Source organism: Myroides indicus, assembly GCF_004364575.1.
Classification (GTDB): domain Bacteria; phylum Bacteroidota; class Bacteroidia; order Flavobacteriales; family Flavobacteriaceae; genus Flavobacterium; species Flavobacterium indicum_A.
The window spans coordinates 1-94183 of sequence record NZ_SOAG01000010.1; the positions used below are offsets into that span (position 1 = coordinate 1).

General features: G+C 32.7%; 90 protein-coding genes and 2 pseudogenes. 26 read left to right on the top strand and 66 right to left on the bottom strand.

The features are described from left to right. A partial coding sequence (locus tag C8P70_RS05470) for a transposase (protein WP_208293383.1) occupies positions 1 to 144 on the top strand: 144 nt, incomplete at its 5' end. A gap of 110 nt (positions 145 to 254) precedes the next feature. Here the strand turns inward: C8P70_RS05470 and C8P70_RS05475 are convergent. Genes C8P70_RS05475 through C8P70_RS05490 form a run of 4 tightly spaced genes read right to left on the bottom strand, consistent with a single transcriptional unit; the run spans position 255 to position 3815 of the window. Continuing rightward, positions 255 to 719: a GNAT family N-acetyltransferase gene (locus C8P70_RS05475; protein ID WP_133712332.1), complete on the bottom strand. Its 465-nt coding sequence runs from the start codon at positions 717 to 719 to the stop codon at positions 255 to 257. Beyond that, a complete protein-coding gene (locus C8P70_RS05480) occupies positions 716 to 1669 on the bottom strand; it encodes an NAD(P)-dependent oxidoreductase (protein WP_133712333.1) in 954 nt (317 codons plus the stop codon). The genes C8P70_RS05475 and C8P70_RS05480 overlap by 4 nt, the downstream gene beginning before the upstream one ends. Before the next feature lie 16 nt (positions 1670 to 1685). Next, positions 1686 to 2753: a 3-phosphoserine/phosphohydroxythreonine transaminase gene (gene serC / locus C8P70_RS05485; protein WP_133712334.1), complete on the bottom strand. Its 1068-nt coding sequence runs from the start codon at positions 2751 to 2753 to the stop codon at positions 1686 to 1688. A gap of 3 nt (positions 2754 to 2756) precedes the next feature. Beyond that, positions 2757 to 3815, bottom strand: coding sequence for an acyl-CoA reductase (locus C8P70_RS05490; protein WP_133712335.1), 1059 nt, complete (start codon positions 3813 to 3815; stop codon positions 2757 to 2759). A 76-nt stretch (positions 3816 to 3891) separates the two neighbouring features. Here C8P70_RS05490 and C8P70_RS05495 point away from each other — a divergent pair, with 76 nt between their 5' ends. After that, on the top strand, positions 3892 to 4242 hold the full coding sequence (locus tag C8P70_RS05495) for a 4Fe-4S dicluster domain-containing protein (protein ID WP_133712336.1): 351 nt from the start codon (positions 3892 to 3894) through the stop codon (positions 4240 to 4242). A 58-nt stretch (positions 4243 to 4300) separates the two neighbouring features. Here C8P70_RS05495 and C8P70_RS05500 read toward each other — a convergent pair whose 3' ends face one another. Beyond that, positions 4301 to 5830, bottom strand: a complete 1530-nt coding sequence (locus C8P70_RS05500) for an LTA synthase family protein (protein ID WP_243832667.1) — start codon at positions 5828 to 5830, stop codon at positions 4301 to 4303. Positions 5831 to 6464: 634 nt separating this feature from the next. Beyond that, on the bottom strand, positions 6465 to 7700 hold the full coding sequence (locus tag C8P70_RS05505) for an ABC transporter permease (RefSeq protein WP_133712338.1): 1236 nt from the start codon (positions 7698 to 7700) through the stop codon (positions 6465 to 6467). Between the two features lie 4 nt (positions 7701 to 7704). Here C8P70_RS05505 and C8P70_RS05510 point away from each other — a divergent pair, with 4 nt between their 5' ends. Next, entirely contained in the window at positions 7705 to 8955 is a 1251-nt protein-coding gene (locus C8P70_RS05510; protein ID WP_243832668.1) for an exo-beta-N-acetylmuramidase NamZ family protein, read from the top strand. Positions 8956 to 9066: 111 nt separating this feature from the next. After that, positions 9067 to 9273: a hypothetical protein gene (locus C8P70_RS05515; RefSeq protein ID WP_133712339.1), complete on the top strand. Its 207-nt coding sequence runs from the start codon at positions 9067 to 9069 to the stop codon at positions 9271 to 9273. Positions 9274 to 9279: 6 nt separating this feature from the next. Here C8P70_RS05515 and C8P70_RS05520 read toward each other — a convergent pair whose 3' ends face one another. Further along, a complete protein-coding gene (locus C8P70_RS05520) occupies positions 9280 to 9777 on the bottom strand; it encodes a YkgJ family cysteine cluster protein (RefSeq protein WP_133712416.1) in 498 nt (165 codons plus the stop codon). A 64-nt stretch (positions 9778 to 9841) separates the two neighbouring features. Here C8P70_RS05520 and C8P70_RS05525 point away from each other — a divergent pair, with 64 nt between their 5' ends. Beyond that, positions 9842 to 10549, top strand: a complete 708-nt coding sequence (locus C8P70_RS05525; RefSeq protein WP_133712340.1) for a class I SAM-dependent methyltransferase — start codon at positions 9842 to 9844, stop codon at positions 10547 to 10549. Positions 10550 to 10609: 60 nt separating this feature from the next. On the opposite strand, the gene C8P70_RS05530 is transcribed toward C8P70_RS05525, so the two are convergent. The 8 genes from C8P70_RS05530 to C8P70_RS05570 form a co-directional block, all read right to left on the bottom strand. Further along, a complete protein-coding gene (locus C8P70_RS05530; RefSeq protein WP_133712341.1) occupies positions 10610 to 11014 on the bottom strand; it encodes a DUF2059 domain-containing protein in 405 nt (134 codons plus the stop codon). 42 nt (positions 11015 to 11056) lie between these two features. After that, on the bottom strand, positions 11057 to 11686 hold the full coding sequence (locus C8P70_RS05535; RefSeq protein WP_133712342.1) for a 7-carboxy-7-deazaguanine synthase QueE: 630 nt from the start codon (positions 11684 to 11686) through the stop codon (positions 11057 to 11059). A gap of 115 nt (positions 11687 to 11801) precedes the next feature. Next, positions 11802 to 13481 carry a tetratricopeptide repeat protein gene (locus tag C8P70_RS05540; RefSeq protein WP_133712343.1) on the bottom strand — a complete coding sequence of 560 codons (1680 nt, stop codon included), beginning with the start codon at positions 13479 to 13481 and terminating at the stop codon, positions 11802 to 11804. Between the two features lie 31 nt (positions 13482 to 13512). After that, positions 13513 to 14463, bottom strand: a complete 951-nt coding sequence (locus tag C8P70_RS05545; protein ID WP_133712344.1) for a PstS family phosphate ABC transporter substrate-binding protein — start codon at positions 14461 to 14463, stop codon at positions 13513 to 13515. A gap of 394 nt (positions 14464 to 14857) precedes the next feature. Further along, entirely contained in the window at positions 14858 to 15715 is an 858-nt protein-coding gene (locus C8P70_RS05555) for an energy transducer TonB (RefSeq protein ID WP_133712346.1), read from the bottom strand. Between the two features lie 26 nt (positions 15716 to 15741). Beyond that, complete coding sequence (locus C8P70_RS05560; RefSeq protein WP_133712347.1) at positions 15742 to 16287, bottom strand: ExbD/TolR family protein; 546 nt, start codon at positions 16285 to 16287, stop codon at positions 15742 to 15744. A gap of 21 nt (positions 16288 to 16308) precedes the next feature. Further along, positions 16309 to 16926: an ExbD/TolR family protein gene (locus tag C8P70_RS05565; RefSeq protein WP_133712348.1), complete on the bottom strand. Its 618-nt coding sequence runs from the start codon at positions 16924 to 16926 to the stop codon at positions 16309 to 16311. A 69-nt stretch (positions 16927 to 16995) separates the two neighbouring features. Beyond that, positions 16996 to 17832, bottom strand: coding sequence for a MotA/TolQ/ExbB proton channel family protein (locus C8P70_RS05570; RefSeq protein ID WP_133712349.1), 837 nt, complete (start codon positions 17830 to 17832; stop codon positions 16996 to 16998). Between the two features lie 340 nt (positions 17833 to 18172). Here C8P70_RS05570 and C8P70_RS05575 point away from each other — a divergent pair, with 340 nt between their 5' ends. Beyond that, positions 18173 to 19696, top strand: a complete 1524-nt coding sequence (locus C8P70_RS05575) for a helicase HerA-like domain-containing protein (RefSeq protein ID WP_133712350.1) — start codon at positions 18173 to 18175, stop codon at positions 19694 to 19696. A gap of 43 nt (positions 19697 to 19739) precedes the next feature. Here C8P70_RS05575 and C8P70_RS05580 read toward each other — a convergent pair whose 3' ends face one another. The 11 genes from C8P70_RS05580 to C8P70_RS05630 form a co-directional block, all read right to left on the bottom strand. Next, entirely contained in the window at positions 19740 to 20120 is a 381-nt protein-coding gene (locus tag C8P70_RS05580; RefSeq protein ID WP_133712351.1) for a hypothetical protein, read from the bottom strand. Positions 20121 to 20283: 163 nt separating this feature from the next. Beyond that, the gene (locus C8P70_RS05585) at positions 20284 to 21651 is read right to left on the bottom strand and encodes an FAD-dependent oxidoreductase (protein WP_133712352.1); all 1368 of its coding nucleotides are present in this window, start codon (positions 21649 to 21651) and stop codon (positions 20284 to 20286) included. 139 nt (positions 21652 to 21790) lie between these two features. After that, a complete protein-coding gene (locus C8P70_RS05590) occupies positions 21791 to 22873 on the bottom strand; it encodes an agmatinase family protein (RefSeq protein WP_133712353.1) in 1083 nt (360 codons plus the stop codon). Positions 22874 to 22930: 57 nt separating this feature from the next. Further along, positions 22931 to 24205, bottom strand: coding sequence for a kynureninase (gene kynU / locus C8P70_RS05595; protein ID WP_133712354.1), 1275 nt, complete (start codon positions 24203 to 24205; stop codon positions 22931 to 22933). Between the two features lie 129 nt (positions 24206 to 24334). After that, positions 24335 to 25384, bottom strand: coding sequence for a tRNA preQ1(34) S-adenosylmethionine ribosyltransferase-isomerase QueA (queA, locus tag C8P70_RS05600; protein ID WP_133712355.1), 1050 nt, complete (start codon positions 25382 to 25384; stop codon positions 24335 to 24337). A 92-nt stretch (positions 25385 to 25476) separates the two neighbouring features. Then, positions 25477 to 26706: a 3-phosphoshikimate 1-carboxyvinyltransferase gene (locus C8P70_RS05605; protein ID WP_133712356.1), complete on the bottom strand. Its 1230-nt coding sequence runs from the start codon at positions 26704 to 26706 to the stop codon at positions 25477 to 25479. Positions 26707 to 26741: 35 nt separating this feature from the next. Continuing rightward, a complete protein-coding gene (locus C8P70_RS05610; RefSeq protein WP_133712357.1) occupies positions 26742 to 27068 on the bottom strand; it encodes a nucleotide pyrophosphohydrolase in 327 nt (108 codons plus the stop codon). 3 nt (positions 27069 to 27071) lie between these two features. Then, positions 27072 to 27275, bottom strand: a complete 204-nt coding sequence (locus C8P70_RS05615; RefSeq protein WP_133712358.1) for a hypothetical protein — start codon at positions 27273 to 27275, stop codon at positions 27072 to 27074. After that, positions 27275 to 27727, bottom strand: coding sequence for a D-aminoacyl-tRNA deacylase (gene dtd / locus C8P70_RS05620; RefSeq protein ID WP_133712359.1), 453 nt, complete (start codon positions 27725 to 27727; stop codon positions 27275 to 27277). The genes C8P70_RS05615 and dtd overlap by 1 nt, the downstream gene beginning before the upstream one ends. A 31-nt stretch (positions 27728 to 27758) precedes the next feature. Then, the gene (gene rsgA, locus C8P70_RS05625; protein ID WP_133712360.1) at positions 27759 to 28724 is read right to left on the bottom strand and encodes a ribosome small subunit-dependent GTPase A; all 966 of its coding nucleotides are present in this window, start codon (positions 28722 to 28724) and stop codon (positions 27759 to 27761) included. An 11-nt stretch (positions 28725 to 28735) separates the two neighbouring features. Further along, positions 28736 to 29818: a chorismate mutase gene (locus C8P70_RS05630; RefSeq protein WP_133712361.1), complete on the bottom strand. Its 1083-nt coding sequence runs from the start codon at positions 29816 to 29818 to the stop codon at positions 28736 to 28738. Between the two features lie 168 nt (positions 29819 to 29986). Here C8P70_RS05630 and C8P70_RS05635 point away from each other — a divergent pair, with 168 nt between their 5' ends. From C8P70_RS05635 to C8P70_RS05650, 4 genes are all read left to right on the top strand, one after another. Next, positions 29987 to 30829 carry a sulfite exporter TauE/SafE family protein gene (locus C8P70_RS05635; RefSeq protein ID WP_133712362.1) on the top strand — a complete coding sequence of 281 codons (843 nt, stop codon included), beginning with the start codon at positions 29987 to 29989 and terminating at the stop codon, positions 30827 to 30829. A 9-nt stretch (positions 30830 to 30838) separates the two neighbouring features. Continuing rightward, positions 30839 to 31228 (top strand): DUF1634 domain-containing protein, encoded by a 390-nt coding sequence (locus C8P70_RS05640; protein ID WP_133712363.1) that lies wholly within the window; start codon positions 30839 to 30841, stop codon positions 31226 to 31228. Positions 31229 to 31264: 36 nt separating this feature from the next. Continuing rightward, the gene (gldA, locus tag C8P70_RS05645) at positions 31265 to 32164 is read left to right on the top strand and encodes a gliding motility-associated ABC transporter ATP-binding subunit GldA (protein WP_133712364.1); all 900 of its coding nucleotides are present in this window, start codon (positions 31265 to 31267) and stop codon (positions 32162 to 32164) included. Between the two features lie 407 nt (positions 32165 to 32571). Then, entirely contained in the window at positions 32572 to 32781 is a 210-nt protein-coding gene (locus tag C8P70_RS05650; protein WP_133712365.1) for a hypothetical protein, read from the top strand. Positions 32782 to 33000: 219 nt separating this feature from the next. Here C8P70_RS05650 and C8P70_RS05655 read toward each other — a convergent pair whose 3' ends face one another. The 5 genes and pseudogenes from C8P70_RS05655 to C8P70_RS05670 all read right to left on the bottom strand — a co-directional run bounded on the left by C8P70_RS05655 (position 33001) and on the right by C8P70_RS05670 (position 35785). Further along, positions 33001 to 33543: a GNAT family N-acetyltransferase gene (locus tag C8P70_RS05655; protein WP_133712366.1), complete on the bottom strand. Its 543-nt coding sequence runs from the start codon at positions 33541 to 33543 to the stop codon at positions 33001 to 33003. A gap of 36 nt (positions 33544 to 33579) precedes the next feature. Further along, the gene (locus C8P70_RS13975; protein WP_243832669.1) at positions 33580 to 33762 is read right to left on the bottom strand and encodes a hypothetical protein; all 183 of its coding nucleotides are present in this window, start codon (positions 33760 to 33762) and stop codon (positions 33580 to 33582) included. A gap of 3 nt (positions 33763 to 33765) precedes the next feature. Further along, a pseudogene (locus C8P70_RS13980) lies at positions 33766 to 33882 on the bottom strand (GNAT family N-acetyltransferase); the annotation flags it as partial. A gap of 387 nt (positions 33883 to 34269) precedes the next feature. Further along, on the bottom strand, positions 34270 to 35073 hold the full coding sequence (locus C8P70_RS05665) for a lysophospholipid acyltransferase family protein (RefSeq protein WP_133712367.1): 804 nt from the start codon (positions 35071 to 35073) through the stop codon (positions 34270 to 34272). Positions 35074 to 35143: 70 nt separating this feature from the next. Continuing rightward, positions 35144 to 35785 (bottom strand): NUDIX hydrolase, encoded by a 642-nt coding sequence (locus C8P70_RS05670; RefSeq protein ID WP_133712368.1) that lies wholly within the window; start codon positions 35783 to 35785, stop codon positions 35144 to 35146. Positions 35786 to 35832: 47 nt separating this feature from the next. Here C8P70_RS05670 and C8P70_RS05675 point away from each other — a divergent pair, with 47 nt between their 5' ends. After that, entirely contained in the window at positions 35833 to 36276 is a 444-nt protein-coding gene (locus tag C8P70_RS05675) for a DUF4268 domain-containing protein (RefSeq protein ID WP_133712369.1), read from the top strand. A gap of 38 nt (positions 36277 to 36314) precedes the next feature. Beyond that, on the top strand, positions 36315 to 38132 hold the full coding sequence (locus C8P70_RS05680; protein WP_133712370.1) for a hypothetical protein: 1818 nt from the start codon (positions 36315 to 36317) through the stop codon (positions 38130 to 38132). Positions 38133 to 38190: 58 nt separating this feature from the next. Here C8P70_RS05680 and C8P70_RS05685 read toward each other — a convergent pair whose 3' ends face one another. Both C8P70_RS05685 and C8P70_RS05690 read right to left on the bottom strand, forming a co-directional pair. Then, positions 38191 to 39348 (bottom strand): GlmU family protein, encoded by a 1158-nt coding sequence (locus tag C8P70_RS05685; protein ID WP_133712371.1) that lies wholly within the window; start codon positions 39346 to 39348, stop codon positions 38191 to 38193. Positions 39349 to 39472: 124 nt separating this feature from the next. Beyond that, positions 39473 to 39724: a type B 50S ribosomal protein L31 gene (locus tag C8P70_RS05690; RefSeq protein WP_133712372.1), complete on the bottom strand. Its 252-nt coding sequence runs from the start codon at positions 39722 to 39724 to the stop codon at positions 39473 to 39475. A 236-nt stretch (positions 39725 to 39960) separates the two neighbouring features. Between C8P70_RS05690 and C8P70_RS05695 the strand changes: the two genes are divergently transcribed. The 7 genes from C8P70_RS05695 to C8P70_RS05725 all read left to right on the top strand — a co-directional run bounded on the left by C8P70_RS05695 (position 39961) and on the right by C8P70_RS05725 (position 47533). Continuing rightward, complete coding sequence (locus C8P70_RS05695; RefSeq protein WP_133712373.1) at positions 39961 to 40530, top strand: DUF4199 domain-containing protein; 570 nt, start codon at positions 39961 to 39963, stop codon at positions 40528 to 40530. Next, entirely contained in the window at positions 40531 to 41499 is a 969-nt protein-coding gene (locus C8P70_RS05700) for a glycosyltransferase family 2 protein (RefSeq protein ID WP_133712374.1), read from the top strand. It begins immediately after the preceding gene. A gap of 8 nt (positions 41500 to 41507) precedes the next feature. After that, positions 41508 to 43235 carry a phospho-sugar mutase gene (locus C8P70_RS05705; RefSeq protein ID WP_133712375.1) on the top strand — a complete coding sequence of 576 codons (1728 nt, stop codon included), beginning with the start codon at positions 41508 to 41510 and terminating at the stop codon, positions 43233 to 43235. Positions 43236 to 43287: 52 nt separating this feature from the next. Further along, positions 43288 to 45117: an ABC transporter ATP-binding protein gene (locus C8P70_RS05710; RefSeq protein ID WP_133712376.1), complete on the top strand. Its 1830-nt coding sequence runs from the start codon at positions 43288 to 43290 to the stop codon at positions 45115 to 45117. Next, positions 45118 to 45819, top strand: coding sequence for a hypothetical protein (locus C8P70_RS05715; RefSeq protein ID WP_133712377.1), 702 nt, complete (start codon positions 45118 to 45120; stop codon positions 45817 to 45819). It begins immediately after the preceding gene. 6 nt (positions 45820 to 45825) lie between these two features. Then, positions 45826 to 47022 carry a nicotinate phosphoribosyltransferase gene (gene pncB, locus C8P70_RS05720; protein ID WP_133712378.1) on the top strand — a complete coding sequence of 399 codons (1197 nt, stop codon included), beginning with the start codon at positions 45826 to 45828 and terminating at the stop codon, positions 47020 to 47022. Between the two features lie 91 nt (positions 47023 to 47113). After that, a complete protein-coding gene (locus C8P70_RS05725) occupies positions 47114 to 47533 on the top strand; it encodes a nucleoside-diphosphate kinase (RefSeq protein ID WP_133712379.1) in 420 nt (139 codons plus the stop codon). Positions 47534 to 47611: 78 nt separating this feature from the next. Here C8P70_RS05725 and C8P70_RS05730 read toward each other — a convergent pair whose 3' ends face one another. Continuing rightward, positions 47612 to 48811, bottom strand: coding sequence for a pyridoxal phosphate-dependent aminotransferase (locus tag C8P70_RS05730; protein WP_133712380.1), 1200 nt, complete (start codon positions 48809 to 48811; stop codon positions 47612 to 47614). A 210-nt stretch (positions 48812 to 49021) separates the two neighbouring features. Between C8P70_RS05730 and ccsA the strand changes: the two genes are divergently transcribed. Beyond that, positions 49022 to 52201: a cytochrome c biogenesis protein CcsA gene (ccsA, locus tag C8P70_RS05735; protein WP_133712381.1), complete on the top strand. Its 3180-nt coding sequence runs from the start codon at positions 49022 to 49024 to the stop codon at positions 52199 to 52201. A gap of 130 nt (positions 52202 to 52331) precedes the next feature. Here the strand turns inward: ccsA and C8P70_RS14310 are convergent. The 5 genes and pseudogenes from C8P70_RS14310 to bcp form a co-directional block, all read right to left on the bottom strand. Then, positions 52332 to 52662, bottom strand: a pseudogene (locus C8P70_RS14310) (transposase); the annotation flags it as partial. Between the two features lie 14 nt (positions 52663 to 52676). After that, positions 52677 to 53207 carry a GDYXXLXY domain-containing protein gene (locus tag C8P70_RS05745; protein ID WP_133712382.1) on the bottom strand — a complete coding sequence of 177 codons (531 nt, stop codon included), beginning with the start codon at positions 53205 to 53207 and terminating at the stop codon, positions 52677 to 52679. Next, positions 53194 to 54267: a DUF4401 domain-containing protein gene (locus C8P70_RS05750; protein WP_133712383.1), complete on the bottom strand. Its 1074-nt coding sequence runs from the start codon at positions 54265 to 54267 to the stop codon at positions 53194 to 53196. The genes C8P70_RS05745 and C8P70_RS05750 overlap by 14 nt, the downstream gene beginning before the upstream one ends. Continuing rightward, complete coding sequence (locus C8P70_RS05755; RefSeq protein ID WP_133712384.1) at positions 54257 to 55231, bottom strand: DUF2157 domain-containing protein; 975 nt, start codon at positions 55229 to 55231, stop codon at positions 54257 to 54259. The genes C8P70_RS05750 and C8P70_RS05755 overlap by 11 nt, the downstream gene beginning before the upstream one ends. A gap of 96 nt (positions 55232 to 55327) precedes the next feature. Next, positions 55328 to 55786 (bottom strand): thioredoxin-dependent thiol peroxidase, encoded by a 459-nt coding sequence (bcp, locus tag C8P70_RS05760; protein ID WP_133712385.1) that lies wholly within the window; start codon positions 55784 to 55786, stop codon positions 55328 to 55330. Between the two features lie 440 nt (positions 55787 to 56226). Here bcp and C8P70_RS05765 point away from each other — a divergent pair, with 440 nt between their 5' ends. Beyond that, the gene (locus C8P70_RS05765; protein ID WP_133712386.1) at positions 56227 to 56334 is read left to right on the top strand and encodes a 30S ribosomal protein THX; all 108 of its coding nucleotides are present in this window, start codon (positions 56227 to 56229) and stop codon (positions 56332 to 56334) included. Positions 56335 to 56389: 55 nt separating this feature from the next. On the opposite strand, the gene C8P70_RS05770 is transcribed toward C8P70_RS05765, so the two are convergent. Continuing rightward, on the bottom strand, positions 56390 to 57799 hold the full coding sequence (locus C8P70_RS05770; RefSeq protein ID WP_133712387.1) for a serine hydrolase: 1410 nt from the start codon (positions 57797 to 57799) through the stop codon (positions 56390 to 56392). Between the two features lie 252 nt (positions 57800 to 58051). On the opposite strand from C8P70_RS05770, the gene C8P70_RS05775 reads away from it, so the two are divergent. Then, complete coding sequence (locus C8P70_RS05775) at positions 58052 to 58723, top strand: endonuclease III domain-containing protein (protein ID WP_133712388.1); 672 nt, start codon at positions 58052 to 58054, stop codon at positions 58721 to 58723. Positions 58724 to 58949: 226 nt separating this feature from the next. Here C8P70_RS05775 and C8P70_RS05780 read toward each other — a convergent pair whose 3' ends face one another. Continuing rightward, on the bottom strand, positions 58950 to 59540 hold the full coding sequence (locus C8P70_RS05780; protein ID WP_133712389.1) for an RNA polymerase sigma factor: 591 nt from the start codon (positions 59538 to 59540) through the stop codon (positions 58950 to 58952). 216 nt (positions 59541 to 59756) lie between these two features. Between C8P70_RS05780 and uvrA the strand changes: the two genes are divergently transcribed. Both uvrA and C8P70_RS05790 read left to right on the top strand, forming a co-directional pair. After that, positions 59757 to 62564: an excinuclease ABC subunit UvrA gene (uvrA, locus tag C8P70_RS05785; protein ID WP_133712390.1), complete on the top strand. Its 2808-nt coding sequence runs from the start codon at positions 59757 to 59759 to the stop codon at positions 62562 to 62564. A gap of 169 nt (positions 62565 to 62733) precedes the next feature. Then, entirely contained in the window at positions 62734 to 63651 is a 918-nt protein-coding gene (locus C8P70_RS05790; protein ID WP_133712391.1) for an AEC family transporter, read from the top strand. A 252-nt stretch (positions 63652 to 63903) separates the two neighbouring features. Here the strand turns inward: C8P70_RS05790 and C8P70_RS05795 are convergent, their stop codons facing one another. From C8P70_RS05795 to C8P70_RS05860, 15 genes are all read right to left on the bottom strand, one after another. After that, entirely contained in the window at positions 63904 to 65133 is a 1230-nt protein-coding gene (locus tag C8P70_RS05795) for a type II toxin-antitoxin system HipA family toxin (protein ID WP_133712392.1), read from the bottom strand. Beyond that, a complete protein-coding gene (locus C8P70_RS05800) occupies positions 65130 to 65435 on the bottom strand; it encodes a helix-turn-helix domain-containing protein (protein WP_133712393.1) in 306 nt (101 codons plus the stop codon). The genes C8P70_RS05795 and C8P70_RS05800 overlap by 4 nt, the downstream gene beginning before the upstream one ends. 77 nt (positions 65436 to 65512) lie before the next feature. Further along, a complete protein-coding gene (locus C8P70_RS14130; RefSeq protein ID WP_262708896.1) occupies positions 65513 to 65647 on the bottom strand; it encodes a hypothetical protein in 135 nt (44 codons plus the stop codon). Positions 65648 to 65686: 39 nt separating this feature from the next. Continuing rightward, a complete protein-coding gene (locus tag C8P70_RS13985) occupies positions 65687 to 65842 on the bottom strand; it encodes a HipA N-terminal domain-containing protein (protein ID WP_243832670.1) in 156 nt (51 codons plus the stop codon). Positions 65843 to 65958: 116 nt separating this feature from the next. Continuing rightward, on the bottom strand, positions 65959 to 66177 hold the full coding sequence (locus C8P70_RS05810) for a helix-turn-helix domain-containing protein (RefSeq protein WP_133712394.1): 219 nt from the start codon (positions 66175 to 66177) through the stop codon (positions 65959 to 65961). A 218-nt stretch (positions 66178 to 66395) separates the two neighbouring features. Beyond that, positions 66396 to 67793, bottom strand: coding sequence for a 5-methylcytosine restriction system specificity protein McrC (locus C8P70_RS05815; RefSeq protein ID WP_133712395.1), 1398 nt, complete (start codon positions 67791 to 67793; stop codon positions 66396 to 66398). Then, positions 67793 to 70051, bottom strand: a complete 2259-nt coding sequence (locus tag C8P70_RS05820) for an AAA family ATPase (protein WP_243832671.1) — start codon at positions 70049 to 70051, stop codon at positions 67793 to 67795. The genes C8P70_RS05815 and C8P70_RS05820 overlap by 1 nt, the downstream gene beginning before the upstream one ends. Positions 70052 to 70064: 13 nt before the next feature. Beyond that, positions 70065 to 70832: a hypothetical protein gene (locus C8P70_RS05825; protein ID WP_243832672.1), complete on the bottom strand. Its 768-nt coding sequence runs from the start codon at positions 70830 to 70832 to the stop codon at positions 70065 to 70067. 2 nt (positions 70833 to 70834) lie between these two features. After that, positions 70835 to 73972: a type I restriction endonuclease subunit R gene (locus C8P70_RS05830; RefSeq protein ID WP_133712397.1), complete on the bottom strand. Its 3138-nt coding sequence runs from the start codon at positions 73970 to 73972 to the stop codon at positions 70835 to 70837. A 3-nt stretch (positions 73973 to 73975) separates the two neighbouring features. Continuing rightward, positions 73976 to 77032, bottom strand: coding sequence for a TrlF family AAA-like ATPase (locus C8P70_RS05835; protein ID WP_133712398.1), 3057 nt, complete (start codon positions 77030 to 77032; stop codon positions 73976 to 73978). 107 nt (positions 77033 to 77139) lie between these two features. Beyond that, positions 77140 to 79779 carry a DUF4062 domain-containing protein gene (locus tag C8P70_RS05840; protein WP_133712399.1) on the bottom strand — a complete coding sequence of 880 codons (2640 nt, stop codon included), beginning with the start codon at positions 79777 to 79779 and terminating at the stop codon, positions 77140 to 77142. Positions 79780 to 79803: 24 nt separating this feature from the next. Continuing rightward, positions 79804 to 80943, bottom strand: a complete 1140-nt coding sequence (locus C8P70_RS05845) for a restriction endonuclease subunit S (RefSeq protein WP_133712400.1) — start codon at positions 80941 to 80943, stop codon at positions 79804 to 79806. Next, the gene (locus C8P70_RS05850) at positions 80933 to 82492 is read right to left on the bottom strand and encodes a type I restriction-modification system subunit M (RefSeq protein WP_133712401.1); all 1560 of its coding nucleotides are present in this window, start codon (positions 82490 to 82492) and stop codon (positions 80933 to 80935) included. The genes C8P70_RS05845 and C8P70_RS05850 overlap by 11 nt, the downstream gene beginning before the upstream one ends. A 235-nt stretch (positions 82493 to 82727) precedes the next feature. Then, on the bottom strand, positions 82728 to 84107 hold the full coding sequence (locus tag C8P70_RS05855) for a Fic family protein (RefSeq protein WP_133712402.1): 1380 nt from the start codon (positions 84105 to 84107) through the stop codon (positions 82728 to 82730). A gap of 12 nt (positions 84108 to 84119) precedes the next feature. Beyond that, on the bottom strand, positions 84120 to 84320 hold the full coding sequence (locus C8P70_RS05860; protein ID WP_133712403.1) for a DUF7695 domain-containing protein: 201 nt from the start codon (positions 84318 to 84320) through the stop codon (positions 84120 to 84122). Between the two features lie 462 nt (positions 84321 to 84782). On the opposite strand from C8P70_RS05860, the gene C8P70_RS05865 reads away from it, so the two are divergent. Both C8P70_RS05865 and C8P70_RS05870 read left to right on the top strand, forming a co-directional pair. Beyond that, positions 84783 to 85091, top strand: coding sequence for a hypothetical protein (locus C8P70_RS05865; RefSeq protein ID WP_133712404.1), 309 nt, complete (start codon positions 84783 to 84785; stop codon positions 85089 to 85091). A gap of 9 nt (positions 85092 to 85100) precedes the next feature. Further along, complete coding sequence (locus tag C8P70_RS05870; RefSeq protein WP_133712405.1) at positions 85101 to 85403, top strand: hypothetical protein; 303 nt, start codon at positions 85101 to 85103, stop codon at positions 85401 to 85403. A 171-nt stretch (positions 85404 to 85574) separates the two neighbouring features. Here C8P70_RS05870 and C8P70_RS05875 read toward each other — a convergent pair whose 3' ends face one another. The 10 genes from C8P70_RS05875 to C8P70_RS05920 form a co-directional block, all read right to left on the bottom strand. Then, a complete protein-coding gene (locus C8P70_RS05875; protein ID WP_133712406.1) occupies positions 85575 to 85850 on the bottom strand; it encodes a hypothetical protein in 276 nt (91 codons plus the stop codon). A gap of 9 nt (positions 85851 to 85859) precedes the next feature. Next, positions 85860 to 87014 (bottom strand): relaxase/mobilization nuclease domain-containing protein, encoded by a 1155-nt coding sequence (locus tag C8P70_RS05880; RefSeq protein WP_133712407.1) that lies wholly within the window; start codon positions 87012 to 87014, stop codon positions 85860 to 85862. After that, positions 87011 to 87436, bottom strand: a complete 426-nt coding sequence (locus C8P70_RS05885) for a hypothetical protein (protein ID WP_133712408.1) — start codon at positions 87434 to 87436, stop codon at positions 87011 to 87013. Before C8P70_RS05885 ends, C8P70_RS05880 begins: the two co-directional genes overlap by 4 nt. Before the next feature lie 3 nt (positions 87437 to 87439). Then, positions 87440 to 88294, bottom strand: coding sequence for a toprim domain-containing protein (locus C8P70_RS05890; protein WP_133712409.1), 855 nt, complete (start codon positions 88292 to 88294; stop codon positions 87440 to 87442). 215 nt (positions 88295 to 88509) lie between these two features. Beyond that, a complete protein-coding gene (locus tag C8P70_RS05895; RefSeq protein ID WP_133712410.1) occupies positions 88510 to 89688 on the bottom strand; it encodes a VapE domain-containing protein in 1179 nt (392 codons plus the stop codon). A gap of 98 nt (positions 89689 to 89786) precedes the next feature. Then, a complete protein-coding gene (locus tag C8P70_RS05900; RefSeq protein ID WP_133712411.1) occupies positions 89787 to 90074 on the bottom strand; it encodes a helix-turn-helix transcriptional regulator in 288 nt (95 codons plus the stop codon). A gap of 84 nt (positions 90075 to 90158) precedes the next feature. After that, positions 90159 to 90914: a hypothetical protein gene (locus tag C8P70_RS05905; protein ID WP_133712412.1), complete on the bottom strand. Its 756-nt coding sequence runs from the start codon at positions 90912 to 90914 to the stop codon at positions 90159 to 90161. After that, positions 90911 to 92056, bottom strand: coding sequence for a site-specific integrase (locus tag C8P70_RS05910; protein WP_133712413.1), 1146 nt, complete (start codon positions 92054 to 92056; stop codon positions 90911 to 90913). Before C8P70_RS05910 ends, C8P70_RS05905 begins: the two co-directional genes overlap by 4 nt. Before the next feature lie 150 nt (positions 92057 to 92206). Beyond that, positions 92207 to 93607 carry a tRNA uridine-5-carboxymethylaminomethyl(34) synthesis GTPase MnmE gene (mnmE, locus tag C8P70_RS05915; RefSeq protein ID WP_133712414.1) on the bottom strand — a complete coding sequence of 467 codons (1401 nt, stop codon included), beginning with the start codon at positions 93605 to 93607 and terminating at the stop codon, positions 92207 to 92209. Positions 93608 to 93949: 342 nt separating this feature from the next. Beyond that, positions 93950 to 94183, bottom strand: a 234-nt coding sequence (locus C8P70_RS05920; RefSeq protein ID WP_166666175.1) for a transposase, incomplete at its 5' end; no start/stop codon positions are given.

The following is a 94183-nucleotide window of genomic DNA, read 5'->3' on the forward strand; positions in this document are numbered from 1 at the left end:
AGGAAAGCAGATGTAGAACCCACATTTGCACAACTCAAACACAACCGGAACTTCAAAAGATTTACCTTAAAAGGACTTGAAAAAGTGGAAATAGAGTTCGGATTGCATGCTTTAGCTCATAATCTCAAAAAGATGAGCGCTTAAACAAGAAGGATAACACTTCTTTTCCTCCGTTGTTAAGTCTATTTGGATTTTTGACCGCAATTTTTGAATCATAAAAAAAACCGTCCCGATTTTGTAAACGAGAAGGCTTCTTATTCTGTATTTTTATGTTTTCTCACCATATCTACATGCAGAATTCCATCTTCCAGATAATCATCAGAAACAGAATAAAAACCAAATGATTGATAAAATTTTTTAAGGTAACACTGAGCTCCGATTTGTATATCTTGCGCTCCAAATTCTTCTTCTATTTTATCAATAGTATGTCTGATTAGCTCTTTTCCTAACCCTTTTTTTCTATAATTTTCGTGGATTGCTACTCTTCCTATCGAAATCTGAGGATAACTCAATCCCGGTGGTACAATTCGAGCATAAGCGATAATTTGTTTTTCCGAAGTAGCGTAGATATGAAGGCAATGTTTGTCTTTTCCGTCCAGTTCCTGATAAGGACAATTTTGCTCCACAATAAAAACATCCATCCTTAATTGAATAATATCGTAGAACTCTTCTAATGTCAACTCGCCAAATGCCTTAGTATGCCAATGAATCATATTTATCCTTTTAGTAATAATTCTAAATTATTTAAAATTTCTCTCCATATTAAACTCCTGCTTTCATCAGTTGCTGCATTAATATTTGGCGAAAGCGAAAAAGCTGGTTGCATCAATACCTGAATTGCCGGATGGGGCTCTTCTTCAAAACGATCAATACCTGCAAAAAAAAGCTGTTCATCATTAATTGCATCAACTAAATCTACTTCATTAATTGCTTCCGGATAAGCACAATTAATCACTCCTATTAATTGTTTTGCTTTGTAAAAATGGTTATTATTTAATAGGTATCTCTCGTAATATTTAGAATGAATAGTCAAAAAATGAGCTTGTTCAACAACTTCATATAAATCAGAATGCTTTAAATCTACCTTAAAACGGATTTCGTTAGGCAAGATAAACTCAGTTTTTATTTGTGGTTCAGAATTGTCGCAATACAAAACTTTCATTCCCAATCCCAGTGCTTTTTGAGCTACTTTTTTACCTGCGTTATTCATTCCTATTACTCCGAGTGTTTTACCGGACAACTCTATTCCGTTTGAATAATAATTTTGAAGCATTTTAAAACTCAAATCTCCTTCTAGAGGCATATTTCTATTAGATTCCTGAAGAAATCGACATCCTGAAAATAGATGTGCAAAAACCATTTCGGCTGTGGCATTAGAAAGAGATTCTTCTGCCCAAATTACTTTTATTCCGTTAGATTGTATGTAATCTATCAGTTCTAAATTAGTAGATGTTCCTGAAAAAACAATAACTTTTAGTTTTTTTAGTTCATCTATCATTCGTTTATTTAATAAAGCATCACTCTTGACAATTAAAATATCAATTGCATTTTTTGTAATATAATTTACAAGTTGTTCATGCGCAACCTTCACTTCTACTATTTCAGCTCCTTTTTTCTCTAAGCTATTTTTTACTTCTTGAGGAATGCCGTCATTGGCTAATATTTTCATTTCCTATATTTTAATACTATACTATAAGTTTCATTTGGTTTAACACATCTGCTAATACTTTTACACTTTCTAATGACAATGCATTGTACAAAGATGCTCTATACCCTCCAACTGTCCGATGTCCTTTTATATTTACAATATTAGCTTCCAAACACAATTCGTCAAATATTTTGTTCATTTCCGGTTTTTCAAAATAAAAAGTAGCATTCATCTTGGATCGGTTTTTTTCTTCGGCTGTTCCATGTACAAAATCTAAGCAGTCTATCGTTTCATATAAAAGTGCAGCTTTTTTATTATTCAATTTTTCTATAGCTTCTACTCCTCCTTGTTTTTTAAGCCACTTCAAATTTAAAAAACATGTATAAACACCAAACACATTAGCTGTATGATACAGGCTATTTTTATTGAGGTGTTCCTGGTAATCCATCATGGCGGGAATAACTCTATTTGTATTTCCTAAAATTTCTTCTCGGAGTACAACAAGACTTAATCCAGCTGCTCCTATATTTTTTTGAACTCCGGCGTATATCAAATCTATTTTATCGCAGTTAAATACACGCGAATAAATATCGGAACTCATATCGCAAACCAGTACATTATCCGTTTGAGGGATTTTTTGAAATTGAGTACCGTGTATAGTATTATTAGAGGTAAAATGTACGTAATCCAATCTTTCAGGTATCTCAAAATTATCGGGAATATAGCTAAAATTTTTATCTTCCGATGAAGCTAAAATTTTCGCTTGCCCAAATATTTTCGCTTGCTCAATTGCTTTTAAAGACCAATTTCCCGTATTGATATACCCCGCCTTTGTTGTAAGTAAATTAAAAGGAACTCTCAAAAACTCCATACTTGCTCCTCCTTGTAAAAAAAGAGCAGAATAACCCTTATTTTGCAATCCTAAAAGCTCAAGCGACATTTTTCGGGTTTCTTCCAGAATATTGATAAACTCTTCACTCCTATGTGATATAGATAAGATGGATACTCCTGAATTATTAAAGTTTAATATAGCTTGTGCCGACGATTGATAAACCTCATCTGGAAGCAAACAGGGACCTGCATTAAAATTATGTATTTTTTCCATAAATTATAAGCTCAATAAAAAGGTTAAAGTATCTACGTTATCCGCATAATCCCACAATTGAGGAAACTGGGACTTTCCAAAAGCTATACTCCCTGTTATTATTCCACAGGATACGATGCATTGTATTTTTTCATAATCTGCTTTTAACTGTTGCTCTAATTGTTGTAAGTCATCGTAATATTCATAAAAAACTGAAGATATTGGCGAAGAATATGCTTTGTCTTCCTTGATTGTCATAAAACCGTTATCCAGAATTTTATATTCACTCATTAAAAAAACAGCTTTATTGTAGTCATAATTATTAGAATATTTCTCATATTCAATCACTTCCTTGTATTCAAACATCGCTTGAAAGAAGTTGTCAAAATTATAATCTTTAGGAACAAAAAGTTTAGATACGTTACGACACCCTAAGCCGTAATATGTAAAAATATCTTTACCCAGTGCAACTAGATCTTTCTTGCTTTCACTACCATTTAAAACAGCAACTGAGTTTCTGTTTTTGCGGATTACATTTGGATAATTGCTAAAATAATACTCAAAATAGCGAGCTGTATTATTACTTCCCGTAGCAATTACAGCTTCAAATCCTTCCAGTCTTTCTTTTACAAATTCAATCCGATCAGCAAACTCGGGTTGAATCGCTATTAAATATTTCGCCAAAAAAGGCAAAAGCTTTGAATCATTAGAAGACAGTTTTACTTTTACAGTATTTCCTGAAATTAAAACAGATAAAAAATCATGAAACCCAACCAAAGGTATATTGCCTGCCAAAATCAATCCGATTTTTTTCATCGGTTCAAAAGAAAAATCATATTTAGAGGTCCACAAATCTAAATTTTCTTTTGTTAAAGCCTTAGTCCAAGAATCAATAGCCACAATTATCTGATCAGCTGTAAACCAACCATTATAATTCACTGAGTCATAAATTAGCTCCTCAAAATCTTTATAAAATAACTCGTTTAAACTAATTTTTTCATTTTTTTGAAAATTCGGAGATGAAAATTGGAATAAAAAATCACCCAATGCTACAAAAGCCATTTTTTTTGTACCTAAATCCATATTGATTTGTTTGTAAATTGTTTTGGACGTAAATTTGTAACAAAGTTAATACATATTAAATCAAAAAAATAAGCTTATGGCAATCATTATAACAGACGAATGCATAAATTGTGGTGCTTGTGAACCTGAGTGTCCAAACACAGCAATTTATGAAGGTGCCGATGACTGGAGATACAAAGATGGAACCAGCCTTACAGGCAAAGTTATTTTACCTGATGGAACAGAAGTTGATGCAGATACAGCACAAGACCCTATTTCAGATGAATACTATTATATTGTTCCATCCAAATGTACAGAGTGCAAGGGCTTTCATGAAGAACCTCAATGTGCTGCTGTATGTCCTGTAGATTGTTGTATTCCGGATGATAATCATGTTGAAAGCGAAGATATTTTATTACAACGACAAGCATTTTTACACAATCAATAAATATAAAAGGGAGGTTTTTTTAAGCCTCCTTTTTTAAACTACAGATAAACCCTATCTATCATTTATTCGCTATATGCTTTACTCCTTTTTTCAATAAGTGTTTTTGTATATCGCTGTAAATATTAGCAGTTTGCATAGTGGTATACACTTTCATTTTCTCCTGCATATATGTAGCATGTTCGGATTGGTTATTATTAACCTTTAATTGGCGTTTATTGTTATCCTTCCAGGTGTAGTAATATGGTTTATTGTTTTCTACTGACAAAACTCCCACCGAATCTGCAATAAAATTATAATCGTTGATAGCAAAGCGATAAGGCTGGTTCTTTTTAAACATATCATCTCCGGTGTAAGTATATTGGGCATCGGATAAACTCAGATTAAAAATTGTCGGAAAAATGTCTTTGTGGGATACAATAATCTGATCATTATAGTATTCGGGTTTATATTTTTCTGGTATATACATCAAAACTGGTACACTTCTCTTCAAAAACCCTTCTTCTGGTTCATATTCAAAAACCTGACGAATATTGTGATCACCTGAAGCAACAATAATGGTATTTTCTCCCAAAGGAGAATTTCGAATATTTTTAATAAACCGTGCTAATTGTGATGCTGCGTACTGATGTGAAGCAAAATTGGCATAAGCTGTTTTTTCATCTACTCTTATCTTATCCTTTAATTCATTATTCATTCGGATAGGATAAGGCTTATAATGATTCGGAACTTCAAATGGTGTATGATTGCTGATTGTCAGTCCAAAAATAAATTGCGGCTTGTTGTTATCTTGTTTTAACAAATACAATATATAATCAAACAAATAACCATCGTGTACTCCCCAGGCAAATTCCTCTGCATCTGGAAATTTTTCTTTTATCAAATTACCTCCTCCGATTTCATCATATCCTTGATTTTTTATAAAATTATCAATGTTTCGCCAAGAAATACTCGCTCCAGTCATAAAACTGGCTTTATACCCTTTATCTTTAAACGGCAAGGCGATCGATGAAGAAAAAGGCGTATCAAAATAAATCGACTGAGAAATAATTGTTTTTGGTGTTCCTACCAAAAAATTTTCCAATGTTTGTATAGTTCCGTTATAAGCGGAAAGTCCATTTTTAAAATAGTACAAGTGCGGTAATTCTTCAGCCAAATCTCCTAATAAATTTAACTCTTTTGTATTTAGTTCAAAATAGTGATTACTCATACTCTCCATTTGCAAGAATACTACATTGGGGGGATTATTTTCTAAAAACTCATTATAAGGTGTTTTTGTCTTTAAATTTTCATCAAAAATATTACCTAAATCCTTTTGATAAACAGCCTGTAAATCTGATTTTGAAGTAAATCCATTCGCTGCCAATTCCTGTTCAATATCAGGCTTAATTTCATTTTCTTTCCGTTCGGAATTAGCAAATTTCAAACTATACAGTGCATTATAACACAGCGAATTAACAAATTCATTCGTCGTAACATTTGTGTGTTCTCTTCTCAAAGTAAATTCTCCCAAACTTCCTCTCATCCCTACAAAAAACAAAGGAAAAACAAGTAACAAAACTAACGCCAATAGTTTATTTTCTCGTTTCACAGGTAAAAACAATCTTTTTTTAACTTTTTTATTAAATACCAAAAATAACATTATTGCTCCAGTATAAATCAAGATAATTTTAAAAATAGGATAATCCGTCCATACGGAATTAAGTACTGCCGTTGTATCGTCATAAAAAATCCCAAAGAATAGTAAGTTAATATGTGATTGAAAAAACTGATAAAAAAAATAGTCTACCATTATCAGAGATACAAATAAAAATAAGATTATTAATAAATAGTATTTAGAAAAAATACTGTAAAAGTGAATAAAGGAGTATGTTCTGCTTTTAGGGATAAATAAGGCTATAATCCAAAGAAAGACAAGGGGGAGAAATCCATAACAAATTGCAGAAACATCAAAACGTGCACCAACCCAAAACGCCTTTAGTACTCCTAATTTATAATGACTTGACTCAGAAAAATTACCATAAGATAGCAAAAAGAATAATCTGCCTGTAAAAAAGACTAAAAAAAAGTAAGCAAAATACTTTAATCCGCTCAGAACAACTTTTTTAAATACTCCTAAGTTCATAAAGAAAATCTATATTGTTTAGCTAAGGCAAAAATAACAATAAGATTATCTTTTATTAACTTTTACATAACTTTTATATTAAAACACTTTCTGAAACACATTAATCATAGCGGATTGCTTTGACAGGAGATATTTTGGTAATCATATAAGAAGGGATAAGCAAGACGAGCATAGCAATAATAATAACTCCTAAATTGAGCAAAAACACATCTGAAAAACGGATTAAAACAGGTGCTTCCCGCACATAATACGAATTAGGATCCAGTTTAATCAATCCTGTATATTTTTGAAGATAAAGCAAGCTTAAACCAATAAAATTCCCCCACAGCAATCCTTTAAAAATAAGATAAAAGGCATTGTATAGAAAAATCTTGCGAATACTCCAGTTATTTGCCCCTAATGCTTTTAGAATACCGATCATTTGTGTTCGTTCTAAAATTAATACTAATAAAGCAACAATCATATTAATAGACGCTACTGCTACCATAATAATAATAATTACCATGATGTTAAAATCAAACATATCTATCCAGCTGAATATATTAGTATATTTATCAATAATAGTTTTGCTGTCTACCGAAGATGGCAATGTCAGATAGATTTCCTTTCCTTTTTCTTCAATCTTGTCAAAATCAAGAAGAACAACTTCAAATGCTCCTACCTGATTTTCAGCCCAGCGGTTAAGCCTTTGAACGTGTTTTATATCACCTATCACAATATTGGCATCAAACTGCTGAAGCCCTGAACTGTAAATTCCCACAATTTCAAACTGACGAATATTGGGGATTCTATTTCCCCAGTCTTTCATAAAGTAAGTAGTAACTTTATCTCCAACTTTAAAGTTTAGGCGATTAGCGATATATTCCGACAATAAAATTTCATTGCTTATGTCTTTTCCGTATTTAGGCAAACGACCCGCTACCAGATAATCACCTATTTCTGTGAGATTATACAAAGTATCCACTCCCTTGTATACAATTCCGTCAAAAGCAGTTTCAGTGCGAACTATTCCAGCCTTCGAGGCATACGACTGTACTGTCTTTATTCCATCTATTCCTTTAAATTTAGGATAATAGTTCGAATCTACTTCTAAAGGCTTTAACGTAATATCCGTAACATTACTATCGTAATTAGTTATTATTACATGTCCGCTGAAAGCTGAAATTTTATCCCTAATTTTGTATTTAAGTCCTAAACCGGTGGCTACTGAAACAAGCATCATAATAATTCCCAATGCAATCGCTGTAATTGCAATTTTTATGATGGGAGCAGACACGCTGCTTTTGTGGTTTTTAGCAGTGACCAGACGTTTGGCTATAAAATATTCTAATTTCAAAATTATGGCTGTATCAGTTTTAAAAGTCAAAAATACACTATTATTTTTTACTGTAATATTGTTTACTTGTTTAAGTTCAATTTGTAAAGCTCAAATCAAGACAGGCGCCGAACAAACCGATATCTATCTTCCTCTGTTAAAAGGAAAAAAAGTAGGTATTTTAACCAATCAAACGGGAATAATTGAAATACTAGAATCAGGTGCTCCGATAAGCAGCTATCAAAGCGGTTGCATGGATCACACAACGATAGCAATGGAAAAAGCAACATATAGCATAGTCGATTTTTTGATAGAGAATAAAGTTAACATACAGAAAATCTATTCTCCGGAACACGGTTTTAGAGGAACTGCCGATGCTGGCGAATTAATCAAAGACGGAAAAGATACCCAAACCGGACTGCCTATTATTTCGCTTTACGGCAACACCAAAAAACCGACAAAAGAGCAATTACAAAATATTGACATTATGGTTTTTGATTTACAGGACGTTGGTGCCCGATTTTTTACTTACATTTCATCTTTGCACTATTTAATGGAAGCCTGTGCCGAAAACAATATTCCGCTACTTGTTTTTGATCGCCCAAACCCAAAAGGAGCAACAGTGGACGGACCTGTTTTAGACATGAAAAACAAAAGTTTTGTAGGGATGCATCCTATTCCCGTTTTACACGGAATGACCATTGGAGAATACGCACAGATGATTAACGGCGAAAAATGGCTGAAAAATGGAGCTCAAGCAAATCTTACCGTTATAAAATGTTCTGATTACAGTAAAGACATGCCTTATTCTTTACCGGTAAAACCTTCACCAAACTTACCTAACGACTTATCTGTTAATCTTTACACGAGCCTGTGTTTTTTTGAAGGAACAAACGTTAGTCTTGGGCGGGGAACAGAACAGCAATTTCAGATTTATGGTTCTCCTTATTTAAAAAACATGTCCTTTACTTTTACCCCAAACCCAAATGTGGGGGCAAAAAATCCTATGCATAACGGAAAACTGTGTTATGGAGAAGATTTATCAAGTCACGAATTCATTGAAGGATTATCTTTAGAATGGCTGCTGAAAGCCTACACGCATTCTGAAAATAAAATTGATTTTTTTAATAATTACTTTATTAAGCTTGCAGGAACAGACAACTTAAAACAACAAATCATCAATGGCAGCAGTGAAGATGAAATAAGAGCATCCTGGCAAAAAGATCTGGAAAAATTTAAGGAAATAAGAAAACTATATCTAATTTACGAAGAATAAACGGTACATTTAAATTTAATCAAAAACCATCATTTTTAGCAATTTTTTCTATCAGTTACAGGATAGATATTAGTATATTTGACTTAATTTTTTCAAACTAAAAAACTACATATGAATATAGGTGATAGAATTATCCGCTTTGTAGATATGATTTTGGACTGGTTTGACCGTATTAAAGGATATTTAGAAGATGCCTCTGCTTTTTTTGAAAAGCTAAAAGATTTAATTCTTGAATTGGTTGAATATTTCAATGCTCAAATTGATAATTATACAGATAGAAAATTAGCAACTATTAGTGAAGAACATTTTTTTATTTAATATTTATTACTTAGCGGGAATTCTCTTTTTCATTTCCTCCACTACTCTGTAAGCCGCCGGACATATTGCGGTATTCTTTAATGTAAGATTAGTGATTTGCTGAAACTTTTTTCGATCAGTATGCGGGTATTCTCTGCAAGCTTTAGGGCGCACATCATAAATCATACAACAATTTTCAGAATCCAAAAAAGAACAAGGCAAATTTTGCAGTACATAATCTTTATCTTCATCTATATACAAATATTGACTTATAAACTGCTGTGGTTTCATTTTTAAATGTTTTGCAATTCGTTCAATATCTGCATTAGTAAACAACGGACCGGTTGTTTTGCAACAATTAGCGCATTGCAGGCAATCAATTTCATCAAAAACCTCATTGTGAATTTGCTGCATTTGATAATCCAAATCTTTAGGTACTCTTTTTTTTAACTTGTCAAAATACTTCTTATTTTCATTATGCTTATCTTTGGCAAGCGTTGGCAGCTGTTGTAATTCTCTTTCCATTAAATTGGTTTTTGAAATAGCAAATTTATCAATATCTGCCATTTATTTATAGAAAAAAATACTAATGAAAGATCTTTTAGGAAAAGCCATTTTAGATTTTCAAACTAATAATAGTCCTCAAAATATTGTAACAGAAACAGATATTTCTGAAGCAGAAGAAATGGATATTGCTTATCTTTTCCGAACGTATGACAAAATGCCTTTATTAGAACAAAAAGCACTTGATCTCTGTAAAGGAAATATTTTGGATGTAGGATGCGGAGCAGGCAGTCACAGTCTGCATTTATTAAAAAAAGGGTTCGATGTACAATCCATCGATATCTCTCAGAATGCAATTGAAGCTTGCAGAATAAGAGGAATCAACCAGGCAGAAGTTTGTGATGTACTGGATTTAAAAAATCAAAAGTTTGATACTATTTTACTTTTAATGAATGGTACCGGAATCTTCGGAAGGCTTAAACACATTACTAAATATCTTCAACACCTAAAGAGTCTTCTCCATCCGGGAGGACAAATTTTAATGGACAGTTCTGACCTGATTTATATGTTTGACGAAGATGAAGACGGTGGAAAATGGATTCCTATGGACAATAAAGATTATTATGGCGAACTTGTTTTTACTATACAGTACAAAGGCGAAACAGAAATTCCTTTTAATTGGCTATATTTAGATTACAATACTTTACAAAATGCGGCAATAGCTAATGGCTTTAAAACAGAATTGCTTGCAGAAGGAAATAATTGCGATTATCTCGCCAAACTATATTTGTAAAACAAAAAAGCAGAATCTCTTTTAGATCCTGCTTTTTTGTTTTTAATATAATATACGTAGTTATTCTTCCATGTATTTCATCATAACACCTTGCAATCCCATAGCCCATTCCTGACCTACTTGTTGTCCTTTCTCAAATAGAATTGCACTTTTCTCATTTAGTTTTTTTCCAACCGGCGATTCGTAAAATTTGATCATTTCTTTTACATCTTCATGGGTGAATTCACTCATATACATATCTGCCATTTTATCCATCAATACATTCAAGCTTGATTTTAGCTCTTTATTGAATTCAGCTCTTTTAGCCTCCGGAATATTGGTTTCCAATTCCTTTGTCAACATTTCAAAAGTATTCAACTGTCCGCTCAATTCCATATACTTTTTCATGTCAGTTTTAAAAGCATCTTGAGCAAAAGCAAACTGAGCTGCTATGAACAATATAAAAGTTAATGCCACTTTTTTCATAATAAAATTTTTAAATTAATGATGATGTAAATATAAAGCTAATTAAGGAATATCCAAAAATTTATGGGTTTGCAAAGAAATTTTCCATTTTGGATTTTGCTTTACATATTCAATGATCAAGGGCATCATTTCTGTACGTTTGCCCCACTCCGTCTGTAGCAGTAATAATGCATTTTTATTCACCTTTGCAGCTTGCTCTTCTGCAAAAATAAAATCGTGTTTATTATAAATAATTACTTTTAATTCATTTGCTGCATCGTATACGCTTTGTACAGGCAATTTTGCCTTTTTAGGTGAAAGACAGATCCAATCAAAATCTCCTGATAATTCATACGCTCCAGAAGTTTCAATATTGGTCTGCATTCCCTTTCTTTTCAATTCAGCTGTGAGATAATCTAAATTATACATCAAAGGTTCACCTCCGGTAATAACCGCTAGTTTAGCTATTTTTGAGGCTCTTTCAATAATATCTTCAACTTTTGTCAAGGGATGCAAAGTGGCATTCCAGCTTTCTTTTACATCACACCAGTGACATCCCACGTCACAACCTCCCAGCCGAATAAAATAAGCTGCATGCCCTGAATAATACCCTTCTCCCTGAATAGTATAGAACTCCTCCATCAAAGGCAAATTTATTCCAGCATCTAAAGCTTTTTTAGTTTCTGCTTCCATATCAAAATACTGATTAAAAGCGCAAATATAAAGCTAATCCAATTGAAACACTCTTAATAAAAAATAAAAAAACTCACTTAGACTAAGTGAGTTTTTATAATAAAAACAGAATCTTTTACTGCTTTATTGCATCAATTGTATTTTTGGCAAAGCTATTATTAGGATCTAATTCTAATACTTTATTAAATACGGTAATAGCTTCCGAATTTTGATCATGGTTTGCATAATACGTTGCTATTGAGGTATAAGCTTCAATAACTTTATCTCTATTGCCTTGATCTTTCAGTTCGTTTTTCTCGGTTAACGCATTAATATATCCTTTATACGCTTCAAACATAGGCTCTTGAGATTCTATTGTATTAAGAAATCTATTAGCACGTGCTTTAAAGAAATAAGCATCTTGAGTCAACGGAGAGGCTTCGATCGCTTTAGTCAAATAATCACTTGATTTTTGTAATAATTCTTTGCTTTCCGGACCGTCTTCTTTTCCTAAGAAATAGTAAGAATATCCAACGTAGTAGTTATCATATACATAACCTGAGGAATTTTTAACATCCGCAGAAATACTCAAAATATCTATTACCTCCTGAAACTTCTCCTGTCTGAAAAGCGCTAATCCATGGCGGTTAAATTCTCCGGCAATGGCCTCTTCTACTTTTACCGCATCACGCAAATGAGCTAGTCCTTTTTGATAAGTTGCCTCATCTCCATTTTCTTTTGCTACGCCAATTTCTGCTAGTCCCAGATACATATAATCTCTTCCGATTGCATTTAAGCTATTAGATTCCTTTAAATAAACTTTTAAGAACTTATCCAACGCTTCTACACTCGTTTGATAGTGTTTATTCTCATAAGCTGCAAAACCTAAATATCGATAGATACGAGGATTTACACCTTTTATATCTTTAATTTCATGAGCTATTTTCTCTAATTCAGGAAAATTATCTGTCAAAACTAAAAAATCAGCATATCTCATTTTTGCATCAACCGATCCTCCGGTTGCATTAATATACTTTTTGTAGTTTTCGCCAGCTTTAGCAATAAATTCTTTTTCTTTAGGCGCATTTACCTTTGACCACATATAGTAAATTTCTGCTATCTCTCGGTGCGCTGGTGCGTAATCTGGATTGGTAGCCACTATTTCTTCACAAGCCTTAATAGCATCTGCATAAGCACGTGCTTTTTTCGTGATCATTGCCATTTGAAATTTGGCATCAATCAAGGAATTATCCAAATCATAAGCATTTCTAAAAGCAGAATAAGCATCATTCAGATTTTTTTGTTCCAAATAAGAACGTCCTAAAAGTAAATAAGCCGTCGGATTTTTATAATCTTTTTCAATTATTTCCTGTGCAATTTTTTGTGCTGCCTTGGCATTCGGATTCTTAGTATTCAGATAAGCGGCTGCAATTAAAAGCTGCTCATCATAATCTTTCTTTTTTATGTCTTTTTCAGCTTTTGCAAAATTTGCCTGAGCTTCAGATACTCTATTGTTATCCAATTCTATTTGTGCCAGACCAATATAATTCAAAGATCCTTTATTTTTGACAGAAACTCCTTTATCAAAATAATAACGAGCAGAGTCAGACTGATCTTCTCTCAGTAAAACATCTCCTAAATGATAATAATTAATACCATCATTTGGCTGACTGCTAACTAAAGTTCTTAAAATTTCTTTAGCTTTATCATACTGCTCATCCTGAATTGCCTTTTTGGCTTCGGATAAGTCCTGTGCAAACAACCCACTACTTGCTAAAACAGCTACTAATAACGATAGTGAATACTTTTTGTCCATATCTATGAATTTATGATTTTATGTAATTCTATTATAATTCTTTTTTTACTAAAATTTCTCTGGGAGGCACTTTAAAAGGAACCAATCCTGATTTTAAAATAATTCGCTGACCTTTATAACCAGCAATATACGAAGAAAAACCAACTCCCAATCCTGTTTTACCTTGAAAATCCCAAATATAAAGATCTCGTGTTAACGGATAGGTTTTCTCTGCAATATTATTTTGGGTTGCCTTATAATATTTACCATCTTCTGGGTTTTTGACTCCTAAAACTTTTATAGTTTTTAGTTTTTCAGATATTTTTTCATCAGGCTGAACCAGCCAATTTAAACCTACAATTCCTATAGCCTTTGAATTTTTACTCACGTAATCAATCACTTCTTCTGTACTCGGCAAAAAGTAAGCATAATTTTTAGGAAATGATTCAACGCCAGACATCTTTCTGAATTGTTTACTCACACTTGAATTAACATTGTCAAAAACAAAAATTGCCTGATCTTCTTCATTTGGTTTTTCTTGCTTCAAATTTTTCAAAAGACTATCATAATCAACAATAGAATCTGAATAAGATTTACTAGCGACAAAAACAATAGCATCTGTTGCAAAATGGGTTACTTTAGGAAATAAACGTCCTTTGATTAACTCTTTTTCATTCTCGTCTAACGCTCTTGGGAGTACAGCCAGTCGCGCAGAATCTTTAAAAATTGCCATCAAAATTTCCTGTTCTGATTTCTTAATTAAATCAATTTTGGCTCTTCTGTATTCGCTTTCAAAAACATCTCTTACATCTTCAACTACAGGAAATATTGATTCTTCAACCAGAATTTCTATTTTTCCCGAAACCGGTGTTTCTTCAATTTCATCAAAATTAATTTCTTCTTCAACAATCGTTTTCTTGTCTTTTTTACATTGCACAAAAGCAAAAAGCATAAATCCACTCAAAAGCAAGATACGGAATATTGAAGAGAGTCGTATTTTCATTAATTTATCTTTACAATTTACTTAGTCTATCCATTGGTTCTTGTATTGAAAAACCACTTTAATATAATCGCCTAAAGATATGTATTTCTTGATAATAAAAACAAATAATAATGTTTTTTAACAAAAAAAGAGTTGTCAATTCATTAGACAACTCTTTCTTTAAATTTTAATACTTAATTTTTTTTAGTTCAGTAACCTAAAAAATCTAAATCCTGCATATATTATCAGTAAAATACCAAACAACATTCTATTCGTATATTCTATCGTTAACGGCATATCTTTCCAAACAATAAAAACAATACCGAGAACTAAATATAACAAAAAGAACAAAAGTCCAAAAAAGAACAGAAATCGCTGTAAAGGCGATTTCTGCTTAAATTTATTCTTAAACATGCTATTGTACTTGAATAGTAATTGGCAATGTAAATTGAGATCGAACTGTTTTTCCGTTCTGAACAGCAGGCTTCCATTTCGGCATATTTGACAACACACGAACTGCTTCTTTTCCTGCACCATATCCCGGATCACGAAGAACTTTAATTCCTGTTAAAGATCCGTCTTTTTCAACGATAAACTGAACGATAACCTGAATACGCTTCACAGAAGAATCAATATCCGGCGTTCTGAATCGGCTGATAAATTGCTTTTGGAAAGCTCCCATACCTCCTGGATATTCTGCCTGAACCTGTACAGCAATAAATACTTGATTCGGATCACCATCTCCATCTCCCCCGGTTCCCTTATCTGCTTCTCCGGTTTTTTCTCCGGTTTTAATTTCACCGTGTTCTTTATCGCCTTTCATGTCTTTTTTTCCAACTTCAACATCTTCTTTGAAGTCTTCTTGTTTAGCGATTTCTTCCACTACCTCTTCTTTCTTGGCAATTTCAGGTTCAGTAAATTTTTTAGTATCATTTACTGATTTTACCTCATCTGCCGGTGGTGGCGGTGGCGGTGGCGGAACATCTTCCGGTGGCGGTGGTGGTGGCGGAATATCTTGTGGAAGATCTATATTCTGCATTTCAACCACTTTATCCAACGGATCGTCCATTTTATTTTTCCCAAACGTACCTTTTGCCATATCTATCAGCAACGGAGAAGCAATAGCCAATCCAAATAATGCTATACCGCTAAATAAAGCTATTGTGGTTACCTTGGGGTTTTCAGATCTTAGCTGATATGCTCCGTAAGACTTGTTACGTCCTTCGAATACGATATCAAGCCAATCTTTTCTAAAGATATTTAATTTTGACATAATTTCTTTTTTTCTTAGGACATTAACTATTCTTCACCTAATATTTCTAAATCTAAATCTGTAATATCTACAAGCGCATAAGACTTAATATTCGAAATAGCCATTTCATCCAAAATGTCTACTAAATTTCGATAATTAGCGTTTTTACTTGCTTTGATAATCACAATCAAACCTTTCTCCTGATCTCCTCCAGAATAAGCAACTGCCTGTCTGTTTTTCTCTAACAATATCGGGCGAATTCCTGATTTTCCGTAAGTTTGATCATTAGGTCCTTCCAATGGTTCATTAGGCATTCCCATGTACCATTTCATTTTATTATCCGCACCTAACAAAATTGTCATCGTACGGTTTTCATCTACCTTCGTCTTGTCTTCATCTGGTTTTTCTGTATCTTCTTTGTCAGGCATTGCCAGATTCATAGACTGAGGTTTGCTCATGGAAGTGGTCAACATAAAGAAGGTAATCAATAAGAAAGCCAAATCTACCATCGCTGTTAAGTCAACTCCAGCATTCTGTTTCTTACTTCTTACTTTTTTATCTTTACCGTCACCACCTGTATTTAATTCAGCCATTTGCGATTTCTTTTTTAATGATTAAAAATCTTCGTTTCTTAGTCCGGTAACCAAAAAGAATCTAAATACTCTTTGTTCCTGCAAAATATCAATTACCTCTTTAATTTTAGGATAACTTTCTTCTGCATCGCCCTTAATTGCAACGTCAATAATTTTGTTATTTTTTTCTTTTGCAACAATTCGAGCTACCTGAACCCAGTCTTTCAATTGATTATTTACAGAATCAATCGGTATTCCTGCTTGTTCTGCACCGACCTTATTTCTAACATCGACAGGAAGATTCAAAAACTTTTTCAATTCATTCATCGGAGTTCCGATTGCCTCTAAATATGAAAAAGCTTGTTTTTCTTCATCACTAAAATTGATATTGTATCGCTCTCCCATTTTTTCAAGAGTTGCAATACGTTCTTCTTTTCCCAGAACCCCAAAGAAAACTTTGTCTTGTCCTACCGTTACAGTTGCCAAATTAATTTCGGGCAATTTTGTTTGTACAGTAGAACTTGGAGTATCAACTGGTAATGGCTCTGGAAGTTTTGCTGTTGAAGTCAATACGAAGAATGTCAAAAGTAGAAACGACACGTCGCACATTGCGGTCATATCCACTCTCATACTCCTCTTTTTCATTTTACCTTTAGCCATTGATAAATTTTTTATGTGTAAACCTATTTTATATAGGTTTTATTATTACATTATGCTCTTATCTATTAATTATTTTGACAATCCTCTGAACTTTCTGTAAGACTGAGTAATTGCAAAGCCTGCTTCGTCAATAGAATAAGTTAATCTATCAATTTTTGTAGTAAATGAGTTGTACATTACGATTGCTAATGTAGAAGTTCCAATACCTGTTGCCGTACATACTAACGCCTCGGAAATACCTGTTGCTAAAGCGGCTGAATCCGGAGTTCCAGAAGTTGCCAAAGCTGAGAACGCTTTAATCATCCCTGTTACTGTTCCTAAAAGACCAACCAATGTACCAATAGACACTAACGTAGCCAATACAATCATATTTTTCTCCAACATCGGCATTTCTAATGTAGTAGCTTCTTCGATTTCTTTTTGGATAGCTTCTGTAGCTTCTTCACTATTGAAACCTTCTTTTTTCATTTCTTCATATTTTACCAAACCAGCTCTTACAACATTTGCTACAGATCCTTTTTGAGCATCACAAGCATCCATAGCTTCGCTGATTCTTCCTGCATTAATGCTTCCTTGGATTTCTTGAACAAATTGCCCTACATTTCCTTTTCCTGATGCTTTAGAAATTACAGCAAATCTTTCTATTGAGAAAACAATTACCATTGTTAGCAATCCAATCAAAACAGCAACTACAGGACCTCCTTTGTAAATCATCCCCATAAAGTTACCTGGTAGCGGCTCTGCATCTCTATCTCCATTCATAAAGTTACCAGAATCCCCCATGACATATCTCCAGATTATAAATCCAAATACAAGACATAGAACTACTGCTAATGATGCAAATAATTTACTTGCTCCTGAGCTTGACGCTTTTTTCTCAACTGATTCGTTTGATACGTTTGTCATCTTTTTAAAATTTAATTCTTCTTTTTTTCAATTATTACTTAATTACTTTTTCTCTTTTTATCTGTTATGAGAGTCGCAAATTTATGTTTTTAGATTAAATAAAAAAATTAAAAATGATTTTTTTGAAGTTTGTAAAAGTTGATTTAACACTAAAAAAATTTAAGTCTCCTGTATTTTAATAAAAAGTTAAGCAAAGGTAAAGATAACAACTCTAATTGAATTAAGCTGTTTTTATTTTGACTAAATAACTAACTTTAACATTTGAATTTATTAAAAAAATCACTCTGGTTTATCTTATCTTTGTATAAAAAGCTTTAGTTTAAGAAATAATAAAACAACTATGACTTTAGAAACATTCACAGAAGACTTTAACAAAGGATATACTTATAAAGGAGATTATATCACTATTGGCGGTGCAAAATTGAACGATGAAATCCTTGCTAACCATTTTGTAAACATCCCCTTAAAAACCATTAATCGGCACGGATTAATCGCAGGAGCAACCGGAACGGGAAAAACAAAAACCATACAAGTGCTTTCCGAACAATTGTCCTCTAAAGGTATTCCTGTCTTAATGATGGATATTAAAGGAGATTTTAGCGGAATTGCCCAACCGGGAAGTGAAAATGACTTTATCAAAACCCGCCATTCACAAATGAACTTGCCGTATCACTCCAATGGTTTTCCTGTTGAGTTAATGACTATATCAGTACAAAACGGAGTAAGACTACGCGCTACAACCTCAGAATTCGGTCCTATTTTATTTAGTCGTATTCTGGATCTAAACGAAACACAGACGGGAATCATTTCTCTTATTTTTAAATATTGCGACGATAAAAAACTTCCCTTATTAGATTTAAAAGACTTCAAAAAAACACTGCAATATCTCACCAATGAAGGAAGGTCTGAAATTGAAGCGGAATACGGACGGATTTCCACTGCTTCTACAGGTGCCATTATTCGGAAAATTATTGAATTGGAGCAGCAAGGAGGCGATTTATTTTTTGGCGAACCCTCTTTTGATATTGCTGACTTAATGCGTATTGACGAAAAAGGATTTGGATATGTAAATATTTTAAGATTGACCGATATTCAAGACAAGCCCAAATTATTCTCTACCTTTATGCTAAACTTGCTGGCACAGGTATATTCTCAAATGCCGGAACAAGGAGACAGCGGACAACCCGAACTGGTCATATTTATAGACGAAGCCCATCTTATCTTTAACGAAGCCAGCAAAACGCTTTTAAACCAAATAGAAACTATAGTCAAACTCATTCGCTCAAAGGGAATCGGAATTTATTTTATCACACAAAACCCCACTGATATCCCAAATGGTGTATTGGCGCAATTAGGATTAAAAATTCAACATGCTTTGCGAGCCTTTACAGAAAAAGACCGAAAAGCAATCAAATCATCATCCGAAAATTTCCCGAGCACTCCTTACTATAAAACCAACGAAATTATTACACAGTTAGGAACTGGAGAAGCTTTGGTTACGGCACTCAATGAAAAAGGAATTCCCACTCCTTTAGTGGTGTGTACCATGAGAGCTCCTATGGGTCGGATGGATATCTTATCCGACTCAGAAATTAATCATATCATAGAACATTCTAAACTCTCAAAAAAATACAATCATAGCTTTGACAGGGAGAGTGCTTATGAAATCTTAACTGCAAAACTAGAAAGGTTAGAAGAAACTCAAGAAAATAAACCCCAGAAAGAGACCGCTAAATCCAGCTCTAAAAATCAAGGCAGCGACTTGTCAAAAGGATTTTTAAAAGTAGTCACCAGTGCTACCTTTATCAGAGGAGCGTTTGGAATACTCAGTAAAATAATCAACAATAATTCTAAGAAAAAATAAACAAAAAAGCGTTTGAAATTAAACTCCAAACGCTTTTTTGTTTTTATCTGCTGCAATCAGCTGTCCAAGTAGCTCCGTCTTTTAAAAACAGAATCTTCAACTCATTTGCATTAATTCTTATATAATGCGATTCGTCAGATCCTACCATAATAGCGGTATTCTCATCCTTTTCTATTTCGATGCCTGTAATATCTGAGATACCATCCGAAAATATAAAATTATATTTATCTCCTACTTTTACCACCTGTACATATCCTTCATCGTTGGATTTATTTTCTCCATCACTTGTGTAAGTTATTTTTCCATGATATTTGCCAATAAAAAAATCATTGTCAGATGGGTCATCATCACTACTGCAGGCAACTAGTGATAAAGCTGAAACGGTTAAAAATAAAACTCCAAAAAATTTAAAAAACTTTTTCATAACAATTCTTTTTTAAGTTTATATCTATTAAAAAATCAATTATTATACCATTCTCTATTTTTATTCAAAAAACGTTTTATACACCCATAAAACGTTATTAAAGTTTCAGAACCAATCCAATTTAAATCTACAAAGTGATGATTTTTAGGACAACTAAACGTTATTAATCCTTATCACGCGTTTCCTTACAGGCGCACTGTATTGCTCTTTTCATTATTTCTTCTATCTCCGGCGAATTCCAAATATGTTCAATACGATCTATTTGCATCACCTCATCCATTATCTCTTTCTGAATATCTCCTATTTTCAAAGCTTCCAGATAAGTTCCACCACTAAAAGTAACTCTATCATAAAGAGGGAGCCATAGTTCAGGATATTTCTTACTAAAATTAGTTTCTATCCTTTTGCGAAGTAAAAACATAGGATCTGCAGTAAGTTCACTCATTTCCTGAAAATTGCGATAGGATAATTCTGCTATGGCATCTCCGTTTGGTTTTCTTATATCCTGATATTTTTGTAGTATTTTTTTCCAATCCTTATTTTCTGCTCCATCAAAAATATGGGTTAAAACATCTATATCTTCTAAACCAGCATTTAATCCTTGTCCGTAAAAAGGAACCACTGCATGTGCAGCGTCCCCAATTAATGCTGCTTTATCTCCATAAATCCACGGAAAACACTTCATCGTTACAAGAGAATTAACGGGATTTCTAAAATAAAGCTTTTCCAGATCGGGCATCATTGTTTTTGCATCCGGAAAATAGATATCAAAAAAAACATTTAAATCCGATATATTTTGAATTGCATTAAAAGAGACTTCTCCTTCAAACGGCATAAAAAGTGTACATGTAAAAGAGCCATCTGTGTTTGCCAGTGCAATCAGCATAAAATCTTTTCGAGGCCAAATGTGAAACGAGTTTTTGTCCAATTGGTGCTTTCCTTCAACATCAGCCGGAATAATCAATTCCTTATAACCAATTGTCAGATAAGATTGCTGATATTCAAACTGACTGTGTTTTTGCATTTGCAAACGCACTCTGGAATACGCTCCGTCCGCGCCAAAAATTAAATTGTGTTTTATTTCATCCCATTGATCTGATTCTTTTTCTGCACTGAACAAAACTCCTCTTTCTAAATCAACCCCCCAAACAGGAGTTTGAAAGGCGAATTTGACACCTCTTTCTTCTGCTAAATCAACTAATTTTTTGTTTAAATTTCCTCTGGAAACTGCCCAAATACTTTCACCATTAATGCCATAAGGCTGATAATTTACCTTTCCATCCTGTGTATGAATTGCTCTTTGAAACATTGGAATAGCCATCTCCCGGATAGAGTCTTCTAAACCAATCTTTCTCAACATCTTCCATCCTCTTTCGGACAGCGCCAGATTAATTGATCTCCCCGAAAAATCTACTTTGCGGATATCTTCGCTTTTATCATAAACTGTTACATCAAACCCTCTGTCTTTCAAGCTCATTGCCAATACAGCTCCTACTAATCCGCTTCCTACAACTGCTATGCTATTTTCCATTGCCACTAATTTCTTTTATTACAAAAGAACTGCTGTTTAAAAAATTAAAAGTCAGATTAAACAAGACTAAGCGCGTTATAAAACAACTTCTCATTCTTGTTCAATTTGACAAAGCCTATTTAAAAACGCTTTTTTCTAATTATTTATTGAATTTTATCTTATTGCCCACCGGCAATCCTTGTGATTTTGCAAATGCACCACACAAATGAAACAATAAGCGTGCGCCTACATTTCCATCCCAATCATCATCTCCTGGCGCTACTTCCACCAAGTCTATCCCTATAATTTCTTTTCCGGATTCTGCTAAACGACTAATCAGATACGTTGCCTGTTCAAATGAAAGTCCCCCCGGAACAGGAGTTCCTGTATTAGGGCAATACCATTGCAACAACACATCAATATCAAAACTAATTGTTACTTTCTGAGGCAGTAAAGCAATAATCTCATCACATTTTCCCTTCCAAGTCACTCCTTCAAATTCTGCTTCTTTTAAATCAGCATCTGTATAAACACTTATTTTATCAGATTGTTTTACTTCACCTATTTCTTCTTCACAAAAATCACGGATTCCAACCTGAACCAATTTTTCGACCTGATTAATTTTTAATGCATTATACATAATAGAAGCATGGGAGTAAGTAAATCCTTCATAGGATTTTCTCAAATCCATGTGTGCATCAAGATGTAAAATTCCAAATGATTCATGCTGCTTCGCCAAAGCCTGATAATATCCTAACGGCGTACTGTGATCTCCTCCCAGCAATACAACTTTCTTGCCTTTGTTTATCCAATACATAACTTGCTCTTCAACTTCTTGATTCAGCTGCTGGCAAGCTCCATTGATAGTATCTAAATCTGACTGAAGTGCCGGGAAAGTTTCTATATCCTCTCCTTGTTCAAGTACGTCTATAATGGGCTGTGCCAAACCTTTGTATTTTTCACTGTTTTTAGCCCAATGTTCCGGAGCTTCCGAAAAATAAATTCCCTGTTTCCAAAGATCGGGATATTGCTGATGTAATAAATCTACCTGATACGAAGCTTCTAAAACAGCCTCAGGTCCTTCTGAAGCCCCTGCTCCGTAACTTACTGTTACTTCCCAGGGAACCGGTATAATTACAATTTCACTTTCTTCTGATGTAAATGGAAGCCCATAAATTGTTGCGTCTGCAAGCCCAGGCTGAGAGGGATCAAAATGATCTATCTTTTGTTGCTTAGTCGACATGATTAAATTTATTATTCAGCAAATTTATATTTAATTGTTAATAAAAAACAATGCATCTTATTTTTGGAGATATTTCTTTAATATTTGTCCAAAATGATACATATCTTCAAATGACGTATAAAAAGGAACAGGAGCTAGTCTGATTACATTTGGTTCTCTCCAATCTACAATCACCCCTTCTTTCATTAAGTAATCAAAAAGCGCACGTCCTTCGCCGTGTAAAAGAACAGATAGCTGACTTGCTCTTTCTTTAGGATTTTCGGGAGTAATAATTTCAAAATCCCCACCTACTTCAGATGCTATTTCTTTTAATATAAACTCCAGATAAGAAGTAATCAAATCTCTTTTGGCAATTAGTTTTTCCATCCCCACTTCTTCAAACATTTCTACTGAAGCAAGATAAGGAGCCAAACTTAAAATCGGCAAGTTGCTGATTTGCCATCCATGAGCTCCTGCAATTGGTTCGTATTCAGGCTCCATTAAAAAACGCCGTTCTTTGTTATGTCCCCACCAGCCACCAAGACGCACCAAATCTTTATTGTTGTGATGTTTTTCATGAATAAAACATCCTGAAGCATTACCCGGTCCTGAATTCATATACTTATAACTACACCAAGCTGCAAAATCCGCTCCCCATTCGTGTAGTTTTAACTCAATATTTCCGGCAGCATGGGCTAAGTCCCATCCTACATACGCTTGATAATCATGAGCTTTTTTTGTAATATTTTTCATATCAAGCACCTGCCCTGTATAGTAATTCAGTCCTCCAATCAATACCAGCGCCAATTCGTCCCCAACTTCCTCAATCTTTGACAAAATATCTTCTGTTCTGAAATTGTGCTCTCCCGGTCTGCGCTTTACCTCAACAATCGTCTCTTTGGGATCTAATCCATGAAATTTAACCTGAGTTTGAATCAAATATTGGTCGCTTGGAAAAGCTTTTTCTTCGCAAAGAATTTTAAACTTTTTTACTGTTGGACGATAAAATGTAGCCATTAACAAATGAAGATTAACAGTCAACGTATTCATCACTGTTACTTCTATTGGTTTAGCGCCGACTATTTTACTCAATGGCTCACTAAACCTTTCGTGATAATCCCACCACGGCTTGTCTGCATAAAAGTGTCCTTCCACAGCCAGTTCTGCCCAATCTTTCATTACCTCATTTACATACTCTACAGCTCTTTTGGGTTGCAATCCCAAAGAGTTTCCAGTAAAATAAATAACTTGTTTTCCGTTAACTTTAGGAAAATTAAACTCACTTCTGTATTTTGACAATACATCTTGTGCGTCTAGCGACTGCGCATATTTCAAACTGTTTTCAAATTTCATTTATTTCTCTTTTTGGTTTTTGTAAAAGTAAAGTTTTTTGATAGAATAGCAATATACTATTTCTTACAAACCAAAAGCCTTTTGTATTGACTACAAAAGGCTTCTTTTTAATTATCATTCATAAAATTGTTACAGAATCAGCATCGCATCTCCATAAGAATAAAACTTATATCCTTTTTCAACTGCTTCTTTGTAAGCTTTCATCATTAAATCATGTCCGCAAAAAGCAGAAATCATCATCAAAAGCGTTGATTTTGGCATATGAAAGTTAGTCACCATGCAATTGGCAATGCTAAAATCGTATGGAGGAAAAATAAATTTATTAGTCCAACCTACAAAAGGATTCAGCGTTTGGTTAGATGACACTGAGCTTTCTAATGCGCGCATACACGTTGTACCAATCGCACAGACTTTTTTCTTTTCGGCTTTTGCCTCATTTACTATATCACAAGCTTCTTGCGTTATAAAAATTTCTTCAGAATCCATTTTGTGCTTAGACAAATCTTCTACTTCAACTGGGTTAAAAGTTCCCAAACCAATATGAAGCGTAACCTCTGCAAATTTAATTCCGTTTATCTCTAAGCGCTTCATCAAATGCTTGGAAAAATGCAAACCGGCAGTAGGTGCTGCCACAGCCCCTTCTTCTTTGGCATAAATAGTCTGGTAGCGCTCTGCATCTTCAGGCACTACTTCTCTGTTAATATATTTCGGAATAGGAGTTTCTCCCAATTCCTGCAATTTTTGTCTGAACTCTTCATAAGAACCGTCGTATAAAAAACGTAGCGTTCTTCCTCTTGAGGTTGTGTTATCAATTACTTCGGCAACCAATGAATCATCGTCTCCAAAATACAATTTATTTCCGATTCTTATTTTTCTCGCAGGATCTACCAATACATCCCACAACCGTTGTTCTTCGCTTAATTCTCTAAGCAAAAACACTTCGATTCTCGCTCCTGTTTTTTCTTTATTTCCGTACAAACGAGCCGGAAATACTTTAGTATTATTCAATACCATTACATCTCCCTCTCCAAAATAGTCTACAATGTCTTTAAACAGCTTATGCTCAATTTCGCCTGTTTTGCGGTCTATAACCATCAATTTAGATTCATCTCTGTTCTCTGCCGGAAATTCTGCTAATAAGTTTTCTGGTAAATCGAAATTAAAGTTTGATAACTTCATTAAAAATATTTTAATTAAATGATTTTTCTCTCTTTTTTAAGAATTGCAAATATACAACCTCAAAACAGGCGTTGTCAAGTATTTGATGCTTTTTATTTTATAGTTCTTAAATCAAATCCCATTTTTTGGAGGTTTTCCCAAAAACTAACAAAAGATTTTGACACTACTTCTGCGTTATTTATTCTCAAATTTACTTTTAGTGCTAACGGTGCAAAAGCCATTGCCATCCGATGATCGTCATAAGTATCTATACTTATGTTTTTTCTTATTCCCAAATGTTTACTCAGCGTTAATGTATCTTCTGTTACTTCTACGTTCCCTCCTAGTTTAGTCAATTCAATATACAGTGCTTTTAAACGATCGGTTTCTTTTATTTTAAGTGTATGCAGACCTAAAAGTTTACACGATAGATTCAACCCTAAACAAGTGACTGAAATAGTTTGTGCCAAGTCGGGAGTATCGTTCAAATTTAAAGTTAATTCTCTATGTTCTGGTTCCTCGACTTTCTCTAAAATAACAAGATTATTTTTAAAGGCAGTATTTACGCCAAACGCCTTATAAATTGTAGCAACAACTGCATCTCCTTGAAGGCTGTTTTGTCGATAATGCTTAAGCGTAACAGTAGTTCCTATAGGTGACAAGGCTATAATTGAGTAAAAATAGGATGCGGAAGACCAATCAGATTCTACAGTAACCTCAGAGTTTATAGTGTTTTTTACAGCAAAAACATTAATTTGATTGTCTGTAAACGAAGCTTCTATTCCTATTTGATTTAATAAACGAAGTGTCATTTCTATATAAGGTCTTGAAGTTACCTTACCAATCAGTTCTACTTCTAGCCCGTCAGGCAATTTACTTCCTGCCAGTAGTAACGCCGTAATGAACTGACTGCTTATATCTGCCTGCAGGATAACTTTTCCTCCTTGTAATTTTTTGCCGTTTATCTGCAGCGGTGGAAATCCTTGTTGATTTAAGTAAGTTACCTCTGCTCCTAACTGTTGTAGAGCATCAACCAAAGTATGAATGGGACGCTGCTGCATTCGCTCACTTCCTGTTAAAACTACTTTTTCGTGTGTACACAATGCGAAATAAGCCGTTAAAAAACGCATTGCGGTACCAGCGTGATGTACATTTTTCACCAAGGATCTACTTTGTAAACACTGTTTCATTACCAAACTGTCATCAGAATCCGAAATATTTTTAATTGTTAAATCCGGATACAAAGCCTGAAGCAGCAATAAACGATTCGTTTCGGATTTAGATCCCGAAATACAGATAGTCTGATTTTTTTTTAATTGCTTTACTTCAAGTGATATATTCATGAAAATTAGATTTAGAACTGCTTCTTTTGCTAAAACTATTTCAATTTTTCATTGTTGTGATGGCGATTGTGGTCTCGTTTGGTTTTTAATTCCATCTTTTTGTCAAACGACTCTTGTAAATTTACTCCGGTTTGATTTGCCAGACACAATACTACAAATACGACATCAGCCAACTCTTCTCCTAAATCTTTATTTTTATCGCTTTCTTTTTCAGATTGTTCTCCATAGCGACGGGCGATGATTCGCGCAACCTCTCCTACTTCTTCTGTTAGTTGAGCCATGTTTGTCAACTCGTTAAAATAACGTACGCCGTGTTCTTTAATCCAATTGTCAACTGCTATTTGTGCATCTTGAATATTCATAACTTATTTTGTTTTATTTTTAAATATTTTGGGTTTTATCCATTTATCATACACAATCATCAATACAATAAAAATGATGTATTTGCCAACAAAGCTTACTAAGCAGATTTCATTTCCCGATAAAGCGCAGCTTATTTCGTCTGACATAAACCACGTCAGGGCGATATAGATAAAAGAAAAAAAACTATATTTTACTAATGTATTCATTATTCTTTATTTTGAGTATCTATCCAAATAGTAACCGGACCATCATTTAATAATTCCACTTTCATATCTGCTCCAAATTTTCCCGTTTTAATTTTTTCGCCTAATTCTATCTCCAACTGAGTAATGAATTTTTCATACATCGGAATAGCAAAATCAGGTTTAGCAGCTTTGATATAAGAAGGTCTGTTCCCTTTTTTAGTTGCTGCATGCAGTGTAAACTGGCTTACCAGAAGGATCTCTCCTTCGACTTCTTTTACAGATTTATTCATCACGCCATTTTCATCATTAAAAATGCGCAGATTAACTATTTTAGCAGCCAGCCAGTTAATATCTTCCTGACTATCTGCATCTTCAATCCCCAAAAAAATCAATAACCCTCCATGTATAACTCCGGTATATTCTCCTTCTACTTGAACAGATGCCCGGGTAACTCGTTGTATTAATGCTCTCAATGTTAATTATTTTTCAATTTCATCTCAAAAACTATTCTTCTTGATTTTTGCCATCCTTATAAATATCTGTCCGATAAGATTCTTCCTCTCCATCCAGTATCTGAATATAGCTTTTATATCTGGACCACGACAATTCGTCCCTGTTCAGCGCTTCTTTTACAGCACAGTTGGGTTCTTCGCGATGCAGGCAATTATTAAATTTACACTGCTCTTTTAAAGCAAAAAACTCCGGAAAATAATCTCCCACTTCATAGGATTCCATATCTACCAAACCAAATCCTCTGATTCCGGGAGTGTCAATAATTCGTGCATCAAATGATAAATCATACATTTCTGCAAACGTTGTAGTATGCTGTCCTTGCTGATGCAATCCTGAAATTTCTGTTGTTTTTAAATTTAGTCCCGGTTCAACAGCATTGATTAAAGTGGATTTTCCTACCCCCGAATGTCCGGAAAAAATACTCACCTTTCCATTCATAGCTTCTTTTAAAGCTTCTATTCCTTTTCCGGTTACAGCAGAAACTCTCAGGCAACTATATCCTATTTTAGAATAAACATACTGTAAATACAGTTGCTCATCCGAAACCTCTTCTGAATATGTATCTGTTTTATTAAAAACCAATATCGTTTCAATTCCATACGCCTCTGTTGTTATCAAAAAACGATCAATAAAGCTCGTTGTAGTGATAGGATTATCTATAGTGACGATCAAAAATACCAAATCAATATTGGACGCTAAAATATGCACCTGTTTAGAGAGGTTAACCGATTTTCGGATAATATAATTTTTACGGGGTTCAATGTCGTAAATTACACCGGTTATTTTATCATTAACCTTTTCCAGCTCAAATAACACACTATCTCCCACAGCAACGGGATTGGTGCTTTTTATCCCCTTTATTCTGAATTTCCCTTTTATCCGACAATCATAAAAAACATTGTCCTCCCCTTTTACGACATACCAGCTTCCGGTAGATTTATAAATTATTCCTTTCATCTCCTTTTCTCTTACTTTTTGTTAATAATTTTATTCTGCCGATAGATACTCTCTTGATGTATTGTAGTATAAAGAGCTGCAATAAACTCTTCAGATAACCCGAGACAGGTTCCTTCTTTTCTCATTTTTTCCAATATGTATTTCCATCTTTCCTGCTGGAAAACAGCCACGTTTTTTTCTCTCTTCAAATTTCCTATCGCATCCGAAATAGACATTCTCTTTTCCAACAAATCTAACAATTTACTGTCCATATCGTCTATCCTGATGCGATATGCCTGAATTTGCTGCAAAAAGTCAGCTGTATCATCCGTTACGTTTCTGACTTTTAGCTTTTGAATAATATCTGTCAGCTGCTGCGGAGTTACCTGTTGCGCTGCATCACTCCAGGCTTTTTCCGGATTGCAATGCGTTTCAATCATCAAACCGTCATAGCTCAAATCCAATGCCTGCTGTGCTACTTCAAATACTTTATCTCTATTGCCCGTAATATGAGAAGGATCTCCAAAAATAGGCATATCCGGCATTTGGGTCTTTAAATCAATCGGAATCTGCCATTCCGGAATATTTCTATATTTCGTTTTTTCATACGTGCTAAACCCTCGGTGAATAGCCCCGATATTTTTTATATTTGCTTTTATCAGGCGTTCCAATCCTCCCATCCACAGAGACAAATCCGGATTAACCGGATTTTTTAGCAAAACAACTCTGTCCGTCCCAGCAAGTGCATCTGCTATTTCTTGTACGGCAAATGGATTAACCGTCGTTCTGGCACCAATCCACAAAATATCAATATTGTGTTCTAACGCCAACTGAACGTGTTTTGCCGTTGCCACTTCTATAGCTAACAGCAAACCTGTTTCCCGTTTTACTTCCTGCAGCCATTTTAACCCAATTTCACCTACTCCTTCAAATCCGCCGGGACGAGTACGCGGCTTCCATATCCCCGCACGAAATACTTTAACCTCTGCAGGTAAATCTTTAGCTATCTGCATAACCTGCTCCGGCGTTTCGGCACTGCAAGGTCCTGCAATTACAGCCGGATTTTGACCTTTAAACAAAGACATCCAGTTTTTATTAACACTTGATTTTTCCATACTTGCAAAATTAATAGGATTTATCTTAATAACAGTCTATTGATTTGCTAAATACTCTTTATCTCCCTAAAAAGTATGCCTATTATTGAGGAACAAATTTTCATTTCATTGGTTGTTCTTATCTTAAATAACTATTTTTACGGTTCATTTCAAAAAACAAAAGTAAAAATGACTTTACTGACATTTACGCTAATTCTGTTTTTGGGAGCATTTTTAGCAGGATTTATAGGTTCATTATCCGGTTTAGGCGGCGGTATTATCATTATTCCTCTCTTATCTGTATTTTTAGGTGTTGATATGCATTATGCTATAGGAACTGCACTTGTTGCGGTAATAGCCACTTCATCTGGTTCTGCATCTGCTTACGTCCGAGAAGGAATTACGAACATGCGTCTGGGGATGTTTTTGGAAATTGCCACTACTGCCGGAGCGGTAATAGGTGCCCTAATTTCCACCAACGCTCCTACTTCTGCTTTAGCCATCATCTTTGGGGCAACTTTAATTTTTTCGTCTGTTAATTCTCTCCGAAAAAAGGAAGATTACCTTATAAAACCCGAAAACTCAAGTATTTTAACTCACAAACTCAAACTCGCAAGTACCTACCCTACTCCATCTGGAGAAATGGTGCATTATGGCATGACTAATATAGTAGGCGGTTTTAGCATGATGGGACTGGCCGGCATGATGTCTGGTTTGTTAGGAATTGGTTCCGGAGCTTTCAAGGTAATTGCAATGGATACCATTATGAAAGTTCCTTTTAAAGTATCAACTACTACAAGCAATTTTATGATGGGGGTTACTGCTATTGCCAGTTCTGTGATTTATATTCAAAAGGGATATATTGAACCTAGTATCTGCATGCCGGTTATTATTGGTGTTTTAATTGGCGCAATGGTTGGGGCTAAAGTTCTGGTCAAAGCCAATACCAAAAAACTAAAAGTATTTTTTGCCTTATTAATTTTTGTTCTGGCAATTAATATGATTTATAACGGAATAGTTGGAAAAATTTAAAGTGTACACATGATGTCTACAAAATTCACTGATAAAGACTTACAAATTATCATTGGCAATGTATTGCGATATGGTGTTTGGCTAGCATTAACTGTTGCTTTGATAGGAGGATTCATCTTATTGCTTTCTAGTTCAGAACAGACTATTGACTTTCAAAACTTTACAATAAAAGATAATAATCTTTTTGAAGTATTTAACGCGATTATAGCTGGAGTTAAGCAAGGCAATGGTGAAGCAATTATCTTTTTGGGAATTATCTTTTTATTTCTGACACCCGCTTTGCGATTGGTATTGTCTTTAATTTCTTTTTTTTTAGAAAAAGACCGACTTTATGTTTTTATTACACTTATTGTTATCGGAATTATAGTCTTAAGTGTTTCTTTCGGTTTTTCTCATTAAATATTTTAAATTTGTTTTCTCTATAAATACATTCCAATGTCATTAACTGTACAAAATATAAGTAAATTTTATGGCGACCAAAAAGCGCTGGACAACGTTAGTTTCCAAATTCCGAAAGGACAGATTGTTGGTTTTTTAGGACCAAACGGTGCCGGAAAGTCTACTTTGATGAAAATTTTAACCACTTATATTGAAAGTGATTCAGGCGAAGCATATGTCAATGATTTTAATATTAAAACAGAAGCTAAAAAAGTACAGCAATCTATTGGATATCTGCCAGAACATAATCCGCTGTATTTGGATATGTATGTAAGAGAATACTTAAAATTTAACGCCGATATTTATAAAGTGCATAAAAATCGAATTGAAGAAGTAATTGAATTGACAGGATTACTGCCCGAATCACACAAAAAAATAGGTCAGCTTTCCAAAGGATATCGCCAAAGAGTTGGCTTGGCAACTGCTTTGTTACACGATCCCCAGGTTTTAATTTTAGACGAACCAACCACCGGCTTGGATCCAAACCAACTTGCAGACATTAGGGAACTGATAAAAAACATTGGTAAAGACAAAACCGTCTTCTTATCTACCCATATTATGCAGGAAGTAGAAGCTATTTGCGAACGTGTTATTTTTATCAAAAAAGGACAGATTGTTCAGGATCAGATTCTAGCCGAAATCCTTGAAAAGAAGAATGAGCAGGTTATTTCTGTTGAATTTGACTATAAAATTGAAATTGAATTCATTAAGCGAATGCCCAAGCTAATCCGCGCTACTCATATTCACGATACGCAATGGGAGTTGATTTTTCCTTCGGAAGGAGATTACAGAACAGCGGTATATGATTTTGCTCAATCACAAGGCTTAAAAACACTTTCCTTACAGGTAAAAAATAAAAATCTAGAAAAACTATTTAGAGAAATTACGGCGGAATAATTTTTTCTTCTGTTTTTAAATATTCTCAAAACATCTATAATGTGAATAAAAACATCCGTTTCAAAGGACATTAAAGTACCCTCAATAAATTCTTTAGTAAAAAGCATTAAGACTAAAGAAGGTATTAAAACGCTTGAAATAGAATCTGATAAATGATTTAGTAAATATCAAGAAACAGATTATGAGACTTCTAAATATGAAAAACTATACAATAACTATGAAAAAAAATTGTGTATAATATGTTATACTACACTTTATTATCAATATGTTCCTGAAATTTTACTATCTTCAACTTGAAAAGTAATCAATAATACCTACAAAGTATTGAGTGTTAATAACTTTAAAAACGAAAATAGAAAAATTGGCAGCATGGAGATGATTGGAATGAGATAGTAGGCAGAGATTTAATGGAGCTATCATTAGAAGGTTTAATTGAAAGAAAACCACGCTATTTAAAATCTTTGATTACTTTTCAACAAATAATTAATAGTTATGCTACTTGCGGAGAAAAGGCAAAAATGGTAAATGAACTTTCAAAGTCCGAAAAATCTTTTACCGATGAATTTTTTATGGTTGACGAAAATGAATTAGCAAGAGTATTCGGGTTAAAGATTTAATGAGGTCCTATAATATATCATTAATTGATCAATTTTTGATATGAGATACGATTCCCCAGAAAAGTATATAGATTTAAACCTGAAGTTAATTGAACAAACAAAAGGATTCGGTCCAAAAAGAATATCAACCAAGTCAGACAAACAGTGCTTAAATAATTTTAGTTTACAAATTAATCCTAAAAATAAATTCTTTTTCTCCATCAATCAACCCAATTGTTTTTAACCAATGGAATGCTGATTCCATTTTGCTTTAGTGATTTCATATATATAGTTCAATTTTGATGCTTCACCAAAATAGGTTACTTCCTGTTTCCCAATTTTTTCAGCATCAATTCGCCCAATAGCAATCTGAGAGCGGATATTGTCTGCTCCAATATGAAAATAAACTTTGGTAACAAACTGAAAAATATAATCTAATATCAAGATTTTTACTGATTTATTGACACCCTTACCCCAATATTCAACTGCATAAAATGTATAACCTATATATATGCTGTTTCTCTTTTTACTCAAATCATAAAAGCGTGTACTCCCTATTGTATTTCCTGTTGCCTTATCTACAATTCTGAACGCGCCTTTGCTCTGCATAGCTCCTTTAAAGAATGTTCTGAATACTTCTTTTTTCCAACGGTCTTTATTGGGGTGTTGTTTCCATATTTTGGGATCAGATGCCGTAGTATATAAAGTTTCAAAATCATCTTCCTGTAAAGGATAGAGGATTACTTTCTCGTTTTCTAATATAGGTTGAATATCTAATTTCATCTCTTTTATTTAATGCTTTTTTACAATTTTTTTTCATCATGATATCGGTCCGTTTATCATTTCATAATTTGGGAATGTGTTTGTAAAATACCACAAATCCATTTTTCTCATAAAAACGGATAACTCTTTGATTTTTTTCAAAAGACCTAACCAACCATAATTTACTTTCTTATCATCAGCAAGCTGTATAGCTTTTTCGTACAGTACTTGCCCTACCATTTTTCCATGGTATTCATATAAAACATAAATCCTTTCTATTTCAGGCTCATTGTTGTCTTCCTGTTCGGTTTGGGAACCTACAAAATTTAATTTCAGACAACCTACAACTGTACTATTTATGAAAGCAGCAAAGTGAAACTCCGATTATTCATCATTAAATTCTTCGGTTAGCTTTTCAATAGGGAAACCCTCCTTTAAGTATTTATACATATTTTCTTTAGTATTACTTTCTACAAAAGTTTCAAAAAATGTTTTTCATCCAATTTCCTGTAGTAAAATCATATCTTGAAGAGTTACTTTTCTAATTACTATATTTTTCATTTTCACCTTAAATAAGCCATTCTGTATTTTCATCTGCTCTCAAACGTTCGTAAAATCTTTTTCCAACTCATTCCATGGAGCAACCATCCATTTATCTGTATGCAATTATGTATTTCTGCCTGCTGTTTTAATGCATACATGAGCTTTTTGCCAGTCTGCCTTCGGGAATACGTAATGTAAAAACAACTAAAACTCTCTTTGTTTATTAAGCTCTTTTTCCTGCTCAAAAAATTCCTGAGGAATAACTTTTAAAAAAGACGGATGCTGCTCTATCGCCATTTCTACTTTTTCCACAATACTCTCTATTGAATCTTTTTCATAATCAATATCCAATGGTTTTTTAATAACCATAGATTGCAGAATCCCCTTCTTTTTGAGGTGCAGACCTTTTTTGTCAAAAGATCGCCTAAAACCCTCTATCACAATCGGTACCACGATAGGCTTATAATTTTTAATTATATATGCAGTTCCCTTGCGGATAGGTTTAAAAGACTTAGTTGTACCCTGCGGAAACGTAATTACCCAGCCATCGTCTAAAGCTAACTTTATACTTTGTACCTGATTTTTATCTACTTCTTTTTTTTCGGTTAACTCCTTTCCGTTACTACGCCAGGTTCTGTCAACTTTAATAGCACCCACATACGCCATAATTCTGGGGAGCAATCCTTTTTTCATAGTCTCTGAAGCTGCAACGTAATATATATTTAATTTAGGTTTCCAGATATACATAATATTTTTAATAGAATCTGAACGCCCTTTTAAGCTGGCATTAAAAACGTGATACATTGCCACAACATCGGCAAAATAGGTTTGGTGATTAGATATAAATAACACATTTTTATCAGGAAGATTTCGCAGAATCTCAGAACCTTCGATCTGCAAATCATTAAATCCTCTGAAGCGTTGGTGCGTGGCAAATCCAAAAACTCGAATTATCCATTTTTTTAAAAACAAAATATGTCCAAAAGGATTTCTCTTAAATATCCCCATAATTTCCTTGCTTTTTAAGCAGTGTACAAATTTAATTCTTTACGATAAACTCTCCTATATTTATTTTGTCTCAATCAAAAACCTGTATTAAAGTTTGCTTTAATTCACTTAAAATCATTGCCGTTGCACCCCAAATTACTTTTTCTCTGTAAATAAACGCCGGTGTTTTTATAAAATTGCCATATCCTGATTTCATTGTTATATTTTGAACAATTTTTTCATCTAATAGTGTTGACATTGGCAATTCTACAATCGCTGCTACTTCATCTGGAGCCATTTTGATATTAAATTGTTCTTTAGCAACACCTAAATAAGGATAAACAAAAAAATTACTTGGCGGAATATAAATTTTCGTAAAAGGTTTTATAACTTCTATCTGGTGTGTAAAAATACCGACTTCTTCATTTGTTTCTCTTAAAGCAGTATGCATCAAATCGACATCTTCTTTTTCATACTTTCCTCCCGGAAATGCTATTTGTCCCGAATGAAGCCCTTTATAAGTAGCTCTTTCGATAAGCAACAGATAAGTTTCACCCTGTTTAGGGTAAAAAAGCATCATTACCGCCGATTGTTTAGGGTTATGATCTATAAAGTCATCAGCATTTAAAAAAGGTTCTCTTTCTTTCGGCATCATTAGCCGATGGGCACTTATTCCATTTAGCGCAGTTTGTTTAATCTCGGGAATTTTGTGTAAAAAAGAATCAAATGTCATAAGTTTGCTCTAATTAATATGCACAATAAATTTACAATTTTTAGACCATGTTTAGCAAAGAAGAGGCACAAAGAATAAAAAAAGAGTTTTGGACATCATTTGCAGAGGCCTATCCTCGCAAATGGCTATTGCACGATACAAAGATAAAAGACGTTTCGCTTAAATTTTATGCCGACAATAAAAAAGCAATGGTTTTATTGGATATTGAACCTAAAAGCCAAGAAAAAAGAAAAATTTATTTCGAAAAAATAGAATCCTTAAAATCTATCTTGCTTGATGAATATTTAGAAGGCGCTATTTTTGAAAAAGATTTTCATCTTGAAAACGGAAAAGTAATCAGCCGGATTTGGGTTCAGTTAAACGCTGTTTGCATTAATAATAAACAAACCTGGAATAATATCTTTGATTTTTTTAATGATAAAATGACTAATTTTGAAATGTTTTTTTTGGAATACGAAGATTATATTCGCGATTTAGAAATAAACACTTAATTTTATCGTTTACAGATATAATTCTATCCAAACAGTAAATGCGCATTTGTATTCCGTTAATATTATTTTTTTTCTTATTTTTTAGTACCTCTATCCTTGCACAAGAGGTAAAAACTATCGCACAAGACACTGTTGTCAACAATAAACCGGAACTTATTAACAAAAAGACAAAATTAGGAAGGTTCTTCAATAAGTTAATACTAAAAAGTAATAAAAGACTTATCTCTAACACACCTGAAATCCAAAACAGCCAACATCTTGAATTAGGACAAGGCAAAATAATCCGAAATATAAATATTACGACCTTAGACCCTTTTGGCTATTCAGATTCGGATTCTCTAAAAAAACCAGATAAAAAACTAGAAGCCTTAGGAAATAATTTACACCTTAAAACAAAGAAATTTACAATCCGAAATTTTTTACTTTTTAAAGAGGGTGATATATTTGACTCACTCAAAGTCAGAGAAAGTGAGCGTTTAATTCGTACACAGCGCTATGTAAGACGAGTTTCTATTTATCCCATTCCCATTACTAATTCTCCCGATTCGGTTGATATTTTGGTGCGCGAATTAGATTCATGGAGTATTTACCCCACAGGATCCTTATCTACTTCAAGCGGAAGACTCAGACTTAACGATCGGAATTTTGGAGGATTCGGTCATGATTTAACAGTGCAATACCAACGCAGGTTTAGCGAAAAAAGTGACGGTTACATGTTTAACTATCGCGTAAACAATATTCAAAACACCTTTGTCCGAACCGAACTGCAGTACAATTTAGATGTTTGGGGCAACTATATCAAAAGCGCAGCAGTTGATCGACCTTTTTATTCTCCTTATGCAAAATGGGCAGCTGGAGCTAGTTTATACCAACGCTTTTTACGCGATTCTCTCCCCGACAAAAGTATGACTTATAAGCTTCAAGCTTTTAAATATAATACTTTCGACATTTGGGCAGGATATTCTATTCCTCTTTTTAAAAAATATGATAACCAGCCTGTTATAACCAATTTAAGAACATCTTTTAGGTTTAACAATCAAAAATTTATAGAATCTCCGGAATATGCCTATGATACTTTAGGCTATTACCGGGATCAAAAAACATATTTAGCTTCTATCAGTCTAAGCTCTATTAATTTTATTCGGGATCGCTTTATCTTTCATTACAATTTAATTGAAGACGTTCCGGTAGGAAAAATTTTTGCAATTACTGGTGGTTTTAAAGACCAATATCGCAAACGGAGGTCTTATTTTGGTGCAAAATTAGCCATGGGCGGATATACCAAACTCGGCTATTTTGCTACAGATTTGGAATGGGGGAGTTATTTTTACGGTCGCCACGCCGAACAAGGTGCTTTTAAATTTGAAGGTACTTATTTTACGAAATTATTCATATGGGGAGACTGGCGTTTCAGGCATTTTTTTAATCCTCAATTACTAATCGGATATAACAGATATGACCACGTTGGGGACGAACTTAGAGTTGAAAGCGTTATTCAAGGAATCCGAGCATCAAAGGTAACAGGTATTAGAAGATTATCTCTCGCATATCAATGGCAATCTTACGCTCCATATGAATGGAAAGGTTTTCGTTTTAACCCTTTTTTAAGTATTGAAGGAGCCTTTATCGGAGATGGCAGCAAACAATTTTTAGACCCTAAATTGTACTCCAGAATCAGTCTTGGTTTTGTGGCAAATAACGACTACCTCGTATTTAGCAGTATTGCTATTTCGTTAGTATATTACCCTACGATGCCAGATTCCGGACACAGCGTTTTCTTTGCTAATTCCAGACAGTATAACGTTGATTTACCAAGTTTTAATTACGCCAGACCGCAAACCGTGTCGTATTACTAATAAAAAAATCAGTAAGTCTTTTTAAGGCTTACTGATTTTTTTAAAGTATAAGACAGTTCTATTTGATTTCTGCTAAATATCTTATAATATCCTCATCTTCCGGAGTCAAATCCACACTCCTTCTACTCATAACTATTTTCATGGTTTCTATAGCTTTATCAACGTTATAAACTTCCGAAGAATCAATTCCACCCCAAGTAAAACTAGGCAGAAAGGTTGCCGGAAAACCTCCTCCGAAAATACTGCTTGAAACACCAACTACGGTTCCGGTATTAAACATTGTATTGATTCCGCTTCTACTGTGATCACCCATCATTAATCCACAGAATTGTAAGCCTGTATTTTCATATTCCTTTAACTCGTAATTCCACAATTTAATCGGTGCATAATTATTTTTCAGATTAGAATTATTAGTATCTGCTCCCAGATTACACCACTCTCCCAATACCGAATTTCCTAAAAAACCATCATGTCCTTTGTTAGAATAGCCAAATATGACTGAATTATTGATTTCTCCTCCCACTCTGCTGTGTGGGCCTACCGTAGTCGCTCCATAAATTTTAGTTCCCAGTTTTACTTGTGCATGTTCGCATAATGCAAACGGACCTCTTATGACAGACCCTTCCATAATTTCAGCATCTTTACCGATATAAATTGGTCCTGTAGAAGCATTCAAAGTTACAAACTCTAATTTAGCGCCTTCTTCAATAAACACATTTTCAGGAGCGATGACGTTATTGCTCTTAGGTATAGGCTGAGATATTCTGCCTTCGGTCACTATATCAAAATCGACGCGCAAAACCTCATCATTTTTTTGAAAAATATCCCATGTATGCGCAATTTTTATTAATTCTGTTTCATAAGCCAACATTTCGTAACGGTCAAAGTCAACTTCTTCCTGTGTATCCTGAACATAAAAAGCCACTATATCTTCCTCATATACCACTGCCTGCATAGGTTCCAGATTTACAATCATCTCTACTAATATTTCATTTGGCAAATAAGCAGAATTAATCATTACGTTATTTTCAACTTCTACCATAGGAAACTTTTGGGATAAGTATTCTTCGGTTACTGTTGTTGTCGTATAACCTAAATATTTTTCCCATTTTTCTCGGATAGTCAGAATTCCTATTCTTATGTCTGCTACAGGACGTGTGAAAGTAAAAGGCAGCAAAGCTCCTCTCACCTCGCCGTCAAATAAAATATAGTTCATTTTATAATGCTTTAACTCTCAAAGATAGTGGAAATCGATAAAAAATTACACTCCACTGCTAATTTTATCCATAAAAAAAGCCTCTGTGAAAACAAAGGCTTTAATATTGTATTTGTAATTCAAATTATTTTTTGAATTTAGCATATTTAGATTTAAATTTATCAATACGTCCTGCTGTATCAATAAGTTTGGATTTACCTGTATAAAACGGGTGAGATGTACGAGAAATCTCCATTTTAAACACCGGGTATTCTACACCGTCAACCTCAATAGTTTCTTTTGTTTCTACTGTTGATTTAGTGATGAATACGTCATCGTTTGACATATCTTTAAATGCTACCAATCTGTAATTTTCTGGGTGAATACCTTTTTTCATAATGTAAATCTTGTTATTAAAAGGAGCTGCTTTTCCATTTCGAAGCTTTCTTTATGCAAGAAAGGTGTAAACTTCCAACAACTTTTTGTTATACTTATTTTTAATTCAGTGTGCAAATTTACAATTTTATTTTAATTACAAAACAATAATCACTTCTTTTTATAATTTTTATTCCCTGTTTTTAGCTTTCAATTTTAGTATATTTGTATCTTTAAACTGTATTTCAATTGATATTAATGAAAAATCCAATTCATAAAGTCGGAATTATTTTCGGAATTATTCTGGCGGCTTATTATATTTTATTCAATGTGATTAGTTTTTTCACTAGTCGAAATCTATTTACAGATAAATTTGCTGGTTTTGCCAATATGGGAGTAATTATAGTCATTGGATTACTTACGATTATCTTAGCCAAAAAAAAAGCAGGAGGATTTCTTACTTTCAGAGAAGCTTTTACACCTTATCTGATTATGGTAGTTATCGGTGTTAGCACCAATGCTATTACGTATTACCTACTATTCAATTTTGTAGATCCAAGTGCTAAAGAGGAAATTAATAAAACACTTTATGAAATGCTTGTTCAAACGTTGAACAATTCAGGACTACCGGAAGCCGATATCCAAGATCAATTGAATAAAGCCAGCAAATTAGATCAGTTTCAGTTTAAATCACAGCTATTTTCATGGGCAGGCAGTATTCTAAGAAATTCTATTTTGGGATTGTTTTTGGCTGCTATCTTTAAAAATAAATCTGAATTTTCACCTCTGAAGCAAGAGGAATCAAACGATATTAAAGTAACCGAATAGATGAATCTGTCCATAGTCATTCCTTTATTAAACGAAGCAGAGTCGTTACCCGAACTATACAGATGGATAACCGATGTTATGCACAAAAACAGTTTTTCGTATGAGATTTTGTTTATTGATGATGGAAGCAAAGACAATTCATGGAAAATCATCTCCGGATTTACTGCTGCCGACCCAAGCGTCAAGGGAATAAGATTTCAACATAATTTTGGCAAATCACAGGCTTTACACGCCGGTTTTGAACAAACTAAAGGTGATGTTATTATCACTATGGACGCTGATTTACAAGACAGTCCGGAAGAAATCCCGGAGCTGTACAGAATGATTATTCAGGATGATTTTGATTTGGTTTCCGGCTGGAAAAAAAAGAGATATGATTCTGTTATATCCAAAAACATACCTTCTAAATTGTTCAATTGGGCTGCACGTAAAACTTCGGGCGTAAAACTGCACGATTTTAACTGCGGACTCAAAGCATATAAAAAAGACGTTGTCAAAAACATTGAAGTTTTTGGAGAAATGCACCGTTATATACCCGTTTTAGCAAAAAATGAGGGATTTGATAAAATAGGCGAAAAAATAGTGATACATCAGGCGCGAAAATACGGAACCACTAAATTCGGAGCCAGCCGCTTTATTAACGGTTTTCTGGATTTAATTACCATCTGGTTTCTGTCCAAATTTGGCAAACGTCCCATGCACCTTTTCGGCGCACTTGGCGTTTTAATGTTTATCATCGGCTTTATTTCAGCCTGCGTAATCGGGGCTCAAAAACTGTATAAGATTTACACTCATCAACCTGCAATTCTGATAACCAGTGATCCGTGGTTTTATATTGCCCTCACCACAATGATTATTGGTACCCAGCTTTTTTTGGCAGGTTTTTTGGGAGAAATCATACTCAAAACGAGAACAAATATTCAACGATATAAAGTTGCTGAATCCATAGGATTAACAACTTCAAAATAAATAAGATAATGCATATAGAAAAAGATATTCTAGAAAAAGCCGGACAATGGCTAAAAGCTCCTTTTGATACAGCTACACAACAGACTGTTCAAAATATGATAGATACAGACACAGCACTACTCAATGACAGTTTTTATAAAAATCTGGAATTCGGAACAGGCGGAATGCGTGGTGTTATGGGAATCGGAACCAATCGCATCAATAAATACACCTTGGGAAAAAACACACAAGGATTGTCCAATTACTTGAAAAAATCTTTCCCGAACGAAGAGCTTAAAGTTGCAATTAATTACGATTGCCGCCACAATAGCCAAAAATTGGCAAAATTGGTAGCCGATGTTTTTACTGCAAACGGAATAAGGGTTTTCTTGTTTTCAGAAATGCGTCCAACTCCCGAACTTTCTTTTGCGGTACGTTATTATAAATGTCAGATGGGAATTGTACTGACAGCATCTCATAATCCGCCGGAATACAACGGATATAAAGTATATTGGGAAGATGGCGGACAGATTGTTCCTCCAAACGATTCCGAAGCTATTGAGGAGATTAATCAGCTCACCTATGAAGAAATAAACTTTAACGGAGACGACTCTTTAATTACCTATGTTGGAGAAGAACTCGACAATGCTTTTATTGCCTCCACTCTCGAAAACGCAAGCTTTAATACACCACAAACAGCGAAAGATAATTTAAAAATAGCCTACACTTCTTTACACGGAACATCCATCAAACTAATTCCCAAAACACTGGAAAATGCGGGATATAAAAATGTTTTCATCGTAGAAGAACAAGCAGAACCTAACGGCGATTTTCCTACCGTAAAATCTCCTAATCCCGAAGAGCCGGAAGCGTTAACCATGGCGTTGCAGCTTGCTGATGAAAAAGAAGCAGACATCGTTATCGGAACCGACCCTGATTCTGACCGAATCGGAATTGGTGTAAGAGACCTGAACGGAAATATGAAACTGCTGAACGGCAATGAGACGATGGTTGTAATGACCGGTTTTTTACTGGAACAATGGAAACGAAACAAAGGATTTAAAGGCAATGAATTTATTGGTTCTACCATTGTATCAACCCCTATGATGCTGGATCTGGCAGAAAGCTACGGTGTGGAATGCAAGGTAGGATTAACCGGCTTTAAATGGATTGCTAAATTTATAAAAGAGTTTCCCGACCAACAATTTATCGGAGGAGGCGAGGAAAGCTTTGGCTATATGATTGGCGATGCTGTTCGAGATAAGGATGCTGTTGCTTCTGCCCTGCTGGTTTGTGAAATTGCAGCTTTGGCAAAAGCCTCAGGCAGTTCGTTTTATCAAGAATTAATGAATTTATATATCGACCATCGCTATTACAAAGAATACCTGATATCATTGGTTAAAAAAGGAATTTCCGGAGCTGAGGAGATCAAACAAATGATGATAGATTTACGCGAAAATCCACTAGCAAAAATTAACGGGCAACGTGTGGTTTTTATTGAAGATTACCAGAACAGTACAGCCAAAAATTTAATTTCGGGCGAAGTTGAACTGATTTCCATTCCCAAATCCAATGTTTTAATTTATTATCTGGAAGACGGTACTAAAATAGCAGCAAGACCAAGCGGAACGGAACCTAAAATAAAATTCTATTTCAGTGTTTGCGATACTCTGAACAGTCTTTCAGAAATCGAACAAACAGACAATCTCTTAAACACAAGAATACAAGCAGTTATAACCGAAATGAAATTAAATTAAAATATAAGCCTCATAAAAATTTATTTTTTAGTTTTCAATAGTTTACAAACTTATGAACGAATATTTTAAGAAAATTATCCGCTTTGCAAAGCCATATAAAATATATGCTTACCTGAACATTTTTTTCAATATTTTATATGCTTTGTTCAGTGCCTTATCTTTTATTGCCCTAATTCCTATGTTAGATGTCTTATTTGGTGAAACAAAACCAATAGAAGAGAAACCTATCTATACTGGAATGAGTCATTTAAAAGATTACTTGCAAAGTTCTATGTCTTATGAATTACACCAATATTCTGTTGAACACGGCGCACAATATACGCTGATGGCACTAGCCTCTATCATTATAACATTGTTTTTGCTAAAAAATTTGTTCAATTATTGGGCAATGTATTTTATTACATTTTTACGCAATGGTGTACTCAAAGACATCCGCAATGCTATGTATAAAAAATCATTAGAACTGCCTTTATCCTTTTTTTCCGAAAAACGAAAAGGAGATGTAATTTCCCGAATCACATCAGACGTTTTGGAAATCCAGCATTCCTTCCTTTCTATTTTAGAGGTCCTGGTTCGCGAACCCCTAACCATAGTATTTACAATAGCTGCGATGTTTTTTATCAATACGGAACTCACTATTTTTGTATTTGTTTTTGTTCCGGTATCTGGTTTTGTTATTTCTAAAGTAGGAAAAACCTTAAAGAAAAGCTCACAAAAAGCATCGGAAGAACAAGGTTATTTTTTATCTGTCATCGAAGAATCGTTAGCTGGATTAAAAGTGATAAAAAGCTTTAATGCTGAAAAGAATTTCAATAAAAAATTTCAAGATTCTACTCAGACTTTTTACGAACTAAACAACAAAATTTTAAATCGACAAAACCTTTCGTCTCCTCTCAGTGAGTTTTTAGGTATTGTTACTATCGCTGTTCTGTTAGTGTATGGAGGTCATTTGGTTTTAGTTGATCAATCATTAACCGGAGCTGCTTTTATCGGATATATAACTTTAGCATATAATATCTTGACGCCGGCAAAAGCAATGTCTAAGGCTTCCTATAGCTTAAAAAGAGGAAATGCCGCAGCAGAACGAGTACTTGAAATTTTAGAACAAAAAAACCCTATTTCCAACGCAGTTAATGCCACTAAAAAAGCAACTTTTGATAACGAGATCAGTATTGAAAATATTAGTTTTAAGTACGAAAAAGAATATGTTTTAAACGACTTTACTCTTAAAATCCCAAAAGGAAAATCCGTTGCTTTGGTGGGGCAATCCGGAAGCGGAAAAAGTACTATTGCCAATCTGCTGACACGATTTTGGGATATAGACAAAGGGGCTATCAAAATTGACAATCAGGATATCCGTGAAATTGACATCGATGATTTACGCAACTTAATCGGATTAGTCACACAGGACAGTATTTTGTTTAACGACACGATCAAAAATAACCTTTTGCTGGGCAAAGAAAATGCCACAGACGAAGAAATCATTAATGCGCTCCAAATTGCCAATGCCTACGAGTTTGTCAAAGATTTACCCGAAGGAATCCACACCAATATAGGCGATTCGGGCAACAAGCTTTCAGGCGGGCAAAAACAGCGGCTATCCATTGCCAGAGCAGTGCTCAAAAATCCGCCGATTATGATTTTGGACGAAGCTACTTCGGCACTGGACACCGAAAGCGAAAAATTAGTTCAGGTTGCTTTAGAAAACATGATGAAAAACAGAACCTCTGTTGTTATTGCCCATCGCCTTTCTACCATTCAAAATGCAGATTGGATTGTTGTAATGCAAAAAGGAAAAATAGTAGAACAAGGCACGCACGAAAATCTTTTAAAACAAAACGGAACGTACGCCAAACTGGTCTCACTTCAAACATTGGATTAGATGTACACTGAAAATAAAAACTTAAAACTCCCCGGTAATCCAGATACTATTATCTGGAAGTACTTGGATTTGTCCAAATTTTTGGATCTTTTACTTTCCAAAAAAATGTTTATGTCCCGGTCAGATAAGTTTGAAGATCAGTACGAAGGTACATTTAGCGAACCTACTTATGAAGAAATAAAGCAAATAGCAGTTAATAATCCAGAGTTTTTAAACTACTACAAACAGCGAAGAAAAAATATTGTTATCAGCAGCTGGCATATTAACGAATATGAATCATTTGCCATGTGGCAGATTTTTACCAAAAACAATGAAGGATTAGCTATTCAATCCACCGTAGGACGATTAAAAGAAGCTTTTCACGCTGAAGATCGCATTACACAATATATTGGTGAAGTAGATTATATCGATTACAAAAAAGAATACATCCCTTTTGATGATGATTTTTTTCCTTTTTTGTTTAAGAGAAAAAGTTTTCAATACGAAAAAGAAATTCGGGTTATTTCTGACGTAACTCCTCTTAATCTCTCTGTTAACGAAGGAATCAAAATTCAAACTGACATTCAGAAGTTAATTGAAAAAATATATATACATCCCAAATCTGAGAACTGGTACAAAAAACTGGTAATAGAACTAATGGACAAATTGGAATTTAATTTTTCTGTCGAAAAATCAGATTTGGAAAGCGATATTTTAATCTAAATGCTTATGGAAACAAATAGTACCAAACAAATCATCACATCCATTTTGGATAATGATTTCTATAAATTTACAATGCAGCATGCTGTCATTAAAAAATTTCCTTATGCAAAAGCCTCATATATATTTATAAACCGGGGAAATCATCAATATCCCGAAGGGTTTGCTGAAGCTTTTAAAGAAGCCGTTAACGAAATGGCTAAATTAAAATTAACCAAAGCTGAAAAAGAATTTTTTAGAGAAACCTGTCCTTATTTAGACCCTACCTATCTGGATTTTTTACAGGGATATCACTACGATCCCTCGGAAGTTGAAATTAATCAAAATGGTTCTGAAATTGAAATAAATATTTCTGGTTATTGGTACAGAACTATTTTATGGGAAGTTCCGCTAATGTCCATTATTTGCGAATTATATTATAAACTCACAGGCACCAATAGAGAATCTTCCGATATTATTGTTGAAAAGACTAAAAATAAAATAGAAAACTACAGCAAGCTCGGCATTACAATAGCTGAATTCGGAACCCGAAGAAGACATTCATACGATGTGCATCAACTCGTTGTTCAAACGCTTCAAAAATATGGGAAAGGAACTTTTATAGGAACCAGCAACGTTCATTTAGCAATGAAATTTAACACCAAGCCTATCGGTACACATGCCCATGAATGGTTTATGTTTCACGCCGCCAAGTACGGTTTTAAAATGGCTAATTCAGCAGGTTTAGAACATTGGACAGATATCTACAGAGGTGATTTGGGAATTGCCTTAACTGACACTTATACCAGTAGTGTATTTTTTGAACAGTTCGACAAAAAATTTGCAAAACTGTTCGACGGTGTTCGCCATGACAGTGGAGATCCTCTGGATTTTGCTAATCAGACCATAGCTCATTACAAAAAAATGAATATTAACCCACTATCTAAAACCATTATTTTTTCCGATGGTTTAAACTCTGAAAAAGTAGAAAGGATAGCCAAATATTGTAGTGGAAAAATAGGCATCTCATTTGGTATAGGCACTGATTTTACCAACGATGTAGGGCTTCCAGCTCAAAATATTGTAATTAAGATGAAACAGGCTCTACCTGAAGGAAATGAAAGGTGGACTGATGTTGTAAAACTTTCTGATGAACCTAAAAAGCACACGGGCACTCCGGAAATGATAGAGTTAGCACAGCGGCTTTTAGATATACCGATTAATTAAAAAGAATTATTTTTTAATTAAACATTAACCTAATAATTGACATAATACACTATTTTTGCATCGATTTTCAAATTAACTAAATAAAAGTAAAATGGCAACGAACAGAACTTTTACAATGATAAAACCAGACGCTGTAGAAGCAGGTCATATCGGAGGAATTATCAACATGATTACAGAAGGCGGGTTTAAAATTGTAGCAATGAAGCTTACTCAATTAACCGTTAGAGACGCTCAAAAATTTTACGAAGTACACAAAGAAAGACCTTTTTACGGAGAATTGGTAGAATTTATGTCAAGAGGACCAATTGTAGCGGCTATTCTTGAAAAAGAAAATGCTGTAGAAGATTTCAGAAAATTAATCGGTGCAACTAACCCGGCTGAGGCAGCTGAGGGAACTATCCGTAAGAAATACGCAAAATCCATCGGAGAAAATGCAGTTCACGGTTCTGACAGCGATGAAAATGCTGCTATTGAATCAGCATTCCATTTTGCAGGAAGAGAACAATTTTAATAAATATATTTTCTAATATTAAATATAAAGAGCGGGATATTTCTATCCCGCTCTTTTATTTTTTATGTATATTCTTTGCTATTTCTCTATATTTTTATAAACCTTCAAAGCCTCTTTTAAAATTTTTGCAGAACTTATCAAATCTTCTTTTTTCAGTACATAAGCCATACGCGCTTCATCCAAACCGACGTTAGGAGAAGAATAAAACCCGGCTGCCGGAGCAATCATAACTGTTTCTCCATTGAAATCAAATTCTTCTAACAACCATTTTGCAAAATTATCAGCATTCTTTACCGGAAATTTTGCCACACAGTAAAACGAACCATGAGGAATGGTGACTTTAACACCTTCTATCTGCTGCAAAGCTTCGATAAATACATCTCTGCGCTCTTTATATTCTGTAATTACTTCTTCAAAATAACTATTTGGCGTGTCCAAAGCAGCTTCAGAAGCAATCTGTGCAAAGGTTGGTGGTGACAAACGAGCTTGCGCAAATTTCATAGCAGCATTCATTACTTCTTTATTTTTGGATACAATACAGCCAATACGTGCCCCGCACATACTATATCGCTTAGATACAGAATCTACCATAATAGCGTGATTTTCCAAAGCAGGAATACTCATCACAGAAATATGTTTGAATCCATCATAAGCAAATTCTCTGTAAACTTCGTCGGCAATTAAAAACAGATCGTGTTTTAAAACTAAATCTGTCAGTTGCTTCATTTCTTCTTCTGAATACAAATAACCTGTTGGATTTCCCGGATTACAAATCAAAATTGCTTTGGTCTTCGGAGTAATCCATTTTTCAAATTCAGCAATTGGCGGCAAAGCAAAACCATTGTCTATACTAGACATTACCGAAACTATATTTACACCATTAGCAATGGCAAAACCGTTGTAATTGGCATAAAAAGGCTCAGGAATAATAATTTCATCTTCGGCATCCATAACACTTCCCAGAGCAAAACTAAGTGCCTCTGATCCTCCTGTAGTAATGATAATATCAGAAAAATCTACATCCAATTTGTGTTTCTGATAATATTTTGCCAGTTTTTTTCTATAACTTTCAAATCCGGCAGAATGACTGTACTCTAACACTTCAATTTCTGCATTTTTTACCGCCTGTAATGCTACTTCCGGCGTTTTAATGTCCGGCTGACCAATATTTAGGTGATATACATGATGTCCTTTTTGTTTCGCTGCTTCTGCATAAGGAACCAGCTTTCTAATAGGCGACTCGGGCATGCGCTGCCCTTTTTGTGAAATATGTGGCATAGTCAATAAGTTTACATTAGATTAAAATGGAGATAAAACAGCTATATGTTCTCTTTTATTCCGAATTTAAAAAGTACTACTGCAAATGTAATTTATTTTATAGATATGTTTATAAAAATTTCACTCCTAATAATAAGTTAAAACGGCTGAATTAGTGGCTTTTTGGTTATTTTTGTAGGAATTATAGAAACGCAACATAACAACACACTCATGGACAAAAAAATAATCTCCTTTTTTTCTTCTACAAGGTTAATGGCAGTTCTTTTCATTGTCTTCGCCATAGCTCTTGCATTAGGAACCTTTATTGAAGATCGCTATAATACAATTACTGCACGTATTTTAATATACAATACCAAATGGTTTGAACTGATCATGCTTGTTTTTATGATTAATTTTATAGGCAATATCAAACGTTATCGCCTACTAAGCAAAGAAAAATGGGCTACACTGATGCTTCATGCGGCATTTATCCTTATTATTTTCGGTGCTTTTGTAACTCGATACATCAGTTTTGAAGGAATGATGCCTATTCGCGAAGGAGAAACGGAAAACAGTATCTTTTCGGACAGAACATATCTAACCGTGATGACAGATGGTGAATACCAAGGCGAAATGAGAAGACGGACTTTTGAAAAACCATACCTCTTTTCCCCTGTTACCAACAACCATTTTAAAATAAAAAATACATTTAACGACATTCCTTTTGAAGTTGAGTACAAAGACTTTATTATGGCTGCCGAAGAAGGCATCCAAGAGGATCCTAATGGAATTTACTTTTTAAAGCTGGTAGAATCCGGTGATGGAGAACGCCACGATCACTATCTAAAAGAAAACGAAGTAGTGAGCATTCACAATATTTTATTTGCTTTCAATCAGCCTACACAAGGCGCGATTAACATCCTTAAAGAAGGAGATGAATACTTTATTGATACTCCCTTTGAAGGTACTTTTATGAAAATGGCAGACCAATCTACCGGAGATGTTCCTGCCAATACTAAGCAGCCTCTTAATTTCCGATCGCTTTACAAGATGGCAGAGACCCAATTTGTATTGCCGGATTTACCAACCAAAGGAAAAATAGTACATACATCCAGCGGTGATTTTAAAGATAAAATAACACCTGACGCCTTAGTTGTAACTGTAAGATCTCAAGGACAGGAACAAGAAGTCGTTTTAAAAGGAAAAGCAGGGAGAATGGGCGAACCGCAATCATTTAAACTAGGCGACTTAGAATTTACTTTACTCTATGGCAGCAAAGTTTACACCACTCCTTTTCAGGTAAAACTAGATAAATTTATAGCAGAAAAATACCCGGGTACAGAACGAAGCTATTCTTCCTTTGAAAGTCAGGTAACTGTATTTGACGAAGAGCTGCCAGAACCAATGAAAGCGAGAATTTACATGAATAATATTTTAGATTATAAAGGATATCGATTTTTTCAAGCGCAATTTGACCCTGATGAAAAAGGAACAATTCTTTCTGTAAACCACGATTTTTGGGGTACGTGGATTACATATACGGGTTATTTTTTCCTTTACATCGGATTACTTGCTATATTGCTAGACAAAAATACCCGATTTGCTGATTTACGCCGTAAACTCACTAAAGTAAGAGAGAAAAAAGCATCAGCTTTAACAATTATTTTATTGTTCTTTTCTGTCGGCATGTTTGCACAACACAATCATGCTACACCGCAAAAGCCAGATCCGGTAGTCATTGACTCTATTATTCAGGCAACGATAATAAACAAAGATCACGCTGCACAATTTGGAAAATTAATCATCCAGGATTACGGTGGACGGATGAAGCCTATTAATACTTTTTCTTCTGAACTGGTAAGAAAAGTATATAAAAGCGAAAATTACCACGGCCTTACGCCTGATCAAGTTTTTCTTTCTATAACCCAGTTTACTGTTGCTCAGCAGATGCAAGGCGCACCTAACTTCTGGTATTATGCTCCTATTATCAGTCTTCCGAGAGGAAATGATAAAATCGTAGAAGTATTAGGGCTAGAAAAAGGAAACAAATATGCCGCTTTTATTGATTTTTTTGATGGCAGCGGAAACTATAAACTGGCTGACTACGTAGATGAAGCTAACCATGCAGCCATCAAAGATCAGTTTCAAAAAGACTTCTTGGATTTAGATGGTAAAATGGCTTTATTAAATGCTGCTTTTACGACGAGAATCTTATCTATTTTCCCTATTCCTGAACACGAAAATGACAAATGGGTTTCTCCTTTGGAATTAAACGAATCTGGAATTACAGGTATGGACTCTACTTTTACCAAAAATATTTTACCAAGAATGTATATTCCTGCTCTTTTTGAGGCTAAAGAATCCGGAAATTACGAAAAAGCAGAGGAATATCTGGATCACCTCAAAACTTATCAACAAAGATTTGGCGGAAAGATCATACCTAGTGAAAAAAAGATAAAATTTGAAATTCTCTATAACAAGTATGACATCTTTAAAACGCTGTACAAATATTATATGATGGTGTCTGTATTTACATTTATCTTTATTATTTCCGACATTTTAAAATCTAGACGCTTTAATAAAGGAGCTATTAAGATTGGAGGCTGGGTTACTTTATTTCTATTTGCAATTCACACTTTGGGCTTAGCTGTTCGTTGGTACGTATCGGGACATGCTCCTTGGAGTGATGCTTACGAATCTGTTATTTATGTAGCTTGGGCTACCACCCTGTTTGGATTGTATTTTGGTAGAAAATCAGAATTAACGATTGCCTCTACTGCTTTTGTGGCAGGAATGATTTTATGGGGTGCTCATTTAAACTATATGGATCCGGCAATTTCTAATCTTCAGCCGGTATTAAACTCTTATTGGCTGATTATTCACGTTGCCGTAATTGTTGCCAGCTACGGTCCGTTTACCTTAGGAATGATTTTAGGTATAGTGGCATTAATCTTAATGATTTTGACCAATAGTAAAAACAAGAAAAAGATGGAGCTAAACATCAAGGAACTTACTTATATCAATGAAATGGCATTGACTGTAGGCCTGGTATTGCTCACTATCGGAAACTTTTTGGGTGGACAATGGGCAAACGAAAGCTGGGGACGTTATTGGGGATGGGATCCAAAAGAAACCTGGGCGTTAATCAGTATTATGGTTTATGCATTTGTAATTCACGCCAGATTAGTGCCTGCAATGCGCGGAACATGGATATATAATTTATTTAGCGTTATTGCTTTTTATTCTATTATGATGACTTATTTTGGAGTAAACTTCTATTTAAGTGGTCTGCATTCATACGCACAAGGAGAAAAAGTAATTACCCCTTCTATTGTTTGGTGGTCAGTTGCATTTGTAACTGCTTTGGGTGTATTGTCTTATTTTAAATACAAAAAGCATCTAAAAAAATAAACTGCTATCTAAAAACGGTTTTTGCATTTTTAAGTATATCAGCTTTTAGTTTTTTGACTAAAAGCTGATTTTTTCTTATTATACAATTTTTGATAACCTTATTATTAACGTGAGTCCGACTTAAGTTATTTAGTCTATTTTCATCAATAATGTCTTTAATAGTATTAGTGGGCTTTTTAGGGAAGTAATAATAAGCAATTAGCCGCTAAAATATTTGCAATAAAGTTATTTAACGGTCTGTGTTTTGTATGCTCTACTTGACACATTTCCTTTAATTCATCATTTACAGTTTCGATAAGCACTCTTTCCTTTAAATGTATCTTATGAGCCGCTAGCAGCATTAGGTTCTTAATATTTTTCTTGACTTTAGTAACTAAATGTACGTCATCAACGAATATCTACTTAAAAAGATCTTTACAGATATATCCTTTATCTCCAAAAAGTTTACCAAAAATGCTTTTACCAATTATCAATATCATTTAATCCATCTTAAATTCTTATCGTAAACACCTATCAAAACACTGTTCCCTTTATCATCAACTCTTAATGCGCCATATTTAGCTTTTTCAAATTTCACTGCTTCTCCTTCCTGAAAAAAATAACTTTCTGCACCGATGTTATACTGCCATCCGTCATAATTAAAAAACCTGATATATATCTGATTATTCTCTTTTTTCTCCATTTTATCACTCAGTTTTACGTAATGACCTATTTGTTTTTCATCTAGCTGGAGTAAAACATATCCTCTCTTTTTTTTGTACTTTTCTTCATTCGTTACCTGGTCTGCAGTAGAACCAAAATTATCTCTTTCTTTAGTAGAAATAGTATAATTGAGCTGCATATAATCTCCCTGAATCAATGAACGCGGATCTACCGGTGCCAGCTCCAGCAAAACTAACTTTCCTTCTTTTATTATTCTTTCTTTTTGAATAATTGCCATGAAAAAGAAAAATACAATCACTATAAAGGTGATCAAAATAATATATGTCGTTTTACTTTTTTTCATATTTATTCCTGTTTTTATGAACAATCCAATAAATCAACAAAAACAACACTCCTGTCAAAATAAGGTAAAGAGATTTACCTAATAAAGTTATATTTAAATCGTAATAATAGAGTCCCATTGACCATACAAAAGTGCAGATTGCCATTATAAATCCTGCTTTAAATTGATTTTGAAATGACCATAAAGCAAAAATAAGTCCAACCGAAAAAGCCGGATAATGTCCCCATAAAAGAATAAAAACGGCAACAGCTATACAAACACTGATTTTAGAAAATAAATCACTAATTTTCAAGTACTTTAAAATAAAATATATTGTAAATAAGGTTATAACTAAAAGTCCTGCCAACAATATATAAGGCATTATACGGATATCTGTTTGATAATACGAAAAGAAAATATCTGTTGAGCTAATAATTCCCATTCCTAAACTATAAATAAAGGAAGCCGTCAATACAGGCGAATAGTAAAAATTTAACTGTTTGTTGGCAGTTCGTATTTTGATTTCATTCCAAAACAAAAAAACACAAAATGAAACCAAGAAAAGCAGGTAAAAACAGAAAAGATAATTCACTTGATTACTAACTACTATCCAATGCAGTGAACCATAAACCCCAATACAGTTCAAAAAAACGACAATACTGTTTTTAAACATACTCAGTCCCAAAATACATAAAAACAATATAAAATAAACCAGATCGTCCATCATGTCATTAAAAATAGCGATTGAGGCTACCACAGCAAAGAAACCAGTTATATAGATCGAAACAGACAAGCCGTCAGAAATAGCATTATCCTTGTTTTTCATAATAACATAGGAAATAATTAATAATATTCCACCGAGCGCCAACATGACATATTCGTTATCTAATATTCCTGTTATTCCCAAAAAAACAGACAACATTCCCATTGCCAGAAAACCACCCAATACCGCAATCGTCTTGACAAATACGGTTCGCAAATTCCAACTAAGAATCTCTTTTTCAAATTGAAAAGTATCAACTTGGATTCCATTACATTTCAGTTTATCCAGCAAAAAATCCCATTCATTTTTAAGACTCATAACTCCATTTTCTTTGTTGGTGAGAAATTATTTTAATCAATCCATAAGTTCCAAAAAGCACATATAATGTATAAATTAAAAAACTTGTTTCACTATCGCCTAAAACTTTATAAAGCAACATTAAAACAATACTAACTACCGTTAACACAAAATAACTAAACATCAATATGTTTTTGATCTTTAGGCTAGCATAAAAACTTCCAACTATCCACATTATGCTGATTAATAACAGAGTTACTTCATTCATTTGTATATCCTTATTACCCGTTTCTGAAAACAGCCATATTGCTACTCCAAAAACAGATAAAAAATTACAGACAAAAATCATCAAACTCCGGTAATAACTATGAGGAATATAGTTTTGCATTTTTCCCAACATATAGGGAAGAATAAGAATAAAAATATTTAACAATAGCAAACCAATGAATAAATAAGAAATATTACTACCAGAAACTACCTGATTAAAATATAAGATCAGAGTAGTATTTGACAAAACACTCCAGAAAAGCCATTGCGGTGTAAATTCTGAAACGGCTGTCCAAGAAAATACGGCAATAGTCCACACCAAAAATAAATCATATGCATTTGCTCCAGTTTGATATTCTTGTCCAAATACTGCGAGCAAAACCCCTACCAAAACAGAAGCGCCAAGCAAAGACATTTTCTGAACCAATATTTTTATATTTCTGGAAATTGATATAACAATCGATACGATCAGCAAAAAAAGAATAATACCAAATTTCCAGAATCCCGGAATATTATTCCAGTTATAAGCAAAGAAAAAAGTTATGCCGCTCAGTAAGAAACCGCTTCCCAAAGTAAGAAAAAAATATTCTGTAAACTTTTTCCAATGAGACACCTTTGTACAGCTATATTCTTCAACCAGCTTCTCGAATTGTTTTTTTTCTAACGAGCTACACTCACATAGTGAATACAGCATTTCTTTATTAATTCTCTTTTCCATACTATAGGTATAAGAAGGTTAAAAAAGAAAGTTCAAAAATTCAGAGATGGTTTCTCCTTGCTTTCGAACTTCTCGGTACATTCTCAATTCTACTTTCTAAACTTCGCTCAATATCTGCGCAGCGTGGTCTTTTGTTTTTACTTTAGTAATTACATTAGTTATAACGCCGTCTTCATCAATTACAAAAGTAGTTCTGTGAATACCATCGTAAATACGTCCCATAAATTTTTTAGGTCCCCAAACACCAAAGGCATTTAAAACTTCTTTATTCTCATCTGCCAACAGCGGAAAAGGGAGGTTGTGTTTATCAATAAATTTTTGCTGTTTTTGAGCTGAGTCTGCACTAACTCCCAACAGTTCATATCCTTTCTTTGTCAATAATGCATAATTATCTCTCAAATTGCAAGCTTCGGCAGTACATCCGGGGGTACTTGCTTTGGGATAAAAGAATATAATCAGCTTTTTACCATTGTAATCCGCTAATTGATGTATCTTTCCTTTTTCGTCAATTCCTTTGAAAACGGGTGCTTTATCTCCTATTTTTAATGTAGTCATATTATATTTATTTTGATAAAAGTAAAAATAGTGAATTTTCAACAGACATTAGGTTCTTGTTTATGAAAAGCAGAAACTATCAGTATAAAAAAATCCCAAGTCCATCTCTGGCATATTGGGATTTTTTAAAAATAGGAAACAAAAACAAAATATTTGGTTTGCTATAAAGTTTCAAACCAAAACTTCTGTGTACGAAGATAAAACTCTTTTTTCTCCTATTAGTTACGAGTTTTCTTAAAATATTCAACATTAACATAACCTTGTTTCTCAAATAGACTTAAAACATTTAAGCACAACTAATAATAAATTTCTTCTTTCTACAAAAGAAAATTACCTAACTTTTATTTTAGTTAATAATTTCAATTTCTCCATATTTTTTATTAAATTGCTTTTCCTTTGCTTAGGAGGACTTCAAATGATAATTAATTAAAAAGTATTTTATGGGAAAAGGAGATCTTAAAACTAAAAGAGGTAAAATTGTCAATAAATCTTATGGTGTTAGAAGACCCAAAGTAAAAAATAAAAAGAACGACACTAAAAAAGCTTAAAACCTCTACACAAAATACAAAGGAGAAATTTAGAATTAAATTTCTCCTTTGTATTTTACATCAATAACTGTTTTGCCATCAACTTATAAGTTAATTCATCCAACGCATCCAGCAATTTAGGAGTTGAAGAATTGCTTAATACTACAATCCCCTTTTTTTGCTGAAGAGAAAATCCAATATAATTGCTATATCCTACATCAATAGCTTTAGAGAAATAAACTGATCTTCCGGGATCCTCCGGATGAATAATTTTCCATCCTAATGCAGACCAAAAACCAGGTGTTATGATTAAGGTAGGCTGTTGTGTAAGTTTTAAAACTTGATTTTCAGAACTAAACTGAGCTTGTACAAATTTACTCAAATCAATCAAATTAGAATATCCTCCCGTCGCCGTTTTAAACAAATTAAATTCATGTATAGCTATTTCTTTTCCATTAGCATCATACCCTTTAACTACTTTTTTATTTTGAGGTTTTTGAATTGTAGTTGAATTCAATTCGTATTTATCAAAGATTTTATCTTGAATCAATTCCTCATAAGGCTTTTTATATATTCGAGACAAACTCTCGCCCAAGAGTGCAAAACCTATAAAAGAAAATCTTTGTCTTTTAAACATTTCCAAACTATCTATAGTAGCCTCGTTCTTAAAATATCTTTCTAAATCCGAAACTGAAAAGTTATAATAAAATAAATCGTCTATCTGTCTGTTATTTATTTCATGATCTGCGTCAAAATATTCAGGTAAGACCGGCAAAAAAGAAGAGTTATTCGCCAAGCTTGCAAATGAAAACTGCAAGCTGTCTTTAAATGGAAAATCAAAATAGGAATTAACTAAATCTGATAGATTTATTTTTTTATCTGTTATTGCTTCAGACAATAAAGTAGCTGTAAAAATCGTATTAAAGTTTCCCAAACCAAATAACATTTTTTTATTCTCAAAGGATTTAAGTTTAGTTCTATCTTTTTTTATTCCTATATATTTAACCTCATCTCCATTGATAACAGCAATTGCCAATTGTCCTTTGTCAGGCAAATTAATCGCTAATTCGTATATAATCTCTTCCTCCGATTGTTCCAAAAAAGATAAATCGGCTTGGTCTTGCGGGAAATTAATCACTCTGAACCCCACCAACTCTCCTTCGGTATTGACCGCTAAATTTAAAAGCATGATATCTTCACTTTCAAATTCAGTTTTGTATAGCGCCAGATTATTTTCATCTAACCCATAAAATTCCATCGATTTAATATTCCCCAACTTCTCCTTCATCTCCGCAAAAAAATTATAGGCTTTTACAGCTGGCAGTTCTTTTTGTAGAGCCTCAGAAAACAATCGATAAAAATCATCGTAATCACTCGTATTATAATCCTCTATAAAGACGGCTATTAAATTGTCATACTGTTTTTGTTGCGCAAACAAATTAACGCAGCAAAGCAATACAATAGTCAACATTATTTTTTTCATCATTATTAAATTCCTTTCAAAGTTTAAATATATTAGTTATTCCATAATCTAACAGTATATTTAACAATTTCTAAATAATTTATTTAATGATTAAACATTTTTACACAGATAATATTAATTGCATCCAACATTAAAAAACTTCTTGATTCTTTTCCCTTTTATTATCTTTTCTTATTGATTCATAATAAGAGTTTATAAGCTTCTATTCTTTTCGATTCTTAATTTTATTTATCTTAGCCCGAAATTGAAATTGAAATGACAAAAAGTGAAAAAGTAAATTTTGTTATGGAAACTTTAGATGCTCTATATCCCGAAGTTCCTGTTCCATTAGATCACAAAGATCCCTATACCCTTCTGATTGCTGTTTTACTATCCGCACAATGTACGGATGAACGCGTTAATAAAATTACCCCTATTTTATTTGCTAAAGCCGACAATCCATATGACATGATAAAAATGAGTGTAGAAGAAATCAAAGAGATTATCAGACCTTGTGGATTATCTCCTATGAAGTCAAAAGGGATTTATGGACTTTCTAAAATTTTAATTGAAAAATATAACGGGAAGGTTCCCGCTGACATAGATGCTTTAGAGACTCTTCCGGCTGTTGGGCATAAAACAGCTTCGGTCGTTATGGCTCAGGCGTTTAATATACCTGCTTTTCCAGTAGACACTCATATTCACCGATTGATGTACAGATGGAACTTTTCAAACGGAAAAAGTGTAACACAAACCGAAAAAGATGCCAAAAGACTGTTTCCAAAAGAAAAGTGGAATATACTTCACTTACAATTGGTATGGTATGGGAGGCAATACTCACCTGCGCGAGGCTGGAATCTTGAATTAGATGTCATAACCAGTGTGATTGGACGAAAATCTGTTCTAGCTGAATACTATAAAAAGAAAAACAAAAAAGCACTTAAATAATTATCTAAGTGCTTTTTTAGTTTTGCTAATTTTTATTCGATACCACAAGGATACCACTCATGCTGTTTAGCTTCAGCATAGAAATTGATTTTGAATAATTTAATAAGAACTGAACTGTTTCTTTTTTAGGTAAAATAATTTCTTTTTTAGGAATTGAGTAGATTTTTTTCATTTAATTACTTTAACAATTGTATCTTACTAACGCCTAATATATTTTTTTATTGCACTATGATTCTGACAAAATTATCTTTTTTTGATCTATCAGCTTTCTTAAATTCAACAAAGCATAACGCATCCTTCCCAATGCCGTATTAATACTTACATCCGTAAGTTCTGCAATTTCCTTAAAGCTCAAGTCCTGATATATTCGCATCATAATTACCTGTTGCTGATCTTCTGGAAGTTCTTTTATTAAAAAACGAACATCTTCTTCTATCTGCTCTTTTATCATAAAGCTTTCAACTGTGTCTCCTTCATCTTTTAAAAAAGAAAAAAATGGCAATTCTTCTGAATCTCGCTTCATTCCTGTCCGCTTTTCTTTTCTGAAATAATCCATTACCAAATTATGGGCAATACGCACAACCCAAGGTAGAAATTTACCTTCTTCGTTATATCTGTCCGACTTTAATGTGTGAATTACTTTTATAAATGTATCCTGAAAAATATCATCTGCCAAATCTCTATCGGCAATTTTGGAAAGAATAAATCCATAAATTTTAGACTGATGTCTTTTAATCAGCACTTCTAATGCTCCTTCATCCCCTGCTACGTAATACTTTACCAACGCAGCATCAGGCATATCCATATATAATACCATAGCAAAACTCTTTTTATAGTTTCATTACTAAACAAAGTATTTTTTGCGAATAGGCATCTTATATTTTGGGGTTAACAAAACAAATATAAAAATTATTTACTGTTAACAAAATCAAAATACAAAATATTTTAATTCGTACACTTTTTCTCCTTCTCATTTGGTTTTAAATACAGAGAAGAAAACCGTACTTTTGTATTCTTAACCTTGTTGGGCTATATGAAGAAAACAGATTACTCTAAAATCGACGCTAAACACAATATTATCATTAAAGGGGCGCAACTTCACAATCTAAAAAACATCGATGTAGTTATTCCCAGAAATCAAATGGTTGTCATTACAGGGCTTTCCGGATCGGGAAAATCAAGTTTAGCTTTCGATACACTTTATGCAGAAGGTCAGCGTCGCTATGTAGAAAGCTTATCAGCATACGCCCGCCAGTTTTTAGGTCGGATAGACAAACCAAAAGTTGAGTATATCAAAGGGATTGCGCCTGCCATTGCCATTGAACAAAAAGTAAATACAACCAATGCCCGTTCTACCGTAGGAACATCTACCGAAGTATACGATTACATGAAGCTTCTTTTTGCCAGAATAGGCAAAACTATCTCTCCGATTTCGGGAAAAGAAGTTAAAAAAGACACGGTTACAGATGTATTGGAGACTGTAAAAGTTCTTGAATTAAAATCCAAATGGCTACTTCTTGCTCCGATAACAATTGAAAACGATAGATCCGTTCCTGAGCATTTAAACCTATTATTACAGCAAGGTTACGCGCGAATCTTATTTAAAGGAGAAACCGTAAGACTTGATGAATTTTTAAACAATACTAATAATACTGCAAGTTATAAAACTGAAGATCTTATGCTTATTGTTGACCGAATTGTGGTGAGCGATAGCGAAGAGTTTTACAACCGCCTGGCGGATTCAGTTGAAACTGCTTTTTTTGAGGGAAAAGGATACTGCTATCTGGAGAATTTAGAAAATGGAAACAGAATAGAATTCAGCAACAAATTTGAGTTGGACAATATCACTTTTTTAGAACCCAACATTCATTTGTTCAGTTTTAATAATCCTTATGGAGCTTGCCCTACCTGCGATGGCTACGGAAATATTATAGGCATAGATGAAGAACTGGTTATACCTAATACAGGTTTATCCGTTTACGAAAATGCTATTTTCCCCTGGCGTGGCGAATCAATGAGCTGGTACAGAGATCAGTTGGTAAACAAGGCTTATAAATTTGATTTTCCTATCCACAAACCTCTTTTTGAACTTACAGAAGAGCAAAAAGATTTACTCTGGAAGGGGAATTCATATTTTACAGGGTTAAATGATTTTTTTGAAGAATTGGAAGCAAAGAGCTATAAAATTCAGAATCGCGTTCTGTTATCTCGATATAGAGGTAAAACCAAATGCCCTACCTGTAGAGGTAAAAGATTGCGTCAGGAAGCAAATTACGTTCAAGTAAACAATAAAACAATTTCTGAGCTCGTTGATCTTCCCATTAAAAAATTACAGATATTTTTTAATGAATTACAACTTAACGAATACGATGCTCAGGTTGCCAAGCGCCTTTTGATTGAAATTAAAAACCGGTTGGCATTTTTATCCAACGTAGGATTAGATTATCTAACATTAAATCGGAACTCTTCTACGCTTTCAGGCGGCGAATCACAACGAATTAATCTGGCAACTTCGCTGGGAAGTAGTCTGGTTGGTTCGATGTACATTTTGGATGAACCCAGTATCGGTCTCCATCCACGAGATACGGAAAAACTGATTGGTGTACTTGAAGATTTAAAAAAACTTGGAAATACAGTAATTGTTGTCGAACACGACGAAGATATCATGAAAGCTGCCGATCAGATTATAGATATTGGTCCTGAAGCTGGTACATATGGCGGAGAGTTAGTTGCTCAGGGAAGCTTTTCAGAAATTTTAAAGTCAAAGTCACTAACCGGGCGCTATTTAAATAATGATTTAAAAATTGAAATTCCTAAAACAAGACGATCTTACAAACACTATATAGAAATAATTGGCGCAAGAGAAAACAATCTTAAAAATATTGATGTTACTTTTCCACTGGAATGCCTGACAGTAATAACCGGAGTATCCGGCAGCGGAAAAAGTACTTTAGTAAAAAAAATCCTGTATCCTGCTTTACAGAAAAAGTTAACTGGTGTAAGCGAGAAACCGGGGCAGTTTACTGAATTAAAAGGACAATTTGGTATTATCAAACAAATTGAGTACGTTGATCAGAATCCCATAGGCAGAAGCTCGCGTTCTAATCCGGTAACATATATTAAAGCATATGATGAAATCCGCGATTTGTTTTCTAAACAGCAATTGTCAAAATTAAGAGGGTACCAGCCTAAACACTTTTCGTTTAACGTAGATGGCGGACGTTGCGAAACCTGTAAAGGAGAAGGAGTAGTAACTGTAGAAATGCAATTTATGGCAGACGTCCATCTTGAATGTGAAACGTGCCATGGAAAACGTTTTAAAAAAGAAATTCTTGAAGTTAAATTTGAAGGAAAGACTATCGACGATATTCTGACTATGACTATTGATGACGCTCTGAATTTTTTCACGGAACATACACAAACTAAAATAGCTCAAAAACTTCAGCCCCTTCACGACGTGGGACTTGGATATGTTCAGCTAGGACAGTCCTCTTCTACTCTCTCAGGAGGTGAGGCACAACGCATCAAGCTAGCATCGTTTCTTCTGGCAGGAAACACAAGAGAAAAAGTATTATTTGTTTTTGATGAACCGACTACAGGACTGCATTTTCACGATATTCAAAAGCTTTTAAAGTCATTTAATGCCTTAATAGAAAAAGGGCATTCTATTATCGTGATAGAACACAATCTGGATTTAATAAAATCCGCCGACTACATTATTGATATTGGTCCTGAAGGAGGAGAAAACGGCGGGCGACTTATAGCTTTCGGAACTCCTGAAGAAGTAAGCAAAAATAAAAAATCAATTACCGGACAGTATTTAAAAAATAAACTATATTAATTTGAGCCATATGCTATTTATATAAATAGCTCAACAACAAAGTCATTTTGTTTTTGTCTGATATATACCAAAAAACTTAAAAAGAAATCTCTTATTTACCAAATTAGGGATTTCTTTTTAAGTTACAATTATGTTTTAAACATACAATTTTATTCAATATTCATATATTATGTCGAGTATTTTATTACTTTTTCTTTGCCTGTTTATTGGGGTCATTATACAGCGCGTACCTAATTTTCCAAGAAATACTGCTGTAGTTCTCAATCAATATGTTTTGTTTATTACTTTACCTGCCATGGCATTATATTATTTACCAAAAATTGAATTAAGTTGGGATTTGCTCCTTCCCACTTCTGTAGCATGGATAGCTTTTGGGTTTTCTTATCTCCTTTTTGCATTTTTAGGAAAAATATATAATTGGTCAAAAAAGCTCACCGGCTGTTTAATTATTACCGCAGGACTAGGTAATACTTCATTTGTTGGTATTCCGGTAATTCAAGCATTATATGGAGAAGAAGCATTAACTACCTTGATTATAGTTGATTTACCAGGAACATTTGTAGTGCTCTCTACAGTAGGAATAATAATAGCCACTATGTATTCCAACCAAAAAAACAATAATGACTCTATAATTAGAAAAATATTTGGTTTTCCTCCGCTCATTGCATTTTTCATTGGTTTTTTAATGGCTGTTTTTAAAATAGATTTTCCCGAAATTTTTAGCAATGCCCTTAAAAGTCTAGCTGCAACACTCTCTCCCATTGCATTGATTTCAGTTGGCTTTCAGCTTAAATTTAAAGCATACAGCAAGCACTTTCGCTTTTTGGCTTTAGGACTTTCTTTTCAGCTGATTTTACTTCCGGCAATTATTTTTATTTTGTTTTTTGTGGTTCTGGGACATACTGATGAAGTTAGTAAAGTCTGTATTATAGAAGCCGCTATGGCTCCCATGATTACAGGTACGATTCTCGCATCTAACTACGGTCTTAAGCCGGAATTGAGTAATATGATGGTAGGTTTTGGAATTCCCATTTCGTTTATTACTATTGCCGGATGGTATATATTGGTAGAATATTTAATCGTTTAGAGAAGTGAGTTTTATCCGTTTCAAAAAACAATCAAACAGAATTTTACGTATTATTATTGTTATCTATATTATTTCTACATAAATTAAAATAATACCTGTACTTATTTTGTTAATAATTTACAAGCTATCTATTTACCGATACAATATCTTACTTCTCTTTATTTATAATGGTCTACAAAGGGTATGTTGTACAATAGTGGTACATAAATTTTAAATTACTTTTAAAATATTTTTTTTCAATTATATCATTGCTTATAATTTTGAGATTGCCTTTTGAATCAGTTCCATGTTAGACTTACTGATTCCAAAATCTTTAGACAAACTCATCCACTTAGCAAGTGCAGAACTAGTTTGTTCAATAACATTTTCTACGAATTCTTTTGACAACTTCGCTTCTAATCCTAATTTAGTAAGGTGTTTGATACTTATATTTCGTCCTTCTCCCACAACCATTGTACTTTGTTCTCCTCCTGGGCCACTAGAAAAAGTGAGGTCGTAAGCAGGTGATAATTTCCACTCGCCCAATTCATTCATTAAAAATGTAAAATTTTTTGAGTGATCATCTCGGTTGTGTGCCATCACATTAAAAACCGCTAATCGAAACATCTTTTCTACTTCTCGAATATCTTTGGTTAAAGCACCTGTCAATGATAATAAATCTTCATAATCAAGAGACGGAAATCTAAAATTATTATGAATCAAACCGCTAACCGTATGCATGTGCAGTCGTTTGTTCCCATTTCTATCAAAACGTTTTACAGCAAAATAGCCATTCCCTTTTTGTGAAGGAAACAAATGAATGGTTGGCATTTCAATTCCAGCATCCAAAGCCATTAATGCGTAAACATATTCTATTGCGCCAGCATCCATTCCATCTTGCGAATTTGGGAATTTTACCATCCAATGTTCAAAACTATTGTTTAACAGATCTGTTCCATGTATGATGTTTTTTCTTTCAGGATCAACACCAATCAATGCTTTTGGTCTCGCTCCGGCAGAAGATCCATTCAAAGCTAAAAGTTCTGTAATCACTTCCTCTGATTCACCTTCCAAAACTTCTTCGGTGTGTGTAGCCAAAATATCTAAATCAATCATTTCATCGTTTCTATGTAAGCTTTGATCGGGTTCATAAACTAAAGCACCCAAACCATTTAATCCAACATACGCTAAACGATCAAGCGGAGATATATCTGACGGAGAAATACCCTCCGAACGGAGTAAACGATCGAAAAGTAATCTTCCCCAACCATCGGGTAAACTATCGTTGAAAACTCCAGCTAAACCTTCAAAAGGACTTTTTGGAAGTTCTATCACACCACGTTGCAGAGGAAGTTTTATGGGAGAAATTTCTAAACTACTATGCAAAAAAGCTTCATCATATTCAAAATAGATAATGCTATTACGAATTGCCAAACGTCCAACAGGTTGAATTCCAGAACCGAAATTCAAACCTACTTTTATTTCTTTAACAGCTGTTTTCATTTTCTGTTTCCTCGTTTTCTAGTTGATTGTTCCTCTGATTTTAGCACTTCATCAATAGATTTAAAATGTTGCTCTTTGGGTTTTAAAGCATCAACTATCTCTTCTAATCCGCCAACAACCGAAAGTATTTTTAAAAATGAATCTAAAGAAATTACACCCTTTTGTTCAAATTTTCTCAATGTTGATAATGGGACACCAGCTCTTTCCGACAAACCTTCTTGAGTCAGTTCCATTTGTAATCGTCGAGCACGGATACTTTCAACGATTTTTTTTTGTATTTTTGATAACGATATAAATAACATTATGGTGGTATTTAAACAGATTTAATCAAAACAACTACTACTATTGTAGTACAAATATACAAAAAACTAATGTTTTATTACAGCAATTTGTTTAATTGCCTGTTTATAATTTTTATATAATCAGCTTGTAATTCTTTTGGAAGAAACGATTCTTGAATTAGTTTTTCTGCTTTTGGTACCCATTCTGAAATACGGTTAAAAACAGAGTTCATTTTCATTCTGTTTTAAAGAATGAATACTAACAGCACTAATCAATTTTGACAACAAGCCAAGAGTAATCCCATACGGTCATTTTGATTTATTTTCCAACTGTCTGTAGCAATGTTTAAAAGCCAACCTTCAGGAATTAAACCGTCGAAAAAAGGAAACAACCGTTTGCTTTGATACCCGTGTTTACCAACTGGCATTTGGAATGTAATAAATTGATTTGGATAGCGTTATATGTACGCTGGTAAATAATCAAAAATATAAGTTCCTTGATCGGTTTCGGTTAAAATTCCGGCATCAACAGTATTGTATTTAATTAAGGCTTGTCTCTTAAATCTTTTATATTTACCGGCGCTAACGTATGTCCGAACATCAATAATACCTGATTAACTTTAGATAAACTTAAATTTTCTTTTCCTTGTTCTATTTTGCGAATAACAGTTAAAGCCACGCCAGCCCGTTCAGCAAATTCTTCTTGAGTAAATCCTACTTTCTTACGTTGTTCTTTAACAAAATGTGCCAATGTTTGTTTCATAATTATATGCAATTACATTGATATTACCCTTTATTTCTTTTTTATATGCAAAAAGATATAAATATATGTAAATGTATAAAATTATATGTAATAGAATATAAAAAAGATGAATAATAATACCTTTAGATGTTATTTGTTACTATCGCAGTATGTACACTATTGTAATAAATTTAGTCTACACCAAAGATAGATTTTCTTAACAACAATAAATATATATTCTAATTCTCTATCCAAGGTAATTTCACCCCAAACTTATAGACTTTGTGATACGTCTTGATTTTTTGTTTTTTGTGGTTAATATTTTCTAATGATAAATCGGTTTCACCAAGTTCCATATCTGGATAAATAATTAAACAATCTATATTCCTATCATCCTTTACTTTCAATTTTTCTCTTACTGTATTTAAACGAGCATACCCTGCAACTTGCCGAATATCATTATGCAAATGCCCTGTATTATAATGTAATTTGTATTTAGCATCAATAACCATTTGGTTTTCCGATTCAGAAACCAAAATATCTAAAGAGTTCCCGTAGGTAGAAAATTGATAATGTATTTCTTTTTTTGATAAAGGATTATCCTCCATCATCTTACTAAATACATATAATTCAAATAATCTAGGCATATCAATCCAAAAAGGCGGAGTTGTTACTCTTTGTTCGGATGTTTGAGTTATGTTGTAGGCAAAGCGTTTTAAAATGTGGCTACCTATTTGCAAAGCGTCCTTATATTCTCTGTAAAACGGATTGTACTTTATATGTTTTAATTCTGTTTCCTTTATATCATCAGAAATCAATTCGAATGTAGGTCTGCAATAATTTATAGTTTGTTGAATAATATTATAATTATTGGATAGTAATATTTTATTATTTTCTACATAACTAATCACAAATTTTAAAACTTTCTTTAAAAAACGATTTTCCAAGTGATCTTCTCCAAACACTTGGTATTCACAAAAAGTTGAAGTTAATCTATTTTTAAAGATGTTCTGCTTGATATTTTGACCAACTAATATTTTACCTTTTACACGATTGTTTAAGTTTTCTTGAACTTTATAATAATTCTTTTTTAAACCTTTTCTTACAATTGATTTTAAAGTTTGCAGAAATCGAACAACCAGAAATGGTGTTAGCTTATCATCTTTTTGTTCGATTGAGATTTGGTCTGCTTCCCAATCAATCTGAACTAAATCTTGAACTTCCTGATTACTTTCGGCAACAGATGTAACCTGCAATAACATATTTAAATAATCTAATTCGTAAGGTTTATTTATAGCATTTTCCTCTTCAAAACTTGAATCATCTTCACTCTCTAATCTATTAATAAAAGATTGAATACTTACGTTGTTTATTTTAGGTTCTACATAAAGATACTTACCTGTTTGTCCTAACCAATCAATCCCGATACAATAATCGGCTTTTATTTCATAAGCATTTTCTTTCTTCTCAAAAAGAAACCGATAGCTACTATTATTATATGCTTTAGAGGTAATATTGCTATACTTTTCAAAATCAATATCCAAAAGCGATAACTCTTCTAAATTATCAGATATTTCGATATCCGATTGCTTTAATCGGATAAAAAATGATTTATGTTCTGATAAGCGTATTCCCATTATATAGACGGCTCTAAATCATCAATAAGTTTTTTGATATCATCCCCAATCAAAACGCCATCTTTTACATACTCAAACAAAATTGGTTTAATTTCAAAATCTAAACGAATATCCATAGAACCACCATCTGTAGATTTATCAATAAAATAGGAATGTCCTAATTGCACATCTTTCTTTTCAAATTCAGGTGATAAATTAGTATCAAAAAGTTTTTCAACTTGATAAAATAATTCAGAATCAAATAATATATTATCTTCTTCAGATAAATCTTTTGGTAACACATCTACAAATGCAAATCTTCTACGAATTGCATAATCAATATGACCTACTGAACGATCGGCTGTATTCATTGTTCCGATAATGTAAAGGTTTGGCGGTAAAATCAATTTGCTATCATTACCAACAGCATACATACTTTCTACAGCTTCTCCACGATATTCTAAAGCATAAATTAATTCACCTAATACTGAAGAAAGGTTTGCCCGATTGATTTCGTCTATGATTAGAACGTAGTTCTTTAATTCAATCTTTGCGTGAGTAGGAACTGACTCTTTAAATGTTTTTTTGAAATCGTAATATTTTTCTACAATCTTAATAAAATAAGTAGCGTGTTGCCGAGTTAATTCTTCAACGTCTGTCATTTTTTTGATATCTTGACGTTCGGTTGCACCTAAATCAATAATTTTCTTTAACTCTGAAAATTTCATATTTAAACCTTTGCTATGTGCAACCCAATTATCTCCCTTATATTTAAATCGTGTTTCGTCTGCTGAAAAGAGATAAACAGCTTCTGTTATATCATATTTATGATTTTCATTTTGAGCTAATTCATCTTTAATACTTTCTATAAAAGCATAAAAAACTGAATTTTCTTCTCGAACAATAACATCTGTTTTATTTGATTCGATATAATTATCTAATGCTTTTTTAGCAAAATCGGCTAACAATTTGTTTTCGGCTTCATATACAATTCCATCTCCATCTTCATTGGGTTTTGATACAATACCTCTCACGAAATCTTCGTATGTATAGCTCGGGTGAAATTGAATCAATTTTATCTGATCGCTATTATCATTTGGAAAGGTTTGCTCATAATTATCATAAATATACTTTGCAAATGCTCTCGCCCTTCTATCAGGGCTATTACTCGAACTTTCTTCCCAAATATTATCATTATAAGCCTTTTCAATACTTTTAAACGATGTTTTGTCTATTGTACCTGAATTTTTTTGAGATTGAACATGAGAGGAAGAAATATCAATGATTTTGTATTTGGCGTCACCAGCTACAGTTTTAATAAATAGGTTTTTCGTGATAAATTTTCTAATTATTGACGAATCTATTTGCTTTGGACGTAGCTGTTTGCTTGTATCACCAATCAACTCTTCAGCAATCATTTTAGCTTCTCTAGTCTTACCTGTTCCAGGAGGACCTTGAAGGATGATTTGTTTTTTGTATTTTAATAGATTAATTTCTTTTCTAAAGATAGTAGATGTATCAGAATTCATAATGTCGATAAGTTTTTGGTAATATTTATATGAAGAATCATTATCCGCTAAATATGCTGTAATGTTTGTTAATGTTTTCATTACTAAAGTATGGTCAACATTCCATTCACCAGATTTAATCCATTTAACTTTTCTACAACTTTTTAGCTCTACTCTATCATCATTAAAAAAATAATCTGATACTATTTTTCCATATCCAATTAATTTGTTTCTTCCTTTTTTACAAATAACGATGTCGCCAATTTTCATTTCTTGAGCAAATTCATAATTTGCATTTGTAGCATTGTAAGGATTGGTTTCATAATTATATAGATTTATCAAAGCTTGTTTTAACTGATCTTTTGAAGCATAATCTAATAAATTTCCTAAATCATCCCAACCAATTGCGATAATCTGATCATCTAAAAATTCTTCCCAAAAAGAAGCATCAGAACCAGGAGAAAAAATCCAATAATTTACATTTGTACTATTCGTGTCATCATTTAAAATAACACCTTTAGCTCCCTTACTTTCTAAAAAATCATTGATAGGTTTTCCTCCTCCTAATTGTTTAGTTACGGAATATTTAGGATAATTTTTATTTAAAAAAGCCTCACAATATTCTAATACAATTTTATTAGGATATAAATTACCTCCTAAATCTATTGCATAATTTTTAAAGGCATTTTTTCCAAAATCTTTTATAGATTTAAGTTGATTAAAAGCATATTCTAAAGCTTCCTTCCATGCTTTTTTTTCTATTTCATCCATGTAATAAAATATTTTAGGTTAAGATTTTTTTTATTTTATCTGCTAACTGGTCAAGCAAAATATCTGTAATATTAATACTTAATTGATTCGTATGGATTACTATTCGTGATGGATTAGCGAGATCGTCGTAATGTAAATTAATGTAATTTGTTTTACTTACTGGAATAGTTCCAATTTCTGCATTAAATTTAACTTTAAAAAGATTTTGAATATCAATATTAAAATCTCTCACATAATGTCCAACGGCAATTATTACAATAGGAAAACTTTGGTAAAAAGAATGTGTTAATAAATCTTGACGTTTTTCAATACTGTTGTTTCGTTCTTCAACATTGACTAAATGACTATATTCTGCAGTGGCACTATTTAACTCTGTAATAAAGCACTTTTCATGAAAATTTATGTTTAAACTTTTTTGATTTTCATTAAATAACTTATCGATCAATTTCTGATAATTGTAAAAGGTTGTACTAGTTCCGCCATTTCTACCAGTTTTTTTATTTTCTATTTTGTTTAGTTGCCCTTTATATGGGTATAACGGATTATAACTTGGATTACTTCCAAACCATGAGTTTACTAATTCTTGTTTTGTATCTTCAGCTAAATTTCTTCTCCAATCTATAGCATTATTAACAATTTCCCTCTCGTATTGTTCTTTATTTAATACACTATCAATAGCAGATTCTTTTCCGATAATTAAAATATTCGAGTTAGGATTTCCTGTCCCTAAATATAAATTTGCTGAATTACCTTCTACTAGCTCTTTGAAAACTTTTTTCATATCTATCTATTCTTCTTAAAATTCTCTGCTTGTTCCAATACATTTTTATACACATCGTCTTGTGTAATGGGTGGATAACCGAATTGATGCAGTTTTACAATTATATCCATTTTAAGTTGCGCTTTAATATCGTCACGGTCGCTCCAATCAGGATATTTAGCGGTATTGTCAACAATATTTTTTATCTCACGAGCTAGCTCAAGCATCTTATCTTTATCAAATTCAAAACCGTAAACCTGACAAATTTTATTGAGTATATCGTAAAAGGCTTTTTCTTCGTAATCAATTCCCAAATCTTGAAACGAATCCATTTCAACACGAAGTTTGATGATGAGATCCAACATTTGTTCGGCAGTATCAAACTGAATTCCTTCATAATCTAAGATATCACATTCACTTCGTTCATTGTAACGATTAATGATCGATTGCAATCTTTCGGAAAAATCTTGACCTTTAACTTTATTAACCTTTTTGAAATCGTTAATAGTCTGTTTTAGTAATCGTTCTAATATTTTGATTTTCGTATTGGGTAATTCCAAGTTCGATATTTTCTCGATGAATTTATCATTGAACAAATCAATAGCATTTGCTTTATTGTCATCTAACTTAAAGATCTCTTCAACTCCTTCCGAAATAATGGCTTCTTCTACCAACTTAGCAACTTTATCGTTCATTTGAGCCGTATCGGGTGCTTCGCCTTTTGTTAGTTTCACCACAATAGATTTTACTGCAAAATAAAAATGAATTTCATCTACTTCTCTCGAACTAAACAATTCTGAACCGCTTACTAGATTGTATGAAGATTTTAGCTTCTTGGTTACATTCACAAAAAACTTCTCAGATTCTTCTGTCAGCAATACCAATTCAGAAGCTCTGTTTAAACAGTTTAAACGCTCAACAGGTAATCCTTCAAAATAATCTTTTGTATCAAAGCGATGGAAAAACTGACGCAACAAATCTAACTGATCTCTAACAATGATTTCTGCTTGTGAAATATCTTCAAAATCATCATCGGCAGTTTGATTGTTAAACATCCCTAGCGCATGATTCAAATTCTTTTTGATGCCGATATAATCTACTACCAAACCACGATCTTTTCCTTGGTATTTTCGGTTTACTCGAGAAATAGTCTGTATTAGATTATGTGTTTGCAAAGGTTTGTCAATATAAATCGTATCCAAAAAAGGAACATCAAAACCTGTTAACCACATGTCAACCACTATGGCAATTTTAAAATTGGAATTGATTTGCTTAAACTGTCGATCCAGTTCTTTACGATCCTCTTTACTACCTAATAAATCCCACAATTCCTTTTCATCATCTTTATTACGTGTCATAATCATCTTAACACGCTCAATAGGTTTAATCTCCTTTTGTTCTTTTTCAGTTAAAGTTTCTGGAAGCATCATCTCTCCCCATTGAGGTCGTAAAGCTAAAATCTCTTTAAATAGTTTATATGCAATGCCACGAGATGCACATACAAACATAACTTTGCCGGCTACCGTTGCGTTTTCTTCCAAACGATTTTCATAATGTTCCACAAAGTCACTTGCAATGGCTTTTATACGGTCACCATCACCTAAAACGACTTCCATTTTGGCAATGGCTTTTTGACTGGCTTCTACATGATATTCCGAAGCTCCTTCTGCCACTGCATTTTCATAATATTGTTCAATTTCCTGAACTTTATTATAATCTAAATTTACTTTTGCAGCTCGACCTTCATACACCAATCGCACGGTAATTTCATCATTTACCGATTCAAACATGGTATATTGATCTACCACGTTACCAAATACTTCTAACGTTTTATCAATTGGTGTTCCTGTAAAGCCTACATAAGTTGCATTGGGTAATGAATCGTGCAGGTATTTGGCAAAACCATACGATTTCGTAACACCTTTCTCTTCATCTATTTTGACTTTTAAATCTAAATTGACTTGCGAACGATGGGCTTCATCTGAAATACAAATGATGTTGGTTCTATCGGATAAAATATCTGCATCTTCAGCAAATTTTTGTACCGTTGTTAAATACACCCCGCCACTTTCAATTCCTCGTAGACGATCTCTTAAATCAGCTCTTGACTCAATATTGATGATGTTTTCATCGCCAATAAATTTTTTGGCATTGGTAAAGTCTTTGGACAACTGATCATCTAAATCGGTACGATCTGAAATAATGATGATTGTTGGACTTGCAAAATCAGTCGAACGCATTAATAACCTAGAAAGATATAACATGGTATAACTTTTTCCACAGCCTGTTGCTCCAAAATAAGTTCCGCCTTTACCATCTCCTTCAGGTTTACGATGTGCCTTTATATTTTGATACAACTTTTTAGATGCGTAATACTGCGGATAACGTGTCAATATTTTCAGTTCGTTTTTTGAAGTATCAGGAAACAACACAAAATGATGAATAATATCTACGAGTCTGTTCTGGTTCAACATTCCGTGAACAATGGAAGTGGTAGTTTCAATACCTGACAAAGCTTTTTTCTCTTCACCCGTAATTTTGTTCCATCCGTAATAAAATTCGTAAGGAGAAAATACCGTTCCTGCTTTATTATTCACGCCATCGCTAATTACACAAAACACATTGTATTTCATCAGTTCCGGAATAGCTCTACGGTAACGAACAGTTAATTGTTTAAACGCATCGTAAATGGTAATTTCTTCTTCAATGGCTGTCTTAAATTCAAAAACAACCACGGGAATACCATTGATGTACAAAATCAAATCAGGAATACGCAGTTCCGATCCTTGAATTTCTAATTGATTGACAATTTTAAACGAGTTTTCTTTGATATTTTCTATATTGATATACCGAATATGTAAATCTTTTTTTAGTGGATTGTTACGTTTAAAAATCAAGCCATCTGCTAATAATTTGCAGATGTATTTATTGGAATCGTATAAGTTAGAAGCCGATTGAAAAGCAATTTCATTAATGATACTTTCCAATTCTATTTCTTCTAAATCGGAATATCGAGCCAACAAAAAAGCACGCAAATCTTCCTTAATCAATACTTCTTGATTCGAGCTTCTCTGCAACTGTTTTCCATCAACATAAGTATAGCCTTCTGTTTCCAAAAGCCTGATAAAAGCTTGCTCTAATTGTGATTCGGTGTATTTCATAACTTATATACTTTCATAATACTTAAGCTTTCTCTTATTAAAAGCCGGCATTGCACCCTCCAATACTTTTACGATACAATCATTTATTACAGGGTTTTCGATAGCCCCAGCTTTAAACGAAAATTTGTAATTGTTTTCCTTGTCTAATTCTGTGAAAATTACTTGCTCAGCATCCGCAACAACAGCTAAATTAGGATTATGTGTAACTAAAATTATTTGTCTTTTAGCTTTTGCTTTTTTTATAAAAGGAACTAAAATATTAGCTACGCTATGATTATCTAAATTATCTTCTGGTTGGTCAATGATCAGCGGTATATCATTATTATCTAACAATAAATAGAAAATTAAAAGCAAAGCACCTTTCTCTCCTGGGGATAATTGGTTTAAGCTTTTATTACCTTGACGAAGTTCATAATTATAATCAACGAAATCTAATGAGAATAAATAATCATATAATTCAACGACATCACTAACTTGATTTTCAATATTAGTTGATTGATTATTAGCATCTCTCAAGTCAACAAACAAAGCATTAGTAATAGATTTTAGCAGGTCTGAAATATTATCAAATGTATCTAAACTCGATTGTTCCAATATTTTCTTTAACTGAAGTTCAGCGTTTTCTTTACCATAAAAAGTTCCTATTTTATTCAGAGAAATATACTCTAAAAACTTCTTTTGAAAGTTAGACTTCAAAACAAATGAAGCTTCTACTTGTATAGGATATGCTGCAAGTAAATAAGCATTTTCTTCAATTATTTTATCAATTTTTTGTTTAACATTTTTATAAATTCCTAATACAGATTCTTTTAGCTCAAAAATTTCTTTAGTTACTTCTATACGTAATTTTCTTTCGGTTTGAATTTCAGACTCAAGTATTTCATTAATATATTTTAATTCATTTTTAAAGAACTCAAGACTGCCACTTGTAGTGACATTTCCAATGATCTTACTCTTATTTTCTTCCCATTGCTTTTTATCAATAAGATAATTTTGGTAAATTTTGTCTGCCTCACCCAGATCATTTTGTATTCTCTCTTGCTGCAACTTTAGTTCACTAATCTTTTGAGGAATAGTTCTAAAATTAGAATTATCGCTATTTTCTTCTCCTAATAGTACTTTTATTTTTGTGTATTCATCATCTTTTACTGTTAATAACCCATTAATACTTTCTAAATTAGAAGTTATAGTTAATATAGTATTAATATCCAAACCGTATTTTAACAATTCGTCTTTGATTTCTATTTTGAAGAATTCAAATTCTTTGAGCTTATTTTCAATCTTTTGCTTAGTTGTTTTCAAATTATTAATTTCAATCAATAAATTTGATTTATTATCCGTGGTAGAAATCAACAATTTAGTTTCATCTTCAATTTTCTGATTTAATTCGAAAAGTTTCTGATTTATTACTATATTATTTTTAGCATGTTCTGGATCATCATTAGGATTAGGAACTACATCAGGCTCCATCAAAGCTTTTAGTTCATTTTCTTTTATTTCAATTTGATTTTCAATGCTTTTTTTATACTCAGGATTTAGTTTTTTCTCTTTCTCAAATAATGATTTATTTATTGCCTGAAGTTTGTTTTTTAAGCCAAGTATTTCCTCTTCAGTAACTAAAGTTTTAAAATCGATTAATTGCTGAAAGGTATTTTTTCCCAATTTATCTGATACTTCTAAATGAGTGAAAACAACATTCTCTATCTCTCTATTGAAATCCTCAATAGAATCGTGATTGTTCGTTAATCTTTCAAAATAACCTTGAGGTAAATATTTTACCTTTTCAGATACGGATTCCGCGACTTTGTCATTTAAATTCTTGATTACTGAGTTACCGCTTTTCCATGTTAGCGTAGCTTCGAAATTAGATGATTTTCTACCATTATTTTCTCCAAACCGTTTCTTATTCAAAAAAGAAAAATCATCATGACTACCGCAATAATCTCCACATAATCCAATAATATCCGCTAATGCACTTTTACCGTTTCCTTTGTTTCCAATAATTGCAACTAATTCTGGATTCAGCGGAATTTCTATATTATTAAACCATTCACCTTGTGTTTTGGGATCATAGCCAGCAACGGAATTTACTTTAATTGAATCAATGTATTTTGTACGATTTGTATTTATCCTTTCTGTCACTTCAGGTTTATCTCCTATAAAAAGGCGTCCTTCTTTCTCTATAATTACTTGACGTAAACCATCAAATGAAATATCTGATTTTAGCCAATTTAAGCAATTACCAATCCTGTCTTTCTCAGTAGTCTCCGAAGAAAAAGAATGTGCATCACTACAATCAAATAAAAAATCATTTACACCCTGAGATGTTAATTTTTGTTTGGCGGCATTATACTTAGCTGTATTCTCCGAAGCTGTAAAGACTATGTTTGCTTCATTAATTATACTTTTTTTTTGAGCAATAGAAGCATCCGACCATTTTAATTCATCCCATTCAGTTTTCCCAATTGCTATAAGATACTTGTTATCAAAACAATCCTTTTTTAAAGATTCAAATATTTGAGACTCTTTTAAATTTAAATTATTAAAGCCTTCAGACAAGTCGCTTCCATATTTATTAATTTGATCATCTGGAACGGCTTTTTTGATAAGTTGTCCAAGTTCTGCAACACTTTCTTTAGTAATAGCTCTCGTCCATGCCTTACCATCAGCCTCTAAAGTATAAGATTGATGTAAAGTATTTAAGAACTGACTTTCAATAGTGTCAATTGGAAGATCTGGTGAAAAAATAACATGAAAATTGATTCGTTTTATATTTTTAAATTCAACTCCTGCAAACTTTTCAATTCTAAATTCTAAAACAGGTATTAATAATAAATTTTGTAAACGATTATTTTCTTGCTGTTCCTTTAAAAGTCTTTTGTAGCCATCTAAAAAAAAATAATCATTAACTCCAATTACTTTAAATTGTGGTGGAAGCTTTTCTAAATCAGTAATGTATTTTTCCCAAACATCTTCACTATTTCCATATCTATGAAAAATCGAATCTGGAGTATGCACATGTAAATCCCAAATATTCCATTCTGAGCCTTTATCTATCATAATTTAAGTTTTCTAGTAGTTTTTATTAGTTTTATATTACCCCTCCAACGTTGCCAAGCGACTTAACAACAACGATTGAAGCTTATTGATCTTTTCGGTTTTATTTCTTAGTGTTTTACACCTCTTTCTAATTTTTCAAGACGATTTATCAAACCCATACTAGGATTGTTATCATTTAATAAATGCTTAGCTCTACACTTTTTAGATAGATATTGTAATGCTTGTAAAGCACTAACTTCTGTAGCTTTAAAGTTGATATTGAAATTTAATGCTGACAAAGTATCCGATAAAAAGAAAGAATTTTTATCAAGACTTACAATATAAGCATCAATAGTTTCTCGCCATTTTTGAGGTCTCTCCGATATTAATAGTAACATCAACTCATGTTTTATCAAGCTATTAGTTTCGTTTTCAGCTTTATCTATTAATAAAGGTCCCATTTTACTTGAAAATAGATCATCTTTAAAAAACTTAACTACGTTTGTTGGAACAGCTAGTAGAACAGCCAATCTTTTTAAATGTGGGTCAGATATATCAAAATCTTCTTCGTCTAAGTGGAATCGAGCTCCTTCAAAAGCAACATCTCCTTTATCTGCAAGTAAAGGAGATAATACAATCAAAAGTTTGTTTATTTCGTTCCAAGACAATATTATTTTATCCAATAATTCTTTCTTCAAATTTGGAGCTACAAAATCGCAATTTCTCAAAGCTCGAGAAGTTGCAGATATTTGTCTCATTAAAACTAAAAAAGAATAATCTCTTATAACAGAGTTAATTACTTGGTTATAAGGTCTAATTTGATTATAATGTTTATCATCATATTTATCTTTAACTTCATCAGGTAATCCAGAAGAAATTACATTTTCACTAATTTTAGCTTCTTCTTTTTCTATTGTCTCTCTATCAGGTTCCCAAGATATAGATTTAAAAGGATTTATATTATCAGGTATTTTAACTTTACTTCTCACAGACAATAATGTTTCATCTAAATCTTTACTTAACACTTCTAAAGCATCAGCCTTATTCCTATCTATGCCAGTGTAAAATTCAATAATCTCTGGAAAATCAATATATTTTTTATCATTATATATTTTTTGTAAAAACTCTTTATTCATATTCATTCTATGAGCAAGAAAATAAAATACCCAATATGAATTTTTGAAATAGTAGAGATTAAAATTTCTTCCGATAATAGAATTATCTACCAAAACATTTAGTAAATATCCTAAATCTAATTCTATGAAATTTTCTTCACAAAATTCTCTTAGTTCTGTTTTAAAAAAATCTTCTGCAAATTCAAAATTATTTCTTATTAGCAATAATTCACATAAATAGCCTAAGACAAAACTACAATCTTTTACATCTGGTTTTTTATCGTGATAGGTAGGAATATCGTATTCATCAAAAATTGTATTTAAAATTGTATCTAACAATTTTGTTCTGTTAATTGGACTATATTCTGCGCCTATTTTTGAAGATGCCCTTAAAATTGAAATACAATTTTTTGGAGTTCTGTGCAAATTTAAAATTTCTAAGTCTTTGGTAACTTTTCCTAAAATAACATCGTCATCTTCTTCCAAAGATTTTACTCGTGAATAATTTACTACTATTTTTCTAACATCGTTTTGAGGTAATGGTAATAAATACAGTGATTTGAATTGCCTTTTTATTTCAACTTTATCATCTTCGTCTGATTTCAAGAAAAAGTTATTATCAATTGTATTGAAAATAACGATGGGTATGTCTTCAAATCCATCGCAAACGTTTTTTATCATCTGCATAATACCATTTTCCTCAAGGCAAACAGAATCTAATAATATACAATCTATATTTTTAGAATCTTCTAAAAAATAGTTTTGAATTTCATTATGAACATCTTTTACAACTTTATGTTTTTTCGTTTTTTTTGCATCTATATATATAAAGGTTTTTCCTAGTTTCCACGCTTCTAATTTCATATAATGAGCAAGTGAGGTCAATCCAAATTCAGATGGAGCCTTGATTATTATATTACAAGGGTATTCAACTATTGATTCTACATCAATTTTACCATCTCCATTTTTTAATGGTGAATCAGGAATTTCTCTTTTAGAACTTATGATAGGATCTATCCATATAGGTGACTTTTCGTTATAAGATTTTAATGATTCTTCTAAATCTAATTCTAAACGTTTTAAAATATGATCAACTTGATCAACCTTTTCTTCAGCGTTATTTACCGGTGATTTTTTTTTTATAAAAAGTTCTAAGTGATTTTTAAGGGAATCTTCAAAATTATTAACACCTTCAAAATCTGTATATATCCCTAATTCTCGAACTTTATTTTTAAATTCTTTAACTTTATTATATTGTTCCTGATTAAAAGTATCTGGGTCAATTAATTCTTTACCAAAGAAGAATAATATTTGTGGTGATTGTGGATTTTTCTCTTTTCTTAATAAGGCATCATTAAACTCATGTTCTGTTCCACTACCAGCTTTTTTTGTAGGATGTCCATATCTGTTTTTCATAATACCAATAAAAATATCATAATTAGAGTCAATTATATGTTCATCAATTATTTCTTGACCATTTTTCCCTATGTCTGGTAAAACATCATTTTCCCACATAAATGTTTCAAAATTTATATTTAAGTGTTTTGTCAATCCGTTATTAAGGTCATTAATAACTTTTTCACATATTTCTCTTTCTTCTGAACAATCACCAGGTGATGATATAAAACATTTATAAAAATTTCTAGTATTCATAATTAATAGTAGTTTAGTTTTAGTTTACCCCTCCAACCTCGCCAAGCGACTTAACAACAATGATTGAAGTTGAGTGAGTTTTTGGTTTTGGTTATTAATTGTTATTTTATAATCTTCTAGTTGATTTAATTCGAAGTCAAACGCTTCTAAAACATTATTTTCAGGTATTAAAATCTGCATACTATTCAAGTATTCAGTAGTCATACTTGGAACAGCAGAACCGACATTTAAAGAATTAAAATCCATCTTAGAAAGTACATTAAAAACATAAATTAATGTATTATCTATTTTTGGAATTGTATAAAACATTGTATCAACTGACCAAAATGGTGTTTTTACATAAAGAATATTATTTAAAGAACCTTTCCTAGGTATTAAAACTGAGGGCTTATTGTAAAGAACTTCATTTACATAACCCATTATTCCTCCAGATCCATATAATGGTATATCTCCTTTACTCAGATGTTTATAATCTTTACCATATTTAACCGTAATTAAATCGGATAATAATCCAACCTCCCAACCTTCAGGAATTTCCTTTTCCAATTCTTGGTTGTACACCATTTTTCCGCCAGAAGATTTGTAAGCTTGTCCGTTTTCATTCGGAAATTCAAAATCTACAAACCAATGTTTGTACAAAGCTTGAGCTGTGGCTTCTAACTTCTCGCAAATTTGCTCGTTTATTTTTATTTTGTTTGATACAGCTTGGTATTGAGTGACTATTTCCTTTTGTTTTTCGAGGGTTGGAACAGGTAATTCTACGTCACACATTTCTTCCATATCAAAGAATTCATGAGCACTACCATGAGATTTGAAACGTGCATAGCGATCAAACTCTGGACGCTTAAACCACATTAATAAATAATCTGGATTTAAAACATTTTCATCTTTAACTTCGAAAATTCTATATGAAGGAGAAACAATACAACTTTCCCCTTTTCTTAATGCAATTGATATTTTATCTCCGTTACGAGTAGTAGCTCTGTTAAACACAAATTGGTTATAATGAGCCACACGATATTTAGACAAATCTACTCCTATAGTGTTTGTCTTTGCTTTCTGAAAATATTTATTGTTACTTACTCCTTGCAATAAATCGTATTTATTTCCCTCATTGAATTCAACTTTTTCAATGATATAATCACCAAGTCGTTTATAACTCATAACCTAATGATTTAAATACGTTCACTACATCATTTTTTAAAGCTTCTTCTTGTTCAAATAAAGAAGATAGTTCTGTCTTAATTTCATTCATCTTTTCATCAAAATTGAAATTCTCTTCAATGTTTTTGAAGTCAATGAATTTACTTGGAACTAAAGAATAATCTTTCTTCCGAATTTCATCTATATGTACGCTTTTACAAAACTCTTCTATATTTTGATAGGTTGATTCAAAATCAATTTGTTGCCAATTATGATAGGTTTGTGAAATTTTAGAAATCGTATCTTCATCAAATTCGATAAATTTCTTCTCAAAAGGTACTCCCTCTCTTCTTAAATCAAAGAATAAGACTTCATTTCTTCTATCTCTATAATGTTTAATAACATCATTTAATTCAACAGTACGTTCTAATTTGTTTCTATTGATTATCCACATAGAAACACTAATATCTGTCGAATAAAACATACTTCCTGGCAAAATCAGAATCGCTTCTACCAAGTCGTTTTCTATAATTTGTTTACGAATTTTGTATTCTTCACCACCGCCACTCAAAGCGCCGTTTGCTAGGATAAAACCAGCTACTCCATTTTGAGATAACTTTGAAATCATGTTCAAAATCCATGCGTAATTGGCATTCGATTTTGGAGGAACTTCGTAACCTGCCCAACGTGCATCGTTAGTTAATTCATTTTCTGCACGCCAATCTTTTAAATTAAAAGGAGGATTAGCCATGATGTAATCGGCTTTCAAGTCTTTGTGTTGGTCGTCACTGAATGTATCAGCTGCTTTATTGCCCAAATTAGCAGAAATCCCACGTATGGCTAAGTTCATCTTTGCCAGTTTAAACGTGGTATTCGTTAACTCTTGTCCGTAAATCGAAATGTCTTTTTTGTTTCCTTGGTGTTTCTCAATAAACTTCAACGATTGCACAAACATACCACCCGAACCGCAAGAAGGGTCATAGATTTTCCCTTTGTATGGTTCAATCATTTCGGCAATCAGGTTCACGATGGACTTTGGTGTATAGAATTCTCCTTTTCCTTTTCCTTCTGCTATGGCAAACTTGCTCAAAAAGTATTCGTACACACGCCCAACAATATCTTGAGCTTCATCTTTCAGGGTGTCGATATTGTTGATGGTATCCAATAGGGAAGAGAACTTAGATTGATCCAAACCTAAGCGTGAAAAATAATTATCAGGTAAAGCTCCTTCTAACGATTTATTGGTACGCTCAATGGTTTTTAGAGCCGAATCGACTTTTAAGGTAATGTCTTCTTGTTTGGCATTTTCGATAATGTATGTCCAACGAGATTCTTCGGGTAAGTAGAAAACATTCTCTGCTTGATAAAATTCTGGAATTTCGATAAAAGCCTCTTTGTGTTCGTTGATAAGTTCCTGTCTTCTTTTTAAGAATTTGTCATTCGCAAATTTTAAGAAGATTAAACTCAATACAACATGCTTGTATTCTGAAGGTTCAACCGAACCACGTAACTTATTAGCAGAATCCCATAGGATTTCTTCGGTACTTTTTGTTTGGACTTTTTTAGCCATTTATGATAAATAGTGTTTTGCGTAAATATACTAATTGTTAAAATGTAAAGAAAACGAAAATAAAGAAAATTATAATGTGGAAACCCGTAACTATTTCTGATATAATCTTTATTTACAATAAATTCTTGCACTTCAAATAAAGGACTTTTAAAAGACGAATTGTGTCGTTTTGAACAAAAAAGTAAAATAAAGTAAAAAAAAGAAAAAAGCTTAGATACTACTCTAAGCTTTTCAATCATCCTTTTCCCTTGTCTGTTAAATAATACCTTTGATTTCTGCTTGTTGGTTTATCAGGAATGGTCAAGGCTATTAAACCTGATTCTAGTGCTGGTTGTAAATAATTATATAAAAATGTAGGACGATGCTTTATACCAACAAGTTCCATTAATTCTACACTGCTATATTTCTTATCTGCCATACTCGAAATTAATAATCGAACTTGTTCGGTATCTTGTTCGGTATCTTGTTCGGTATCTTGTTCGGTATCTTGTTCGGTATCTTGTTCGGTATCTTGTTCGGTATCTTGTTCGGTTCTAGTTACAGATTCTGTTGTAAACAATGTAACTCTTAAAAAGTTTTCAGAAAAATGAAAGCTGTCTTTTGCATAAGCCTGTAAAATTCTTGGAATACCTGAACCTAATTGTTCTACCAAATCTAAGTCCTTGAAAATACGCATCAATTCTTTATTTCTGATGATCGAATATCCTTCAAAAAACTCTTCTTTTGAAAGTCCTTCAGGTAAACTACCATACGAAGTAATTTCCAAACGATCGTCAAAAATCTCAAATTTCGGAGCAACTTCTTTTGTATAATCGTTATGTACAAAGGCATTGATTACCGCTTCACGCAAGGCAATGGCGTTCCACAACCGTTGTTCTTTACGTTCCTTCGGAGTGATTTTCGTTAATGTGCGGTTTTCTAAATTCAATTTATCTAAAACCTGATGCGTGGCTTTAATCAATGATTCATATCCATACTCATTGCTTTCTGCTAATTCTACTCGATTTAAACCTTGATAACGAGCTACTTTTATAGAAATATTATTGATGTCGTTCATTAAATACGCCACATAATTATAACTTCCTTCTTCTGTAACTAATTCTAAATTTCGGGCAAATTGCTCATTTAAAGCTTTTCCAATCGATTGATAATAAATATGTAATTGCTGAAACTTTAACTCTTGTTTAGGCGATTTCATATTTCCGATAGAATTTCGGATTCTCTTGCTAAAAAGTTGTTCTATTTGTCGAGTAGGCATCGGTTCGGCTGAACTTCCAATTCGAATGAAAGCACCTTTCTCAGAAAGTCCGTATTTCTTTATGTAATACGGCTTTTCATAACCCCCAGCTACAATAATTTTAATAATTTCTTTATCCTCTTTCTTTTCAAGAATCAAATCAAAAAGTCCTAAACAAGATGGTAAAATATTCGTTTTTAACCTATCTTTAATAAGTAATTGTTCCTGATCAGCATCATTTACACCGATTGGAATTCCGTTTTTATCAATACCAATATAAATTACGCCACCTTCGTTAGAATTTAAGAAGGCTACTACTTCTTTTTCTAATTCGGGCGTTAATTTTTGTTTGAACTCTATGTGTTTGTTCTCGATCATCTTGCGGTGTTGTTACTCGCTAATCAAAATTCTTAAATAAGATTCATTTCCTCCATCAATACTTAGATATCCACAAGAACATTTTTTTAAATCATAGTTATTTTCTGATGTAAGAATATCTTTGCATCTATTACAAATACGCTGATTCTCTTTCAAATTATAACTTCTTGAAAGCTCATTTATTTCATTTATTTTATCCTCAAAACTTTTCATTTTCATCGAATTTAAGCAAATATAACAAATGGAAACTAAACTTCACTAAACACGATTTTGATATATTTAGAACATAATAGCATGGTATAATACGATCACAATTAAATACTCAAATGATAGAAAAATATAGTGATACAATACTATAAAGCTATCAAAAATAAATAATTCAGATAAAATATAATTTCTAAATAAATCAGTTTGTTTCGCATTTTAAAATCCGTAATTTAGCGGTATTAAAATAGTAATTAATTAGAGCGTAAGCTATCGTTATTGGTTATCAGAAATTGCGACCTTCAGATACACAACCTATTAACGATAGACCTTACGCCCGTTCCTTATAATGATTTGGTACGGGCTGGTCTATCTGTTGTGTGGGTTGTCGCAAACCTCTGATAAAGATATGATCATGCTTCGTACCTTTTTCTTTACTTCAAAATAAGGTTTAACTAAATTGCTATCATCATGAAAAAAATTTCACTTCTCTTTTTTTTAATATTGAGTATTTCGAGCTTTGCACAAACCCAACAAGAAAAAGAATTAACTGCCGAAGAAAAGAAAAAAATTATTGCTCAAAAACGATACGAGAAGCTTAAAAAACGTAGCGAATGTGCTAAAAAAACGCTCGAAAGTCAAAAGAATGCATTTCAAAACGACACTATTGATTATGGAAAGCGTGACCAAGAAATTATGAAAAATATTTTCGATCGTTATAAATCTGAAAATGATTCACTTAAAAAGAAAGAAGAAAGATACCAATCTATTAATTTATAAGATTTTATCATGAATGAGTTCTATAATAAGCTATACGAAATAGCTTTTTTTGAATTGAAACAATTTAATAAAGAAATTTTAGCAGAAAACACACCAATCATAACTAAAGAAATTACGTTAAAAAATGGTTTGGTTATTTGTATTTCAAAATGGTTAGCCATAGATGCATTTGTGAAATTCACCCATAAAAACGACACTAATTCTTATTCATTTGATGAACTGCTTGCAATGAATTACGTTCCCGAACAACATCAAAATTTGGAGTTTTTAGAAGTGCATTCAAGCAGTTTTACCAAATTAACAGAAGTTTAAAACCGATTGAATAACAGCTTTTTATCGCTCATTATTTTATACAATTGTATAATTACATATTTATATAATTATTGAATTATACAATTGTATATTTATATAAAAATCAAGCGACTAAAATTTAGTTTCCCTTTATTTATTTCTCGAAAAAGGTTAGTTATTGAAAATGAAAAATCACTTTTCACTTTGAAACAATTCATTTAATTTATCTATTTCAAGAACTTTATTGTCAGCACCTTTTAAATCTTGAATTATTAATTCTAAATCTTTAATAATTTCCTCTTTAGATTCATACCCTTGTAAAGAAACGGCATTTACGGTATGCGATGCCACCTGTTTATTTACTGCATTAAAATAAACTTCATGCACCCGAAAATCAGGATTTTCTGCTGTTCCGTGGTCAATTATTTGATACCTCCATTTAATATCTTTGTTGTCTAACTTTTCCATTTTACAAATTTAGCGTTTTCTTTTAGGCTTACGACGTCTCAATGCATCATCATCTATCTCGTTACCGCTAATGCTACCAAGTAAGCTGCTAACACTGCTAATAACGGCACTTGTACCAGTAGAAAGTTGATTAGAAACTGCTTCTTCAAGCTCTTGTTCTGTTTCTTTGTAATTATTAGTTCGTTCATAATGGGTGTTAAATCCACTTTCGTTTCTGTTTTGGTAAGAGCTTTCATTGTTTGATGTAAAACCAGCTGATTGTTCATGATGTTGTTTTGAATTTCGGCTAGTTTGACCATTCCTGTTTTCAGTTCCTCGATTTCCTTGGTCAAGTAATTCTTTAAATCGTTCTCTTGTATCACGGTTTGTTTCGCCAATTGTTTGACGGTCTCTGCTTTGTTCATAATTTAAATTGTTTTGAAGGTTTGCCCATTTGTATTGATTTCCTAATTTTTGCCCCTTTGCTATGAAACCATCATCGGAAATATAGGTAATTCCAGAAACCCGTCCGGTGCTTACGGATTGATTGAAAATTAAATGGACACCGTTTTGTTTGCATAGGGCTATAAAATCTGAAACTGTATCTGCTTTTGATAATGCATCTTTAACTCGTTCTTGCATTAACATTCGATCAGAAAGTTCTCCTGTGCGTTGAATCATTTCCAATTCATCTTTGCTTGGCGCTCGGTCTAAAGCTTCTTTGGATGATTTCACTGTTTCTATTCCATATTTTTGTTCGAGTTTCCGACAAATTTCCTCGCTTCGCTGATAATTATTGGAATCTGAAACGACAGAGCCATCGTATTTAATGCGTGATGCCAACACGTGAATATGTAAATGTTCAGCATCAAAATGTTGCCAAATTGCATACGCGTTGTCGTCAAAACCCATACCTGCCAAATAATCTTTACCGATTTGTGTTAATTGATTTTTAGATAATTGGTCAGTTGGTGCAAAATTTAGCGATACGTGATAAGTATCTCGGGTTAAATTTGGTCGCAATTGTTTCAAAAAGTTAATTTCTTTCAAAATACTTTCTCTATCATACTTGAAAAAATTATGATCTAACAATTCTGCCCGATCTTTAGGATTTTTAAGCTCCATTTTCTGATGGTTATAATCAAAAGCAGCAACAAATCCATGAATTTTCTGTTTTGCAATCATTGGCTCAGCATTTTTAAATGAATTGTCTCTAATAACATTTTAATTTCTTGCATGATTTCAATATCTATTTTATTCAATCGGGTTTGATGTATTGATCGTACGTATTGATTAAAATTATTAGAAATTCTTCTAGTCAATAAATGGGTGGACACATCAATTTTACTAATTCGATTGACATTTAATGATTTATTCATAATCAGTTCTCTAATTACTACACTAGCATTATCTTCTCTCAATGCAATCAATTGATCCAGCTTCTCTTTTTCGAATTTATTCAATGCAATCATTACATTGAATATTCGTAACTCATCGTTACTTTTTTTAGGTCTTGCCATAATTTCCAAATGAATGAAGTGAATTTGTTGTTTCGATGAGCAAGCGTTTTCCCATAGGGGAAACATGGCTTGCTCAGCCGAATTCAATAGTTAATAATTCCCCAGTAAATAATCGTTTAAGTCTTTCGATCCATTCTTATATAGATACCGAATGTCAGTGCATTTAGCCCCTAAAATTTCAAGGTATTTCTGAGTTGCTTTTGTGCCTGCTTTATCATTGTCGAGTGCTAAGAAAACATTTTTGTATTCCTCATAAACGGTGTCTAACTTATTAAGCATTGACAACGTATTGAGAACTACAAAATCGAATTGGCTTTCCGTTTTTGGAAATAACATCATAAGAGAAATAAAATCTGACCAGCTTTCCAAAACGATCAGTTGATTAGATTTACCTTTAATTGATGTGTACCATTTTTTACCTAAACACAGCTTCGCATATTTGTTTCGAATTTCAATTCCTCCTAAATCATTTTTAAAGCCAACGCCAAAATATTTTTTGCTATTTAGTTGGTAATAAACTTCAACTAAATATTTTTTACAGAGTTCAATATTCAGCTTCCGACTTTTTAAATATTCGATTAAAATGGTATTCTGTAAGGTTTGAATTTTGATAATAGAATAACTTTGTTTGTTATCAATCTTCTTTGGAAAAATGTTTTCTGGCTGGTGAAAAGAAAAAGAAACACTTTCATCTTGTAACCATTTTACAGCATCTTTAAAATTATAATTGAAAAGTTTCATTATAAAATCAATCGTATTTCCTTTAAAAGAACTATCGCCAAAATCAAAGAACAAATTGTTTTTACATTTTACTGAAGCCGTTTGTTCATTTCTCCATGGTGCTTTAAACCAAAACTCTTCTTTTTTCTTTTCAACCGATTCAATATTTAGTTTGTTTAAAATATTAATGATCGATATTTTTTTTAGTTCTTGTATATTATTCACTCGAAATTAATTTTATGTCTACCTAGCTACCTAAAACAAATAACACACTGATTAATAATTAGGTATGTTATTTGGTAAGCAAAAAAAACACATACCTTATTACCTTAAATAGGTTAGTTAGGTACTTTAATTTTATAGTTACCTACCTAAGTAAAACGTTATATATCAATATTTTAAATCTAATTAGGTAACTAGGTAAGTATTATTATAAAAAATTATATATCGTTAAATCCCCAAGGGGTATCTTTAAATTTTGGTTTGGCTAAATATCCATAAACTTGTCGTTTCGCATGCTTGATTCTAGAGAAGTCAAATTTCTTTAAAGCAGAACCTATTTTTTGAGCATTTAATTTATGTCCCATAATATGTAGTTCTGTAACAATTTCCGTTGCCGTTCTAAATTGGAGAATGTCATCTGTTTTTTCATAGAACTTTAAAACAAATTCATGTTCTGTTGTTTGAATGGTAAAACGTTCATTGCGGAGTTCATTTTGTTGAATTTCTTCAGCTGTTAAATCAGATTTAAAATCTTTTTGCTTTTTATAAATGTGATAAGCCTGAGCCCAAAAATCATCGATGTTAAAATCTTTACTATATGAAAAATCGATTTTTTTGATTACGCTAAAAATGATCCATCGTACAGAACCTGTATCATCACAAAGAAATTCAGCTCTATTGGTTGAAGCTAAAAAAGAACAAGTCCGAAATAATAACGTTGATCTATCTGAATAAGGAAGCCTTTCGTTAATTGATACTTGACTTATCAATGCCTTAACTGAATTGATATCGTATTTGCCCATTACGTCGAGTTCTTCGATATTTATAATGAAAGCTTTTGCTAGTTTGATTTTATCATCTTTTCCTGTCCCAATGGTTGTATATAAATATTTGGTTAAAATAGTAGGGCATAAATAATTTAGATAATAAGATTTACCAAAACTTTGTCCTCCTTCAAGTACAATTACATGTTTATTAATTTGATCGTCATTAAAAACGGTTTTTACAGCACGTACAGCCCATTTTAACAAATGATTTGCAAAGAGTAAATCATCATCAGTTTTGCAGTAACAAGCGTATTTAGAAATATAGTCAAACCCGTTCCACGGAGGTAAATTCTCAAAGTATTCAGTTAACGGATTAAATCTTGAAACGAAATGTGATTTTAAATATGTTTTAAAAACTTGCGGGCTTACATTGATCTTTTCTCGGTGAAGATGTATTAAAATTGATGATTCATTGAATTCAATTCTATTATTGGAAATTCTATCGATAATTTCATATTCTAAAGCTATCTCATTAAACCTAATGATATAATATTTATCTAATTCCTCTCTAATTTTATCGTACACGGAATCTGACCGATTAGATCGGTTATAATACTCAAATTCATTCATAATAATTGGATTATTTGAGTATATGTGCTTATATTTGCACCATACTCAATAAGTTACACAAAAGATATTTATGAGGATAAAGGCTGCAACCTTTATCCTCATTTTTTTGATTTAAAGAAGTAGTCTAGGGCTTTGTTCTCAATCTGAGCTTTTGATTGAGATTTGTTTTGACGTAACCAATGATCAATTTCTTCTCGATCAAAGAATAATATCTTTCCTTGTGGTTTAGAGTAAGGGATTTCGTTTAAATGCACTAATTTGTAGATGTAACTTCGTTTAAAGCCTGTATAGTCAATTAAGTCATCAACTGTAAGAATTGTTTTTGCTGTTTTAGATAAAATAGCTTCAATTCTTTCTAATTTTTCTAAAATTAAATTTGCTTCCATTTTCTCGTATGTTTTCAATTATGAAGCAAAGTAAAGAGTAAGAAAGAACTAATAAAATACGCTAAAGGCAAATAGCATAATAATTTATAAAAAAGATTTCGTTAGCCTATGTTCATTTTTCCACGTAGAATATGCTGTATTAAGAAGATTGAAGTTTTTCACTTCTCCATCAAATAAAAAACCTTCACAGATACTTTTTAAAAACGCTCGCCTTTTGAGTCCCTCAAAATGTTTTGACTCTTTAAAGATCACATTATGTAATAAATCAAACAGTAAAACATAAGTTACTGATTTAGATTTAGAGTTATATCCTTTTGTATCAATCCAATTAAGAGATTCTGAGATACCCCTATCGCAGAATAAAACAAAGTCCTTAAATGTTCCTTCAAGCATTTTATTTTTTACCAAAAAATCAAAAATTTGTTCCAACTCATTACTATTTGAAATTTTATTCTTAGGAATTAGATTTTCATAAAGTTTTGAATTACTAAAAAAGCCACTTTGTTCTAATTTCTCAAACGTTTCTTCAATCTCACATTCTAGCTTATAACTTTCATACAAATAATTTTGTAAATCTTCCATTTGAGTTCTTTCTTCACGTAAGTTACTAATATACGAGAAAGTATCATAAAAAAAACTTTGAATTTTGTTATGAATGATAGATTCAATATTATCGTTTGGTACTTCTTTTTCACAATTACTATAATCATCCTTTGCAAGAAAATTCATAAACACGTCCTCAACTTTCTTTGTTATCATTTGGTCAAAAAAAATTTTAACATCATCGTCTTGATTTAATAATTCGAGTAAATTTTCTTTAAAGACTTTATTTTTTTTCATAATTCAATTTTTAAAGTTGGTATTAAATTAGCTGCTTCTTTATTTTTTTGATCTACCATTTTGGCGTAAATCTGTGTGGTTCTTAACTCACTATGTCCTAAACGTTTGGAAACAGTGTAGATATCAGCTCCGTTTTCTAAAAGTAACACCGCATTGGTATGGCGTGCACTGTGAAAAGTTATATGCTTGGTAATTCCTGAACGATTACACCAACGCAATAACTCGGTATTATAAACGGCAGAATATTTTAAACCAATAAAAACACGGTCTGAAGGATATTTTCGTTCTCCTAACAATTCTCGTGCTTGTTCCGAAATGTATAAATACTCTACACCTAAAGTTTTTTCTTGTGTAAAGTTGACTTTTATTGTTTTTTTACCTTCTTGAAATTCTTCACGAACTTCAGCCCATATCATTTTATTGATATCACTCCATCGCAACCCACTTAAGCATGAAAAAATGAACGCACGTTTCAAAACAGGATATTTACATTCGGTATTTGCTAATTTTTGTAGTTCTTCATGGGTTAAATATTCACGCTGGCTTTCTTGTTGTTCAAACGATTTTACTTTAGCGCCGTAATTTATAGAAACATAACCATCATCAAAAGCCGCTCTTAAAGCAGCTTTAAATTTATTGAAATAAGAATATTTAGAATTTTCTGAAAGTAAGGTTTCACTTTTTGTCTTCGCTTCCGTATCAAAGTATTTACGCACCCGTTTTACAAAAGCTTCATCTACTTCTTCAAACGTTAAGGTAGGGGGAATACATCTTTTTAAATGTACCAAGGTTGCCGACCAGTTTCCATAATTTTTAGGAGAATTGTTTTTCTCCTCTGTTTTTTCATGAAAATAATCTAAAAATCTTCTTTTAGATTTGATATTATTTTTAAGATCAAACCTACCTTGATAAAATTCTGCTTCTCTGATTGACAAAATCTTTTTAGCTAAATCAAGGTTTTCCTTATTCTTTTTCTTTTCATTAGCTGTCTTAGCATTTGGATCAAGATAAAGCTGTAAATTCTCAAATTCACGAATATGTTTACGCTTTCCTTCAGATGAAATTTCAGAACCTTTATAGTACTCAATTAACAGACTAATTTTGCCACTTGGCAATTTTCTTTCTTTCAATGATATTTTCATATTGTGGTACGTTTGTACAACATAATACTTACATGTGGTACATATGAGGTAACAAATATAATGATAAAGGAATATAAAAGAAAAGATTATCAATATTAATTTACTGATAGTCAATCAAAAGAAATGAAATCTTAACAAAGAAAACTACATTTATTTACCGATACAAAAATTAGAAAAGATATTCCCCAGCAATTCGTCATTGGTTACTTGACCTGTAATTTCGCCAAAATAATACAACGCCTGCCGAATATCAATAGCCATTAAATCGGCTGAAATGTTCATATCTAATCCGTATTGTACTTTTTGGATTTCTTCTAAGGCTTTAATCAATGAATCATAATGACGGGTATTGGTTACAATGGTTTCATTGTTGCGCAAAGCACCGGTGTTTACGAAAGAAAGTAGTGTGTTTTTAAGTTCTTCAATACCCGTTTTATGTTTTGCAGAAGTGGTTTCAAGTTTAACCTCTAACGCTTCCAACTGGGATTGAATCCGTTGTAATTCTTCATCGGTAAGTAAATCAACTTTGTTAATGATAACGACCAATGGTTTTAAAGGATATTTATTCTTAACTTTTTCGATTTCAGTGATGTATTCTAAATTTTGGGTTTTAAATTTCAAACTTTCAAACAAATACAAAACCACTTGTGCCTGTTCAATCTTTTCAAACGTTTTTTGAATTCCAATGCTCTCGACAATATCTTCTGTTTCACGGATTCCCGCCGTATCAATAAAGCGAAAGCCAATACCTTCAATTATCAATTCATCTTCAATAGTATCACGCGTGGTTCCGGCAATATCCGAAACAATTGCACGTTCTTCATTTAATAAAGCATTTAATAAAGTTGATTTTCCAACATTCGGTTCTCCTACAATAGCAACCGGAATTCCGTTTTTAATCACATTTCCGACTGCAAAAGAATCGAGCAAACGTTTTAAAACAAACTGAATACGATTTACCAAATCTCTAAAAGCAGAACGATCGGCAAATTCGACATCTTCTTCCGAAAAATCCAATTCCAATTCAATTAACGAAGCAAAATTTAAAAGTTCTTCTCGTAGTTTTGCTATTTCGTTCGAAAAGCCTCCACGCATTTGCTGCATTGCTAATTGATGGGCAGCTTCGTTGTCCGAAGCTATTAAATCGGCAACTGCTTCTGCCTGCGACAAATCCATTTTTCCGTTTAAAAAAGAACGCATCGTAAACTCCCCTGCTGAAGCCATTCTACAACCTTTTCGCAGCAATAATTGTATAATTTGTTGTTGAATAAAAGTAGATCCGTGACATGAAATTTCGACTGTTGGTTCACCTGTGTACGAATTAGTTCCTTTAAATAACGACACCAAAACCTGATCAATGATTTTAGCGTCGTCTTTTATAAAACCTAAATGCAACGTATGTGTTTTTTGTTTTCGTAAATCTTTATTTTTTATTGATTGAAAAACATCTGCTACAAATTCAATGGCGTTAGGTCCTGAGACTCTTACAATAGCAACAGCTCCAGCACCAGACGGAGTAGCAAGTGCTACAATAGTATCGTTTAGTATCATATTTAATTATTCGACAGATGAATATTACAAAAATACACCTTGTTAATGAGATAAACTAAAAGTTGAAAAAAATCTATCTAAATCCTTTTAACTTTTCTCCTTCATTATTTTTTTAATCAACTTTACCTACGAGTTAGTTCTTCAAATTGAAATAAGAAAACAGAATACTTTTTACTTCTTCGACAGAATTAGGAATACTCTCATTACATAATAATCACCATACTAATTACTGTAGTAACTTTAAAAACATACATTTTTAAATGTAAAAGAGAATTCATTACTTTTATTTTTAATAATATGAAATTCATATAACATTTAATAACATTAAACCCGTTGTGCATTTTAAATAATACTCACTTTTAAGTTATTGATATTCCTATTGAAATATTCTTTGTTGATGAATTGTACAACTGTTAACGCCTTTATTTTAGCTAATAATCTGGTTTTGAAACCTTCAAATGTCTTGGCGTAATTACGTCTAATCATAAATTGGTCGCACAATTGCGAGAACAAGGTTTCAATTCTCTTTCGTTGTTTTTTGAACAAATAAAATTGTGGTTTATAATCCTTTTGATT

Coding starts and splice junctions, on each gene's coding strand:
- C8P70_RS05480 (WP_133712333.1), bottom strand. CDS start 1,669: ATGAAAATATTAGCCAATGACGGCATTCCTCAAGAAGTAAAAAATAGC.
- serC (WP_133712334.1), bottom strand. CDS start 2,753: ATGGAAAAAATACATAATTTTAATGCAGGTCCCTGTTTGCTTCCAGAT.
- C8P70_RS05490 (WP_133712335.1), bottom strand. CDS start 3,815: ATGGATTTAGGTACAAAAAAAATGGCTTTTGTAGCATTGGGTGATTTT.
- C8P70_RS05495 (WP_133712336.1), top strand. CDS start 3,892: ATGGCAATCATTATAACAGACGAATGCATAAATTGTGGTGCTTGTGAA.
- C8P70_RS05510 (WP_243832668.1), top strand. CDS start 7,705: ATGGCTGTATCAGTTTTAAAAGTCAAAAATACACTATTATTTTTTACT.
- C8P70_RS05515 (WP_133712339.1), top strand. CDS start 9,067: ATGAATATAGGTGATAGAATTATCCGCTTTGTAGATATGATTTTGGAC.
- C8P70_RS05520 (WP_133712416.1), bottom strand. CDS start 9,777: ATGGAAAGAGAATTACAACAGCTGCCAACGCTTGCCAAAGATAAGCAT.
- C8P70_RS05525 (WP_133712340.1), top strand. CDS start 9,842: ATGAAAGATCTTTTAGGAAAAGCCATTTTAGATTTTCAAACTAATAAT.
- C8P70_RS05530 (WP_133712341.1), bottom strand. CDS start 11,014: ATGAAAAAAGTGGCATTAACTTTTATATTGTTCATAGCAGCTCAGTTT.
- C8P70_RS05535 (WP_133712342.1), bottom strand. CDS start 11,686: ATGGAAGCAGAAACTAAAAAAGCTTTAGATGCTGGAATAAATTTGCCT.
- C8P70_RS05540 (WP_133712343.1), bottom strand. CDS start 13,481: ATGGACAAAAAGTATTCACTATCGTTATTAGTAGCTGTTTTAGCAAGT.
- C8P70_RS05545 (WP_133712344.1), bottom strand. CDS start 14,463: ATGAAAATACGACTCTCTTCAATATTCCGTATCTTGCTTTTGAGTGGA.
- C8P70_RS05555 (WP_133712346.1), bottom strand. CDS start 15,715: ATGTCAAAATTAAATATCTTTAGAAAAGATTGGCTTGATATCGTATTC.
- C8P70_RS05560 (WP_133712347.1), bottom strand. CDS start 16,287: ATGGCTGAATTAAATACAGGTGGTGACGGTAAAGATAAAAAAGTAAGA.
- C8P70_RS05565 (WP_133712348.1), bottom strand. CDS start 16,926: ATGGCTAAAGGTAAAATGAAAAAGAGGAGTATGAGAGTGGATATGACC.
- C8P70_RS05570 (WP_133712349.1), bottom strand. CDS start 17,832: ATGACAAACGTATCAAACGAATCAGTTGAGAAAAAAGCGTCAAGCTCA.
- C8P70_RS05575 (WP_133712350.1), top strand. CDS start 18,173: ATGACTTTAGAAACATTCACAGAAGACTTTAACAAAGGATATACTTAT.
- C8P70_RS05580 (WP_133712351.1), bottom strand. CDS start 20,120: ATGAAAAAGTTTTTTAAATTTTTTGGAGTTTTATTTTTAACCGTTTCA.
- C8P70_RS05585 (WP_133712352.1), bottom strand. CDS start 21,651: ATGGAAAATAGCATAGCAGTTGTAGGAAGCGGATTAGTAGGAGCTGTA.
- C8P70_RS05590 (WP_133712353.1), bottom strand. CDS start 22,873: ATGTCGACTAAGCAACAAAAGATAGATCATTTTGATCCCTCTCAGCCT.
- kynU (WP_133712354.1), bottom strand. CDS start 24,205: ATGAAATTTGAAAACAGTTTGAAATATGCGCAGTCGCTAGACGCACAA.
- queA (WP_133712355.1), bottom strand. CDS start 25,384: ATGAAGTTATCAAACTTTAATTTCGATTTACCAGAAAACTTATTAGCA.
- C8P70_RS05605 (WP_133712356.1), bottom strand. CDS start 26,706: ATGAATATATCACTTGAAGTAAAGCAATTAAAAAAAAATCAGACTATC.
- C8P70_RS05610 (WP_133712357.1), bottom strand. CDS start 27,068: ATGAATATTCAAGATGCACAAATAGCAGTTGACAATTGGATTAAAGAA.
- C8P70_RS05615 (WP_133712358.1), bottom strand. CDS start 27,275: ATGAATACATTAGTAAAATATAGTTTTTTTTCTTTTATCTATATCGCC.
- rsgA (WP_133712360.1), bottom strand. CDS start 28,724: ATGAAAGGAATAATTTATAAATCTACCGGAAGCTGGTATGTCGTAAAA.
- C8P70_RS05630 (WP_133712361.1), bottom strand. CDS start 29,818: ATGGAAAAATCAAGTGTTAATAAAAACTGGATGTCTTTGTTTAAAGGT.
- C8P70_RS05635 (WP_133712362.1), top strand. CDS start 29,987: ATGACTTTACTGACATTTACGCTAATTCTGTTTTTGGGAGCATTTTTA.
- C8P70_RS05640 (WP_133712363.1), top strand. CDS start 30,839: ATGATGTCTACAAAATTCACTGATAAAGACTTACAAATTATCATTGGC.
- gldA (WP_133712364.1), top strand. CDS start 31,265: ATGTCATTAACTGTACAAAATATAAGTAAATTTTATGGCGACCAAAAA.
- C8P70_RS05650 (WP_133712365.1), top strand. CDS start 32,572: ATGGAGCTATCATTAGAAGGTTTAATTGAAAGAAAACCACGCTATTTA.
- C8P70_RS05655 (WP_133712366.1), bottom strand. CDS start 33,543: ATGAAATTAGATATTCAACCTATATTAGAAAACGAGAAAGTAATCCTC.
- C8P70_RS13975 (WP_243832669.1), bottom strand. CDS start 33,762: ATGGTAGGGCAAGTACTGTACGAAAAAGCTATACAGCTTGCTGATGAT.
- C8P70_RS05665 (WP_133712367.1), bottom strand. CDS start 35,073: ATGGGGATATTTAAGAGAAATCCTTTTGGACATATTTTGTTTTTAAAA.
- C8P70_RS05670 (WP_133712368.1), bottom strand. CDS start 35,785: ATGACATTTGATTCTTTTTTACACAAAATTCCCGAGATTAAACAAACT.
- C8P70_RS05675 (WP_133712369.1), top strand. CDS start 35,833: ATGTTTAGCAAAGAAGAGGCACAAAGAATAAAAAAAGAGTTTTGGACA.
- C8P70_RS05680 (WP_133712370.1), top strand. CDS start 36,315: ATGCGCATTTGTATTCCGTTAATATTATTTTTTTTCTTATTTTTTAGT.
- C8P70_RS05685 (WP_133712371.1), bottom strand. CDS start 39,348: ATGAACTATATTTTATTTGACGGCGAGGTGAGAGGAGCTTTGCTGCCT.
- C8P70_RS05690 (WP_133712372.1), bottom strand. CDS start 39,724: ATGAAAAAAGGTATTCACCCAGAAAATTACAGATTGGTAGCATTTAAA.
- C8P70_RS05695 (WP_133712373.1), top strand. CDS start 39,961: ATGAAAAATCCAATTCATAAAGTCGGAATTATTTTCGGAATTATTCTG.
- C8P70_RS05700 (WP_133712374.1), top strand. CDS start 40,531: ATGAATCTGTCCATAGTCATTCCTTTATTAAACGAAGCAGAGTCGTTA.
- C8P70_RS05705 (WP_133712375.1), top strand. CDS start 41,508: ATGCATATAGAAAAAGATATTCTAGAAAAAGCCGGACAATGGCTAAAA.
- C8P70_RS05710 (WP_133712376.1), top strand. CDS start 43,288: ATGAACGAATATTTTAAGAAAATTATCCGCTTTGCAAAGCCATATAAA.
- C8P70_RS05715 (WP_133712377.1), top strand. CDS start 45,118: ATGTACACTGAAAATAAAAACTTAAAACTCCCCGGTAATCCAGATACT.
- pncB (WP_133712378.1), top strand. CDS start 45,826: ATGGAAACAAATAGTACCAAACAAATCATCACATCCATTTTGGATAAT.
- C8P70_RS05725 (WP_133712379.1), top strand. CDS start 47,114: ATGGCAACGAACAGAACTTTTACAATGATAAAACCAGACGCTGTAGAA.
- C8P70_RS05730 (WP_133712380.1), bottom strand. CDS start 48,811: ATGCCACATATTTCACAAAAAGGGCAGCGCATGCCCGAGTCGCCTATT.
- ccsA (WP_133712381.1), top strand. CDS start 49,022: ATGGACAAAAAAATAATCTCCTTTTTTTCTTCTACAAGGTTAATGGCA.
- C8P70_RS05745 (WP_133712382.1), bottom strand. CDS start 53,207: ATGAAAAAAAGTAAAACGACATATATTATTTTGATCACCTTTATAGTG.
- C8P70_RS05750 (WP_133712383.1), bottom strand. CDS start 54,267: ATGAGTCTTAAAAATGAATGGGATTTTTTGCTGGATAAACTGAAATGT.
- C8P70_RS05755 (WP_133712384.1), bottom strand. CDS start 55,231: ATGGAAAAGAGAATTAATAAAGAAATGCTGTATTCACTATGTGAGTGT.
- bcp (WP_133712385.1), bottom strand. CDS start 55,786: ATGACTACATTAAAAATAGGAGATAAAGCACCCGTTTTCAAAGGAATT.
- C8P70_RS05765 (WP_133712386.1), top strand. CDS start 56,227: ATGGGAAAAGGAGATCTTAAAACTAAAAGAGGTAAAATTGTCAATAAA.
- C8P70_RS05770 (WP_133712387.1), bottom strand. CDS start 57,799: ATGATGAAAAAAATAATGTTGACTATTGTATTGCTTTGCTGCGTTAAT.
- C8P70_RS05775 (WP_133712388.1), top strand. CDS start 58,052: ATGACAAAAAGTGAAAAAGTAAATTTTGTTATGGAAACTTTAGATGCT.
- C8P70_RS05780 (WP_133712389.1), bottom strand. CDS start 59,540: ATGGTATTATATATGGATATGCCTGATGCTGCGTTGGTAAAGTATTAC.
- uvrA (WP_133712390.1), top strand. CDS start 59,757: ATGAAGAAAACAGATTACTCTAAAATCGACGCTAAACACAATATTATC.
- C8P70_RS05790 (WP_133712391.1), top strand. CDS start 62,734: ATGTCGAGTATTTTATTACTTTTTCTTTGCCTGTTTATTGGGGTCATT.
- C8P70_RS05795 (WP_133712392.1), bottom strand. CDS start 65,133: ATGAAAACAGCTGTTAAAGAAATAAAAGTAGGTTTGAATTTCGGTTCT.
- C8P70_RS05800 (WP_133712393.1), bottom strand. CDS start 65,435: ATGTTATTTATATCGTTATCAAAAATACAAAAAAAAATCGTTGAAAGT.
- C8P70_RS14130 (WP_262708896.1), bottom strand. CDS start 65,647: ATGAACTCTGTTTTTAACCGTATTTCAGAATGGGTACCAAAAGCAGAA.
- C8P70_RS13985 (WP_243832670.1), bottom strand. CDS start 65,842: ATGCCAGTTGGTAAACACGGGTATCAAAGCAAACGGTTGTTTCCTTTT.
- C8P70_RS05810 (WP_133712394.1), bottom strand. CDS start 66,177: ATGAAACAAACATTGGCACATTTTGTTAAAGAACAACGTAAGAAAGTA.
- C8P70_RS05815 (WP_133712395.1), bottom strand. CDS start 67,793: ATGGGAATACGCTTATCAGAACATAAATCATTTTTTATCCGATTAAAG.
- C8P70_RS05820 (WP_243832671.1), bottom strand. CDS start 70,051: ATGGATGAAATAGAAAAAAAAGCATGGAAGGAAGCTTTAGAATATGCT.
- C8P70_RS05825 (WP_243832672.1), bottom strand. CDS start 70,832: ATGAAAAAAGTTTTCAAAGAGCTAGTAGAAGGTAATTCAGCAAATTTA.
- C8P70_RS05830 (WP_133712397.1), bottom strand. CDS start 73,972: ATGAAATACACCGAATCACAATTAGAGCAAGCTTTTATCAGGCTTTTG.
- C8P70_RS05835 (WP_133712398.1), bottom strand. CDS start 77,032: ATGATAGATAAAGGCTCAGAATGGAATATTTGGGATTTACATGTGCAT.
- C8P70_RS05840 (WP_133712399.1), bottom strand. CDS start 79,779: ATGAATACTAGAAATTTTTATAAATGTTTTATATCATCACCTGGTGAT.
- C8P70_RS05845 (WP_133712400.1), bottom strand. CDS start 80,943: ATGAGTTATAAACGACTTGGTGATTATATCATTGAAAAAGTTGAATTC.
- C8P70_RS05850 (WP_133712401.1), bottom strand. CDS start 82,492: ATGGCTAAAAAAGTCCAAACAAAAAGTACCGAAGAAATCCTATGGGAT.
- C8P70_RS05855 (WP_133712402.1), bottom strand. CDS start 84,107: ATGATCGAGAACAAACACATAGAGTTCAAACAAAAATTAACGCCCGAA.
- C8P70_RS05860 (WP_133712403.1), bottom strand. CDS start 84,320: ATGAAAAGTTTTGAGGATAAAATAAATGAAATAAATGAGCTTTCAAGA.
- C8P70_RS05865 (WP_133712404.1), top strand. CDS start 84,783: ATGAAAAAAATTTCACTTCTCTTTTTTTTAATATTGAGTATTTCGAGC.
- C8P70_RS05870 (WP_133712405.1), top strand. CDS start 85,101: ATGAATGAGTTCTATAATAAGCTATACGAAATAGCTTTTTTTGAATTG.
- C8P70_RS05875 (WP_133712406.1), bottom strand. CDS start 85,850: ATGGAAAAGTTAGACAACAAAGATATTAAATGGAGGTATCAAATAATT.
- C8P70_RS05880 (WP_133712407.1), bottom strand. CDS start 87,014: ATGATTGCAAAACAGAAAATTCATGGATTTGTTGCTGCTTTTGATTAT.
- C8P70_RS05895 (WP_133712410.1), bottom strand. CDS start 89,688: ATGAATGAATTTGAGTATTATAACCGATCTAATCGGTCAGATTCCGTG.
- C8P70_RS05900 (WP_133712411.1), bottom strand. CDS start 90,074: ATGGAAGCAAATTTAATTTTAGAAAAATTAGAAAGAATTGAAGCTATT.
- C8P70_RS05905 (WP_133712412.1), bottom strand. CDS start 90,914: ATGAAAAAAAATAAAGTCTTTAAAGAAAATTTACTCGAATTATTAAAT.
- C8P70_RS05910 (WP_133712413.1), bottom strand. CDS start 92,056: ATGAAAATATCATTGAAAGAAAGAAAATTGCCAAGTGGCAAAATTAGT.
- mnmE (WP_133712414.1), bottom strand. CDS start 93,607: ATGATACTAAACGATACTATTGTAGCACTTGCTACTCCGTCTGGTGCT.